This window comes from Vibrio hepatarius (assembly GCF_011806575.1).
GTDB lineage: Bacteria > Pseudomonadota > Gammaproteobacteria > Enterobacterales > Vibrionaceae > Vibrio > Vibrio hepatarius_A.
The window spans coordinates 1-115,343 of the sequence record NZ_JAATOO010000013.1 but is presented as its reverse complement, the minus strand read 5'-3'; the positions used below and the strand labels follow the sequence as shown (position 1 = coordinate 115,343).

The following is a 115,343-nucleotide window of genomic DNA, read 5'->3' as shown; positions in this document are numbered from 1 at the left end:
TAGTCATAGAACCAAAAACAACGACAACAATGGACGACATTGATACTGAACAACTGCGAGACCTGCTGACCGAATGGTTGAAAGCCACTCAAGCGGGTGAGCTGAGGGAAGACATCGCAGAAAACGTACAACATTCCGTCCCTGCTTGCGTAAAGAAACCGATCGTTGATGCAATTAACGCAATTGACGATTTTGACTTTAACGTCGCCGCTACCCACTTGGAGTCAGCGCTCGAAACGCTTCAATAAGAAGGAAACGTTAGTCTATGTATAGAAAACCACTGCCGCGTATTCTCATTGTTGATGACGAACCTGCTAACTTAAAAGTCATGAAGCAGGTACTCCAAGATCATTATCGTTTGTCTTTCGCTCGTTCCGGTCAAGATGCGTTAAAGCTCGCGAAGCAAGACTACTTCGATTTAATCTTGCTCGATATTATGATGCCGGGAATGACGGGCTTTGAAGTGTGTGAACAGCTCAAGGCAAACCCTGAAACTTCTGCGACCCCTGTTATTTTTGTTACCGCGCTGCGAGAATCAATAGACGAGGAAAAAGGTTTTGAAATTGGTGGCGTCGATTACATTGTTAAACCCATTGTGCCTGCCATCGTGCGTGCACGGGTGAAAACCCACCTGTCGATGGTCAAAATGGATGTGCTCAAAGCCACTCAGGTTGACTTGATCCAACGCTTAGGCAGAGCGGCTGAATTCAAAGACAATGAAACCGGAATGCATGTGCTGCGTATGAGTCACTACGTCAAAATTCTTGCGCTTGCCATCGGTATGGACGAGGAACAAGCTGACGAACTACGCATGGCAGCGACTATGCACGATATCGGCAAAATCGCGATTCCAGATAACATCCTGCTCAAACCGGGTAAGTTGGACGAACAAGAGTTCAACCAAATGAAAAAACACGTCAACGTCGGTGCGAGCATTTTAGATACTCCCCGTTCCTCTTTAATTTCGTTAGCGCGTAACATTGCCCTCACCCACCACGAAAAATGGGATGGCACTGGTTACCCAGAAGGGTTGGTTGGTAAAGAGATTCCGATAGAAGGACGCTTGGCCGCAATCGCTGACGTATTTGATGCGTTAACCAGTGAACGACCATACAAGAAGGCATGGCCAATCGATGAAGCGGTGATGTTTATTGAGCAACAAACGGGTAAACATTTTGACCCAGAACTGGTGCCTATTTTCATGGAACAGCTACCTAACATCCTTGAGATCAAAGCGAAGTTCCACGAAGAAGGTCACTGGGGCTAACGAAACTCTCGTCAAGGAAGACGAGAAATCCACTTGTTTGAAATAAAAATCCCTTCCGTCCGGTCTGTATCCCGAGCAAGTGTTAGGTTAGCTTGCCCATCTATTATCTATTGAAATCATCACTTTCGACTATTCAAAAGGAACTTGCATGTCGACATATCTACTTGTTGCGGTCGCGATGTTTGCTTTCGCCGCAAACTCTATTCTTTGCCGACTCGCATTGGCAGAAGGCAGTATTGATGCCGGAAGCTTTACCTTAATCCGAATATTCTCGGGAGCGATAACATTAGCGCTGATATTGTTACTCAAGCGAAACGACACCAAAGCGCGCTTTCCAGGGTTCAAGTTCAGCCTAATGGCCGGTTCCGCACTGTTCGTTTATGCAATACTTTTTTCATATGCCTACATTCAGCTCGCGGCTGGAACTGGCGCGCTGCTACTGTTTGGTGCGGTGCAGCTAAGTTTACTCATTCTGCACTGGTGGCAAGGAGAGCGCTTTAAACGACTGGAAGTCATTGGTATTGGCTGTTCTATCGCTGGATTTGTTTGGTTGATGCTGCCATCGGCAACTCGACCTGATCTGTTTTCGGCGCTGCTGATGATATTCTCTGGCGTATCGTGGGCGCTGTTTACTGCGTTAGGCAAAAAGGTCGCTTCGCCAAGCTCTGGGATTACTTGGGGGTTTATGTCGGCTTCTGCGATAGGCTTGCTTATTTCGCCTCTGTTAGTCAGCGATATTAACCTCACAGCACAAGGTATCCTGTTAGCTATAACCTCTGGTGCGATTGCCTCTGCACTTGGTTACATTTTGTGGTACCGAGTGCTTAAAAATCTTTCCTTACTTCAAGCCTCTATCAGCCAGCTATCGGTACCTGTTATTACTTTAGTCATTGGCTCTGTGCTGCTAGGTGAATCCCTATCTATGCACAGCGTTTTGACCAGCAGCGTGATTCTTGGTGGTATCGCGTTGGTCTTTTTGGCGCGTTCACTGGAAAGTAATGAACAAAACTAAGCAACTTAAATTATTGACGTAATTCACATTTATTGCATTCTCTTACGATTAAATGCTGCTTTATATAAATGGTATATCATTCCCATTATCAAAAATACAAGTTATTACAATTCATTCACTTACATAACAACCCCCAGATAGTGCAATCTGCATCGCATTTTGCAAAAAAATATTTTACGTTATATTTCAAATCGTTACAATAAACCAACCAAATTGCATATCCTAACGTTCATCTTGCTCCTGAACTATTTTACTTATATATCTTGCGCGTGAAATAAGTGTGGAATCAATATCACACCACTAATCCATAAAGTATACAGGTAAGGTTATGCTCAAAAATTTTGTTCGCTCGGCTGTCGTAGCAGTATTTTCTGTAATGACTCTCGTTAGTTACGCAAGTGAAAATATCCTTACGTTAGAGAGCCAAGGAGAGGAAAATCAGTTCACATTAGAGCAACTCTTGCCTTATGTGGATAAAGAGGTCATCACAAGCACTCCTTGGACAAATGGTGACACAACCTTTGTTGGTATCTCTGCCAAAGAGATTCTGCACCTGCTGGGAGTGGAGAATGCGGACTTGAAAGTCACTGCACTTAACAACTATTGGTCAAGAATCCCCTACCGAGATATTGAAAAATACAATCCGGTTTTCGCAATCAAAAAGAACGGTCAGACGATGAGTGTGCGAGACAAAGGACCAGTTTGGTTGATCTATCCGCTGAGTGAGTTTAATGAACAAAACAATGAAATTTTACACAGCCGAATGGTGTGGCAAGTGAATCGTATCGAAATTATCCAATAGCGTTTTAGAAGGTGGGTTGGGTACTATGAGTCGTCGAATCGCTCTTTTTATACTGTTTGTGTTCGCCTTGTTTTTATTCACCTTATGGACGTTGGTGAAGTTTAACGATGCGTACAATATTCTCACTAAAGACACCCAGTTATCTGCATGGGCGTTAGCGCAACTCGAAATTGAAACATTAGAGTTTACTCACCAAGGTGAAAAATACCTTATCAGTGACTCAGTAACCAAACACGACTTGAATTTAAGCTACGATATTTTGTGGAATCGATACGATACATTCTTGCACAGCGCAGAAACTCATGATGTACGGACGCATTACAACTCAGGTAACGTAGTAGAAGAAGCGTTCACTATTTTACAAAAGTACGAAAAAGGTATTGCTCAAGGCGACAAAGAGCAAGTTGCGCGACTACTCAGTGACATCGAGCAGGTGTACCCTAAGATACGTAACCTGTTACTGATTAACTTTACGGGTTTATCGTCTGTAGAAAACCGAGCATTGATCGCCGAGAATCGCCAGACGGTATTCATCGACATGGCGTTGATTATGGTTGTGCTGGCCTTTTTTTCGATACGACTCTATCGCGACTCCAAACATCAACAATTTATTACTTGGCACGACCCTCTCACCAAGCTAAAGAATCGCAACTATTTGCTCTCCCAATTAAAATGCCTAAGTGATAGTAAACAGAAACACGCAGTAGTGCTCTTGGATATCCGCCACTTTAAAGACATTAACGATACTGTCAGCTACGAATATGGTGACAAGGTACTTTGCGAAGTGGCAGCACAGATAAAACGCAAAGCCGACAAATTTGAGTTCTCCTGTGCTAGGGTCGGGGCTGATCAATTTGCTGTTATAGCCGATAAGTACGACGTAGATTTCGAGTTTTTCATTAAGTCACTGCTCAATGACTTGAATGATACCCTGCCCCGTTTGGACCGCTCGAAGCGAATGAGAATCTCTATGGGGGTGGCGACCTGTCAAGATGCGATTGATAGCAACGAGCAGTATCCAACCAAATTTGATACCGTGCTTAACAACGCCGACTTCGCACTCAATATTGCTAAAAAGATCCACAGCCAACAGATCGTTTTCTTTAGTAGAAAGATAGCGCTCGAACACCGAAAAAAGAAAAAACTCTCCGATCAGCTTGCGAAGCTGATTTCCTCAAGTGAGCAAAAGCAACTCTATTTGGCCTTCCAGCCTATTGTGCCTCGGCAAAACGATAGACTTGGTTGTGAAGCACTTATACGCTGGAATCACCCTGAATACGGACAGATTAACCCTGAATATTTAATCCAAATAGCTGAAGAGTCAGGTATCGCCAAAGATTTAGGGCGATGGATTTTCCTACAGGTTCAGCAGGCTCTTGCCATTGAGTGGCGTGAGTTCCGCCACCGTATCGAAGTGGCCGTAAACTTGTCCGACTCATTATTTGATGAAGAGCTACCACAACTGGTTTTGGAGACATTAGGGACTGTTCCAAACTTCCTCGACTCGATTGTATTGGAAATCACCGAAACCATGACGCTCGATGATATTGAACGCAGTAATAACATAATTAGCAGCTTAGAAAAGCTCAACGTGCGCTTAGCATTGGACGATTTCGGTACTGGCTGGTCGTCGCTGTATAACTTGAACCACTTGAATTTTAGTAAACTTAAAATCGACAAATCATTTGTGCAAAACCTTGGCACAAAGTCAAACCAGACCTTCTTTATTTCAGCGATTGTGACTCTCTCGCACCAGTTAGGGATTAAAGTCGTCGCCGAAGGTATCGAAGATGCCTCGCAATTACGCAGCTTAATGGCTTTGGGTGTGGATGAATTTCAGGGTTATTACTTCTCTAAACCCATTCCTCAACAAGAGTTTTCTCTATTCTGCGAACAGTACTTTACTCAACACCCACTCACTTTAAATGCCTTGACGACGCTATAAAACAACAAACCACCCGTAAAGGTGGTTTGTTAAGTACATTTAGTGATTGTAGAGGGTTACAGCGCTTCTATCGCTTGCTGAATTGCAGGGCCAATTTGACGCTTACGAGAGGTGACACCATCTAGCACCAAGATATCGCTCTTTATCTTCATTTTGAACGCTTCTGACAAGACCTGTTTATCTGCGTCATCCGCCCAAAGAATGTTCGCGCGTTTGTGTTTAGTGTCAGTGATCGAGAAGAACAGATAATCAAGATTTTGCGCTTTCTTATACGCTTGAATGGCTTCAAAGAAATCTTGTTTGCGGTTGATTAGCTGCTGTGCTCTCAGCGTTTCTGCCACACCGATACCCACTTTCTTACCTGCAAACTCAAAGTTCTTATAATCCATCGTCAGAATTGTTTCTGCTGAAAAATGGCTTAGGTCGGATTTAGCCAATAACATCTGCTGACCAAAATCGTTGATATCTTTTACGCCCGCAATCTCAGCCAGTTTTTCAGCATAGCGCTTATCGTATTCGGTTGTTGTTGAAGACTGGAATACCACTGTATCAGAGAGAATCGCGCCCAATCCCGCACACGCAACGTTTTTCGGCAACTTGATATGCAACTCTTCCGCGTTGGCAGCCAGAATCGTGGCTGCAGAACCCCATGCGCGTATATCCATTGTGACAATTTGAGGCATGCTGATTGGCGAACTGCCCATTGCATGGTGGTCAATAATCGCCACAATAGAGCTTGGGTCAACCGATTTTGCTAATTGAGTAGACTGATTGAAATCCACCAAGCCTATATCGTGAGAAGAGAAGTTCGCCTTCACTTTTGGCGCGTCCATTCCACAATATTTAAACACAAACTTGCTTTCTGGATTGGCATCTCCGGTTAGAGCCGCTTCACCACCGTAGATATGTGACGCCAAGATCACGGAAACTGCACTATCGGTGTCAGGGCTTAGGTGACCAACCCAGACCAGATTGTCGGTATCGTTATTTGACAGTGTATTGAGATCCAGTGCGCCATCAGCAAAACAGCCAAATGAAGCAAGTATGGTTAATCCAATTAGTGAACGTTTCATCAGAATCCTTAATAGTAGGTAAACATTAATCTTTGGTGTTACATAGATCATTGATTCAAATGTAATTTTTTCTCACCATCAAAGCACCCGATATCACTACACCAAACGATTATTTTCGACATGAAACACATTTCACACCTAACGCTGCTGCATTTTTAATCTCACATGGTTAACGTTTCATCAACTCGATGAAATAAAAAAAGAAAACCGTCGCAAGCAACGATTTCCTCTTCCATTAACATTTAGTCGGATAGCCGATTTTATGCGACTTCGAGAATAATTTTCTCCAGTTTTTCTAAGCCTTCGTTGAGCACTTCAGACTCAATAGTCAGCGGTGGCAACAGACGAATCACATTCGCTTTTACCCCACAAGAAAGCAGAATAAGACCGTTTTCTTGTGCTTTGCTGATGACCGCTTTGGTCATATCTTGCAAAGGCTTACCTGATTCTGGATCCGTAAACTCAATTGCCATCATCGCGCCAGTAGTGCGAATTTCACCAATGGCAGGCACTGATTTCTGCAGCTTGGTCAAGCGTGCATTCACTACCTCACCAATGCCCATCGCTTTGGCACACAAATCTTCTTCTTCGATGATTTTCAGCACTTCAAGACCGGCAACACAGCCGAGTGGAGACCCCGCGTAAGTACCACCTAAACCACCTGGCAGTGCAGAGTCCATCACATCCGCTTTACCCACGACCGCTGAGATTGGGAAACCACCAGCAATGCCTTTCGCCATTGTCATTAGATCTGGTTCGATGCCGAGGTACTCTGTGGCAAACATTTTACCGGTACGGGCAAAACCGGTTTGGATCTCATCCGCAATCAGCATGATACCGTGCTTATCACACAGTTGACGCAAGCCTTGTGCAAACTCCTCTGGCGCTTTGTAGAAACCACCCTCACCTTGTACTGGTTCGAAGATGATCGCTGCAACGCGTGATGGTTCGATATCACAAGCAAATAGATCGTCGATCGCTTGCAAGCTTTGCTCAACGCTGATGCCGTGGAACGCATTCGGGTACGGCGCGTGGTAAATTTCATTCGGGAAAGGACCAAAACCCGCTTTGTACGGCGCAACTTTACCCGTTAGCCCCATTGTCATGTTTGTGCGACCGTGAAAGCCGCCTTTAAACGCAATCACACCGCTACGACCAGTATGAGCGCGCGCCACTTTCACTGCGTTTTCGACCGCTTCCGCGCCCGTGGTCAGGAAGATCGCTTTCTTCTTAGTCTCACCTGGAGCAAGTTCTGTCAGCTTTTCCGCGAGTTCAACGAATGATGCGTAAGGTGTCACCATCGCACAAGTGTGAGAGAAGTTATCCAACTGAGCTTTTACCGCTTGACTGATACGTTTGTGAGAATGCCCCGTGTTAGTTACCGCAATGCCTGCCGCGAAGTCGATGTATTTGTTGCCCTCGATATCCCATACGTAAGCGTTTTCTGCTTTTTCGACGTAAAGTGGGTAGAGTGCGCCCATGCCTTGCGCGATAACTTGGCTTCTTCTTTGATGTAGTTGTTGATTTGTCATTGTCTTGTCCTTAATTAGTTACCGCCAAAGCAGAGGTATTTCACATCCATGTATTCATCGATGCCTTGTTTTGCTCCTTCACGCCCGATGCCGGACTGCTTAACACCACCGAAAGGAGCGACTTCAGTAGAGATCATGCCTTCGTTAATACCGACCATGCCGTATTCCAGCGCTTCTGCGATTTTCCAAACACGGTGGATGTTTTGGCTGTAGAAGTACGACGCGAGGCCGTAAATGGTGTCATTCGCCATTTCGATCAGTTGTTCATCGTTATCAAAACGAATCACTGGCGCGACCGGGCCAAAGATCTCCTCAGAGACAATCTTCATGTCGTGAGTGACATCTTTGAGCACCACTGGCTGCATAAATAGACCATCCAGTTTTTTAAGTTCTGAAACCGGCTGCGCGCCTTGCGCAATGGCACCATCGATCAACGCTTGGATGCCTTGTTTCGCTGACTCGCTGATCACAGGGCCGATGTTCACGCCCTCTTCTAAGCCGTTGCCGACTTTGAGCTTCTGAACCGCAGCGTCGAACTTCGCGACAAACTCGTCGTACACTTTGCTGTGTACGTAGAAACGGTTGGCGCAAACACACGTTTGACCTGCGTTACGAAATTTCGACGCCATCGCGCCCGCAACCGCTGCATCAATATCCGCATCATCGAATACGATAAACGGCGCGTTACCACCCAGCTCCATTGATGTACGTTTGATGTCAGCCGCGCTTTGTTGCATCAGCACGCTACCCACCTGAGTAGAACCCGTGAAAGACAACTTGCGAATCAACGGATGCGAAGTGAAGATAACGCCTACCTGACGTGAGTTTTCACCCAGTACCACTTGCAGCACATCGCGTGGGATACCCGCTTGGTAGGCGAGCTCTGCAACCGCAAACGCAGACAGCGGCGTAGATTCAGATGGTTTTACGACGAAGCTACAACCTGCGGCTAAAGCGGGTCCTGCTTTGCGCGTGATCATCGCAATTGGGAAGTTCCAAGGCGTAATCGCACAGGCAACACCAATTGGCTGTTTGATCGTCACCAAACGTTTGTCTGCACTCGGCGCAGGGATCGTTTCACCGTATGTACGTTTCGCTTCTTCAGCAAACCACTCGATAAAGCTCGCGCCGTAAAGCACTTCACCTTGAGCTTCAGCCAATGGCTTACCTTGCTCTAAGGTCATCAGACGGCCAAGGTCTGCTTTGTTTTCTATCAGGAGTCGGAACCAACGATTGAGCATGCCTGCGCGCGTTTTTGCTGGCAGTGCCGCCCATTCTTTCTGCGCCACACTGGCACGTTCAATGCTGTTTAAAATGTCATTTTCGCTTGAGACTGGTGCGTACCCAAGGAGCTCTCCGGTCGCCGGGTTGGTAACGGCAATGCCCTGTTGTGGATTCGCTACCATAAACGAAACAAGGCTTTGGTTTTGTATCTGTTGCATGGTCATTCCTTTTGACAACTCATCATCGCCACTGACTCAGCGGCGAGCTTGTGTTTAAGCAGGGATCTGCTGCGTAATGCAGTGTATGTTCCCTCCACCGAGCAGAACTTCTCTCGACGGTATCGCGATGATTCGGTATTCCGGCATCGCGGTTTGCAAAATATCGATGGCAATGGCGTCGGTTTCTTCGTCCAACATCGGCAAGAACACATGTCCGTTGACGATAAGAAAGTTGGCATAAGAAGCACTTAGGCGTTCACCAGCTTGTCGGCTCATTCCTGAACTGGCGTCAATGCCATTGGCTTCGCGCTCGCTGTAATGCAACGGCCCCGGTAATGGAAGGCGGACAATTTCAATCTCTCGCCCTTTCGCATCTTGATTCGATTTCAGCACTTGCTCAGCTTGACGAGACAACGCGTATTGCGGATCGCTTGGGTCATCGGTCCAGCTCAGCACCACCTTACCCGGCGCGATAACGTGCATCAGGTTGTCAACATGGCCGTCTGTTTCGTCATTGAATAAACCATTTGGCAACCAAATGACTTTGTCGATACCGAGATACACTTTTAACTGCTCTTCGATTTGCGTTTTACTTAACTGCGGATTACGTCCTGGGCTGAGTAAGCACTCTTCTGTGGTGTAAAGCGTACCTTCACCATCGGTATGAATCGCGCCGCCTTCAAGAACAAACGGGGCGCGGTAATAATCAATACCGATGATGTCACACACCGACCCAGCCACAAGATCATCCTGCTGCCAGTTATCGTAAAGTCCGTTGTATTCGCCGCCCCACGCGTTGAATTGCCAGCTAATCCCGCGGCGCTCGCCCGCTTGATTCACAAGCACAGTCGGCCCGATGTCTCGCATCCACGCGTCGTTGAATGGGATTTCCACCAAACGTACATCTGAGTGGAGCATTTGACGCGCTCGATCAAAGTTGTGTGAGCATACCGCGACGCACACTTTGGTCACATCCGCGATTGAGTTAGCGATTCTGGCGAAGGTTTCTTGCGCGGGTAATGCGCCGTCACGCCAGTTATCTTTTCTTTCTGGCCACGCTAACCAAACTTCACTCACCGGCTGAAATTCAGCCGGAAAATAGAAGCCATCTTGCGCTGGTGTTGTCGATAACTTCATTTTAACGCCCCTTTAAACAGCCAATTGACCAACACTGGTGTAAAGGTCTGGACGACGGTCGCGGAACAAGCCCCACGCATGACGCGCTTTCGCTGTTGCAGCGAGATCGATTTCTGCATAAATGATGGTTTCACCTTCACGCGGTGCTTCTGCTACCTTTCCGCCAGTGTGGTCAGTGATAAAAGAAGAGCCGTAGAACGTAGTCTCGATACCGTCATCGACCTCAGTACCGACTCGGTTTGACGCAATAACTGGAACGAGGTTTGCTGCCGAATGACCTTGCATTGTACGTTGCCAGTGATCACGCGAGTCCAGCGTTGGGTCTTGAGGTTCCGAGCCAATTGCAGTTGGATAAAAAATCGCTTCCGCACCGTGTAGAGCCAAACTGCGCGCAAGCTCTGGGAACCATTGATCCCAGCAAATGCCAGCACCAAACTTACCGAACTTGGTTTGCCACACTTTGAAACCGGTATCGCCAGGGCTAAAGTAGTACTTTTCGCTGTAACCCGGGCCGTCAGGAATGTGTGACTTACGGTAGTTGTCTAATACCGTGCCATCTGCATCAATCATCACTAGCGAGTTAAAAAACGTGTTGCCCGCTTTTTCAAAGTAGCTAACAGGAATAACAACGCTGAGTTCTTTCGCCAGAGCGCTCATTTCCTTGATAAGGTGGCTATTTGCCGTCTCTTCTGCGAGCTCGAAATATTTCGCTTCTTGCTTTTTACAGAAGTAAGGTGCAGCGAACAGCTCTTGAGGAAGAATCACGTTCGCGCCGTTTTGTGCTGCTTCACGGATCGCCTTTTTGGCTTTGGTTAGGTTCTCTTCCAAATCCCAGCTTTTCGTCAGTTGAAGGGCTGCAAATTTCACTACTTTGCTCATTGGATATTCCTTATCTCTTAAATCGCCAGTTTGTCACGTAGGTTGTAGTAAGCCGCGCCCATTGCCGTAAACGGAATTTGGAAGTGGCGGCCTCCCGGGAAGGAGTAATGTTTCAGTGCCGCAAACGCGTCAAAACGTTCTGCGTGCCCGGTCAGGGTCTCAGCCAACAACTTGCCAGCTAGATGCGTACACGTTACACCGTGGCCGCTGTAGCCTTGGAGGTAGTAAACGTTGTCTGCAAACGAGCCAAATTGTGGCATGCGTGAGTAAGTCAGCAAGAAGTTACCCGTCCAGGTGTAATCAATCTTGATGCCTTTCAATTGCGGGAAGACTTTTTCCATCTTCGGACGGATAAGTGCTTCGATGTTTTCTGGGTCACGTGCGCCGTAAACCACGCCGCCCCCGAACAACAAACGCTTGTCAGCGGTTAAACGGAAGTAGTCAAGCAAGTAGTTACAGTCTTCAACACAGTAGTCACTGGTCAGCACTTGTTTGAGCTGTTCGTCAGTCAAAGGCTGAGTCGCCACCACCTGCGTACCACACGGGATTGCTTTGTTGCTGATATTTGGCGCCAAACCACCAAGATACGCATTACCCGCCAGTACCACGTACTTGCTTTTCACGCTGCCTTGCGCTGTTTTCACTACCGGGTTAGTGCCTTTATCAATCGACACAACCGCCGACTGCTCAAAGATTTGACCACCCAGAGAAGTAAACGCTGCGGCTTCACCCAACGCCAGTTTAAGCGGGTGAATGTGGCCACCGCGCATATCCAGCAAACCGCCGGTGTACACTTTCGTACCTACTGCTTGCTCTACTTCTCCTGCGTCAAGCAGAGTCAACTGGTCGTTGCCGTAACGCTCCCAGTTCTTCTTATGCTCTTCTAGCCCTTTGAGTTGTTTACTATTCAGTGCCGTGAACAAGCCACCTTGCTTGTAATCGCAGTTGATGTCGTATTTGTCGATCAGGCCGCGGATGATATCGCCACCTTCAAAAATCATGTCGCACAGAACTTTGGCTTGGTTTTGGTCGTAACGGCTTTCAATCACGTCAACATCTCGGCTGTAGCTATTAACGATTTGGCCGCCGTTACGACCAGTTGCTCCAAAGCCCACTTTTGCGCTTTCTAGCACAACGACTTTAAAACCTTTCTCCGCTAGGTGTAGCGCAGAAGAAAGACCAGAGAATCCTGCACCGACTACACACACATCGCACTCAATGTTGTCTTGCAGTTGTGGGTATTCCGGCATGTTTGGCACAGAGTGCGCGTAGAACGAATCCGTATGCTTGTTCATAGAGCTATTCCTTTATTTATCGTAATCGTCAGCAGGCTTAAGGGTGGAGGCGAATCCAAGTGGTTTTGGTTTCGGTGAATTTTTCAATCGCGTGAAGAGACTTGTCTCGACCATTTCCGCTCATTTTGAATCCACCAAATGGGACCGTCATGTCACCTTCGTTGTAGTTGTTGACCCAAACCGAGCCGGCTTGCAGTCGTTTTGCTACGCGATGAACGCGGTTGATATTGCTACTCCAGAGTGCAGCGCCTAAGCCGTACTTCGAATCGTTTGCGATCTCAATTGCTTGCGCTTCATCTTTGAATGGAATGACACAAAGGACGGGACCAAAAATTTCCTCTTGGGCGACACGCATCTTGTTGTCGACGTTGTCTAAAATAGTTGGCGAAACAAATGCGCCTTGCCCATCAACATCGCCGCCGCAACGTACGTTTGCGCCTTCTGATTGACCTAATGAGATGTATTCCAACACTTTTGATTTATGGTCTTGGTCGATAAGCGCGCCCATGGATGAACTTGGGTCCATTGGGTCTTTTGGCGTGAACGCTTTCGACGCTTGAATCACTTTTTCTATGAACTGATCTTTGATGCTTTCGTGAACAAGCAAACGGGTTGCCGCAACGCACACCTCACCTTGGTTGTAGAAACACCCTGCTGCGGTTTCTGCTGCCGCGCGGTCTAAGTCATCACAATCTTCAAACACGATGTTCGCGTTTTTACCGCCCGCTTCTGCAAACACACGTTTTAGATTGCTCTCGCCTGAGCTCACCATTAGTTGACCTGCAATACGCGTCGAGCCGGTGAAGGCAATGCAGTCTACGTCTTGGTGTTTCGCCAACGCATCACCAGCCTCTTGGCCAAAACCAGTCACGACTTGGAAAACGCCAGTTGGTAAGCCAGCTTGAGATGCAAGCTGACCTAAGAAGATAGCCGTCAGTGATGACTTCTCTGACGGTTTTAGAATCACGCTGTTACCGGCCGCTAAAGCAGGGCCAAGTTTCCAACACGCGAGCCAAAGTGGGAAGTTCCACGGCACCACCGCGGCAACCACACCGATAGGCTGATGAGAAATAAAGGCGTGTACGTCTTTTTCCGTTGGGGCAACTTCACCGTACACTTTGTCGATCGCTTCTGCGTACCAGCGCAACGCACTCGCCGCGCCAGGAATATCGGTAGAGAAGCTATGAGAGATAGGTTTACCAGTATCAAGAGTTTCCAGCAGTGCTAACTCTTCTTGGTTTTGCTCGATCAGGTCAGCAAACTGCTTAAGTACCGCTTTGCGATGAGCTGGGCTGCTCTCACTCCACTGACCTGATTGAAATGCTTGACGAGCGTACGATACAGCAAGGTCGACATCTTCACTCTGACAACGGGCGATCTCGGTAAATATTTCGTCGGTTGCTGGGTTAACGACAGGGATCGTTTGTCCACTTAATGCAGCACTGTACTCACCGTTAATGTACGCCCTGTTTTCGATGTTTAGATTGTTTTTTAGCTCAATCCATTGTTCTTGGGTTTTCATACGCTCTCCTTGTGATCACACAAGGCAAGCGCCACTTAGAATGTGGTTGGCGTATGCGCACTTATCATTCGACAAGCCTTGTCTGTGTGATTCGTAAATCTGTGTGGCTGCGTCGTATCAATAACGTACGACTCGCCGGCTTTGATGACGTGAGACTGCCCTTTGTATTCCAGAGTGATTTCACCCTCTAATACGGTGCCAATCTCTTCGCCTTCGTGTTTAATCTCTGCCGCACCAGTAGTTCCGTGTGGTGCGTACTCTTCGATCAAGAATCCGATAACCTGATCTTTGCTGCCGTTTGTCACCAATTTCATCGAAACTGACTCGCTACCCATCTCAACTAGCTCTGTTGGAGGCACGACAACCTTCACTTCATCACTCGTGGTTTGTTCAAAAATGAAAAACTCTGATAGTGATAAAGAAAATACATTGACGATTTTTTGTAGCGAGCTGACAGACGGGCTCACTTTGCCATTCTCGATTGAAGAAATAGCGCTATGGGTAATACCAGCTCGTTCTGCTAGTTCCCTTTGTGACAATCCATGTTTTTTTCGTAACTGAACAATATTTTTACCAATCTCTTGATTGTCCATTCATGCAGCTCCAGACGTTAACGTGAGGCTGCCATAATAAACTCTTTAAATAATATTTGTGAGAAATGATTCGATTTTGCTTTCCATTCTGGGTGCCATTGAACACCTACGAAGAATTTTTGCTGCGGTAGACTAAAGGCTTCTATCAGGCCGTCCGGTGCCTTAGCTTCTACTTGTAGTTGCGGAGCGAGCTGATCAACGCCTTGATTGTGCAGCGTGTTCACTTCAAAAAACGCGGTGCTTTCCCAATGATTTTGCACCAACCATTGCTCAAACAAGCTCTGCTTTTGAACCAATACGGCGTGTGCCGGCGCATACTTTTGTTCGAAATCTTCAACAGGTGACTCGCGATGGTCATTAAAGCCAGACTCATGAACCGCCGGATTCAACGTACCACCAAGTGCGACGTTCATCTCTTGAAAACCGCGACAAATGCCAAGGCAAGGAATGTTTTGGTCAACCGCATGGCGAATCAAAGTCAGCGATAGCTCATCACGGGCTTCGTCCTTTTTATTCTCATCGTGCGTCGCGTTGTAACGGTGCGGAGCAACGTTTGAATGGCTACCTGGAAACAAGAAGCCATCGCACATCTCTAAGATAGACGAGATTTCATCACCCGACATTTCCAGAGCCAACATAATCGGTAGCCCGCCAAAATCTTTGACTGCGCGAAGATAAAAGTCATTGACCGCTTGTACTTGATAACCACCCAACTGTTTGGTGCAGCTAACAACGCCAATGATGGGTTTGCGTGTTCCTGACATGATACTTCCGTGTTCGATTTATTTAACATTTAAACTACAAACCATGTACAAAATTATCAACACAGATATTTAAAAATGTAACAAAAACATGATCTCTGCTACTTTTTTGGCCAATAAAAGCGATATTTCCGCTCATTATATTGAACAAAATAGAATCGACTGTTAAAAAATAGTTAACAAAAACACACAAAACAAACCAGCTAAAGCCAATAAACACAATATAAGTGTTTGTTTAAACTAAAGATAAGTAAACAAAACCGCATTTCCATCAAGAGTGTGTGATTTAAATGTTAATTTGCTTATCCATGGTTTAACTCGTCAGGCTAATTGGAGAAGTACATGGAATCGTATCTACAGGAAGTACAAAATTTTAAACAACAGTGGCCTGATATTGAGTTTATCGACCTTATATTTACCGACATTAACGCCACTCCTAGAGGGAAAAGAGTCCCGGTAAGTGCGCTGGATAAGCTCAGTAAAGGCGTCGCGCTGCCTCTTTCTACTATTACGCTTGATACCAAAGGTAATGTGGTCGAGTCTGCAGGGCTGGGAGAAGATTTAGGCGAACCAGATAATCTGTGCTTTCCAGTGAGTGGGACCTTGATGCCAACCGCAAAAGAGCAAGTTGGCCAAGTGCTACTAAGCATGATGGACGACAGCGGTGAGAAACCAAATCCATTGTTTATTCGCAATATTCTCGCCGACATGCTGCAAACACTGCACGCCAAAGACCAATATCCGTGCGTTGCTCTCGAGCTTGAGTTTTATTTGGTTGATAAAAAACGTGGCGAAAATGGTGAGCCGTTAACCGCGATTAACCCAACCAAGAAAACACGAGAGAAAGACACGGAAGTCTACGATTTAAATGGATTAGACGATTACGCAGATTTCCTAACTGACCTGAACCGCGTCGCCCTAGAGCAAGGCTTAAATACCTCCGGAGCCTTGTCCGAATCCGCACCGGGACAGTTCGAGATCAACTTTAATCATTCCAAAGATGTGCTTAGAGCCTGTGACGAGATCATCATCGCCAAGCGACTGATTCGACAAATCGCGCATCAACATGGTTTCGATGCAACATTCATGGCAAAACCGTTTGGCGAACAAGCGGGCAATGGTATGCACATTCACCTAAGCTTGGTCGATAAAGACGGTAACAACCATTTTAGTCAGCCAGACGGCCAAGCAAGCTCCCTCTTCTATCAAACCATGGCCGCGATGCTTGAACAAACATCCGACGCTATGGCGCTGATCTGTCCTAACGTTAACTCTTACCGCCGCTTTGTTCCTGGCGCTTACGTCCCGACGAAAGCCGATTGGGGCGAGAACCACCGCGGTGTTGCGTTGCGTGTGCCTATCAGTGATAGCAAAAACCGCCGCATAGAGCACCGCATTGCTGGCGCTGACGTTAACCCTTACATTCTCGCTGCAGTAGTACTTTCCGCAGTATTAGCGAGTGAAAACTATACCAAAGACCAATGTCCACCGACTCTCAGTGAAGATGCGATTGAGTTACCGCTGCGTATGTCAGAAGCTCTCAAGCAACTGGAGCACAGCGAGCTGGCTCAATACATCTCAAGGGACTTTATCGATTTGTATCTAGCTTGCAAACAGAGTGAACTCGCAGAGTTTGAGCGAGCGATTACTCCTCTGGAAATCGACTGGATGTTGCACTCGGCATAAACAAAGGAAATGCACTTTATGACTACGCAAACAAAGGCGATGGATGCGCCGCTTAAAATCAACATTCAACACATCATTGTCTCTCTTATCTCTATTGCGACGTTCGTATTTTTTACGACCATAGGGCTGAACCACCAAGAGGGACAAGCTTATGGATGGATGAGCCTTCTACCTACTGCACTAGTGTTAGTTTTTGCTCTGACAACGCACCGCACGGTAGAAGCGCTCTTTAGTGGCGCAATTGCCGGGGTTCTACTTCTCAACCCAACCGAAGCAGTAGAGCAGATCGTTGATATTTCAATGAGCGTGATGATGGACGAAACCATCGCTTGGATCATCCTAGTGTGTGGTCTGATGGGTGGTTTGATTGCTGTGTTGGAGAAAGGCGGCAGTATTTTAAGCTTCTCCGACATGCTGGTCACGAAAGTAAAAAGCCGTAAGCAATCGATGCTGATGACGTTTGCTTTGGGTATTCTGATCTTTATCGATGACTACCTCAACGCGATTGCGATTTCTTCCTCGATGAAGAAAGTCACTGACGGCTACCAAATCTCTCGTGAAAAACTCTCTTACCTAGTCGACTCTACTGCTGCGCCTATCTGTATTCTTGTGCCGATTTCCACTTGGGCGATTTTCTTTAGCTCGCTGCTGGAAGCAAACGGCGTGGCAGAAGCTGGAGCAGGTATCAAAGCGTACATTGAAGCGATTCCATACATGGCGTACGGCTGGGTAACCTTGGTGATTGTTCTACTGGTTGCGATGGAAAAAATTCCAGATTTAGGTGCCATGAAGAAGGCTGAGCAGCGTGCGAAGAATGGTCAGGTACGCCCAGACGGCGCGACAGATGTCGATTTTGGTTCTGACGTCTCTGCGCACACTAATCCAACAATGGGGCTTATCAACTTCCTATTGCCAATGATCGTCCTTGTTGCGGCAAGCTGGTACTTCGGTATCGACCTACTGGCGGGTGTTTTTGTCGCACTGATCTTTACCATCAGTTTCTACGGCGCACAAAAACTGATTTCGATGAACGATATGTTCGAAGCGGTTTACGACGGCATTAAAGTGATGTTGCTGCCTTTAGCTACGGTGATTGGTGGTTTCATGTTGAAATCGGTCAACGACTCTTTAGGTGTTACGCAGTACGTGATTGAAACCGTGAGCCCTTACCTATCGGCATCTTACTTCCCTGCTATCATCTTTATGATTACTGGTGCGTTAGTATTTGCTACGGCATCTTCTTGGGGCACCTTCGCGGTTGCGATGCCAATTGTTCTACCGCTTGGTGAACAGCTTGGTGTGCCACTACACCTAACCGTTGCAGCGCTACTGTCTGCATCAGCAGCGGGTAGCCACTCATGTTTCTTCAGTGACTCAACCGTACTTTCAGCACAGGGTTCAGGCTGTACGTCAATGCAGCACGCGACAACTCAGTTCCCTTACGCTTTGATCGGTATTATTGCCACCGCGATTTTCTTCCTAGTTATCGCGTAAAACTAACGCACTAAACACCCAAAGCCCCGCTGATATTAGCGGGGCTTTCTGTTTGGAAAATGGAATCTATTGGCCAATAAAGGAATGCATTGTTTAAAATCAGCATTTGAAGAAGTGTTTTAGCAGGTGTGCGATTCTTCGGAACATGTTAGCGTAAATTCTCAGTAATTTTTCGAAGCATTTCATTGAGTTATAACCCCTCTTAAATGCTTTTTTATAGCTAACAACGAACAGAAATACTAACCAGTTGTTTTATAGAAATTTAACACGTTCATCGAGGCACTCATTAGAACCCATTTCGAATTCGCGGCATATCCAAGGACGATTTTCATAAATGGTGCACATTAGAGTGTCTCTATCTAAAGCTGCACACCAACCATCATTTAATCGCATCATTGTCTCACCGCCATACTGGTCACGTGCGATAAATTCTTCTGGCACGCCAGTGTCCGAGATAATCATAACCTCAAGACGGCAGCAGCAAGCTTTACAGTTTGAGCAAGATACATTTGAGGAAGAAGGTGTGTTAGTTGGTATAAGCATGAGTAATTACAGTTTGGTCAATTGCGTATGATACCGTAAATTTAATGCGAACAACCTTTATTTCTGAGATTACTTACCTTGTGAGCCATCACGCCGCGTTAAGGTGTAAGCAACGCTGCCACCACACCTAAACAACTGTGCCGTAAATACTTAAGGCCGATTCAAACCAAAACTACCTAGCGTTGTGAATCACTCTTGAACAGTTTGTTAGCAATTTTACTGGTTACCAACATATTTTTGGGCGAAATCTCTAAGTACCTTTGCATTATTCGCAGAGCTCTCATCCCCACAGGGTTGACCATTAAATTTTATTGTAGGGTTAGAATACGCTGGAATTATGTCTTTCTCGTAAGACATAATGGTACCTAGCCCGGAACAAACTGTTGCAAATGAGTACATTTCTTTCTTTGGATAAGAGCTTATTAGATATTTCTCTACATCAAAACTTGGATCATCGCTCATGAGCGTTTTTATGTCGTGCGATGCACCGCTCAAATGGCCGATTTCATGTTCCATCACATCATCACTACAATTTAACGCTACAGTAAAGAAAAATGATGAGCCTGAAGCGTAGCCACACCAGTCAGAATCAAGACTATCTCTCCAATTTGCAAATACAATACCTTTGAATACTGGAACACCTTGAGAATTAACTTCTGGAATTTCTCGATCTAGACTCAATTTTAGAAATTTCTCGGCTATATCTACATCCTGAAACCAGGTGCTATCTATTGAGGGGACATATTCAATATGCGTAACTTTCCTATAAATTGGAATGCACGAATTGGAAAGCACCAAGTTTGAGTAAGCAACCCATGTGTTGATTTTGGCTTGGACGAAGTCTCTCGAGTATTCAGTAAGAACATCATCATTAATGAACAGGTGAATTTCCGTTTCTAACCGTTCTTTATTCACACAATCAGGAAGACTCAGATCATTTGCATTAGCTCCAACACAAACAAATATCCAAATAGTTACTAGTATACGTAAAACTTCCATTTCCATCCTCGAATAGCTGACGCCGCGTTAAATGGTGAGCAACGCCACCACCGAACTTAACCTATTGTGCCGTAAACACTAAAACTGATTCAAACTGAAAGAGCCAAGCGTTGGGAATCCCTCTTAAACGTTTTGTTATGTGTTTACTTGGGTAAATCGCTTAGAAAGCTCCTCTGATTTGCAATATCCAAGTGCTAAAGGATAAGCCAGATTACTTTCTGAAACATAGAAAAGAGCTGGGAAACCACTTACTTGCAAACGACCTGCTACATGTAAACGCTCCTGAAACTGCTGCTCTGTTTCTTTCGATTTCAATTTGAGTGCAAACTGGCTTTCACTCAAATTGAGCGACTTAGCACAGTCAATCAATGTTTGATTCAACGACGGATTTTTAGCTTCAAAGTAATAAGCTGATTGGATAGCCTTTACCATTTTCTCAGAGCTACTTTCTACCATGTTCTCAGATGATATTACTGCCCTACAAGCTTGATATGTTGAACGATAAGGTATATTCAACTCCCAGTAACTATGATTAAAAGTTACGTGAGATACCTTCTCAATTTGATACCAATAAGAAGAAATTGTTTGCCTCAGATTGTCATCCATAGGCTCATCATTGTCAGGAGCTAGACCACCCATTATCCAGTCAACCTCTACCGTAGGATGCTGTTCCAAGAACTGTTCCAACTCAGGTTGAAAGGCAAAACACCAAGCACACATAGGATCCATGACATATATAAATCGCATAGCATTACTCTCCATTTTAGTGGGAACACCTCTGACACATAACGCCGCATCAAGGGGTAACCAACGCACCACCTAACCTAAGCTAAGCTAAGCTAAGCTAAGCTAAGCTATTGTGCCGTAAACACTAAAGCTGATTCAAACCAAAACTGCCAAGCGTTGTGAATCCCTCTTGAGTGCTGTGTTAGGCTTTTTTCACCAAGTGCTCTTTTCTCTTTAGCTTGCTGTAAAGTGAGTTAGAGTCTTTAAACCAAACAAGATCATAGAACTCATTGTTGGAAAATCTGAGTTTTACCTTTGGTGTACCAAGATATTTTGAGTACTCCACAGACACAATTTCTTCGTGGTTTCGCTTAAAGTTGTAACCTGAGTCTTGGTGACGAAATTCAGCCCCTACGTTGTTTACTATAACAATGTCACTACGATGATTATGTAAAGCATTGCCATAGTGCTTATCTATAAACCTCAATACATACATAATAAGTGCACAAATCACTAAGCCTGTAGTAAAAGAGCCATTCACGACAAAAATTGTAGGTTTGAAATATAAAGCAACTAAGCAAGGAATAATAAACCCATAATTAAGCCACTTTAGCAATTTCAGCCGCTGTTCTAAAAACTCAATATCGCACTTATATTCCATTTACTATTACCTAAAGCCTAACGCCCTGTTAAGGTGTGAGCAACGCAATACTGAAGCTCCCGCATACCACCTTAAACACAAACGCAACGCATAGCAAAAATGCCAAGCGTTGCGAATCACTCTTAAACAGATTGTTATGTTTATTGTACGGTGAAGTGCAATTCTTCTACTTTCTTGTCGTCAAGGTATATGATTACCTTATGCTTACCTTCACCTAGTTCTATTCCAGATTTTCTTCCCCAAAAACGGTAAGGTGATGTTTTCATGAAATTCTCGCGGTCATGCGTATAACGAAGCTCGTCTCCTGTGTACCAATCCCAGCGCACTTCATTGGTTATCCCTTTTAATTCTGGATCCCAGCTAGCTACTGATAGAACATAAATTCTATCTTCAATGCTAAATTCATTACCTATACCTGAGATTAGTGATTCCGCACTTTTACTTAAATCGACATGCTTAGCTAAGTAATGTTGATATTTGACATCTTCCGGCGCTACCGTTGCAACACAGCCAGACAATAAAATTAAACTCAAGATCGAACCCAGTCTCGCTACCAACTTCATAGTCTCTCCTTTACTTATGGATGAATAGCAATGCAAGGTTAAAGTCTCATAGATACGAAATCAATTGCCCATGTCACATCTGAAACATAACGCCCAATTAAGGTGTGAACCAAGCTGCAACACACCTCAATTTAAACACCTTAATCACTGAACTAAACCCAAACCAAAAGTGCCAAGCGTGGTGAATCACTCTTAAATTGTTTGTTATATTCAATTTTCGATGAACGCTCGAATCTCTTTGACCAACCGTTCAGGGTTTTCTTCAATAACCAGATGCCCAGATTCAGGAATGGTAACTAACTTAGAGTCTTTAATTTTACTATGGAGAACGTGAGCTTGTTCAACAGGAATCCATTGATCCTCTTCCCCCCATAGGATTAATGTCGGCACATCAAAGTTAGCAAACTTATCCTGAAACTCATCCGTATACTTTGAATCTGCTTGCGCTATTTGCCTATAAAAGGCTCCCTTACCCTGTTCTCCCGACCACGGAGCAAGAATACCGTCAATTGTTTCTGGAGTTAATGGCTGAAATGCAGCTGTTTTTATGTATGCTTCGACAATTGCTGAATGGATAAAGTCAGGAACTCCCGCAAAAGCTGCTTCATGTTTTTCAATATGTTTGAAGAATGGAGACCCCCATGGGGACAGCGCTACAGGGTCAATTAGTACTATCTTTTTGTACTTTCGTTGATTCAACAAGTAATTCCTAAGTACTGTTGTTCCCCCAAAATCGTGGCCCACAATAAAAGGTAATTTCAATTGCCAATGATCTATCAAAGCATCCAGTAACTGATTTTGTACTTTTAAAGATACATCCGCATCACTTTTATCCGATTCACCATAACCCAACAAATCGAAATAGTAGACGGTATAATGATTCGAAAACGCTTGAATCAAATGCCTAAGATTGAATGACGACCAAGGCGTTCCATGAACCAAAATAAGTGGCTCTCCTTTTCCTTCAATCCCATATTTCACTTTCCTATCTTTATACTCAAAAGTATACGGTAAACTCCAAAGTTTCATTTTTGCTCCTTGAATATAACGCCACATTAAGGTGTGAGCGACGCTTGGCTATACTTGAGCGAAGCGAAACTGCCAAGCGTTGCGAATCACTCTTAAATGCTTTGTTATGTTCGTTTAAACACGTTCTCACGATGATAAGAGAGATACTCTTTATTTTCTGAATGTAGGGAGACCTTTAACTCAGTATTGATGCCAAGTTTTTCAGGGTCACTTAAAGCATTGGAGATAAGAATTTTTCCTTTGTCATCGAAACTTATTAAGCCACTATCAAAAGCCTTGTCTAAGTTAGGTATCAACAACAATCCATTGTAAGGGTCTAGTCTCTCAAGATCTGTTGCCACACGCCACGGTTTAATGTGGGATGCTACAAGCATATTGCTTAAACCGTAATTACTAACACTACACGAGCCCCACAATGATATTAGCGCATCTCTAAATTCCCCCTGTCCAAGCCGAGCATCGACTAAACGTGCTTTGACTGTACTATCCCTACTAGACTCATACACTTCCTTAATATCACCTGATATAGAATTAGCTTGCTTTAGGTCATACAAATAGCTTTTATACCATTTGAGAGCGCTACTATATTTGTTGTGAGCTGATTCATTCCATGACTTATAAATGGGTATTGAATTTATTCCTTTTTCAATATCAATCCACTCATTCCAATCAGTAACTTGTAATAGGTTTTTATCGGTAACTTTATGCTCATTTGCCCATTCACTGATTTTTGATTTAATACAGTAAAAGTAATCTTCAACTGTAGAAGGCGCTAACTTAGTAGTACCTAACCAATCATAAAATGTCATACGTAAGCCCTTTGCCAATACTCAACAACTTTCAGCATAGAACATAACGCCGCATTAAGGTGTGAGCGGCGATTGGCTATACTTGAGCGAAGCGAAACTGCCAAGCGTTGCGAATCACTCTTAAATGCTTTGTTATGCATTTCCTTGCAGCTTTGCACGTAACTCACTGGGAATACACGGCTCATTACCTGCTAGCTTCCCCAACAACAGCTCAGCTGCTTTATGGCTATCTAATTTTCTATGTGATGCCGAAACTAGTATTTCATAAACCCACAACGATTCCGATCTATTGTAATATTGTGTAACAACTAACAATACTTAAATACATACAAATCAACAACTTAAAGGCATCCCTTTCAGAAAAGTGGCGACAAAATGGCGACAAAAATGAATTTACGCAGTAATACTGCTCTTAACGTTAGTCTTAACACGTCATCAAATAACGCCACAATTGTCGCCACCATAAATAATTGAAGTCGGTGAAAGCTAAAGCTCTCTCATTACACACCTACCTTCGAGCAGGCATCAGGATGTTTACGCTCTTGAGTAGAGCCAAACGCTCAGCAATCTAAAATACTTTATACATGTCCTATTAAGGTGAATTTACACTATCTCCCTCCCAGTTAATCATCAATACGACCACAACCGAAGAAAGCCGAGCCAGTTCTATATAATAGAAAAAACCTTAAAATACAGATAGATACAAATAAACCTCAATTCACACAGAATATAAAAAATGTGAACTCCTGTGCAAAAAATGTACGACCTAAGTTTTGACACTCTTTTTAAAATGCATGTATATATATACATATAAATATTGCTCTTTATCAATTCGTGCCTAGGCAGATAAGACGCCGCAACAGAACGTTGGAAACGTGCTCCACTGCACCAGTTTTATCGACGAAGAAGCCCTGCTAATTAAACAGCGGAAAAAATATTCCTCAAACACACCTAACGTCTCGCAAACGGGCTGGGTTCGGTTCCGCTCTGTACCGATTAAAGTGCAAGAGCATTCCTTCAGTTGGAGAATCAATATGACAGACCATTTAAAGCATTTTCGTTCATATCGCTATCTAAGACCTCAATCAAAAGTAGACAGAGCAACAAGAGAAACGACACCTTTTGATAGGGAATTAAAGCAGACACGCATACGTTTTCTACGTTCCCACGCTCGCGAGTTTTAGTTTCTTTGGTAAGCGGCCAACGACTCATCGCGTTTTTTGTTCTAAATAATTCCATGAATGGATGTTAGGAGGAAAAATGAAAGACGGTACATTATCATCCATCAACCTCATCCTTGATTCAGAAACGACCCAAGCTTTAGAAAAAGCGGCGAACAAATCCTTCAGAACTTTGCGCAAAGAAGCGTCTTTACGCGTGATAGATCATGTCATTCGCTTCAGCGCCCCTTGCTCAACCCGATTATGTAATGAAAGTTCTGGGGTCAAAGTCCACATTCCTATCACGCTAAAAGCAAAGCAGGCCCCCTGCCTCTATCGTGGAAATTACCGCGTTAAAACTTATGTTGAAGAGTGCTCTCGCCGTCTAAAAGATCATTTACAACGATATCCAACCATCTCCGCAGTTGGTATCGTCCAGGAGCATACACATGCTCCTTGAGCTGAGCGCGCTAATCCCGCTACTCAATAGCTGCCAAAGCCAAGTTGACGCAAGTATCCTCAAACGCCTCATTGATACAGAAAGCTCTCGAAATCCCTACGCCATCGGAGTAGTCGGCGTCAAAACGGTCAATCAACCCAAAACAAAACTAGAAGCGATTCAAATCGCCATAGACTTAGACAATCGTGGCTTTAGGTACAGTCTTGGGCTGATGCAAATCAACAACAAAAACTTCCCTGCTTACGGCATGACGATTGAAACCGCCTTTGATCCTTGCACAAACATCAACGTCGGAGCGGACATCTACGCTAAGTGTTACCACCGTGCGAAGGCGAACACTCCTAGCAAGGCACACCAACTACTACTAGATGATGCCGCCTCTTGCTATTACGCCAATAACTTCACGCAAGGCTATCAAAGCGAAGGAGCCAACGGACTCAGTTACGTTGAAAAATTCAACCGAGAGAAGAAATTACCCTCCGACATCATTTCGGAATCATACGACTCTTTCCCTGAACCACCTCAACCATCAAAACCATCTCCACCGACACAGCCCCATGTGTGGGATGTGTTTGGTGATTTCACTGATTAATTTAAAGGAACCTGTCTATGACACCTCTCCATTCAAACATTCCGTCCTCCAATAACCTACGAGCTGTGCTAGTGGCCATGATGCTGATTCTTGTTTATCAACCAGTATTGGCCGCAGGCGGCCTAGATGAAGCCACCAACTGGGTTAATGAAATCGCATCATGGGCATACAGATTCCTCGGGTCAGCCGTGGTGCTTTACAGCATTGTCATGGTGATCTTGGCACTTCTGGACAAAAAAATGTGGGGTGATGTGGGTATCAGCATCGCGAGAGCGGCAGCCGCTGGCGGCATCGTTGCTGCAGTCACTTACGCATGGCCAATTTGGGGGAGCTAATCATGTATGACGAAGAACGAGCACAATACGCTAGCTATAACTCACTGGCTCGTAAGCCGTTGATGTTAGGCATTCCGGTCATTCCTTTGGTACTCGGAACGTTGGGCATGCTGTTTAGTGGTTGGGGTGGACTAATTATCTTCGGAATAGAAGGGCTGGGTTTTCCGGCCTTTATTGCCTTAGGACTGCTGTACATCCGCATTCGCAGTGTGGGAGACAGCCGAGCCATCGATGATATGAAATGGCAAGCCAACGGTTTCTTAACGCGCCTACGTTGCCAGTCCAACACCAGTTCATTTACGTCCTTCGATAGCCACCCAGTTAGGAGAAAGCAGTATGTCAGTGAATGGTTTAAAAACAATCCCCTTGGCTGAGAGGCTTCCTGCTTATGGCTACCCGATCAATCGTTCCATGATCTCATTGGACGATGCAAAAATCATGACGACCCTAAGCCTTAGTGGCATTCCCTTCGAGTCAGAATCGAACAATACGCTGATGCCCGCGTTTGAACTGATCAAAAACTTACTCAGCAGCCTCGCCAGAAAGTACGGCAGTCAACTCGCAGTGTGGACCCACATTATTAAACGCAAAGAACATTTTGAGGCAACCTACTGCTTTGACAGTAACTTTATGCAGCGCTTTTCTGATCGCTATCTGCAAGACTTCTCCGGTGAGGAGTTTTTCAGTATCCATTACTACATAACCTTTGTATTCCATTACGACGGAACCTTAGCGGAAGGCGAAGACGAGCTTAGTGACATTCTCAAAACCGCATCAGGAGCACTGAAGCGTTTCTCTTGTAAAGTGTTAGAAGTGACTAACGACCACCGTTGCGAGCATGTTGAGTTCCTGTCGTACTTACTCAATTACAACGACTAACCCAAGCCACTCACAACAGAAAAAGTGCGGGACTATATCGGCCACAGTGATTGGCATTTCGGACACGACTTACTCGAAGTACGTAACGCGAATAACGAGGCAACTAAGTTTGCCACTTTTTTCGAGCTTGATGCGCTCCCTACCACCACCGAAATGGGGATTTGGGATTTCATCTTACGCCAACCGACTGAATTCGTTCTGACTCAATCGATGATTTTCATGCAAGGAATCCAAGCGCAAAAAATGATTGATAGGCAAATGAACCTAATCGAATCCGGTGACAATGCCGAGCATGAGTTAGTCGAACTACGCACGGCACGAGATTACGTAGCCTCGGGTGTCGTCAGCTTTGGCGACTACCACGCATCATTAGCCGTGATGGGAAATTCACCCGAGAAAGTACTTGCAGACAGTGCGGACTTAAATGGTCAGTTCTTAGCGAAAGGTACGGTACTGAAACGCTCAAACCTCAAGTCACAGTTTTCGTTTCTTAGCGCCCTTCCCGCATCGAAAGATCGCGTTAAGCCTTCACCTAGGACCATCGCCAACTTCGCTTCTACGTGGTCACTGCACAATTACTCTACGGGCAAAGCGTCCGGCAATCCGATTGGGGACGGCAGTGCTATCCTTCCACTAAAGACCTTGTCAAATTCCTTGTTTCACTTCAACTGCCATGCCTCTGAAGCCGGAAGGAACAATATTGGCGAAAAAAGCGCGGGACACACTATGATCCTCGGTGCGTCTGGTTCAGGTAAAACAACGCTTGAAGCTACATTGACTGGCTTTTTGACGCGCTTTGATCAGCAAATATTTTGCATTGATTATAAGCGCTCCACCGAACTGTTTGTTCGTGCTTTTGGTGGTGAGTATTTCGCCATAAAAGAAGGGGAAGACACCGGTATCAACCCTTTTCAATTGGAGCATACCCCCAAGCTAGTGAGCTTTTTGAACCGTCTGGTCTGCCGACTGGCACAAGATACGCGGGGACACGTCAACGCCCATGATGAAAAGGAAATCAAGGACGCGATTGATAGTGTGATGCACTTTGACTTACCAATGCGTGGGCTCAGTATGATGCTGCAATCCATCCAAATGCCCGACTTACGTCTCAGGCTCAGTAAGTGGTGTCGTAGTGAGGATGGTAAACTGGCCTGGTGCCTAGACTCACCTCGGAACCTCTTCAACCCCAAAACCATGGACCGTATTGGCTTTGATTCAACGCTATTACTTGAAAAGGAATCCAACGGGTACATTCACCCTGCGAGCGAACCTCTCTTAGCGTGTTTGTTCTTCCTTAAAGAGCTCATGCAAGAGTCCGGCAAGCTACTACAGACCATCGTTGAAGAGTTCTGGATGCCTGCCAACTTCCCTCTTACTCAGGCGGTAATGAAGCGTACGTTGAAAACTGGCCGTTTGATGAATGAGTTCATGGTGTTGTCCTCACAATCACCGGAGGATGCCATTGAATGTGACATCTTCCCCGCTATCGTCCAACAGACCGCCACCAAAGTGTACTTACCAAACCCTGATGCAGAGTACAGCGCCTACCAGCGATGCAACCTGACACTGGGTGAGCAGCGATGCAACCTGACACTGGGTGAGTTCACCAAACTCAAAGCGCTCGACAAGCAAAGTCGTACGCTGCTCATTAAACAGTTCAACACCAGTTGCTTCGCCAAGCTGGACTTAGGTGGGTTTGATGAGTTTCTACCGATCATCTCCGGATCTACCGATGACATTGTATTGAGCGAGTCTCTGCGCTCCGAGTTAGGCAACGCCCCCGAACGGTGGATTCCCGAACTATTGAAAAGGAGGTAATCATGCTTAAGCGAACCTCATTTGCGATGTGTGTGACGTTAGCAATCAGCGCATCGACACTCGCATCGGGAATTCCCGTTGTTGACGTCGCAGGCATCACTCAAATGGTGGCCGATAGCGCACAGCGAGCGCAAGAGTTTGCCCAGTCAATCAGCGAAGCTCGCAATCGTCTCATCCAGTTGAAACGCCAAGCCGAGCACTACAAGTCGATGGTAGAAGGCCACTATGGGTTTGAAGAAATTCTCAACGACCCAAACTTAAACGATGTAATTGACCTGCGCGCTTACCGTGATTTGTATGACGCGATTGACGATATATCTGACTTACGTTCTGAATTCGACCTGTACTCCGACACCCCAATCATACAGAGGCGCTACGATCTGCAATTGAAGCAACTTCGTTTCCAAGAAATGCTTTACGAACGGAACACGGAACGCAACAAACGCATGAGTCAACTCCTCGCACAATTCGGAACGGCAACTACGCCCGCGGCCAAAGAATACTTAGCCAACAGCATTCACTTTGAAACCATGCGGATGCAAAACGAGCAACGCATGATGGATCTCATCAATGCTGGACCAACAACAAACGCTTGAGGCCCAACAACGAAGTTTGCAGCTAAAACAACAAGTGTTTGGCGACGGCATTCCTTTAAAAAGCGCGTAAAAGCATGCCATTACAGACAAAATGCGGCCACTGACGAATCAGGAGTCACTTCCTAAGGATGCGCTATGTTTGACCAATTATTTAACTTCGTGACAACCATCGTCACAGACAACATCGGAACAATGGTTGTTCTTTTTGCGGATGTGATCACTCCGTTGATAGGGGCATCGGTTCATTGGCGCTTTGTACCACCGTTGCTTTCGACACATCGTGGTATATGACCGCTATCGTCCCGATGGTATTGAATACTGGGAATACGGTAGCGAACCATTTGACGTCATCGACAGGCGACAGTGGCGCAGCCCTCCAAGGCATGTTCGACACTATGCTGCTCAAAATTGAAAGCCTGTGGGATAACGTATCTTTCGGTATCGCTGCTTCTTGGGGAGATTCCTTTCTGATGATTATCTTGTTGGTACTTGTGATATTTGGGTATGTACCATTTCTACTTATCGCAACCGCCTACCTACTGGTCGCAAAAATAATGATGGGGTTTCTTCTGATCCTTGGGCCTCTGTTTATCATGTTCGCCTTCTTTCCCTCTACCCGAGCGATGTTTCAATCATGGGTAGGTCAGTGTTTGAACTACGTGTTACTCACGATTGTCTATCCTCTTGCTTTTAGTGTATTCGATCTGACGATCAACGATGTGCTCGGCGGGCATGAAAACGTCTCGTTCGGTTCGTGTTTGATGACGCTCATTCTTTTTGGCTGCTGTATTTTCATTTCTGTTCAAATTCCCGTCATGACCGCTTCCCTTTCCGGTGGTCCCGGCATTAATGGCTTAGTTACCAATATGGGCATGGGAATGCGTAGCCTAAGTGACCTAACAACAGGTGCGACAAAACGCAGCGAAACGTGTAAGAAAGCGCACACACAATGGTGCTAAATTTCTCTACGACCAAAGCAAAAATCGAATTCGACCGGGCTAACACCGCCCTAGTCTCTCACCTTGAATAGCACGGCGCGCAACGCGCTTTATTGGATTTTAAAAGGAACTGAAATGAAGACGTTCCCCCTTTTATTGATGGCGTGTTTGAGTGTGGGCTGCGCTAGTACCCCGCCACCTCCACCAGAGCCCGCGGGTGACGTCACCCCGGTAAACCCGCCCAAAGTTAATCTTGAAGATTTGTACCCCCAAAGAGGCGCCCAATGAGGACACCCATTGATTCTGCTTTGGAACGCAATCACGCCAAGGCTGAAAAAACACCCAGTGCCAAACATCAAAAACAAGCTGATCTCTACCTCAAGGAGATCAAAAAGTTCGAGCAAGACCGAGTCGAAATCGCCAAGCAATCGGCGAAATCTGCATGGATAATCACGGCGGGATCAGGTGTACTCACGCTACTACTGGGGTTCGCGATTGTGGTGATGATGCCGCTTAAAACCGTAGATTATCGGCTGCTTTTTATCGACCCACAAACCGGCGTGACCCAGCTGATCCATCCGCTTTCGGACGCCAAGCAAATGACGTACGGCGAAGTGCTGGATAAGCATTGGCTACATCGTTACGTCACCACTCGCGGCTCCTACCAATGGCAGACCGTTCAGGATGCGTTCGACTACATCAAGCTCACGAGTCGTGATGATGTTTTCAATGCCTACAGTGGGCAATTGCGTGCAAAAAACTCGCCTGTTGCCGTGTTTAAAGACTATAAAAAAATCCACTTAGAAGACGTCGCGATTTCATTTCTGCCGACTCGCCAGGATCAAAGGCTGGCGCAGGTGTCGTTTACTAAAGTAGTGCTCAATAGTGACGATAGCCCCGACAGCAGTTATCGACCCACCAAATGGAGCGCCACCATAACGTTTGATTACCTCAAGGAAATCACCAAGGAGTCAGAACGACAACTCAACCCGCTTGGTTTCCAAGTCACCAGTTATCAAGAAAACAGGGCGATCCAATGATAAAACCACTAGTGATATGCCTCACTTGTTTGCTCGCATTTTCTAGTCATGCTTTAACGTTGCCGACGCATCTAGGCAAAGATCGTCGCATTGTTTACGCCGACTATGATCCGAGTGATGTGATTGCGATACGCACTCAAGCGGGTGTCGCGACCCTCATCCAGCTTGATAAGAATGAAACCATCCTTGGTGAGCATTCTGGTTTAGCGATGGGCGATGCGACAGCATGGGGGTTCAATGTACGTGGCAATAACGTGTTCTTTAAACCCCAAGCAACGCAACCCAACCCAACCCAACCCAACACGAACCTAACGATCGTCAGTGATGGGGGACGCACATACGCATTCGAATTATTCACGAGTCAGCAACCGTTTTATGTGGTGGTGATGCGCTATCCCAATCCTAAACCCACCAGCACCGCGACACTGAAACCACCTTGTAGCGATGGCAACGACAACTTCCGTTACGTTAAATGGGGAGATCAAGAATTGGCACCGGCCTATGCATGGGACGATGGGCGATTCACGTGCATGAAGTTTTCTAACAATGCGGAGTTACCCGTGATTTACCAACTCAACGCCGACGGCAAAGAGTCCTTGGTGAACTACCACATTGAACAAGACACCATCGTGATCCACTCCGTCGCGAGTGAGTACCGTTTACGCTTGGGTGAACGAGTCTTAGGGATCCGCTCTCACTTTGTCGAGTTCGCTGGTCACAACCCAAAAGCCAGTGCCATCAACGCGACTCGTGTGATTAAGGAGGATGAGTCATGAACAAAAAATGGCGCGAAATTTGCGACCGATAAGGATTTAGCTCAGTCCGGGCTGTTCCCAGATCCCAACGCTCCAAATAAGAAGCCGAGCATCTTACTCGGTAAAATGCCCAAAGGACGCTTTAAAGGCCGTTTCATCGAACTTGAAAGCGCACAATTTGTTGAAGTACCCGCCCCAACTCTCAGCGGCAAAGGGGTCGGTATGGTGATCCCCAATTGCGTCACCTACCCGGATTCATTGGTTTGCGTGGACATTAAGTTCGAGAACTTGGTGAAAAGCGGCGGGTTTCGCAAACGGTGCGGTCAAGAGGTGTTTCTGTTTGCCCCAGACGGCTTTGCTGTCAATGAACAGGCGAGAGCGCGAGAAGAGCTACGCTCGCACCGTTGGAACCCTTATGACTATGTTCGTCGAAGCCCAACCTTTCGCGTCGGGGGATATCCTCAACATTGCCAATAGCTTGTACCCAATTTCTGGGGATAAGAAAAGTAACACTTGAAACGAACTTGCAGGCAAACTGTTTAAGGGCATCAGTTGTTGGATGTTCGATACCGAGGCCATAAACGGGATCAAACCCTCGCTGCCTTATGTGCTTCACCTTGGGGGAATTGATGGTGGTCGTCGCGAACTCAAGCACAGCTACAGCTCGGATGATGCGCGTTTTGAGTTCAATAGCTGTTTATCGATGGCTGAAGAGACCTACTCTAGCGTCGAAAGCACACTGCTCAGTCCATTAGCCATATTCGGTGACCGCGTCACGGCTGCCGCGGTCAATGACTCCGATTTTAACTTTCGCCAACTGCGCAAAAAACCGATGAGCATCTATGTTGGCTGACAACCCGCCAACCTTAAAAACTTCGGTGCCTTATTCAACTTGTTCTTTGAACAGTTGATCTCCGAAAACATGCGTACCCTACCCGAGCATGATAACACGCTGAAATATCAATGCCTTGTGCTACTGGATGAGTTCACCGCCCTTGGGCGAATTAAACAACTCGAACAAGCCATCAGCTATACCGCGGGGTAAAACCTTCGATTTCTCACCATCTATCAAGATGAGGGCCAGCTTGAAGCGGTTTATCGACGTGGATACGCACAAAACATTCGTAAAAATCACGGCGTAGGCGTAAGAGTGGTGTATCCACCAAAAGAAGTCGACGACAACGTTCGGCGCCTCTCTGACACCTTAGGAACCAAGACAGTAAAGCAACGGAAAACCAGCCACAACACGGGTAAAGGGGCCAGTAAAACCATCCTCCATACTGAGTTAAGGCGTCCATTACTGATGCCCCACGAAATTGTTGCACTGGGTTTTGAAAAGCACCCGAAAGCCAAAGATCTCGGTATTCACTCGCTGATTTTGAAAGAGAACCAACGCCCCTTTATTGCCGAGAAAATCATTTACTTTGAAGAGCCTGTGTTTGCTGAGCGGGTAACGTACGCCGAAGCCAACATTCCAGATATCCCTCTCCTTCCTTTACCTTGAGGAACGTACTATGACACATAAACGCTTGGTGATCGCTATCACCGTCGTATATTTATTGCCTGTTCACCCCGCTCACGCCACCAACGACGATGAGTGTGCCATTTGGCTTCGCTTACCTACAGGCTTTCCGAGCGGTTGTGGCGATGCAAAAAACGCTTTTAAAAAACGTATTAAGAGATTAAAGCCCCCTTTGCCTCGCTTCTCCTCTTATCTCTTCTCAGGGAAGATACCAAATGGCTTCTCATCCAATGAGCTTGATATGACCACACGCAGCGGCCACGCCGCCTATGTTCCGCCACGCAGTGAATGTGTGAGATGGGAAACCAGCAAAGACGAACACCGATGCGTAAAAACCGAGATAAAGCCGAGCCAAATCATCAAAGACCAACGCTGTCACATTTACCAGAAACAAAGCACCTCACGTCCCAGCGATTGCGCTCGTACCATCAGCTACGTGGAAACGTTTCAAAACGGCCGTAAGTACGGCGAAAACTACTACTTCGACCGCTTTGGTAACCCCTATACCGAAGGGTCTACTAAACATTGAGCCCATTTTAATTGAGCTCTAAGCTCTAAGCTCTAAGCTCTATGTGGTCAAGGTTTGGTATTCCTGCGTTCACAATGGCAGACATGGGTGGAAATATCATGTACGGACACAAAAATAGGAGCAGACTAAGTGGTGACAATCATTGATGAATCAAGCAGAACAGAAACCAAGCAGGCGAGAATTACGATTCCACACACATTGTAGTGATCGTCATTTACCGATTTTCTTTTATGAGGTTTATGAGGACTGCCAGAGTGGACTCTGAGAGGGAAACGCTCGCTCGTCCGCATGTTTACGGTATCATTATTTGCGCCAGATCTTAAATATTAAACATTACAAATAACAAAATCATCAACACAAACTAAAATAATACGTACTAAAAGTATGAACTTAGGTCAGGCATGAACACAATTACCGACAAAAAGCTCCTCAAACTGATTACTTATGCTCCCGCCACAATAGTTGCGACTTTTATGCTTATAATGATAGTGATCATCACAAGAGGAGTGATTATTAGCTCAGAGAATACATTAAAATTGCAGCTTGATGAATATCAACAACATGGACGTAATACCCTGATTAGCCGAGTCGAGTATGTCACTCAACATATTACATACGCTAGATCTCAAACGGAAAAACAACTGAAAAATAATGTCGAAACTTATGTTCACGAAGCGTACAAACTAGCAGCACGTCTTTTTAAAGCAAATACACATCTACCACAACCCCAAGTAAAGAAAATCATTACGGATGCACTTCGAGATTTTAGATTCCATCATAGAAGGGGCCATATCGGTATCTATCAAACCGATGGTTTGAATATTATGCAACCTATCGGCTCCCAAATTGAAAGTTCTCCATCTTGGCAGCTTGAAGAAGCCGATAGCAATTATATTGTTCGGTCAATTATCGAACAGGTTAAGACAAACGGGGAGACGTTTTACGACTGGAGGCCAATCGCGCCTGAGGACGACAATAACCGACGAAGAAAGATTAGCTTTGGCAAACTCTTCGAGCCTTATAATTGGGTCATCATCGCTAGCGACTCCGTCCAGAACGTTGAGAATGATATCAAAACGGACACACTAAACTGGTTACAAAATGTCCGATTTCGTGATTTTGGATATGTCTTTGTAATAGATGAGTTCGGAACAATTCTAGCTCACATTAACCAAGATCTTATCGGGCGCAATGCTTTCCAAATGGAGGACCCTAACGGTTTCAATTTTGGAGAAAGGACAATAGCGGCTAACAAACAGTTCATAAATTACGTAGCACCACTTGGGCCAAAAGGTTTATCGAACTATGACAAGACAAGTTATGTTGTAAAAGATTCTAGCTGGGGCTGGGTGATCGGGGCTGGTATGTACGATGAGATAACCAATCGATACATAGCTGATAAAGTTCAACAAGCGCGCATCGAACAGAATAGTACATTGAAGAATATGTTGGTGATGGGGGTCATCACTACAATTGTCGTCGCCTTATCTTCAATCGTTTTAAGCCGTTTGATAGCCAAGAGATTTTTGCGTTTTGAAAAGAGAATCAACCTTGATTTCAATAAGTTAAAATCCAATAGAGACGAATTAGCGTATTTAGCCAATCACGATATATTAACCGGTCTACCTAATCGCTCTCAGCTACTCAAAAAAATTTCAAGCCTTATTGAAAAATCAACAGCCAACAACCGCATGCTGGCAATCATGTTTGTCGACCTTGATGACTTTAAAAAGGTGAATGATCTATATGGCCACTCTGTAGGAGACAAATTGCTTCATATGCTCGGTGAGCAATTTGAATCGTTCTTGAATCCAGACGAATACGTTGCACGTTTTGGAGGAGACGAATTTGTTTTTTGTTTTCCAAATTTATGGGATATAACCGAAGCCCAAAGTAAAGTTGACTGCATCAAAAACGTTTTTACTCAACAATTTACTATCGATGGTAAGGTTCTTTTCGTCAGTTGTTCCGTAGGTGTTTCTATGTACCCTGTGGATGGAGATAAACCCGAAGTTTTGATATCTAAAGCAGAAATTGTGCTCTACAGAACCAAAGCACGTCAAAAAGGCGATGTTCTATTTTTTGACGAATCCATTGAAAAACAAGTTAAGTATGAGTTTGTTCTTGAGCGTGAACTAAGAAGTGCACTGAATAGGAATGAACTGACCGTCGTTTATCAACCGCAAGTCAACGCTCAAACAGGAGAGCTCTATGGTGTCGAAAGCTTGCTCCGCTGGCACAATCGTCATTTAGGCCACGTTTCCCCTATCGAGTTCATTCCACTTGCTGAAGAAATCGGTTTGATTGATCAACTTGGAGGGTTTGTTTTAGAACAAGCTTGTAAAGAGTTTAGTACGGTATTTCCTAGTCCAGAATCTAAAGTAGTTCTTTCAATTAATATATCTCCATTACAGTTACTTAACGGAAAATTCATAGAGCAACTTCAATCATCATTACGAACATATCGACTACAAAGCGATCGAGTAAACTTAGAAATCACCGAAAATGTCTTGATCCATGATTTACCCAAAGTTGCGCCTATAATAGCTCAATTAAAACGCCTTGGTTTTACTGTTTCCTTAGATGACTTTGGCACGGGTTATTCTTCTTTAAGTTATTTGAGTAACCTGTCATTAGACGAATTAAAAATTGATAAAGCGTTCGTGGACAAAATGCTGACTTCTTCACAAAGTGACTCTTTAATTAAAGCCATTATCGCTCTAGCAAAATCGATCAATGTGCGTATTGTCGCAGAAGGCGTGGAAACAAAAAAACAAAAAGAACTACTAACTGATTACGGTTGCGATGTATTGCAAGGTTACTTAATCGACCGCCCTATTTCTATCGAACAAGTGGAGAAAAAATACTCATCATCTCTCAACGTTAGCGGAGACTTAAATAATTCTGTGTAACTGTGTCAAGTTTACATTTAGTCAGTCAGCCTTTGTTCAAACATAGTCATAAAATGGAAAAACATCACCTTTAATCGATAAGTCAACCGTTGGATAAAGCTTACGCTTCTAGACGGAATTAGTTGTGTAGAGCATATTGGCGATTTCTCAGGGTAGTTAAGCAACGTGCTCAGGTTTATCTAAGAACAGCTAGTTTGAAAGGACAACACGATGTCATAACCACAGACTTTCTAACTAGGTACAAAATTTGTACTTGATACAACACCACCAATCATTTATTTGGAACCGTATTTACCCCCAATGGTGGGTTGTCACAAGTTGTGCGCCTTTAATTGGCATTGGAAACAACGTACTGAACAATCGATGGGGCTCGGTTAATCTTATACTCTTGTATCGCGTCAAACTCATTCGTCGTAAAGCTAAAACCTTCTTTGTCTTATATTAAGTAAGAAACAACCGCATACACCTCATACACCTCATACAAGAAAAACCCATAATGCAGCCAGCGAAACAAACGAAGACAGAAAGGCATGCCTGATCATTAGCTGCATATTGACGAGTGGTTTTCCACTTTTCAAAAGCTCATTCTGTCTATTGTGTACACCAGTTAAGAGCACACAGAGTCCAAATGTCAGCGCAACTAAATTCAGCACAGACGGCAGACCAAAGCGCAACACCATTACAGCGCTTGTAACAAACAATAATGCACTTCGTGACCATGCCAACGTTGTACGCTCACTCTGTAACCCCCGCTCTCGTTCCATTGCTTTGCTCATAATATAAAGAACGCCGCAATGGAACTGAGTATAACCAGGGACAAGACCAACACGAACAAACTACTACTGTAACAAAATGGTGCATCCAATCGCATAGCTCTTTCATTCAAATACCAACGAATAAGTGCCCACACGCCCGTACATATCGCAATAAGCGCAAACCCAGATCCTAGAAAAGTCATATATCTTGGCAACACATGAGTAGTTTCAAACAAGTCAATACCAAGCGCGGCAATTAAAAAAGCAAGCGACGTTCGAATCCAAGCTAAAAATGTACGTTCATTGGCAAGCGAAAATCGATAGTCCGGTTCTTTGCCCATTTTCATATGCTTTTCCTCATTGGTCGTTTGTGAAACTGAATTCTAGAACCGCTTCCAAGCTCAAAGTCAAAAACTTCAAAAAAATCAGAGTTGAATAACCTACTGACTAGGTTCTAAGGCTCCTATAGTCGGTGGCGAGCTCACGGCCTGATTCAACGCATCGGTGTCTACGCTATCGTCTACTTCGACGCCTTGAGAAACCGTGACGGAATCTCTCAATGGTACGTAATCTTGCCACTGGTAATTAGCCAAACCTGGTTGCGTCAATTTCGGGGCTTCCGTGAAAAAGTAACCGTCGCTTTCCATGGGAGGCGCATTAAAGTAGAGGTTATGGCTTCCCTGAATGGAGGTGTCGTCATACTTCCATTCAGGTTCGATGCCTTTTTCTAACTGCATGAAAATATTGTTAGAAAACATCAATTCAACCACATTATCTCGCGTCGCCGGTTCCACTAGGATAGTATGAACTCTTGGCGTGTTTGAAGCATCAGTGGGAAGTAAAAACGTATTGTTGTAAATTTGTCCGTTGAACACGCCGCCTCCGCACACTTGGAACGTCCGAGTTCTATCATCCACAGACAAGTTATACCGAACAACAAAATCGCTCGCTCGTCCTTTTTTTAAGTCGCCATAAGGGCAAATCAGCATAAAGCCCCCCTCATTGTTCCACGAGATATTGTACTGATAAACAATGCCATTGGTTGAATGGTCCACATCATACGCCATGCCATCTCTTATCGTTTTTCCTCCAGAAGTCACGTTGTATTGATACACCACATCGTCACTGTTTGCTGACCACATACCAGCATTGGGAGACTGAGATCGAAGATTAAATCCCGCTAACGTGTTGTGTTCTACACGCCCACTTTTGGTGGTCATCGGTGCAATGCCATCGCCACCAATGTTAGACAGTTGATTGCCGCTAATGGTCGTGTTTTCAAACGGCTGCCACTGCGCGGTACACAGCTCATACCAAAAAGGCACCAGCTCTGGGCGCTGGCACCAGTTCGACCAAGTATAAATCCCTTGTCGGTCAACATCAGAAATACGGTTGTTCTTAATCTCCAACCCATTGAACCAGGTGGGTACCGACGCTCCTCTTGCTTCCACAATAATACCGCCTGACGCGTTGGCGTATTTGCCCGTGCCATGCTGCCCCCCCTCTACTGTCGACGGCATTTGCCCACGCACATTTGTAATATCTAAATTAAGCAGTTGGATACCCTTGTGCTCACCCGTGTCCTCTGCGGTTACCCAGACCCCTCTTCTTGGCTGCTTTCCATCTCCGGGCGCCGAAAGGGCCAGATTTTTAACGGTGACCCAACTTGCGTCCTGAACCCAAAACGCTTGCTCTTGTCCATTGGCTTCAATATGCGGGCGATTTTTCGCGGTTCCATAATCTTCATACACGATAGCAGCGCCAGCGGTACCAGAGGTGCTCGCGACAACGCTGCCTCGGCATCGGGTGCCCTTTTTAAAGCGCACCGTATCACCAGCGTTCAATGCCATGCGGTTGAGTGTTTCAAGATTATTGATTGGAGAAGCGAGCGTTCCGTCACCGTCCTGGTCTTGTAAGCAATCGACATAGATTTCATTTCCAGCGTTTTTTTCTGACGCTGATATTCCCTTGCCATAGATAACCCAAAATATCGATAGAAAGAGAACAAAATAACAATCTTTCCGACGTTTAACTTTTCTTTCTTCAGTATTATTTTCTCGTTTAATGTTCATCACTGACTCCTTTTTATTCGGGCCATAATATAAATATTGCTTGCTACTCAATTAATTTTAATATTGGCATCCTCACCTCCTTATTAAATAAATTTTCACTCATTCACACCTATTACTTTCTGGCGAGACAGCGCCATTATGTATTCAATAGGAATATTATTTTCCACCATATCGCTCATCACATTCATTGCCCAAGTGACATGGCGATAAAAATGAAAATAGGATTCACAGAAATAATTGTGATGGGCAAAACCACCACTTGAAATGGCAAACCGATGTTTAGGGCACCCCCCGTTGCAGATGGGTAAAAATTTACAACTACGACATTGGTGATTCAGCGCGGATTTGTTTTTTCCAAATGAGACCGCCTGTTCACTGGTGGCGATTTCTTGTAATGAGGATTGATGAATATTGCCCAGTAAATAGTGAGGGTAGACAAAATGGTCGCAGGCGTAGACATCACCATTCGCTTCCATCGCCACATAACCCTGGCAACTGTCCGAGAACACGCACAAAGCATTCCCTAAACCTCGCCATGCCGCGAAAGTCACTTCAAACATTTGCACATACACGTTACCAACATCCTTCATTACCCACTCATCAAAGATGCGAGTAAGAAACTGGCCGTATTTAGTTGGGGGCACAGACCAATGAGTGACTTTTGCTTGGTGATGGTCAGGGTCGACAAAATATAGCCCCTCTTGGGTTGGTATTTCTGATTTGCGTTCAACGAGTGGAATAAACTGGAGATAACTCGAACCGATTGATTTTAAAAAATCATAGATTTCCAACGGGAAGTTAACATTGTCATTATTAATCACCGTCAGCGTATTAAATTTAATTTTGTATTTTTTTAATCGACGAATACTCGTCATTACCTTATCGAACGTACCGGTGTTTGTTTTTGTTCGTCGATATAAATCATGAAGGTGCTTTGGCCCATCGATAGAAATACCCACAATAAAGCGATTTTCTTTTAAGAAACGGCACCAAGAATCATTAAGCGCAATACCATTCGACTGTAAAAAATTAGTAGTGGTTTTCTTGCCCTTATATTTATTTTGAATTTGAACGACGCGGCGATAAAAATCGAGCCCGATTAACGTTGGCTCTCCTCCCTGCCAGACAAAACTCACGTCATCGTCGTCATTGGCCTCTATGTTCTGAGCAATAAAGCGTTCCAATGTGCTTTCAGACATCACGTGCTGATTTGTGTCTTTATACAGACACTGTTTTTCCAGATAAAAGCAGTACTCACACTGAATGTTGCACGTTGCACCACACGGCTTCGCCATCACATTGAGGGGGCGATTGGCGTGATTTTTTTTGCCTCGATCCATTGCAGGCACCTCCATTCTCTGTTGTGAAGGATATGGCCAAAAATCAACAACTGGTCACAGATTAACCGATTTTAATGATATACCTTTAAGTTAATTCATCAAGGAGATAGTTAATGAATAGGTTATTGCTTCAGCTTATCGTCGTCTCGAAAAGTCGTTCGCTCAAACATGCCAGCCTTCAGCTGGGCATCAGCCAGCCTGCTTTGACAAGGAATATGCAGAGACTTGAAGAGAGTTATGGCGTTCCAATTTTGGAACGAACATCAAAAGGCGTAAAAATCACGGATTTCGGGCAAATTCTCGTGAACCGAGCGAAGCGCATTGAGCATGAGCATTTCTTGTTGGAAGAAGAGCTAAAAGCGGCAACGGCAGGCCGAGGCACTCGGCTACGTGTTGGTGCGGGGCCAGTATGGGCAGCGGAAATGTTGCCAGAGGCCGTACTCGCACTTTATCGCGCAATGCCTGAAGTTTCATTCGAGCTTCACGCCGGCTCTCAGGAAGAGATGTTACAACAACTTTCTGTATCCGAGCTGGATGTGGTTGTCGCCAGTGATACCTTACCTGCCCGTTCATTCGGAGAATTTGATTTCATTGCTTTGTGGGAAAGTTCGGTGTCGTTAGTCACGGCCTCAACGCACCCTTTGCAGTCAGAGAAATCCGTCAGCATCGAAATGCTACAGCCTTATCCGTGGGTGATCCTCACTCAGTCCAACGATGTTGCACAGGTTATCAATCACTTTTTCCATGAACATCAGTTACCTCCTGCCAATATTGCTTTTCGCAGTGCTTACTGGGAGAGCATTCCTGCGGTGGTCAGTGAGTCAGAACACATTCTTGTCTTACCTGACAGGCTGCAAAACAAAGCGTTATTAAATGGATTAAAGCCACTTAAATGCAACGGACTGCACTGGCAATTTACAAGTGGTGCATGGATAAGAAAAGACACCACACCCACCGACGCTCAGCGAATTTTTATTGAATGTTTGAGCGAACAAGTGGACAAAAAGAGGGTATCAAAAAATGATGATTGACCGATTTATCCCAACCATTCTGGCAGTCTGTTTTTCGTTTGGCGTGGCTGCCAACACCTTCCCAAAAAGAAACATTGAAAACTTTTTTCCATGGGGTCCTGGCACATCGTACGCGGTAACCCAGCTTATTTCGGACGCCATGGCCAAAGAACTGGGTGTGAACATCAATGTCATTTCCACGCCGGGTGGCGCGGGCGTGAAAGCCATAGAAACGGCACTCAATAAGCCAGCAGATGGCTATACCATTATCGACGCCTGGGTCGCAAACCTTGTTCTTCAACCTAATCTGGGGAATGGTGATTACACCTATAAAGACTTTAAACCGCTCTGGTCCGCCACGCAGGTTCCTTTTGCTATTGCGGTCAGAAAAAACGAGACACGCTGGCACGATTTACCGAGCTTTATCGAGTATGCCAAAAAGAATCCGGGCAAATTACGTTATTCCTCCGGCTCATACAATAATCTGCCCCACATGATCATGGCGCAGTTGTTGCGCTCACAAGGGATTTACGCCAGAAACATTCCCTACAGCCAAGATGGGGACGCGCACAAAGACCTGCGCAGCGGGCTTTTAGATTTCACCTTCAATGATCCGACCACGTACCGAAGTAATGCCGATGCATTTAAACCTCTTGTGGTGTTGCACAACGATAAAAAAGTGGCCGCCATGTTTGATAACGGCCCGACCCTGGACGATTACGGGATTGATTTGGCATTAAGTGGCCTTAGTGCCGTAGGCTGGAACTGGTTTGTTGTGCGCAAAGACACCCCAGATGACGTTGTTGACATTTTACGTGCGGCAATGAAGAAGGCCATTGAGAAGCCAGAGCTTCAACAACAGTTGGCCAAACTTGGATTTTTGCCACTGTTGCTCCCTCCGGAGAAATACGAAGAGTCCGCAGCGAAAGTGAGCGACCAACTCAAAACTGCGCAAACCGCCATTTATTGGGAACAAGATCAGCTTGAAAAAGCTGGGGAGTAACCTCATGGTCACGCAGTTTAAGACGACGTCGATTGGCGCTTACTGTATTTTCCTGTTCGTGATTGTGCTTGTTATTCAGCAAATTGAGACGAATCTTGCCGAGCAAGGCGCAGCCAGCGGTGGACCGCTGGCTAACGCCGGAATGTATCCCTATTACGTTGTAATATTAATGGCATTGTTTCTGTGTCTGGATGTGATCGACACATGGTTTCTTCGGGCAAACAAAGAGGCAGAAGTCTCATTGCCAGACACGCTCCCCTCCGCGCGAAGCAAACTGGTGACGGTGTTCTCTGTCGTGGGGTTAACCGTCGCCTATCAATATTTGCTGACTTCTGTCGGCTACTTATTGCTCACGCCTTTCTACCTATTTCTCCTGTTTAAGGCGTTACATGCTGGAACAAACGCAAAGTGCCTGTTGGGATCTGTCGTCATCACCGCGGCACTTTATGTAATTTTTCAGGAGTGGTTGAACGTTGTTTTACCCATAGGGTTCTATCCGTCAGTCTGGTGAGGTAAACGCATGTACGAAATCATGTTCGAAGGGGGAGATCAGTTCCTGACCATTACCGTTTTCCTTAATGTGGTTCTCGGTACAGTTTTGGGGCTATTGGTCGGCGTGTTCCCCGGTTTAGGCCCGCTGATGGGAATGATTCTTTTGCTTCCCTTCGCCTATCAATTACCCCCTGTCGCGGGCATTGGTCTGCTGGTCGCAATATTCATTGGTGGTTCCTGCGGAGGGGCAATATCAGCCATATTGCTCCGGATACCGGGTACGCCACTTGCAGCCGCAACACTGTTGGATGGTTACCCCATGGCCAAAAAAGGCCGTTCTGCCGATGCGATTGGTATCGCGATTTCCGCTTCCGCTTTGGGAGGACTAATCGGCGGAATCATGCTCATCTTTTTTACGCCGATGCTGGCTTCCGTCGCAATGAATTTTGGCCCGCCAGAATATTTCGCGTTATCCATCACTGGTTTGTTATCCATTACTATTGTGTCGAGCGAATCGACAGTAAGAGGGTTAATGAGTGGTTGCTTAGGTTTACTGCTGGCGACCATCGGCACTGATCAACTCTCTATGGCCGAGCGGTTTACATTTGGGTCTAGCGATTTACTCAGCGGATTGAACATTGGCTCGGTCGTGGTTGGTCTTTTTGCGATTTCCGAAGTCATGATTCAGGTTCAGAGCGGCGATCTCAATTTCAAACCTAAAATCGAAAAGGTGAAAGTCTCCTTTCACAGCCTGATGCTGGTGTTCAAACACAAAACCAATTTAGTTCGCTCGAGTGTAATCGGAACATTCTTCGGTGCCATACCCGGTGCAAGTGGCATCATCTCTTCATTTGCGTCTTATGCGGTTACTCGTTCACTCTCTAAAACGCCGGAAGAATACGGGAAAGGCGCTGAAGGGGGTGTTGTCACAACCGAGTCTTCAAACAATGCCTGTTGCGGCGGTGCCATGATTCCTACTTTGGCGCTGGCCGTTTCCGGGGGTGCCTCCTGCGCCGTGTTGATGAGTGCTTTAATGTTGTTAGGGTTGCAACCCGGACCTCAGCTGTTTGCCTTGAGTGGCGATATTGTGGGAGGGGTTTTTCTCTCTTATTTACTCAGCAATGTGTTCCTCTTGCTTCTTGGCCTGCTGATGACACCGCTTTTTGTCTCTGTGCTCAAACTGAAAAAAAGTATACTGCTCCCGATCGTCCTTATCCTTTCTATTCTTGGCACGTTTTCGTTGCAGTCTGCCACCTTTGATCTTTGGGTAATGCTGGCACTTGGGGTTGTTGGTTATCTGCTCCGTCAATCTGGATTTCCCCTCGCGCCGATTGTGATTGGTTTCATCTTAGGGCCAATTGCAGAAGGAAACCTCAGACGCTCTTTGCTCATCTCTCAAAATGGGTTTGGCATTTTTCTCGAACGCCCTATCGGTACCACCATTCTCATCGTCAACCTTGTTTTGGTGATCGCCGCCATTGTTTATTACCTGATTAATCTACAAAAAAGGAAAGTGATTTATGAAAGCAATTAACATCATGTTTGACTCTCTCAATAAAAAATACCTTTCCGCTTATGGGAATAATTGGACGAAAACACCAAACTTTAAGCGGTTAGCCCAAAAAACAGTGCGATTTGACCGTGCTTATACTGGAAGCATGCCATGTATGCCAGCCAGAAGAGAAATGCATACTGGTCGATATAACTTTTTACATCGTTCTTGGGGCCCATTAGAACCGTTCGACCATTCACTGCCCGAACTGCTGATGAAAAGCCATATCTACTCACACTGCTCAACCGATCACTGCCACTACTGGCATGATGGCGGGCTCACCTACCTGAGTCGTTTTTCGTCCTATGACATGGTGCGAGGCCAAGAAGGTGACTGGTGGAAGCCACAAGTTGAAGGGTTTCAATACAAATGGGACATTCGACGTCAGGATCGGGTCAATCGCCTTTATACGGCTGACGAACAAAACCATCCTCACATACGCACCTTTAAAAGTGGTATGGAGTTTTTAACAGCCAACAAACATTCAGACAATTGGTTACTGCAACTTGAATATTTTGATCCCCATGAGCCGTTTACAGCTCCCAGACGCTTTTATGAACCGTATGGTTTAGGATCAGACGAACACGATTGGCCGAAGTATGCCCCTTTTCAAGAGCAAAGCGAAGGCGTTCAACGAGACGCTTGTCGCCACTACGCTGCAGCACTAAGTATGTGTGACTACTATTTGGGGAAAGTGCTTGACTTTCTTGATGAACATAACCTGTGGGAAGACACGATGTTGATCGTCAATACGGATCACGGCTTCCTGCTCGGCGAACATGGATTTTTTGGCAAAAACTACATGCCAACCTATCAAGAGTTATGCAATATTCCGTTATTCATTTGGGATCCGAGGTCCAAACAGAAAAATCAAACAAGGCAGTCACTGGTACAAACGATTGATCTTATGCCGACTTTGCTGAGCTATTTTGGTCTAGAAGTACCCGATGAAGTGATGGGTCACGATCTCGCGGAGGTGATTGCCCATGACAAGAACGTTCGCGAGGGCGCACTCTTTGGCTACTTTGGTAAACACGTTAACGTTACGGATGGTCGTTTTGTCTATATGCGCGCCGCTCAGAACGCAACGAATGCACCACTGTATAACTATACATTAATGCCCTCTCATTTGTTCACGCCTTTCAGTCCAGAGGAGTTAAAACTTGCAGACCAAACTTTAGTCAGCCACTACCGCTACGCCCAAAACACCCCTCTGTTACGAGTCAATGCTAATCATGGCTTGTTTCCCAACAACAGTTGCTATCAATTTAACCAGCATCTAAGCTGGGGCGACCTCTGCTTTGACATCGAAAACGATCCGCAGCAGAAATTCCCCATAAATGATGAAGAGGTAAAAATGCGGATGCTGAGCCTGATGTATCAACTCATGCAGGAACATGAGAGCCCGAACGAACAGTATGAACGCCTGAATCTCCCCTATGGAAATCACTAACCTAATTTACGCAGTTATGTTCTAATCTGTATCCGTTCCAACGAAGTCTGGCACTTCAGCTAAAAATACTATGGAAACTGATGGGTTTGATGTTCTCACCAGTCAACATTCCAGAGACGCCCACATCCATCGCCTGCTATTGTTAAGCTGATGAGAAGTTTTATATCGGCCTTAATAAGTTCAGACGCTTTAACCTTGTTATGTACGTCGGTGTGGGTATCAGCAAAGTACTCCGTCACTCGGCCTGAGCTGCTGATATTGCACCAGTCGAGAAGTTAAGATTTAGCATAGATTGGATCTTTCCAATACTTTGGTGATGCTGCGTAGCTTAGATAGCAACAAAACTGTGTAAGTTTGGGCCCATCTGTACTTCTGGAACACGCTCTTGAAGTAGAACCTGATGTTTATCTCCACACCATGATCACTCGTCTCTAAGGGCTTGATGCTCAATAAGTTTGTAAGAAATATCTGCCAAATCAAAAGCTTGGTGACGCTTGTATAGTTTATTATTCGGAATAACACAACCACCACAATGGCATGTCTTAACGGGTAGATATTGCTCAACTGAGACTCTGTCTTCTCAGGGGTGAAGAAGTCGGCGATGCCCTTTATGTCCTAGTTGAGCCCCTTGCTTTTTTCCAGATTTCTTCCTACTCAGCGAAGTGCTCTTAGTTTGGTTATGCAAAGGTTATTGGGATAAGGGCACGGAACTGTTTCGGTTATTTTGATTAAGCCGACGGCTTTTTTCGTAATTTGGACAAGAGAACAAATCGCCTGAAAATTAATAATTTTCATACAACACACTGAGTTTTTGGCATACCAACTCCTATAAGCTTGTTCAGTGCTTTAATCATGACGTAGGTTTCACTTGAGCATTGTAGTTTCTCAGATTTGGTCTCCCGCTCAGCAACGGCTTCACTCGATACATAACTGTTTCTGAAAGTGGAGTCTTGTGATACCCACCATAGAGCTTCTGACAGGCCTACCGCGCTTGTTCTGTTTGCTTTGATTTCATTCGTTTATGGCCTCTTCATCAATCCAGAAAGTGAGTGGCCCGAGATTGATTAGAGCTTTGTTGTACTGTTTCCAGTTAGTTGTTTGGTGGCTAGGCTTGGATATTGGTCTAAGTATTTGAATGAACTTAGCTAATCAAATTGTAGGTTGATAATTTAGTTCCAAGGTTTAAGAAACAAATCCCCTATGATTTACCGTTTGGAATAAAAACTCACTTCAATAAATGAGGCGAGTTCTTATTAAACTTTTTATGACTGGAAGAACTCCCAATAAATCGGACTACGGAGTCGTATTGTTGTCGATATATTCGTGAATTCCAACATCTGGCATTCCATTGTAGAGGAGGTTCCCAAAAATATCATGTTTATTCGGATAGTTATCTGTATCTAAAGTAACAAACCGCCCGCTATTGATGGCTGGTGAATTCTCACTCAACATAAACCCATTTAATGCAGACCAATCTGTAACATCACGTGTTAATATATCCTTATTTAATACAGTACCTGGGAATAACACATCTGGATGTGATTTGTCCTTAAACATTGGTTCCGCTATTATTTTATGAGGTTCATTGATAGTATTTAACCCTTTTATATTTGCACCTGAATATACATTATTTGAATAGTTAAATGAGCTTTTACCTTCATATTTCCCTCTCCCATTATTTACAAATATATTGTTAAAAATATTAACCCTAGCTTTTCCACCTTGTTCTACAGATGGATTGGTATTCATATTTTTACCTAAATAGAATATATTATTATAAATGTTAATATTTGATACGTTATCTCCCTTGCAGACGGTGAATGTTTGGTGTGAATCATTATAGCTTAGGTTATAACGAAAAATTCCGTTACGGACACCTTTGCCTACAACATCAGCGCATAATAAAAGCGTCCCACCTTCGTTATTATACGAATAATTAAACTGGTATGTAACTCCTTGAGAACCATGATCAAAATCCCATGGCATCCCATCACGAGTAGATTTCCCACCAGTTACTTCGTTATATTGAAATAAAGCATTATCACCATTATATACCCACATTCCAGCATTAGCCCCTGTAGACATCGTGTTATAGCCATTAATAAAGTTATATTCAATAATTGCACCATCGGTCATGTGTGGTACAATGCCGTCCCCCCCCATATTATAGAGTTTATTTCCACGAATATGAACATTAAGTATTGGAGTCCATGGCCTTATTGATTTATTATTATCTATATCTTCTACTAAGTCTCGACTCGACCAGTCACTTATAAGTATAATCCCTGATCGTTGAACGTTTTTAAGTATATTGTTTTCTATTTTAATTCCATTAAATGTTGTTCGTTGATTTATAGACTTATTTTTTGGAATATGCACAGTAAATTGAATACCTGAACTACCATAGGTGTCTTTTCTATCTTGTCCTAAAACATCATGTATATACATATCATGAATATAGAAACCTTTAAGTTCAGTAATCGTACTAATATTTGATTCAGAAAGATTCTCGCCTCCGTAATTTTCATTAACAATATGGATACCTCGGCGTGCTTCCGCTGGTATTTCGCCATTTACAAAGTTGGTTATTTCTAGATTTGAAATCTCCCAATACTGTTGATTTTTTAATTTAATTACATTCTCAACACCATTACCATTAATAATTGGACGATTTCCATTGCCATAAGCACTGATTATAATAGATCTCTTTGATGAACCACTCCCTTTAGGATTTAACGATCCTGTCCAAACACCACCACGCTTAAATAGAATTTCATCTCCAGGTTGAAATACTTCCTCTTCAATACGTGACATTGTTTTCCATGCTTTTTCCTGAGAATTACCATTATTGCTATCATTTCCATTAAAATTATCTATATAATATTGGTTCCCAATCTTCGCAGAGCTCGAGTCATTAGCACTAACTCCATATACTACTCCAATAGAAATGAAGCTTAATAATACAATAGTGATTACTTTACTTAACTTCATGTGTATAACCTCCCTCGGTTATGCTTAGTTTAGAGTGTGACAATCGCGAGAGTTGCATCAAAAAGATACTTTGTAGGTTTTTTTGGTTCCCTTCGTTGGTATGGTTTACGCTGATGAGTCACGTCAATCTCATCAGCATGTGCGGTCGATCACTTGACGTTGAGTTATTTGAGATGACTCAGGATTATATGAGAAATGGCACCATCACCAATTTTTTAGAACCTACTATTCATAATCGCGTTATAAAGATTGGATCCGAAAATAGATACATAAATACCAGACCATTTAAAATGTAGAGATCTACCCCTTTTGTTGTTTCCGTGTTTTCTCTATAGTTTTTTGATTCATGTTATTCCCGCGACTGCGCAATAAAACTGTCATAAAGATGGCATCAACATACTCAAAGTCATAGCAAACAGCATAACGCAAACGTTTTTATGCGTTGTTGCAAGTAGGCTTTATTTCCTAGTTCGAGTTCAAGTAAAACATGACTAATTGTCAGGCGATCACTATCGTTTCAAGCATACCTAGATCTGTGATCTTGTTTAGCACTTTGTCATGGCGTAAGCCTCACCCGACTAAACTCAAGTTAACTTTCTCTAATCTTCGGTAGTATTGTCGTATAGATTTACTTTCTTCTATACATCTAAATGGAATCTATTGGTGTAATAACCTTTATCGGTTACCCCTTCCACCACACCAAATGGCTTAACATCAACATGGCAGAGTCAGTTCCACAAGTTTTCACCCGGAGTACCCTATAAACTGAAAGCGTAGCCAGTTTTTTTCCACTGTTCTATCGTACTTCGCACGTGCTGGATGATTTCTAGATATTGCACTTCACACTTGATCTTAGGAAGCTTCTTACATGGCAATCCACTAATTAAATAAATAGCTTATTCTTAGTTCAAGTGACTTAGCTTGAGAGCTCTTCCCGAGGCACATAGAGTTTTATGTTATCTATGATTGCACTTCCTTCATAATAGTTAACGTGAGGATCACCTATGATGAAGGAATCAGGATAGGATGAACCCGCAGGCCAAATGCTTTCCATCAGATAAGACCCGCTATATCCGACAAATTTATAGGGCCTATCAAACTTTCCATCGTATTCTGAAGCGGTCTGGTTGTAGTGCCAAATGGCACGTTTTCCTTCTACAAATTCATGACTGAATCGCATTTTTTTATATCCAGAATGAAGGAATGGTCCCTCAATCTCGATTGTATATCCTTTTTCATCTCGTTCTACAGCAAAAGTGTAGCTTTCTTTCGGAAGAAGTTCAGGTTGCAGTTCAGCACTACTCACAACGCCTTCATATTGTTTATCTTCTCCATATGGGCCGCCTTTTATATCAAAATCTCCGCATTCTGTTCGAAAGAAAAAACCATCATTCTTGTAGTCAGTCGGGAAAATGGCATTGACAGTATTAAAGGTTGATTTGTCCATCCCATATAATTCCCCGGTTTTTGGATTGCAAACTGCTTGATTTTGAGACCAAGAAGCATTTGAAAAGTAACCATCTATAATCACTTTACGACGCGTATGAATTCCAACGTTATCTTGTGGTGAAGGATTAGCATGATCAAGGATAGTTAAATAGTAAAAGCCATTTTCCTGTTTAACAGGTGTATATTCACAGCGTTTTTCTCTTTCTAATGATCCAGACCATGTCCAAGGAAAATTGGTTTTACAGTTGTCTGGGTCAGTATAACCGTTAAATTTCCCGTCATACTTAAAGCTTCCACCTCTTTTACCTCCAAAGTCTATCTTCCGTAAGGTCATTTCAACGCGGTAGCGTGAAGGTAATGGTTTTGTTGGTCTAATTAAAATACCAGAATCCCAACTTGGTTCGTCAAGTTTAAGAGCTTTTTCTCCATTCACATCAACAGTAAAAGCCTTGGGATTTGAATCTGGTATACCATCAGCGTCTTTGTCTTGTGCGGCGATTTCTGCAGTCAGCCACCCGCTATCTCCAAATTCAATTCGTTTTCGAAAGATATTCAAGGTCGCTAGATTTTTTGAAAATTGAGGGTCGCTAATTTTGTGCCAAACTTCACCAAAATCATCTAACTCATCAATATACCAAGGACTATTTTTACCTCCCGTGTCTAAAATCCAGTCATCATTGTCTGTTGTAAATTCGTTATCGAAGCTTTCACTTGCAACTAACACCCATTTATCATCAATTTTGTTGTTGTCAGAATCGTGACCACATGCGCTAATAATACTGCTTGTAATGACGTAAAATACCAAGGTTTTGACTTTATCCATGATCTACTCCATTTACTGCTATTCTATAATCTTCAATTCAGTTGAAAGTAAAAGTAACTAGAGGGGCCATATATTAGGTAACCAAAATTCTCCAGTACTTTTTATTTCATATTGATTAGATGTATCATTAAATAACGCTATACATCCGCATTATTTAATGATTGAATAATATTCCCTACAGCACAGGCTACGAGCTTTACCAGGATCGTTAAATAAACAAATCAAGGAGAGCCCCTCCAATAACGGTGACTAATTTAATTAATGCCACGACAATGATTGTATCCGTACATGCGAACCATAATCCGGCAATACCGTATTGACTTAAGTCAATTAATGGATAAGCCAATGCGATAACGAGATTGAAAATAAACCCTAGTATGAATCCAGAGGCGATCGCACCACGAACTCCCCCGCTAGCATTTCCAAATACACCGGCAGCCCCACCCATAAAAAAGAGACCAATGACGGAAGGGAGTACGACAACAGGAAGGATCCCCCCCATAAAAGTAACCAAAAGACTTCCAGCCAAAGCAGAAATGAAACCAAACGTAACGGCAACCGGAGCGAATGCAAAAAAGATTGGAACGTCAAGGGCTGGAATTGAATTAGGTACTATCCAGCCAGATATGCCTTTGAACGCTGGTACAATCTCAGCTAAAAACATTCGAACACCCTGGAGAAGGATAAGAATACCTACAACGAGGGTCAATGAATTGAACAGTGCAAATTCAAACAGTCCTTTTTTTATAATACTATTTAGTTCTTCACTATCAACGAACAAACCCGTAACTAAAAAGACTATAAACATCGTAATACTCATTAGTATTGCCATATCTTTTATAAAGTCAAAGTGTTGAGGTACTTTGATGTCTTCCGTACTGTAATTCTTATCTCCGAAGAACTTACCAATATAACTAGAGAACCAAATTGCTGAACTACCAAAGAAACCAAATGCAACATTGTCACTCCCTGTGATTTTTCGGACAAATGGTTGAGCAAAAGCAGGGAATGCCACTTGAGATATACCTTGACATAATGCCCCCCAAAATACTATTTCCCAGAAAGATAGGTTCATTTGCGAAAACAAAATGGCCATAGTTGCAGCAAACAGAAACATCATATGCCCAGTTAAAAATATGTATTTGAATCGAGAGCAGCGTGCAATAACAAGATTGAGTAAAAAGCCAAATAATAAGATTAGCGTAGTTTGAGAACCTAGGACTGATTGAACGCTAGCGGCAATGGGCTCATCGACAGCAATAATGCCATTTAAGTTAAAGGCTTTTTCGAATATACGACTAAAAGGGGTTAATGTGTTAACGATTACTCCTGCGCCTTGTTGAAGCATGATAAAACCCAAAATAACTTTAATGGTTCCTTGTACGGCAATAGAAATAGTACTTTTTTGAGCGACATGACCAATTAAGGCGACAAAGCCGATTATAATAGCTGGATTACTTATTAATGCTACTGTCATGTTAATTATGTTATCCATATTAACTTTCCTTTTCAAAAAAATTGATAATGTGTGGCATTATTTTCTCTTCAATCTCAGACTTATTTAATATATTATCCACTGATATCACCGATTTTTCAGTTAATATTTTTTTTGCTAATTCTCGGCTGGCTACATAGCAATCGCCAGGGATAGTCGATGCTGATCCGATATCAACCGCCTGACCAGTTACTGAGTATCCATTTTTTTTTGCTATTTCCTGAATATCCATCAGAAGCATTAAGCTTGTTCCAAACCCCATACCACAAACTGTAATTATATGCATAAAAACACCTCATAAATTTAACAGTGACTTTATTTCATCTGTACCTTTTGCAGATAACAGTCTACTTAAGACATTTGAATTATCGAGCAAGTAACTGATTTCTTTTATTAGATTAATGTGATTATTATTTTCTTTTGCTGCAAATACAAAGAGTAGCCGGACAGGATCATTCTCTATATTGTTAAACACCACTGGTTTATCAAAGACAGTGATAGAAATACAATCTTGATAGACATACTCACTAGGCCTTGAGTGGGCGAGAGCTATACTCGGAGCTATGACAATATAAGGTCCTAACTTCTTAATGTTCTCAATCATTTGATCAACATATTTTTCAGAAATTTTCTCTTCAACTATCAATTGCGATGACCCTATTCTAATTGCTTCTTCCCAATTCTGAGTCGATTCAATATATCTAAGGCAGCTAGTACTAAGATAATTCTCTAACATATAATTCATCTCCTCTTCTCGCCTGTTATCCTAGTAGCGGAATGGTCTTTAAAGCGTTGATTAGTATCCGAGTAGTTTTCACCAGAAAAAACACCATGCGTGATGCGAAGTATTGGGGGGGCATAATTTACGTATTGGGACATCGCATCGCGATAGCAATATTTCCCGTTTTCATCCGTAAATGAAAAGCCAAGAGAGTTGTTCACCAAAAGCCCCCCTTTTTGGGGCTTGGTATGAACAGTTGTGGCGGCTTTTTCCATACAGGCGTTTAAAATAAACCCAACCAGTAGAGCATTGATGGATAATACGCATGTATCTCTCGATTTCATTGTCTGCCCCCTTACCAGGGAAGTAATACGCCACAACCAAGCGGCGTAATTCGGATGAATCAGCGCGACAAAAACTACAGACAGGTTATCCGGCTTCTGTAGTTGTCGATGTTTTTCTGATTGTGTTCATTAGCGTGATCAGAATTGACCGAGCGCCAAATTTTCGGGATGCCTCCTCTCGACACGATTTGATCGACACATTCACCCACCAACGTATTGAGCAGCGAAAAACCGACCACTGACGAAATCGATCCCGTGCGAAAATCGTAACCCGGAACCGGAATGATGGCATCCCCAGGAACTCCACCCATATCGAGCACGTGATCACAAACGTCCATCAGTTTTTGCCCACTGCAATGCCTAGATGTGACAGCGTCACTGAAGGCTTTTGACGTTAAACCAATCACGGTTAGGCCTCTTTTTTTACCTTCCAGCGCAAATTCGACGGGGACTGGGTTTCTACCAGAGGTCGAAACAACAATAAGGACGTCTCCTGGGCAAATTTCTTTTTCACCATCCAAAGCGATTGCAGCTAAACCATGCTGTCGTTCAGCATACGTACTCATTGGCGCGTACGGGTGCAATGCCAACACGGGGGGAAGAATGGCATTCACTTGCACCAATCCACCAGCCCTAAAGAACATTTCGAGAGCGAACATTTGGGAATGACCACATCCTGTCACATGGATCATCCCGTCGTTAATGATGGTGTCTGCCATCACGCTCGCACATCTTTCGATGCATTCAGATTGACGCTGACTAGCGACCAGATAGCCCACTAACTCGGTTAAGTATTGAATGTACATAATGTCTCCTCCAAACCTTTATAAACAGCTGACACGGGATTTCATTGAGCGAATATAGGTGCGATTAATGTCGTCACCCCGATCAAGGTTGGAGCTGACCCATACAGGGGGCGCAACATTTTGCTCAGCCAATAAGCACACGGTTTCGGTGACTAAGGATTGAATGATCGCAAATCCAACGACCGATGATGCTGGGCAAATTTTTTCGTCCACCCCTTCGACGCTGATCAAGGCATCGCCATAAGGGACATGAAGGTCGATCAACACATCCGCACAGTCACTTAAAAACTGACCACTGCTATGCTTAGGTTGTGTTTGCTGACTGAACGCCAACGATTGAAGTGCGATAACTTTCAGCCCGCGTTGTTTGGCAGCGATTGCGATGTCGATGGTTGGAATAGTTCGCCCAGCGACGGAGACCAACACGATACAATCGTGCTTACTGACCGATTGGTCATTGAATATCATCTCGCCAACACCCTCTGTTTCGTAAATGAGATCAGACGCGAACGCCGTTCGAGGAGCGGTGGCAAAGAGATGGGGCAAAATAGGATTCACTGGCACAAGGCCACCAGCACGATAAAACATTTCCATGGAATAACACTGGCAATGTCCTCCGGAAACATGGATCAGACCATCGCTTTTGATTGAGTCTGCCATGATGCTGGCAGCGGCTTCGATGTTTCGGCTTTCATTGGCCATAATTTGGTGGATTATGGACTGGCATAATTCGTTGAAGTTGTTCATTTCCTATCTCCGTATCAGCATTAAAGAACACCCAAATAGTGCAAAGCGGTAGCCCCGACAATCATCAGCAGCATGACTTTTACTGGAGAGAAACCGCGCATAATCAACTGGTAACAGCCTATAACCACTACAAGGGGTAAGATGTTGGGCATGATTTTGTCAAGAACGCCTTCCTGCAGATTGAGGACGCCTCCATTGAGGTTGAGCGACCAATCCAGTTTTACCTTAACAAAGGTTGCCGAAAGCGCGCCGACGACCATCAATCCCAACATAGTTGCGCCTCGGCCGAACGCCGCAGTTTGCGCTTTTAAGGTGTCGAGCGCACTCAACCCCAATCGGTAGCCATAGTTGAACAACGGCACAAAAATAGAAAAGCGCACCATGTTGAACAGAACAAGAAAAATAAGCGGCGCCACCGCAACCTTATCTAACGCCAACGACGCCGCAATGGAGGCGGTGATCGGCAATATGGTCAGTTGACACATTGCATCCCCGATCCCTCCGATCGGCCCCATCGCCGCGACTTTAAACGAACGAATGTTTTCTAGCGGTTGCTTTCCTTGCTCCATAGCCAGAATGACCCCCGCCATAAAAGTGACGAGCCATGGAGATGTATTAAAAAATTCATTGTGCAGTTTTAGCGACGCGGCAAGATCTCGTCTGTTGGTATGAATCCGCTTCAGAGCCGGGATCATGGCATACAGAAATCCAGACGATTGCATGCGCTGATAGTTGAACGAAGCTTGCACCCACAGCAAGCGCAGCCAAGACAGACGCATTGTCTTCTTGTCCAGTACCGCATCGGTACTGGTGTCTTCATAGGTATCGACACGACTTGCTTGATTCTCTTTCATGCTAAATTCCATCTTGATCGTGGTTTGATTCGACCCCAGCTATCGTCACGCGGTCACTTTGATTGAAGTAGTCAATAACGGCAATGGATAGTCCGAGTAACGCTACCGCAATAACTGGCAATTCAAGGTAAGAAGCGGCCACAAAGCCGATAATGAAGAACGGCATGTATCGTTTTTCTTTCAGCATCATTTTGAGCAGCATGGCAAAGCCTAATGCTGGCATCATGGCCCCCGCAAGGCTAAGCCCTTCAATCATGGTTTTCGGCACACTGTCCACGATGGCATTCGCCACCACATCGCCATAAAAAATCGGGATAAAAGCGCAGATCGCATAAGTCGAAAAGTACGCGACCATACCGCAATAATTGATCCACTCAATGCCGCGGGTGTGACACCGTTCAGCAAATCTATCGACGTTCGGCATTAAAGCCGCAAAAGACGTGAATTGAAGAATGGTCAGTTGTTGCATTAGGATGGCAAAAGGTATCGCGACACCGACAACCGCGGTGGAAGACAGGTTCGATTGAATGCCAAAAACCACGCCGACAGCGGCGCCGATCGTCACATTGGGAGGTTGAGCCCCAGCCAATGGCATCAAACCTAGCCAAGCAAGTTCTAATGTTGCGCCTATCTCCAATCCTGTAGCAAAGTCACCCGCAAGCAACCCTACCACTGGGCCAGTAATAATCGGACGGCCAAGCATTAACCCCGAGCCATAATAATCCAACCCAGCAATCCCTACCCATAAGCTGATGATAAGTACCGTTAAAATGTCCATAAGTTACCGCCTTTATAGAAACTGACTAATATTAATAGGCGTGTCAGAAGGGTTACGTTGAATAGTGCATTCAACGCCACGTTGGATTAACTCACGAAATGCGTTTTTGTCCTCTTCGTCGATGGAGACGGTTTCATGAATTTGCTCCTTACCCACTTTGTAATGCATGTTACCGATATTAATTTTTGTAATCGGTACGTTCCCTTTCACTAAAGAGAGGGCATCTTGTGGTGAGCGTATGAGGATGAATATCCGTTGCCAATCTGCCGCCTTATGCATAGTATCGATCGTTTTTTGAATGGAGAAAAAACGCGTATCAAATCCTCTAGCACTCATTCTAGCCAGCACTTGCTGATTGAAGTCGTTTGCGACAGTATCGTTGGCAAACAGAATTAAGTTGCACCCAGAATAGGGGGCGTGACTGACTGCCACTTGCCCATGTAATCCTCGTTCATCGATACGAGTGTAAACAATATTTGCCATTGTTTATTCCTTTATAAAAATTACCCCCTACTCCAAAACCATTTCGTATAATAATAATTAATGATATTATAAAAATAGAAATTGAGTCACAAGGAAAATAAGTATCGAGTAAGTTGCATAACGCTACATCGTCGATATTAATATCTGAAAACATAGAAGTTTGTGATTAAAATCATACTCCCCATTTTATTCAATACAACCTCAAAACCTTTCAATATAATGATTACGAAAGACTCACAGATCTAATTGAAACTTATAAACTCGATTAAAATTAAACAATTATTTTTTACGTTGTGACTAAAATGAAAGATAATTTTATAAGAATGATTGAAAAGCACTTCACATGACGATTAGATAAATGTCACAATTCTTTATCATTAGAATTAGCAATATTTTTATAAATATTTAAAACAAGTAACAGATGAACAATCACGAATTCATTTTGTCTAATACCGTGTGATATATGATTTCAAAGTCACCAAGGTTGATAGCTTGGACTTGGAATTGACGTTTAAGGGTATACATATGAAAATTGTAAATGCTTTAGTATCTTCTTGTGTAATGTTTACTGGTGGGGTTCATGCCTCGAGTGAGTTGTCTTCCTGTGCCTCCTTAGTCCCCAATGGCCATGATTACCAGGTCGTTATTACATACGATTTTGAACATGGTAAAGAAGTTAAGAGATTTGTTGGAATAACCAGTAAAAAGGATAAGAAGTTATCAAAGCTAAAGGAAGCGATGCCGTTTGTTGATTGCATCAAGAATGAAATTAAAAAGTAACTTCACATAAGACAAAAGTACAATCTGTATTTTTATCTATTGTACTTAATCTTGTCGGCCTAATTCTACTTTTATGAGTCATTGAAAATAATTTCAACCGATTTGATAATTGATTGAATGTCTACTCTAAGGATTGCATTCTTTCAACAAAGATCTTATTTAAGTCATCCGAGGTGTTTTCTAGGTCATCAACAATAATTGAGTTTGACTCTAAACTTTTCTTGATAATCCATTTTCCTTCGTCAGACTGATAATAATCAATAAGCTTCTTTAATTCCTCATCGGTGTAGACTGACAGCCCTTTCAAATATGATTGCATATATCTTTGCTGTCCATATTTATCTAGCTCATCATCACTGAATACCGACAGCTCTTTCATATATGACTCCATATACTTTTCTTGCCCATATTGGTAATCCAAGTCATACTTTGATTCAAAGTAATCTTCCGCAAGCAATGAATAAAGTTCTACGATCTGTTTCTTATGTCTTATAAAAGAATGTCTCGCTGTTTCTTTAAACCCAAGGGTCTCGGCAACTTCGTGTTCTAACTCGCTCCGTTGACTCGCATGCAAAGATAAAGAAACAAATAATAATGAACAAAATACATTTTTCATTTTTCATTCCTCAATGTTGGTGTGTAAGAACGCTAAAGCCTGCGCTATAAACAATGCTTGGTTAACAACAGCCCAGTTAACAGAATGGTGTCCATGTCAGAATGCCTCGATGATTTCCTGTATGTGAATACCCAACGACAGGTCTGCCAGTTTAGAGGTGGTTCGACCATGTTTAATAGAACCACACCATTCTTCGTGGAGATGGATAAATGAATCAGACCAAAACGGTAACTCTCTAGGAGGATCAGGCAAACGCTTTGCGTCGTCGAAACCAACAGTTTCTGTACCAGTTTCATTAAACAAGCTCAGAAAGAGGCTGTTCTCATGAAGAGTGGAATATCTGAGTTCGCCTTTTTCAAATACGAGCTGCATGTGTAATCCCAGCTCTTTTCCTGTGTCAGATTTACTGGCATGAACTCTAAAATAAGCCCCTTTCTCTGAGCAGCCCATCACATAGCCGTTGTCATCCACTTCAACCAAACCGTCTGATTTTGCTCCTACTCGGGTTCCTTTCGCCGTCCTGATTCGGTTAACCACAATCGGGCTAGCTCCCATAAAACAGAACAAATCCAAAAGATGACAAGAGAGATCGCCCAACGCACCACTGCTCTTGCCCTGAAGCGCAGAGTCACGCCAAGTCAAGTGGTGACGAGTTAGTGTAGAATTTTTGTTAAACTCTGCTGAGAAGAAGTGCAGTTCCCCTAATTCGCGCTCATTTATCAGTTGCCTCATCGTATCGATAACTCGGTTGTACCGATAATTAAAAGAAACAATGCTGCCTTTCGGGGCGATTTCCTGAAGATATAAAGCAGAACTTAGGTCTGATGAAAGCGGTTTTTCGCACACAAATGGAATTGGTTTGTAACGAAGTATCTCTTCCGCGACGCTGACATGAAGATGGTTTGGCGTACAGATTACAAATCCCTGACTCACCTCCGCGAGTCGCTTCAGGTCTTTGCAACGACTTACTGGCAGGGTGCAGATTTTGCTTAGCTGTCGTACGTTATCTTTATTGACATCAAATAAAGCTAACCCAGTAACCAGCTCATTAAGGCAAAGCGCACGGACATGTGCGCGGGCAATACTACCACAACCTACAATTCCAATTATCATTCTTGTAGCTTCTTCAGTACGTTCAGTATCCCATGGCAATAAGCTCCTTCCAGGCTGCTGCCGTGCTGCTTAATTGCAAATGGGTCGGCGTTTTCTACCAGATAACCTTTCCCTGCCTGAGCAAACATCGCGAAATCATTCGCACTATCACCAAAGGCGAGAATAGCTTCTTTAGGAAGTGTGGTTTCTTCCATAAGAAAGGCCACCGCCTGATCCTTGCCACAACTTAAAGGGATAAATTCGACATCATAACAATCAGTTGGATCTCCCGCAGCAGGGTTGCAACGGGTGAAAACGACACGCACCCTTCGTTCATCAGCTAACGCCTGGATATAAGCAAAATCGTTAGACATTGTTGGTCCTTCAGGGTAGTAGTAACTGACTTTATAGGGGCCTTGATAATCCTCAGGTTGTTTCCGCAACGGCATACCCTTTTCCAGCAGAATACAGACTATACTGTCGACCTTCTCACGACTGTAGCCTGACTGGTGTATCCGTTCTGACCACGTTTTAGAGGGACAGAGCCTACCATTTCTAACCCAGTAAAATTCGGTACCAAGGCTGCAGCAGATAAAATGGGGACTTCGTGAAATATAATCTCGGGATTTTCGCCATGCCGAAGCCAAATTTGTTCCAGTGACCCAACCCAATAGAATTCCTTTCTTTTCTGCACTGGACTCAATGTAGGATTCCAATTCGGCAACCCCTCCCAGAAGCTTGTCATCACACGCTGTGGGTATATAGGTTTCATCCAGATCGCAACACACAACTGTCCGAATCACTGCCGGGAGAGGAAATTCAGCTGGCAATTTTTCATTGAAAATAGTCATGTAGCACCTCACTGATCGAGTTCTGTTCTTGAAATGACATATGGTTATGCAGAGGAAGGTGGAACAATGCAGAATGAATTCTTTCAGAGGCACTAAACTGTTCTGGACAAGAGTATCCTATTGCCAGTGGATGTTCTCCACTATGTGAAAGGCTCGGGTAGTAAATGTCTAACTCAACTCCCCTTTCACTTGCAAAACCAAACAAAGAAGCACGATCTCCCTCGCGGAGCAAAATAGGGAAAAGATGCCATGTGTTTTCATTTTTCTCAGACGGAAGTGATATTTTATGGCACAAATCAGCCAATAACAGATAATAACGGGCTGCAAGTAGGCATCGTTTTTTTGCATTGTTATCAAAATGTCGGAGTTTGACACTAAGCGTGGCAGCCTGCATGTTATCCATGCGGCTATTCAATCCCCAGTCTTGGGCTTTTTTGTTCTTTTTACCTTCGGCGAACCCATGATAAGAATATTGCCTTGCTAGGCGCGCAAGCACAGCAGAACGGGTTAACACCGCACCGGATTTACCGAAAGTCCCTATGTTTTTATATGGGTTGAAGCTCAGACTCAGCAGATCGCAGTGATTAATCAGCGAGCGAATTCCGAAGCACTGGGCGGCGTCTATAATCACGGAAATATTGGCTTCGTGGGCAACGCGGTAAGTCGCTCGAATATGCTGGCACGAACCATAAAGACATACTGGTAATACAGCCTTTGTTCTGGGCGTCCTGAGCCGCTCTATTTCATCAGGAAGCATATTGAAAGACGTATCAATATTCGCAAACACAGGCACAGCACCAACAGCCATCACCGAGTTTTCTGTTGCCGCGAAGGAGTTCAGAGGAACGATGACTTCATCTCCAGGACCAACACCGATCGATTTCAGGGCAATTATTAACGCATCAGTGCCACTACTGGTAGCAATACATGTATGTGCATCATAAAAGCTTCTTAATCTCTCTTCTATTTCCCCGATATAAGGACCGCTGGTAAAAAAACCGCTGTCAATAACATCTGAAAGAATGTCTCGGCACTCCAGCCGTTCTTGACGTGAATTCAGTCTAGAGAGAGGCAGAAATGCGATATTTCCGGAATCGTCATATTCATGTTCGTCGTTGATTCTGTAGTAAATATCTTGAAACCACTCCTGTAGATCATTCTCCGTTAACGCACTGAATACCAATTCATTGACTGTGCTCACATCGTCTATTTTTTTCATAAAAAATTCCTCTATTTGATTGAGGCCCGATTAAAAACACACAACACGACGATGATTTTTTCACGAGTAGTATCACATTATTTACGCCCAAGTATTTTCGTAACAAGTCACACTTTCATTGTTATATGTATGATTAATTTTTATTTTTAAATTAGTGAAATGCATACAAACATGACCTAGCACCAGAAGTTTAACTCTTATACTTATTATTTTTACTTTGCATTTCTATTGACTTATTTTATGGATTCAATTACAAATTATCGTAGAGTTTTAATAGTTAACTCTATGGCGCATCGAATTACTTAGTATTATTAATAGGTTAAAGCGTTATAACATCACTTTGTTTGACTGAATTAACAGATTTAAAGTACAGCTTCTTTGGCCTCATCTAAGAATAATGGACATACATTATAAGTTAGATTTGCTATTTTCTAACAAATCAAACTTTTGATCTTTGCCTTCTTCTACTAACCAAAGCTCTTTCAATTCCCATCTATCAAGCACTTTAACGCCATACACATATACTCTAGCCTCTCCTTTTGAACCTTTGATCGTATAATTTAACCTACCTTCAGCCCCTGAGTCGCGATAGTGTATCTCACCAAAAACTATTAACTCTGGTTTTAAGTTGTCTCCAACTAACTCTATTACCTTTGGATTATTTTTAATTTCCTTAATAGATAAATCATATAATTCACCTTTGATTAGAAGTAAAATGCCGCATATCAATAATGGAAAAGAAAGAAAAAATATAAAACCTGCATTCCGCCACTTTTTTTGTACTGATTTAAAATGTTCAACATCTTCCCAATGTCTATTGGCCCATGCCCACTCATTGCCTTTCAATCCTAGAAAAAAATAAAAAAGATATTAAACACTGGTACAAATATCAAAAAGGAAATATATGTACCATTCCCAATTCCCCATATCCAACTGAGTAAAAATGCTCCCCAGTTCCAACCTTTTATTTCTTCTGGAATCTCTGTTTTATCATTCATTTATTCTTTCTCACAATGTAACTTATTCATAAAATCAAACCATTAAGTATCTGTAGTTCAGTTAAGTTCTATATACAAACCTGCGTCTATTGAGCCACCCCATTTTTTGGATTCACTTAATCCATCAAACTGTATTTTGGGATTTAGGAGATCATTAGGATTTCCTTTCAAACCATCTCCAAAATTGGTCTTGCTGTTGGCTCCAATGCCAATTTGCCCATAATTTATTCCCCAGTTAACCTCTGAGCCCATACTCCACCTAGAATCGGCACATGGTCGCTGTTTATTCGCATTACCAGTATCCAAAGGGTCATACCCCCATCCTAAGCCTACTCCCACACCCGCATGAAGTTTGCCAAAAAACTTGTTTGTATTGGGGTTATATCCTATTACCATTCCACCGCCTGCACCCGGGTAGAACATAAAACTGAAAGACAGTACATCATCGTCATTGATGCATCACCGGCAGGAGCAACCCCGTGTAGGCGAATGCTGGCTTGCCAACCACATCCAACACACGCTCACCTTCGACAACAGCAATCCCCTGTTCGGCCGCTTTCTGCGCGCTGGCTTTAACGTATTGAGACCAGTGACTGACCCCCTCTTCATTCACCGTTGAAGTATCGGGTTGTTGCAGATCCCACCCTTGTTGATGTTCGAACCCATCGTCAACACCGTCGCTATCAGTGTCACTGCTACAAGGATTGGACAGAGCCGTTTCTGATCCAAACCCAGCTTCGAGATCATCAATGAGCCCATCACCATCAGAATCGTTGCTTAAGTGGTTGGTACAACTTGGTATCTCGATATGATCAGGGATCGAATCGCCGTCACTGTCTAAAGGGAGTAATTTTTGAATTTCTGAAGCCACTTGTGCGCCGTAGTAATCCCTAGCAATCACTTGGACATACAGTGGTTTATCCGCTTCGTACATATCTAGGGTGAGTGCGGTCGTGATTAAATTGCTTTTGTATAGGGTCGGATATGGGTCCTCAGACAAATAGAGATCATAAATAATCCCTGGCGCGTCTACTGACGTTTGCCACTGTAAAGCCAGTTGAGAGAAATTTTGGGTTGTTTTTTGTTGGAAGCTTAGTGTTACTCCCGACGGCAGTTTACCTTCGGGCTCATTAGTCACTTTAACAATATTGGAGGCAGCGTCATGTCCATAATAAACCTGCATTAGTGTTGCATTTGCTTCTTCTTTCGACAACTGGCTTTTGATTAACCGCCCTAGCGAGTCATAATTAAATTGTATCGCATAAGCTTGCGAGGCCATGATACCTAATACTAGACTACCAAAAACTTTCAAAAACATACGATTCACTCAATATTCAGGTAAGCCTAGGAATTAGAAACACAAGACGCATGAGAAAAGATTTAATATCGTCTTAAATAAAAACGATACTAAATCAATATGCACAAACATTTAAATCAAGAATTATTATGAAGGCATAAATATAATATTTACACCTTCATCACTAGCGGAACTTCAATGACAAAATAATCCGCAAGAACAAGAAAAAATAAGCTTACGACGCATATCTAGGTGTTTTAATCCGTCCCTTAATTGCTCTCACGCCAACGTATTCATCATGTTATTTTCGGTAAAAATCACATTTAAATAATGACATACAAAAATTATCTTTATTTATAAATTAATAAAATACATTCGCCTTATGTTAGAAGTATGACTTTTCAACCTGAAATACTTACTTGCTCACCATCTTTACAGCTTTACGGCGCTCTTCTTTAATACAAAAAGGTTGTTGTCCATCACCGACTCGCTGCCTAGATTCCTTTTGAGCCTTTTCTTTATTTGCACATAAAGCATTAGCCAGCTCAGTATTTGGAGGTAGTCTCAGTGCTTGCTTGCGCCGAATAAACTCGGCTTCCATTTTCTTATCAGCGAATACGATGGCTAAGTCCTTATTCACCGCCACATCGAGCACTTGTTGCTTAAACTCTTTCGTCCCAATGATTTTCACCACCCCAAACTTTTCTGCCGCCAACGTCAGTGCAACGGCCGTGTGATTAATATCAGCCTGTCGGTGATACATGACAATTTTCTCACCATCGTCTCGAAACAGCTTCTTGCCTGTGTTCTTATCTGAAAAGTCCACATACTGTTTCGCCTCATTTTTACTGGCAACCAGATCATTCATAGTTAGCGTGAGCTGCGCGGCGATTTCTCTCGCTTTCGTGATCTGTTTGGCGCTTGCTACTGCGCTAAACTCCCTGTGGGCAGCCAAAATCGTATTATCTTTTGGCTCAGGGGAGCGGTAGCGTTCAAGTTCATTTAACGACATAAGTACCTCTCCAATTTGCTCTTTATGTTGTAAGTGCCTGAGCAATCGGATTGACGCCTCAATAGGGGACACTCCGCGCCACCGATGAGCGCTCCTATTGCTAACAAACACTATGGAATTGACAGCTTGTTGCTCTTGACGAGCCTGTTGCTGTTGAACAAGCTGTCGTCTTTGCAGACTGTACGTCTCTTTTAAGATAACTTTGGTTTCATCCCAACTCAGTCCCATGTGCTGCGTGCAAAAGTCACTGACGTTATAAGCACGGTTACCTACTCTGATGCGTGTTGAACCGTCTTTAGCGCTAAAGTGGCGGTATTGTTCGCTCACTAAACCGTGAGAGATTACGAGATGGGACAGTAAGGGTTCGGCTTTCAAGTTGTGTCGAATGGTATGAAAACGGCCCAACTCATTTTGCTCTTGTTGGCGGACTTGGAAGGTATCGAATAGTTGCACCACATAGCTTTTGTTGTACTGCTCCTTGGCTTTAAGGCGCCGCCACACATATAGCGTCGTATTCGGTGATGGGGGGTCTGTGATCCCCAAAACGCGCTACTCGTCGTCGAGGTTCATGACAAGACCATCGCAATTGAGAACTTCGATGGGATTGCTCGATTGCCAAATGATGCGGTGCATGATCAGGCAATAGTTCTCTAGCACAATCTCGCCGTGCTCGTCCTGTTCGAGCCACATTGCGTTGGGACAGACTTGGCAAGCCGTTGGGGATGTCGGCAAATCCTCTTGGGATGCCTCGTTCAACACCAAGCTTTCGATGATACGCCCATCCGTTCGCTGAAAAATTCCGTTGGCTTGCTCGCTTTTGTTCGACAAATCGAATCCCCGAGCTAAGGTCATATTGTTGGTAATATCGCTCTCGCTGCTCATCTAGAAATACCCTTTTGAGTTGAGTCGGCAATGCCTTGTATTGCTCACGCAATTTAGGCGCAGCCGAGTGAATATACTTAACTTCGTGTGATTTGCTGTTCATCCACTCCTCAACCAAACGGTTAACCTGTCTCTCACTCGGTTTCTCACGCTTTAGTATGCGTTGCTCAATAAAATCTGCACAAAAACACGGGTCGGTCAGACGGACATTGCGAGTGGCTCCATGTGGCTTTATCTTCAGGTATGCATCGGGCGTCCCCGCCTTTCCTACCGACACGTCACCGTAGTGATTCAACTCTTGTTTGAACGCCGACATGCTGACGATGTTCTTTGTTTGAATCACATCAAACAACTCGCGTTTCAGTGTAGCGTTTGCCCCGTTGAAGTGATCACCTTTATAACGTGCCAACAAATGGCCATCGTCGACGTTCAATAAGCGTTGATTGTCCCTCGGCGAAATCAAATTATATTGATAATTAATTTTCTCTTGAATCGCTTGAATATAATGTTCATGTGACTTGTAAAAACCAAACGGATTAAGATTCTTAGCATTAAGTAGGTTTTTCTTAGGCATTACGACATGAACGTGAGGGAAACGCTCAACCATAGCTCCGCTACTTTTGTCTTGATAGGATTTAATCTTAGGAAAATGAATCTCCGCGTAAAGATTAAACTCCTGACTTACATAAGCAGACATTAACTCGTTTTTGAACTGGTCATACACGGCTCTCATTGTCGCTTCACTGATATCTCGTTCTGCAAAACTTAAATAGTTTTCCGGATTGTCCGTTTTTGCCATTGACTTAATAATGGTATCAGTCAGAGATAAATCGCCGTCAATGCATATGACTTTATCCATTTGGTCACGGTGCATGTCTCGATTGGATTTCAAGCCATCTCGTAAGTATTCAGCAATGCCATCTTTGCCGCCACGAACGCGAACTAACACTTGTCCATCCCTTTTTCAAAAGCCAAGCGAACCCCAATCAATTCGTTCATCATTCGTAGGTAGAGTCGTTCGCTTACTACCCCACCAAGGTAGGCTTGGTTTAGCTTTCTGGCGATTTGGTTAATGTTGTTTGAGGTTTGGTTTGCCAGATAAACTACGCGCTGTTGCGCCTCAGTAATTTGGTTTGAACCACCCACTTCGACTAGGTTATTCTCGTTCGACAATATCACTCTACGAAAAAGATCCGCCCTATTAACACCAAACGTGTCTATAACCTTTTTAAACGGTTTATATTCTGAAGGTGTCAATCTTGTTTGAATGTGAATAGTCGCCTTTTCTCTATCCATAAATTAACTCGTAGAGTTGCAGGGGTTTAAGGGGATATTATCCCCTTGGCACTCGAATGTATACATTCGACAACGTGCCTGTCGAATTTAATTAGGTTAAAGTGACCTAACAATCTCTTGCAGTTATATTGCAACTTAGAAGAAATAAGCTTTAAATAATTAAATACCAGAACCTATACCTAGCATTTATCTTGCACTTTCCTTGTATTTATCTTGCATAAGGCATGCGGATGGACATTCATAATTTATTAAATGAAACGGCAAATAAATTAAAAGCGCAACTGGCACTGAGCATCCAAAGTAAACAGAGCATCATCAGTTCAAACTTAACTAATATTGAAGTATTAAGTACTTATGGCGTAAGTTATAAAAAACTGCTGGAACATTGTGAGAACCCTATTTCACTCAAACATTTTCATGATTTGATCTACCGAGCGAAAAAGAAACGCGCAAACGACCAAGGTGACATACCGATTCACGCGCTACAACCGCACACCACCGTCCTGTCCGGTCAACCGAATCGTTACAAAACTGAGTCTCCTTCTACGTCCATGGTCCAAATTTACTCTGATGCTGCTTGGATGGCGGCAGGGGTCAACAACGACTACTTACTAAACGCCGTCACCCACACTGACTTGACCCCCGATGAAGTAAACAGTTGGCATTGCCCCAACACCGTGCAGTTAAGTAAACGGATCTCAGAATACCGACAACGTAAAATGAGAAGGAAACAATCATGTATTTGAACATTGCTGTCATAAACAACTCTGGTAACGTGGGTAAATCAACACTGTGTAACATTCTCTTGAAACCAAGGCTGAACAACGCCCAGATCATTAAAGTCGAAACCATTAACTCAGACGGTACTGATCAGGAACGCTTTTCCGCAGATCTCTTTGAAGATATCCTAAGAAAAATGGATGAGCATGACTGCTCTATTGTTGATGTGGGTTCTTCCAATATAGAAAGCTTCTTACTCAAAATGGAGGAGTTTAAGAATAGCCATGAAAGCATTGACTACTTTCTTATCCCTGTTGCACCTTCGAATAAACAACAAATTGATTCTGTCAGTACAATAGACAGTTTGATGGCCCTCGGTATTGAACCAGAGCGAATTAAAGTGGTGTTTAACATGGCAAGTAAGAAGCTTGCTGTCACGAAAGAATATGCGGAGTTCCTAAGCGGCTTACCAGCCTGCATTTCACTCGATAGCTACCCCACGGTGTTCCAATCGACGGTTTTTGATTTACTGGCCAAAATAGATCGGCCGTTTGCAGAAATATTAAACGATAACAGAGACTACCGCGCCCTAATTAAGCAAAATGATTCAAAAGAGCAACGCGGTATCCTCTCTTTTGAGCGCTCCGCACATCAACTGGTCAATGGGTTCAACGACGAGCTCGACATGGCCTTTTCAGCTCTTAAGCTGAACGACGATTAAGGCCACCCAATGACAAACCTAGCCGCCGTAACAAAAGAGCTGACGGTGATGGAACTGCATGAGTTGCGAGAAGAAATAAGCTCGTTGTCAGAGGCTCTCAAGACGGTACCTCGCGAGTACGATGCAGCATTTCAGCAAAAGATTAATCGCGTACTGGATATCACCAGTGAGGTCGAGCATCACACGAGACAACTACGTGATGCGATCAACCAACATCACCAAGTATTCTGTGCCTGTCAAAGCGAGCAACAACAAGCGTACGTGGAATCCTTAGACAAGCGGTTGTCGTCACGATATGTGCAACAACTCGATACCATTGAACAAAAGATTGTAGAAACGATCTGCGAGTATAAGAGGCTAATTTTCATCCACTCGCTTACTGTCGCTCTGTTAACCGGCAGTGTTATTGGTGGGATCTTTTATTTGCTCGCGTTTATCTTGTAATCAAGCAACAGGCCGCTTTAGCGGCCTTGTGTTACATCCACCCCCTTTCTGCAAAGGACACCGTCTCTTCAAAGGACACAACAAAGTGATCGAGGACTTTGATATCAACTAAGGCCAGCGCATCAATTAGGCGCCGAGTGATCCGTCGGTCAGCTTGGCTCGGTTCCGCCATGCCCGATGGGTGATTATGATAAAAGATCACTGCAGCGGCATTCTCAGCAAGCGCCTTCTTCACCACTTCACGTGGATAGACCGAAGCCGCGTCGACCGTACCATTGAACAGTTCAGTTGATGCGCGTACTCGATGCTGGTTATCCAGAAAAATAACACCGAATACTTCATGCTCCTTTGCCGCTAATGAGAAACGGCAATAATTTTTCACCACATCCGGAGATGTCAGCGCGGGTTGTTCGCTGATGAACAACTTTGAGTGAAGAATGTCTGCTGCGGCAGCTAACACGGTTTGTTCGTCAGCCGTAAACAAAGCAGTATCCGCGTAACCACTCGGCATTTTCGATAGCCCGATGGTTTGACATTCAGCCAATTGGGTATTTATCAGTTGGTGGTTCTCTTGAAAAGGCTTTGAAAACTCATCTTTAGAGGAAGCTTTCGACGCTAAGTTCGAGAACTTAGTCGCTTGTGGCTGATTAGTGATGGTTGAGTGGTCTACGTTTGAGTCAGTCATGGCTATGTTTCCTTATCGAGTGCATTTTCATCTTCGTCGTCGCCTGACTGTCCAGACCTCAAACATGGTTCTTATCTGCAAGGGCGCGAAGCGGCTCTGCCCTACCTTGCAGATCAGGCTCTGATTTGAGGATGGTTAACAGGAAGTAGCAAGCCGATAGGGAAAATCACTAAGGAAACGAATGACTGATGAAAAGGTAGGACGCGATTTACCAGACACTTAACAGACAGAAGCGAAAGATCTTTCATTCGCGGCTATGAACTATAAAACGCCCGATGAAGTACTTCGAGCGTTTTGGTTAAAACGTATCACCTCTGATCAAGTCGGATCAGAATGCCATAAACGGTGATACGCAAAGTAGCAAACCAGTTCCGATAATTAAGTATAAAGATATACCTTTGTACTTATGAAGAGACGGTACTTTGTAGACCAGATAAGCTGGGATCAAGCAACCAATCATACCAAAGATTGGGCTACAGATTGATGTGAAGCTAAGGACTGGCAAATTCAGAACAATAGCCCCCCAAGCTAAACAAATCGCAGCAAGGCTGATGCCTTTGGCTACCGATTTCGGGTTTATCTTGTCTTCTGGCATGACTTTCTTAAGAGCCATCATCACTAGACCCTGGCAGGAATCACGGAAACCTAAGTAAACACCGAAGAATGCAGTGATTACCGAGAAGATGTTCAAAGTAAGGCTGAGCAGTTTGAGTGTTGCACCGTCCATGCTCGAAGCAACCATTGCCAGCGCCGAAATGTTTTGCTCTTGCGCGATGAGCGCCTGCTCGTGCGACATAGCCAGCGTGAACGAGATAGCATAGAAAAATACCGTTATAAACAAGATCCCGAAAGCGATGTTCATTGAACGCATTGCTTTATGACGAGCGACTTCAATCGATTTTTCTCGAGAACGGTAAGAGATCACCATTGGGCTTAGCGACTGAATAAACAAAATTGAAGTCAGCGTAAAAGGCAGAAGTTCGATAACATCCTTCCAAGACGCAGCCAATGTAGGAACGTCACCAATGTTCCCAGTATCCCAACGGCTAACCATCATCAATCCAAGCAGAGCAACTGTACCTAACTTGACCAAAACCAAGCCCGAACTCACTTTGAAAAGAAGCTGCTCACCTCTGGACGCCACCGCCACCAGCGCAATCACCAAAGCCAACCCATAGAACGGATTATCAGACAACACCCCGTCGGTTACTCCAAAGCTCTGGAGGAAAGAAGCACTATCATTTGTCATCGCGGTTGAGTAAACGAACATCCAAATCACTATCATGATGAAGTACAGCCCACCAAGGAATGCCCCCCACTTATTCCCTAGATATCCTGAAATCACACCTGCGTAGTCTTGGCACTTAGGCGACTCGGAAAGGGTGTTGATGAAAAGCTTTTGAAAAAGGTACATCGCGGGATAGCCGATGATCGCGGATGCCAAAAAGACCCAAAGCCCCAAGACGCCGACTTTAACAGGTAGAAAAACAATCCCGGCACCGATTGCCATGCCAATTGACATAATAATCCAGCCAATATCTGTTGAATCAAACTTTATGGCTTCGCTCCACTCAGAGTGGGTCATACGAGCTTTTTCGTGAACTGGTTGTTTCTGTGTTTTTGGGCTTAGAGCCTCTACGCTTTCCGTCATTTTGACATTCTCTTGTTGGTGGTTTACTCAAATATATTTGAGCAGAAACCAAACAACAACCTATCCATATAAAATTCATATTTTTTTGGAATGCCGATCATTTAAACAGATGTAAATGTGATTTTGAGCTTACTTTTAGCTTATTTATGCTATTTTTATCAAATATATTTGATAATATTTTTGAACAAACATGTGGTTAAAAATTCAAGCAAACCCAAAAAACTAAAAAATATTTGAGAAATTTATAATTTGATAAAAAGAAGTAATTCGCTAAAGCAAAACACCAAAAACAACTAGCCAGTATCACATGGCGGCATTAAAAGGCCCGATTTTGACATCTTCAAAACCAGTTGCCCTGTTCGTAGATGTTGCGCAGTTAACGATCTTCCACTTGATGTTTCGGCAGAACTAGCAGCCGTAGCTCACAAAGCTTAACGAGGTTAATCATGAAAAAAGAATGGCAACAGTACATCGGCATTATTAAGCAGGTTGTTAAACCTGCACTAGGATGTACTGAACCAATATCAGCGGCGTTTGCGTCAGCTGTCGCAGCGAAGGAACTTGGCATTACACCGGACGCTATTGACGTTTTTGTGTCCGATAATCTCTACAAAAACTCCATGGGCGTATATGTACCAGGAACAAGGAGAATTGGTCTCCCTATCGCCGCGGCATCTGGTGCCATCGGTGGAAACGCAGACGCTGGTTTGGAGGTGTTAGCCGATATCTCTGCCGCTGACGTTGAGAAGGCTCAAGCACTTATTGATGCAGGCAAAGTAAAGATTCACCGTATCGCCGCTGAAGAGTTCATCTATTGCTCGGTTGTAGCTACTTATGAGCACAGCACATCCGTTGTGACAATAAGCGGTGGCCACACCAATGTTGTGACGAAATATCTTAACGGCATGATGACCTACCAGTTGAAAAAAGAAGACTCGATTGAAACAGACTCTGTTTGTAAGGGTATCGATGTCTCAATCGAGAAAATCTACGACTTCGCTTTGAATGCCGAGTTCGACGACATCTCTTTCATTTTGGACTCCGCGGTTCTCAATCAAAACCTATCCAATGAAGGTTTAAAGAATCGATATGGCTTGGAGATTGGTCGCACCATCAAAGAAAACGTGAAATCCGGCCTTCTCTCTGAAGACTTGATGACCAACATTCAAATGATCACATCGGCTGCATCTGATGCGCGCATGGGGGGAGCGACACTACCTGCGATGAGTAACTTTGGTAGTGGCAATCAAGGTATCGCCGCCACACTTCCTGTCGTTGTGACCGCAGATTTTTTTAAATGCTCAGAAGAACAGTTGGCTCGCGCACTAATTATGAGCCATCTAGGTGCAATATACATCAAATCGCATTATCCTCCTCTATCAGCATTTTGTGGTAACACAGTGACGAGCTCAGCAGCTGCAATGGCCATGGTCTATCTCGCGGGAGGCACTTTCGAGCAATCCTGTTATGCCATTCAGAACGTAATTAGCGATACTTCGGGCATGGTTTGTGATGGGGCAAAATCTTCCTGTGCAATGAAAGTATGTACTTCCTCAACGACTGCCGCTCGTTCCTTTATGATGGCATTGCGTAACAGCTCTGTATCAGGTCAAGGGATCGTTGCCAACGAAGTGGAGCAAACCATTAAAAATGTTGGCTCGATGGTAAGTAATGGCATGAGAACAACTGACTCAACCATTATCGAAATCATGTCAGCTTAAAACAATAAGGTGGGTAAATTGGGACTAACAGAATTAACGCAAAGCGACTATGACATCCTTAAAGCCATGGAAAATGTGGTCGAAGGGATCGCAAAAATGTATGGCGAACATACTGAGGTGGTGCTCCACAGCCTCGATGCCAAATCCCCATCGATACTTAAGATTGTCAATGGTCATATTACTGGACGCGAATGCGGAGCTCCAATTACCAACCTGGCACTGCTTAAGCTGAATGAAGGCAAGGACGTATCTGATTCCTACTTAACAAAAAGCGCTAGCGGTAAAACGCTGCGCTCAATAACAACCATTGTCCGCAACTCTAAAGGTGACGCGATTGGCCTACTTTGCGTGAACATCGATATGGATGCACCAATGCAATCGTTTCTGAAGAACTTGTTGCCATTCGGCTTCAGAGAAAACATCCAATCCCCGGAAACATTTGCCAAGAACTTGGATGAAACCATTGATAGCACCATAGAAACAGTTCGCAACGAAGTATTGGCTAACCCCACGATCTTGCCCTCAAAACGAAATCGAGAGGTTGTAACAAGGTTATATGAGTTGGGCATTTTCAAATACAAAGACAGCAAACTTCTTGTCGCCAACCTACTCGGCATCTCTCGAGATACCGTTTATCTCTATCTAAGAGAGCTGGAAACCAAGTAAACCACGCCCCCTATTCTGTTCGGGGGCATGGCTACAATCAGAAAGCAAACCCTCGGGTACGAGCTGGCCAGAGGAACAACGCCGAGAGAGCCACCCCAATTAACACAATAACGATCGGTATGGGAAAATAACATGCAATTTACAACCGAAACCACATTGCTAAGGGACAACAGCCGCCAAACGTTAACTTACCCCTGTTGGACGCCTTTTTCGCTGCCGTCCTTCACGGAGTGAGTTTTCTAATGAATTTTGCGGGTGTCCCACCAACAAGCGTATCCGGTGCAACATCTTTGGTGACAACCGAGCCCGCCGCGACCACAGCGCGCGCACCCACTGTCACCCCCTGACAAATCACAACATTACCACCAATCCAAACGTCATCTTCAACCATAATCGGAAGACTGTGGACTTCCCACTGACGACGTCGTTGGTAATCAAGCGAATGGGTTGGGGTGTAAAACTGCGAATTAGGGCCAATCATTACATTATTGCCAATTTTGATCGTGGCATTGTCTAACATTGTCACCCCCATATTGATATACGTGTCGCGCCCGACAGAAATAGTTTTTCCGTACTCACATAAGAAAGGAGGACAAACAACACTATTTTCTCCGAAAGATTCTAATAGTTGGGCAACGTACGGCTTAGCGGCTTCAAACTGCCGTTGGTTTATTTCTTTTAGTAGGTCAAAGGCTCTGTTTCTAAGAATGCCGAACTCAGAACTGCTCGCATCATAGTCCACACCTTGGCACATTTTTTCAAACTCAGTCATGTCATACCCTCACACGTCTTTTCTCTCAAATAGTAACCCACTGAGATGATTGGTAGATAAAGTGGGGCACTAAAAAACAACTAACGCCACCGTTAAGCAGTGAGACAACGCAACGACCTGACCCGCACCTTAACACTAAAGTGGAAGCAAACTACTAATACTAGGCCTTGGAATTCACTCCTTAAATAGGTTGTTCGCTTTTGCTTTTTAGTTCAGAGGCTGAGATAACTCGGCGGCAATTGTCGACTACCCCATCTTTACTTTTTGTTTGTAAACTGTCGCGAGTCAGGAGCGTGACTTCTAGTTCAGAATGTAATATTGAAGGCTGGTTAACAGCCTCTGTTATGGCTTCAATCCCTTTCTCTGCCTGCAAGTTTTTAGGAATCACTTCGATGCTTTCGATGTCTGTAACCAATACATTACCGTTCAAAGACCACGAACCATCAGCATACAAGTCAAACTCAACCACTCTATCGTTAACATTAGTTTGAGTAACTGAGTTGGCTACACCTTTAAAACTCCCGTCAGGAGAATAGATACTCAGCGCATCGAGCCAAGAAATAGGTAATACTGAACTGCACTGCCATGCACCTAACAGTTGCTCTGAACTGGCTACGGTTCCAAACGATGTTGCGCTCAAAGCTAGGCACACAAGCGGCTTGACAATCTTCATAGCAATTCCCTTACTTTTAATAATGTGATCGATGAAAAGCTAACGCCACATTCAGGTATGAGCGATACTATCCGCTAACTTAAACCATTGCCTCACAAACACTAAAACCAACCTGAGCTGGAAATGCCAAGCGTTGCGCATCACTTTTGAGTGCGTTACTGTAATTCAGCTTTCGAAGAACGGCCAAGTAGTGGTCATCGTTCTCGACCCGGATGATTTCCGTGCTGAAACCACACGCTAGTGCGGCGATCTCTAATGAGATACTGTCAATATCCAACCACTCGAAAGTAGAGCTTTCTTCACCCAAAAATTCGAAACTAATCTTTCTCGTTACAGGCTCGTCCACACCGTTAACCGAGTTGAGGATCACTTGCCCAGTATCCGATAAATTTTGCTTGGCTAAACGTAAAAAAGTCAATAAGTTAGGGGCTGTTCCTACCATACCAATGCTGCGACCTAACAAAAGCCAAGAGTCAAAATGTGAATCAAGCTTACCGTTAAAAATATCTTGGTTAATCACAGAGCTGATACCCCGTTTTCTCATGATGTCACACGCTACGGAAGAAATATCTAACGCGGTTACGTCGAGACCGATGTTTTGAAGATACATTGAGTGCTCACCGACTCCCGCACCAATATCAAGAACTTTACCTTTACATAACGTTAGCGCGTATTGATCTACCGGATAGTAGTCAGCTGGACGAAAGAATATAGAAACGGGGATGTCATACGACCCAACCCCTTCAGTATGCACAAGCAAAGTGGCATCACGGTTACCACTTAAATATGACAGCAGAGCATTACCGAAAATATCTAGTCCATTTTTCATTGAACCTGACCTCCGAGTTTGTCACTTCGTATTTAAGGCGAGAACAATACAGTACACAACGGCTATCGGGTTGCACCTGAAAGTACGGTAGGTGGCAACGCCCTCCTTCATGCTTTGGTGTGTGACGATTGCACTTCGTCTTTTGCCCGTTGAATTGCCGCTTTAATAGCCGCCTTAGCTTGTGGGCTATTTTTCCAACAAGTCGTTCGTAGCATAGAAGCTACCATTGCTGCGATCTCATCCACTTGATAAGCCGCCAAATCAGAAAGGTTATCTATCCAAATTTCTTCAAACCTTTTCAAGACCGTAGGACCGACACCCTTAACCGATAACAATACTTTACTTTCCGACTCAGAAAATGCCATGAAATAATCCTTATAAACATATAACGGTGCTCAATGAGGTTAAACTTATGTCCAGCTAACCCTTTGAGCATCTAGATTTAAACCGAGAGTCGCCTTGTCCAAAAAACACTCTTCGATACTTGTTAGCCGGCAATAACGTTCATGAAGCTAACCAAAGTTTAACGTAACCAATACATTGCCTTTTGTTTTCGCACGACGACTGATACCGGTGCAATGCGGACAAACGAGTGGGATGTTAGCGAATCTATAAATCCTTGCAGCACTCTCAATGGCATAGAGAAGACTCGTTTCACCATTAGATAGTAATGGCTAAGTCACTGAATTGGTGAGGCCTACCACGCTTGTTTTGTTTGCTTTGCTTCCTCATCACTCCAAAAAGGCTAGGAACTTCCGTGAATTAGGGCTTTGTTGTACTGCTTCGAGTTGTTTGTTACGAGGCTGAGACATGAGACTTCGATGATTGATGAGCGTAGCAGATCAGATCGTAACTTCTTGACTCACTTCCATCGATTTAAGCAACAAAGCCGACATAAGTCATTGATATAAAATTAAACGATAAAGCCCTTTCGCCAATTTTAGGCGAACAGATCAAGTTAATATCAAGCTAATCCTAGTGATTTTATCACTAGGTTAACAACTGAATCTAAGAGTATAAGGAGCACTTCTATGTTGTTAGTTCATCTCCCGTGCCATTAGTACTTAATACTCTAGGTTGTTTTAACTTATCGCTCGCGCATGATGTGTTCATTAGCGCCAATCGAGCCAAAAGCCACCGCACACTCAAAAGAGATCACGCTACAATTACCAAAAAGGTTAATGCATCGACGCACCTAGTCATGAAACCAACTCGGTGTGGTCGCTATATTCATTTCATCTAAGTTGAATATGATTTTGTCGTAACTAGAATCTTTCAAAGTAACAACCACATACTTACCCTGTCCATTTGTCAGCATAAACGCCGAAGAATCAGAATTTAGCGTAAATTTGCCCGCTTTATATCTAAAAATGCTAACCCCATTTTTTCTGTATTTGGGTTTATCATCAGAACTAAGGTTATCAACAATCTCCACGCTTATGACATTATCTTTACTCGTTGAGTAGGACCATATCAGCCCATCAATCAATAAATGCTCAGACGTTATGGTCACTTTGCTTGTGTTGATCTGATATAAAATCGCAATGTATATACCCGCGACCAAGACAAATATTGCTCCATTCAAGCTGATAAACTCAGCCTTAGATATCGTAAGAAAAAGGGCAGAGATAAAAATACCACTAATAACAAGATTACTTAAAAATCCAGCTGATAGATGTTGTGTCATTGCCCGACTCCTGCATTTGCTTCAATGATACGATTCATAGCACTAATCACATTGTCATAGTCAGAAGTTTGAATGCTAATAAGACCAAGTTCTATGGATGCATCTACAGCCGCCTTCGCTTCTTGTTTTTTCATTTCAATAAAGGCTTTGGACGCTAAGGTAGTATTACCGACTTCGTCTGCGAAAGACTTAATCGCCGAATAATTGTCAGCCGGCATATGACACCCGTTCATACAATTTCCACCACCTCCTGGCCCCCCTCCAACAGTAAATGCTGCACTAGTCGCAACGTAAACCCCTGTTGCTGCGACGACATAAACAGCCCCTGCAACTAGTGCGACCCCTGCGATGACAACGGCAACTCCTGCGACAACCCTCGTTTCATTCTGAACGGCCTTAGATAAAAATTCATAATCATTTGGAGTGGATGCTTTCGAAAACATCTTTGCTGTACGTTCTCGAACATTTTTATTTTGAACGAGAACATCTCTTATCTGCTTAGACATTACACTACTGGCATCCCCGTTCGTAATGCCTCTGTTTGTCAATTCGGACAAGAGAGCATAATAATCGCCATTTGCGGCCAAGTCTTTTAGGTCAGGTTCACTGAGTGCGGCCATTAGTTGATGTTCGTAAGTGGTAGCAATTCGGTTTTTAACATTATGATTTAATTCTGAGTTATTAAACTTCCTCATGTAAGAAGAGGCGTTATTTACTTCCGTCCACATCTGTTCAAGTTTTGCTAAGTCCTCCCACACGTCTTGGGGCAGATCGCTTTGGCTCAGTTTTAACTTTAACTTTGAGTCGATATTTTGATTGGGAAGATTTTGAATGCTTCGAGGCTTACCAAACTCTCTTTCTGGACTACCATAGTTTTCTACTTCTGCAAGGACTTGAGAAGAAGACGCAGCGATAGCCGTCCCGACGATCCCATACTGTGTAAGTTTCTTTTTATTCATCTTAATATCCTGTTAATTCCATGAGCTTAGCTTTATTCACAACCCGAACAACATGCGAGGAATAGCCCTCAACCAATAATTTTTTTATATTCTTATCTTTATGCAGAATTGCACATGCTTGGCAGGGGTGGTTTATGTTTGCCAACTTATCTTCCGAGACGCCAAGTTGTTTGAGGATTTGAAATGCACCTTCTGTCTTTATCCAGACTTTTAGAAAATCTTCTACCTGATTGCCATAGTTTTCTATTTGCTTCATATGACCAAGATTCATCTCATCAATATGAGACATGGTAATCCCACAGCAAGCCGCTATCTCTTTGTCGGGAGTAACAACGACAGTATCAAACAGGTTGTCGCAACCATAATTTAAGCTAGAAACGGCCTGCTCTTCTCGTCTAACTTCGTTTTTCTTATCGAAGCGCACCCATGAATTGACCTGGAGCTTTAACAGCGGACTTTCCTTATCCATTTCTTCTTGAATACACTTTTCAGCCCTAAGTTTCTCGAAGCAAGAGGATGTTTCAGTATCAGTTTCCACTGTGACGAGCGTTGGTATATCGAATTCTATTAATGCTTGAATTGCATTAATAATCGTTCCATGATTCACGTACTTCTGATGTGACATCCCGGTAGATATATTTATTTCACCAAGGCCTGAATTGATGAGTTTTTTACAATAGTCACGAGCTCTAAATAAATTCTTAGCCCAATATGCATTGGTAACACAACGAGTCATGAACCCCATCTCAGTACACATAGATATCAGAGCAAAAAGCTTCTCTTTAAGAATAAAACACTCCCCACCAGTAAAAACGATTAGCTTTATTGATGGGTACCGTCTACTTGCATTAATGATGAAGTCACGAATCTCCTCATAGCTTAAGGTTTTATCTAAACTCGGGCTGCATTCAAAGCAACAATCTTCGCAAGCCGCGGTACATCTATACGTAGTAATGACTTATATAGTGGACGGTGCAATCTCAGCAATAAACACAGTAATGATTCTCAATATCAGTTAAATATATAAAACCATACACATAAAAAAACCGCAAAGATCATTCAGACATTTGCCGTGAATATCACACAAAACAATATTTATAAGATATGACTATGAATGACTTAATTCACATTTATCTGACTCACGATTCATAGATTAAGCCGCCATCTGGCTACAAAATGTCCATGAGATTAATCGGAGTTTGAATATGTAAAACAAGGGCATGACTTGATATTTTCAATGATTGGTAGACGAGTCATCTCACTCTAAGAAATGAGTATGTTAGGTACCACACGCAAAGGGGATATCGTTTCTGGAAGTGAATGGTTTTTCATCCATCCCGTTTCTCTCAGCCAATCCATCCCAACACAGAGACTGGACCAAATTTATAACGACAACTACAACCACCAACCTGATGGGTGGTTGTAGTTTGGTGGTAGGTTTAATACTGGTAAGTCACATAAACACTTTTATGGTCAGAACCAAACGTGCTTTGGGACGACTTGGCATCGCCAAATTTACGCTGATCTGAAACATAAATATTGTCTATCGGAGAGCCGGGGTAAGCAGGATATGTCGAGTCCTTAATTGAATACGTGACGTTTGTCATGCCCGCTAACTCCTTGAAAATATGTTGTGTTTCGTCATACAAGTCTTTTGAGCCACAGTTTTCGTAACAGTCATTGATTAAGTCGTCACCATTCTTCTTATTGTCGCTGTGACCAACGTCCCCCCTAGAGGACTTCAAGTGTATGTTGATCACCCCTAGGTTAATCGATTCAATTCCTGTCCACAAATACCCACGCGATGACGTCTTACTCTGATTGATACCCGCCATGTCTGAAGTATCAAGAATCGTCATCTCTTTCGCCGTCCCGTTCGACGCCGCTTCAGGATAAAACTCATTCTCTAGCGAGCGAGTAACGGGAAAGCGACTGATCACCTCTAATTCAAAACTGCCGTACTTATTGTCATTGTTTTCATTAAAATCTGAACATGAAAAACTCGCACCAGAAATAGCCACCAACGATGCGATCTTTGGTAATTGCTCACAATTGGTAAACTCTTGGAGGATGAGAATATCCGGAGCCAGCGTTTCTCCTAAGTGCATAAAATCCGCACGCCTTTTAGACACAGAATCTTGGTAAAAGATCTCTCTCGCAATCTTGTCAAAGTGCTTTTCTATTGAAACGACAGTTGATGATGTCCTCAAACAGCTTCTGCTCTTTACGTGCCGTCTCATGCTTTTGCTTAGCACGCACGAGTTCAAATGCTTTCTCCAGCATTTGAACTCGTGCGTGTTTTTGTTCCAACACTTTCTGAACTGAAAAACATTGTGCCTGCATCACTGCTTGCTCGTTTTCATGATGCACAAGCATTTTTTGCAACATTTGGTTAACGCTATTTAAATTCATCAATATTGCGCTGTTTAATGAAGGTGCCATCAACGCTGTCTGTCCTGAATGTTTTTTCAAATCGGCTAATTGTGAGAGCTGTTGTTTTAAATGTGTATGATGCTGACGCATGGATTCCAACTGTCGACCAACACAATCACGCTGCTTTTCTTCAATCTGTTGAATCCTGCCCACAGCTTTTAATTTGGTATCCATCAGCCTTCTCCTCATTGTGTTCCCTGAAAAATTTGTGCGAGATCGTCCAGACTGGTTGAGTAATCGACTACCTCATTCGCCGCTTGCTGTAAGTAAGCCTGTAACTGCGGATAGAGAGCCAAAGAACGATCAAGTTCCGGATCTTGACCTGGCTGATACCCCCCTAACGGCAACAGTTCTTTCACTTGCAGATAATTAGAGTAAAACTGACGAAACTGATTGGCAGTGTCGCTATGAGTTGGTGGTGTACAAGACATCATACAGCGACTTAACGAGGCATTAATGTCTATCGCAGGGTAGTGACCTTGCTCCGCCAGCTGTCGCGACAATACCACGTTACCATCCAGTATTGCGCGCGCAGAATCTACGACTGGATCTTGTTGATCATCCCCTTCAGCTAACACGGTATAGATTGCAGTCAGGCTGCCATCTTGGTTTTCACTGTTCCCTGCTCGTTCCAGCAATTGGGGCAAAACACTAAATACTGAAGGTGGATAACCGCGCGATGCTGGTGGCTCTCCCAATGCCAACGCAATTTCCCGTTGTGCCATGGCATAACGAGTTAACGAATCCATCAATAACAAGACATCTTGACCCTTATCGCGAAAATATTCACCCACTCGATGGCACAGTATGGTCGCACGTAAACGCATAAGGGGAGATTCATCAGCAGGCGCGGCAATGATAATGGCTTTTTTTCTTGCTGTCGGTGTGAGGGTGCGTTCAATAAACTCACGTACTTCTCGACCACGTTCACCAATAAAACCAACCACAATCACATCAGCATCGGTGTTTTGAGTAATCATCCCCATCAGCACGCTTTTGCCCACACCACTACCTGCCATCAGACCAATACGTTGCCCTTTTCCAACAGTGATCAAGCCGTTAATTGCACGCACACCAACGTCAAGCGGGGTGTCAACGGGACGACGCTTAAGAGGGTTGATCGGTTTTGATTCAAGTGAGACACGTTCTCCCTCTTTTAGCGCTGGCCCATCATCCAACGCTTCCCCAAGACCATTGACTACTCGTCCTAACCACTGATTGCTAATTTGAACCGTGCTATCCCCATCAAGGGGAATCACTTTTGCACCAGCGAACAAACCGCCTAACCGACGAATCGGCATCAAATACGCCACTGTATGATCAAAGCCAACAACCTGCGCCTCGATCATGTCACCTTCAGCGGTTTCAACCAAACAGCGTTGTTCCAGTTTGAATCGGCACCCTACCGCTTGTAACATCAAACCATTCACTTTGACTAATCGGCCTGTAACACGTGCCACAGGAATAGAATCAAGCGAGGCTATCGCCCTGCTTAACCGCTTATTGAGCATATCGTGACGAAAAATGTTAGTCATGCAGCTCATTCTCTGCAGTCTCCAGCGTGGTATCCGAACTAAGTACGTTCACTTCATCGAGTAAATGTTGCTTGACGTTATCCATACACACCTGCAAACGTGAATCACAACTTGCATCGGCTTCAGCATCCTCTGTCACTATGTGGCACCCCCCTTCAGGCAGCTCCGGATTTGCCACTAATGTCCAAGCGTTTGGGAGCTTTGCATTGATCTGCCTAATACGCTCTAAATCTTGCGGATTGAGATGCACGGTGACTTTCTCTGGTTTACCTGGCATGGCGCCTAGCGTTTCATCCACCAGCGCCAGAATTTGTTGTGGCATCAGCGTTAACTCTGCACGAACCACTTGCTGAGCCACTTTTTGTACCAGCTCGCAAATGATATGGCGCTGCTGTTGCTCCCGCTCACTTTGCCAACGAGACAGCACCTGATAAATTTCATTAACAGATTTGACGGCTTCAATAAAGGGGCGTTTCCCTGACCGCTCCCCAGATACGAATCCTTTCTGAAAGCCTTCTTTTTCCCCTTCAAGTAAACCGTGTTGTTTACCCTGCTCTATACCTTGACGGAAGCCTTCTTCATGGCCTTTCTGCAGCCCGTGCTCAAAGCCGGCTTCCAATTTTTGTTGGATGTCGAGAGTATCCTGCCAAGCGTCATTTTCTATAGTAAGTTCATTATCCAAGGCAATCGGCTGAGCCAATGGCGGAAAACGATACAGACGATAGCCCGCAGGCGGTATGTGTATTGCCTGCGAAGATGATCTCTTTTTCTGCTCAATCATACGCTTATTCCACCGTTGGCTCTTCGTAGAGCAACAATTCAATTTCCCCTGCTTCGTCCAACTCGCGTACTATTTGCATAATATCCTGACGAGCAAGTTCAACCCGACTCAATGCCACCGCCCCCCGTATCCGCATTTCATCTTCCAGAGCTTTGATCATGCGTTGTGGCATTGAACGTTTTATTGATTGCTGCAATGTGACCTCAGCACCTTTTAGCGCTACTGCCCACAATTCGATTGGTACATGCTGCACCAAAAGATCCATGGTGTCTTCAAGCTGACGTCCAAGTATCATAAAGTCGAACATGTTCTGTTCAATTTCACCGACGACTTCTTCATCGTGTAACTTCAACATTTCCATCAGCATGCCGCGGTCACCCTCAAAACGGTTGATGATGTCCGCAACTTGCTTGACACCTGACAATGGCGAACTTTGACTTTCCGACACGTTTTCAATGCAGCGCTCGATAAGTTCATTTAAATCACTCGCCACTTGGTGATCAATATCTTGCAAACGTGTTATGCGATACAGCAGTTCATCATGGTTATCCTCAGATAAGTGTTTTAGTACTGAGGAAGAGGTCTCGGCAGGCAGGTAAGCGAGAAAAATTGCTTGCATTTGCAAGTGCTCATCCGCAATAAACCGTGCTAATACCTCCGGTTCAACCCACTGCAAACGCTGCATGTTGTTGCGGATTCCATCGCCATACAGACTATTGAGCAGACTTTTTGCCAAATCATTACCTAACGCCTTACGCAAAGTATTGGATAAATACTCTTTCGATGCACCGCGAATACCACTGTGCTCACGGAAATCCTCAAAAAAATTCTGGATGATCTCTTTCGCGGATTCGCTTTTAATGCCACTTAAGCGTGCCATCGCTTTAGTTACTCGTTGCATTTCATCCCGAGTAAAGTGTTGCAACACTTTAGCCGCAGCGTCTTCGCCCATGCCGAGTAATACAAGTGCGGTTTGTTCTACGTGACTAAGCGTTTGCTTTGGCATCGACTTTGTTATGTTCATTTAGGTTTACCCATTGTTTTAGTACTTCGGCTACGCGCTCTGGCTCTTCATTAGCAATAAGCTGTAGGTGTTTTAATTGAATTTCTAGTGGCGACCCTGGAAGCGGTAACATATCGCTGGCTATATCCAGACCGGAAGAGGCTGCAATGCCCTTCTCCAACAGTCGGCGGTTGAGTGCTTCTTCGCGTTCACTTTCCTCTCGAGTTTGTAAATTCTCATCAATTAATTCTTCTTGTTGTTCAGCAAACTCCAACTCTTGAACTCGGCGATCAGCTCCGGTCAGATGCATGATAAGAGGGCGTAGAACAAAGAAGATCATCGCAATTCCCAACATACCACCAATCACATAACGCATTGGTTGCTGTACCGTTGGATCTTGCCACCATGGGATCGTTGGCGCTGCTTCAATATCAATTGGGGTAAAGTTAAAACTCATTAAGCTCAAGCTGTCACCGCGATCTTGTGAAACTCCAACAGCATCAATGACCATGGTAGAAATTTGCTTCTTCTCAGCATTTGTCCAAGCCTTACCGTTTGGCGCTGCTTGCGAGTTAAGTAGGACAGATACGCTCAGTTTTTTGATTTGACCTTGTTGGTATTGTGTGCGACGGATATTGCTACCAACTGCGTATTGCCGATTGACTTCAGAACGTGCATTGGTGTTCTGGCTGTCTTTTGTCTGCTTTTCTCCTGCTTTTCCCGTTATCGGAGGTTGGTTGCTCAGTGAGCCCGGAACCCCCAACGCTATTTGGTCAACGGAGTTATTTTGAATGGTATGCTCATCACGAACCACTGGGTTATCGTCCAAGATCTCTTCCGTCTCTTCCACCTGACTAAAATCCATGTCTGCCGCAACCTGAATGCGGAAGTTCGTAGGACCAACTATCGGCGTTAACATGTCAGCTGCACGCTGAATGATCTGCTTCTCTAGGTTCTTCTGATATTCCAGGTACTTCGCATTGACTTCACCTTCAGCAGTAGATGTCACATCAGCACTGAGCAAACGACCATATTGGTCAATCACAGAAACAAACTCTGGTTTCATTGCTGTTACACTGCCAACGACCAAATTGATGATCGCTTCAACTTGTTGTGGCTTAAGGTTTTTACCCGGTTTAAGCGCCAACAATACAGAGGCGGAAGGATTCTCTCTATTCTGACGTACAAACAGCGTTTGGTTTGGAATCGCGAGATGAACACGAGCATTTATCACTGCGTTCAATGATAGGATTGTGCGTACTAATTCTCCTTCCAGGCCATGACGATAGCGTGCCGTTTCCATAAATTGACTGGTACCGAGTGAACTGTCTTCTTTCAACGAATCAAAGCCTGTTGGCAATTTCGCTTTAACCCCTTTGGTGGCTAATAGCATGCGAATACGGGCGACTTCGCCTTCTTGCACTAATACCTGGCCATTCTCCTCTTGCATGCGATAGCTAATGCCTTCACTTTCCAATACAGAAACAATTTCACCAATATCAAAGCGTTCTTGTTGGCTATAGAGTGGCCTGAAATTTTGTACTGAGCTCCAAAGCGCAACCACAATAATGGCAGCAACTATCGCTGCGAGTACCGCAGAGAGCACCAAATTACGTTGGCTACTAAACCATAGCTGCTTAAGCTTATCGATCAGCTTATCTAGGTTGTTAGCAGAAGAAGGAGTTCGTATAGTGCTTGAATGCATCGCGGCATTTCCGGTCATTTGGGTGGTTAGTTCTGACATGATCTACACCGGCATTTTCATAATATCTTCAAAAGAGTTCACCACCTTATTGCGCACTTGCATTAAGGCATTGAATGAGAGGCTTGCTTTCTGGTTTGCAACCATAGCGCCGACGAGATCGTCACTTTGCCCCGTTTCAACGGCCGTCATTTTTTGACTGGCCACCGATTGGTGCTTGTTGACAGTATTCAGTACATTGCTCATTGCTTGAGAGAACGACAGAGGCTCGTTCAATCCTCTCACATCCAATGGATTGTCAGTCACTACGAACTCGGGGTGTTTTAATTGGGTGCTCATCGCATCCATTTTCGACAACATCAATTGTTCAGCAGAAACTGAATTGTTAATAGATTGACTTAACATTGGTTTTACCCCCTTTGAACGTTAAGCAGCCGTGCCCGATGCCGACTGTAAATCAATTCCTTGCTCACGCATTGCTGCTAGCTTGTAACGCAAGGCACGAGTGGTTATACCCAGAGCATTTGCTGTCTTGGTTCGGTTTCCATCAAACCGACGCAATTTATCCAGAATGAATTGATATTCTGCTTGTTTCTTAGCTTCGACATGACCGAACAGAGATGTCGGCTCAGTTGATGGCACAGGTGTCAGTAATTGAGCCGGCAACATCAAATCGTTAGCAGTAATGTAGTCGCCATGGCGCATCACCAACGCCCGCTGAATCACGTTTTCCAGCTCACGGATATTACCCGGCCAGTGATACTGGTTTAGTGCTGTAATCGCATCCTGAGATAAGTAACATTTGCTACCGTCTTGGTACTTTTCGATAAAAAAGTGACTTATCGGTAAAATGTCGTCTTTGCGTTCACGAAGAGGTGGCCAATGTAATGGCAATACGTCCAATCGATAATAGAGGTCTTCTCGGAATGTGCCCTTTCGTACTTCCTCTCGCAAATCTTTGTTGGTCGCGGCAATAATATGAATATCCAGTTGAATCGCTTTATGGCTTCCCACTCGTTCAACTTCTCGTTCTTGAAGCACTCTGAGTAACTTGGCTTGAATAGCAGGTGACATCTCACCAATTTCATCAAGCAAAATTGTGCCACCATTAGCCTCTTCAAACTTACCACTTTGCGAGTTCGCGGCCCCAGTAAACGCACCTTTTACGTGACCAAACAGCACTGCTTCGAGCATAGATTCAGGAATCGCCGCACAGTTCACAGCAATAAAAGGACCATCAACTCGGGAGGATTGTTCATGAATATACCGAGCCAGTACTTCTTTTCCAGTCCCAGACTCACCGGTAATCAATACGCTAGCATTGGTACAAGCAGCACGATGAGCAAGTTGCAGTATCTGTTTGCTGCGCCAGGATTTTGCAACGATATTTGCTATCGGTTTGCCTAGCGCTTCCACGCGTTTCAGAAGGCTAAGCAGCCGGTTCGCTTCAAACGGTCTTAACAGATAATCCGTTGCACCGGATTTCATTGTCTCAGCGGCCAAAATTCCCTGATCTTGATCGACAATCGCAATAACAATACCCGTTTTACGTTGTTTCTGATGACAACTCACAAACTCGCGTACACATATATCCGACAAGTCTGAACCCACTAAAGTGATAGCGGCGTGTGTCTCTAGCAAAGCGCTGCGGCCTGAGCGCATATGCCGTACACAATAACCTGCCTCTTGTAAGACTTTTAATACTGGTTGAGCAAAGTTTTCATTTGGCTCAACCAACAGAATATCCATTTTCGTCATTGTTGTACCTTTTCCTCTTCTACTGCATTGGAAAAAGCATGATCCTCGCGCACGACTTGTTCTTTATCCCTGACCAAACGCAAGGTTACGCGACGATTCTTCGCTCGACCAGTTACAGTATCATTATTCGCAATTGGGTAACGTAAACCATGTGCCCGCACTTCGACTTTCTCCTCTGCAAGCCCCAAGGTATTCAGTTGTTTTGCAATCAATTCGGCTCGTTGACGAGAGATGGTGAGGTTGGCGACAGAAGAACCAACATTGTCGGTGTATCCATCAACTAATACCTTGATGACTCGAGAGTCTTCTACGATGTAACGGTACAACGCTCGCAACCTCATTTTCTGTTCATTCGAAAGAGCTCGCTGGCCAAACGCGAAATGGATTACTACTTCACGATCACGAGTATCTAAAAATGGCATCTTCGGTAATTGATCGCGCTTCACCAATCGATCACGACAACTAAGAAATGATTGCAATGCCTCCTGAATATTTACAGTTGGAATGGTGATGGTTTGATCGACGGAAGAATCACTTCCTTTTAACGACAACATCATCCATTTACCTTGATTAATAGACGTCAACACTTGGCTAATATTGCGTTCAAAAATAAACTCAGACCCAGACTTAGCTATCGAAATAGATGAAACAGATTTAATATCCAAAGTTTTTTCCCACGGTGCATTTTTAATTTTAAGTATAGCCCTACCCCATTTAATTCCATTCTGACTTAGGCTTGCTATAAATGTGATTTTTTTGTTTTCTTCATCTAAGCGGAAATAAAACTTCCCATAAGAAAAATCGGCACTTCCTAAATAGCACTCCAAATCCTCAACTTGATATGTCCAATTAGAAAAGCTCATGGGAATGTTAATATTTTGATTCGAAAATGCTAATGAAGACTCAATAAAACACACTACAATTGAAATAAGAAATGTTATTAAACGAATACGGGCACATCGATATTCCCCAACTTTCCCCCAACCAAAAAAACTGCGTAAATATGCATAATGCATACAATTAAATGCATATAAATACATAACCATCGCCTTTTCATTTTTCCCAACGCAATCGATCTTCAAGCTAAAGCCCTCGTCTAACCCTTTAACATAATCATTAAAAAATCCGACAAATAGAGAAAACTATCGATATCGACTTATAAGACATATGAAGCTTGATATTATTCATTATCAAGAAAAACGCAGAATTCCTTCATTTTCACTGTTATTAAATGATTTACCTTTGCATTAATTTATTAACTCATAATATTTTTATCAATCAATTCTTAAAAACAAGATAAATCGTTTTATTATGTGTTGAAGTAATAATCCATAAGCGAAAATCGACATATGAACTAATATCACAAACTTTAAAAATTAAATAAAAAACTCGTGTAGACTCTCATGTGCTGAGATAAATATATTCACTAAAAGGGGAGAAAATATAAATGACAACTATCAAAGAGGCAGCAAAATATAAATGAAGACAATAAATAAAGGGCCAGAGCCCATTTTAGATATCGGCCCCCTAGACGTTGAACTATTAGGCAAGCCCATTCATATCATTCGTGAGAAACTTATTGGCGTAGTTTCTGAGTCTTGTATCGGCCTGACCCATGAATTGCAGAACTGGTTAAAAACTAGCAAGGTAGAAGCAAAGTTAAATATAGTCGACTTACATACTTTCTTGCCATTAGAGATGGAGAAATGCCAAACATCAACCTACCAACACCAAAACGGTGGGCGTGTTTTTGTTCATGCCGATAACGTTGTTCTAATCAAATTGGCAGACCGATTTTATGGTGCAAATGTAGAACGCGATTCAACAACGCTGACAAACAGTGATCTACGCATCCAAGAACGAATTAGCAAACTGATTATCACCAAGCTGGCTCCAGACGCTATGTGGGCAATATCTGATTTTGCGCCAACTAACGGTGTGGGGTTGCATGCTGAGTTGATAATTCAGTTTGATGGATTTGCGGGTAGAGTACACCTAAAACTGGACAGCAATCTGATCCAGACCTTGGTTGAACAACTTGAGCTTCAGTCGAATACCGATTTATACCAACCATTCTGTCACTCCTTAAAGTCGACTCGAGTACGATTGAATGCCGTACTTATTAAGAAAATCATGCCCTTAAGTGACATTGTTAGCCTTAAACCTGGCGACATATTTTCAATCGAATTACCCAGTGACATCCCTATCAGTATTGGTCACCAGCCACTTTTCTCTGGACGCATTGCAGAACAAGATGACCAACTCGTTTTAATTCTCAACTAAGTTTAAGGAATCATAATCATGAGCGAATCAATAGAAAATACCGTGTTCGATACTAACGAACTTAATTTTGACGATTTTCAGATAGAGAATTCTGAAAACGACATGCCTTTCCAACAGACTCCACCAATCGAGCGAGATCTCAGCTTTTTCAAGGGTATCCCTGTGGTCGTGACACTGGAAGTTGCGAGTAAAGAGATAACACTAGGTGAGTTAATGAAAGCTGGAGAAGGAACTGTGATTGAACTCGATAAACTTAATGGTGAGCCTTTGGATGTCAAAGTCAATGGCTCGTTGATGGGACACGCTGAAATTGTCATTGTGAACGACAAATACGGTCTGCACCTGACTGATGTGTTTAGTTCAACGCCTACAGATGACACGGTTTATTAACCTAATTCAATGAATAACTCTATGAATAAACTGCACTCTCTTTCGGCTTGGACGCCAGTGATTCTGCTGGCATTTTGTTTGGTAGTTTGCCCTACATACGCAGCAGATAACGGCTTAACTATTTTGTCCGTATCTGACGGAGCGACTGAGCAAGAATACAGCGTTAAACTGCAAATTCTACTGCTAATGACAGCACTGAGCTTTTTACCAGCTTTCATCCTGATGGCAACCAGCTTTACACGTATCATTGTGGTACTGGCTATTTTGCGTCAAGCGCTGGGATTACAGCAAACGCCTCCTAACCGAGTGTTAGTGGGAATTGCACTGACACTTACTTTGCTGATCATGCGCCCAGTTTGGACCGATATTTACAAGAACGCTTTTCAACCTTACAACAATGGTGAAATCACGCTAGTACAGGCGTTTTCTGTGGCAGAAAAACCCGTTCGCGATTTCATGCTGGCACAAACACATCAGAACTCGCTTGAGCAGATGTTGCGTATCGCTAATGAACCCATAGACCAAAACGTGGAAGATATTTCTTTCGCAATTGTTTTACCTGCCTTTGTCATTAGTGAACTCAAAACCGCTTTTCAGATTGGTTTTATACTGTTCATCCCTTTTCTTATCATAGATTTAGTGGTCGCCAGTGTGCTAATGGCCATGGGCATGATGATGCTCTCACCACTCATCATTTCATTACCATTCAAACTGGTCGTGTTTGTGCTTGTAGATGGCTGGGCAATGACTGTCGGTAGCTTGTCCGCCAGTTTTGGATAATCGAGGAAAGATCATGACACCTGAAATGGCCGTAACCCTATTTTCCGATGCCGTATGGATGATCATTATCATAGTCGTTGTTTTGGTTGTACCCGGCCTGGTTGTCGGCCTGGGTATTGCCGTTTTTCAGGCCGCGACCCAAATCAACGAACAAACGTTGAGTTTCCTACCCAGGCTACTCGCAACCTTGTTGATGGTGATTTTCGCTGGACATTGGATGCTACGTAAGATCATGGAACTATTTAACTATCTGTTCCATAGCCTTCCCGGGATGATTGGTTAATGGCCATTACCTTTGCTGAGCTCTCCGCAATTCTCGGTCAACTCTGGTGGCCATTTTTTCGGGTTGGTGCTGTGTTCATTTCCATGCCTTTCTTTGGAGATGCGTTGATCCCGATTTGGGTTCGTAGCTTACTGGCTCTCGCTATTGTAGTAATCACAGCCCCTTTAATTCCTGCTATGCCAGCTGTCGACCTATTTTCCATGACTTCGCTGTTTCTCGCATTTGAACAAGTTATTTGGGGCATTATATTTGGTTTAATTTTGCACATGCTGTTCACTGTATTCGCCATGTTGGGGCAGATTATCTCACTGCAAATGGGCTTGGGAATGGCGATGATGAATGACCCCGTCAATGGCATTTCTGTAGCGGTTCTGGGTCGGTTGTTTCTCATTTTTTCGACGTTACTTTTTCTTGCTCTAGAAGGACATTTATTGGTGATTGATGTTCTCATTCAAAGCTTTGTTATCTGGCCTGTGGGTTCAGGTATCACTTCTCTTTCACTACAAGGCGTCATCAATGTCTTTGGTTGGATGTTTGCCTCATCACTCGCGCTTGCTTTACCAGCCATCATTTCCATGCTTCTAGCCAATATCAGTTTTGGTGTGATGAACCGCGCCGCACCATCCCTAAACATTTATGCTTTAGGCTTTCCGATGACCATGTTGCTCGGTTTGTTTAGTGTGTTGATTTCTGTATCTGGGATTCCTGACCGTTATACAGACTTAGTACACAACACTTTACAATACTTAAATAATTTTATATCGGGTGGGGTATGAACGAACATTCGTCACAAGACAAAACAGAACAGGCCTCTCCTCAGAAAATTAAAAAAGCTCGTCAGGGCGGGCAAGTCCCTCGTGCAAAAGAGTTTACTACGGCTGCTATTTTTCTCGCTGTTGTGCTGTTTTTCTATGCCCAACTTGACAATATTTGGCAGAGCATGGCTGGCATATTCAGATTCAACATGTCTCTGACTAAAAAAGATCTTGGTAATACTCAACAACTGGTTGAACAACTTGGGCAGAGCTTAGCGATGGTGATTGAGATGTTACTGCCCATGTTCGCAGTGATCATCATCACTACCATAGGGAGCAGTATGGTATTGGGAGGTTGGATGTTCCGCCTTGCCAATATGTCACCAAAGTTAAGCAAACTAAATCCAATCAATGGAATCAAGCGTGTGTTCTCTACTCGTTCTTTAGTGGAACTGTTGAAATCGACACTCAAAGTAATGATCATTTTCGGGGTGTTATATGGCTACTTAGACAGTCACCTTCAGCCTTTGTTGGGTATGCAAAGATTACCGCTCCCTCAGGGAGCTATTCTGATCATATCCATTTTATTTGAAGGGTTACTGCTGATGAGCTTTGCCTTACTCATCTTTGGTGTGATTGATATCCCATACCAACGTTGGGAGTATTTAAAAGAGCTGCGTATGTCCAAGCAAGAACTCAAAGAAGAGTTCAAGCAAAACGAAGGTCGACCAGAGATCAAACAACGTATTCGCCAAATTCAACAACAATTTGCTCGACGAAAATTCAACAAAACAGTGCCAACAGCGGATGTCGTACTCACGAATCCAACTCACTACGCCGTTGCCCTTAAATACGACACATCACTCTCCGATGCACCGTTTGTGGTAGCCAAAGGGGTGGATGAAACCGCCATACACATTCAACGCATCGCAAGAGAAAACCAAGTAGAGATCATTAACTCGCCACCTTTAACTCGCTCCATTTATTACACCACAGCGATTGAACAGGCCATTCCAAGCCAACTTTACATTGCAGTGGCTCATATTCTGACTTACATGCTGCAGTTGAGAGCATTTCGCAAAGGTGAAGGTAAACATCCACTACCTCTGCCACATTTTTCAATTCCTAGACACTTGCAACACTGATTACCCGCGTATATCCAAGGACACGAAAGTATGCTTAACCGGTTAAAACAACTACAAACATCCACTAAAAGTTACATCGGAGTACCAATAGTACTACTGATGGTACTCGCGATGATCATTCTACCGCTATCACCCTTACTTCTGGATGTCCTGTTTACGTTCAATATCGTACTCGCCATCTTGGTACTGTTGGTTAGTACTACTGCCAGAAGAACGCTGGATTTCTCCATCTTCCCTACCATGCTGCTGGTTGCGACCTTATTACGCTTGACACTCAATGTAGCATCGACCCGAGTTGTTCTACTTGAAGGCCATAACGGGGGCGATGCAGCCGGTAAAGTGATTCAGGCATTTGGTGAAGTAGTGATCGGCGGTAACTATGTTGTCGGTATGGTCGTCTTCATCATCCTGATGATCATCAACTTTGTTGTGATCACCAAAGGTGGCGAACGTATCTCTGAAGTCTCTGCACGTTTTACACTGGATGCCCTACCCGGCAAACAAATGGCGATTGATGCAGACTTAAACGCAGGCCTGATTGATCAAGAAACGGCTCGTCAACGCCGTAAGGAAGTTTCCAACGAAGCAGACTTTCACGGTTCGATGGATGGCGCTTCTAAATTTGTTCGTGGTGACGCGATTGCTGGTTTGCTGATCCTCTTCATTAACATTATTGGTGGTATCAGTATCGGTATCTTTGAGCACGGTTTACCTGCTTCAGAGGCTTTCAAAACATACGCCCTGCTGACCATTGGTGACGGTCTGGTTGCTCAGATTCCTTCTCTGCTACTTGCAACTGCTGCTGCAATCATCGTTACCCGCGTCAATGACAGCGATAACGACATGTCAGAAATCATGCGTAAGCAATTGCTTGCCACTCCGGTAACACTGTTTACCGTCGCGGGCATTATGGCGATGATTGGGATCGTTCCTGGCATGCCGCATCTGGCGTTTTTCATTTTTGCCACAGTGCTTGCCTTTGCAGGTTGGCGTCAGTCGAAAAAACCTATTCAAGATAACCAAATCGAACAGGTTGAGGCGATTTCTCATGCAATGCAAAAAGAAGAGACACTATTGACTTGGGATGACATACCTCATGTACACACTCTGTCTCTTGCACTAGGTTATCGATTGGTGCATCTGGTCAATAAAGATAATGGCGCACCACTGACACAACGCATTCGTGGCGTGCGCCGTAACCTGTCTGAAAAAATCGGTTTCCTGCTTCCTGAAGTACGTATTCACGATAACCTGAGCCTAAAACCCAGTCAGTACACCATCGCATTAAACGGAGAAGTGATTGAGCAAGGGTTCATTGAGTCAGATCGTTTACTGGCGATTGCTGTAGGAGAAATCTACGGTGAAGTCGATGGTATTTTGGGTAGTGATCCAGCTTATCAACTACCTGCCGTTTGGATTGACTATAACGACAAGGCCAAAGCGCTGAATATGGGCTATCAAGTCGTAGATGATAGTACAGTGATCGCGACTCATATCAGTAAAATCATGAAAAACAATCTGGCAGATCTATTTACCCATGATGATGTCGAAGCGATGAATCAGCGTTTGACGCAACAAGCACCAAAGCTGGCAGAAGCATTAGGCGCCACTTTAACACCTGCTCAACAGTTAAAGGTTTATCGTCAACTGTTACTGGATCAGATACCGCTTAAGGATATTCGCACCATTGCAAACACCATGCTTGAATCAGCAGAGCACACCAAAGACCCGATCCTACTGGCAGCAGATGTTCGCTGTGCCTTGCGCCGAACACTCGTCAATCTAATTGCAGGGCAGAAAAACGAACTCAACGTTTATGCGTTGTCTGACCAACTGGAACAAATGCTTCTATCATCTTTGCAACAAGCACAGGCAAACGGTCCGGTAATATTGGATAGCTTTCCTGTTGAACCGAATATTCTGAGCCAGTTTCAGCAAAACTTACCTCTAATCAAGCAACAGCTAAAGCAACGAGGTTTAGTTCCTATTCTGCTAGTAATGCCGCAGTTACGCCCTTTAATCGCCCGCTATGCCCGAACTTTCACACAAGGACTGGCAGTACTGTCATACAATGAAATACCAGAGAATAAACAGATTAATGTGGTAGGAAACCTCGGCTAACATCTTTAACAATAACTGTCATATCCCCAAACAACTTGAAATTGCGGATAGACGGCAAGCGAGTAAATCCCCATGAGCATAGATAACCATGTGATTGGGGTGAGCAGACGCTACCAACACCGCTGCAGCTTCAAATAGGAAAGGCATTTATATAGTACCAATTCATCTAAATGCTCTTTATAACCCCATAGAGAATATTTTTTGTTCGGTTTTCAATACGTTCAAGCTCGAGTTTCCTAAGATAAATAAAATGGTAATTTTTTGGAATGAAACTCACTAATAAGTAACAAATTCCTCGAAATCACCTTTTTTTTTCCATATTCAATTAACCCTCAGAATTAGTCATCCGCCTTCTGATAAGGCAGGGAACTTACCGAAGCCTGCAGAAAGACAGTTAGCAACCCAAGGAGACTAATATGGCTTTATCTATGCATACTAACTACGCTTCACTTGTTACTCAAAATACGCTGGGCGCCACAGGTAACCTACTTAATACCGCAATGGAGCGTTTAAGTACTGGCTACCGTATCAACTCAGCAGCAGACGATGCTGCAGGTCTACAAATCTCTACTCGCCTTGAGTCTCAGACTCGCGGAATGAAAGTGGCGATGCGTAACGCGCAGGACGGCATTTCCATGATGCAAACTGCGGAAGGTGCGATGGACGAGATGACTAACATTATTTACCGTATGAAAGATCTCGCAACTCAAGCGTCAAATGGTTCAGCATCAAAAGCGGACAAAGCGGCACTTAACAAGGAATATCAACAACTTAACGATGAGTTAGTAAACATCAAGACTTCAACTAACTTTGGTGGTCAAAAGCTATTTGACTCCACTGGCTTCGCTGCAGGTGTCGTGAATATTCAAATAGGTACCAAGGCTGGTGATCTACTCGCTATAGATGTATCTAAAGAAATCAAAGAGTTCAGTAAATCAATTGGTGACGTAGGGAAATACGCTCTGGGTAAAATCGATACAGAACAAGGTGCACAAGCTGCACTGACAAAACTGACTGGTCCAACCGGTGACGAAGGCCTTCTCGCACAAATAGGGAACGTACGTTCAAGCTTTGGTGCAAACATCAATCGCCTGGATCATACTATCGTTAACTTAGGCAATATGGTTGAAAACACCTCCGCTGCAAAAGGTCGTATCACTGATACAGATTTCGCCGTAGAAACTTCAAATATGACAAAGAACCAACTGCTAATGCAAGCTGGTACCAGCGTTCTGACTAAGACGAACCAACTCCCAGGAATGGCAATCAGTTTACTAGGCTAAGTGTGTCGAGATTTATCCTATCGTAATGCACAAAGTCGCCATCACCGAGGTAACGCTGATCAGTTAAGGAGCGGCCGATCCTTCTGATGAGTCAAAACCGGAAACCATTCAATGGTTTTCGGTTTTTTATCTCTATAACTTCTGTACTTGCTGGCTTCCTTGAAACGTTACTCATCGATACATCCCAATTGACAACTTTTCTGACATTTACATTCCATCTATCTTGCTAATTACACTTAATTTCCTACCCCTTTTGGCCGCTTTGTTCTACTGGGGAAATCGCTTTAGCTTCCCTTCTAATGGTGGGAAAGGCGGAATCATTAAAGTGAAAAATCACTTCCTCCCACCCACAAGAGAATACATTAATCCATTGATTTTATTGGGCATAAATCTTCGGCATACATCTTGCCATAATTAATGCGCATTCGGTTTGATGATTAAGACACTTTAAGTAAGAAAGGGAGAAACCTTATGAGTATGAGTTCGTTTGATCCAATTCAGATGGCTACCAAGCTTGCTACTTACGATACCAAGCCTTTTAAAGATCGTTACCAGACGGAAATGGATCGCTACCAAAAACAGATAAAGGCGCTTGACAAGACAAAAAGCATATTAAGTGAGTTCCGAGCAACCATTAACAACATGAATAACGCGACTAATGGCGTAATCAAAAATTCAGCAACAACCTCTCAAGATGGTTTCTTGGCTGCCAGCGCGAACACCAATGCCCTTGTTGGTAACTACCAGATTTTTGTAGAACAAGTTGCAACATCTCATCAAGCATCTACGGGTATGCCAGCTGATTTAAAGCCGACGACTAAAATTCCGGCTATCGGTAATTTGGAGCTCTCTATTAATGGCAAAAAGATGTCTCTGGATTTATCCACTGTTGATTCCGATGGAGATGGTCAAGCCACCATGGCCGATTTGGTTTCTGCTATTAACAATAGCAGTGATAACCCTGGCGTAAACGCCACTCTAGTACGTTCAAATGGTCAAACTCACTTTATGCTATCAAGTACATCCACGGGCGAAGCTAACCGCATCAATATCAGCGCAACGGGTACTGGGCAAGCTTGGTTTGAGGATGCGTTTAAAAATCTAAAAGACATCAGCCAACCAAAAGATGCCGTTATCTGGCTAGGTAAACAAGACAGTGGTCTGAAACTAACAAATGCTAGCAATACGTTAAAAGGTGTGATTGATGGCGTCGATATTACGGTATCGAAAGCACAGAACGCAGGTGATGCACCGATCAACCTCAGTGTAGGCTCTGACAATGAATCGACTAAGAAGCAACTCGACAAATTTGTTGATTCGTACAACTCAATTATCTCTACCCTAGATGAATATACTAAATCCGGGAACGAAGATGAGGCTCGTGGTGAGCTAGCCAATGATCCAACATTGCGTTCTATCGAAAGTCAACTGAATAACATCATACGAAGTAAATTCAACGGTAAACGACTCAGTGACGTGGGTATCACCATTGGACGAGACGGAAAAATGACTGTTGACAACGACAAATTTACCGAAGCCCAAAAAAACAACAGTGCGGCACTGGAAGCCATGTTTAATGGCAATAACGCGTTGCTGGACAGTTTAAACAAAATGACAGAGCCATTTCTCAAATTCTCTTCAGGTTTGTTCAGCTCACGAAAAGAAGCCCTTCAGGCAAACATTGACCGTATCGAAGATAAACAAGCCACTTTAGAGCGTAAATATCAGATGTCATATGACCGTTATCTGAAACAATTCGCTCAAGTAAATACGCTCGTAAATCAAATGAACCAAACCATGGGTATATTTGGTTAAAACAATTTAGGAGAAGCACTTATGCTCATAGACTCAGATTATGATTCATATCAGCAAGTCGAACTCGATGCACAAGCTGCGGCCGCTACACCTCACCAATTAGTCATTATGCTGATTGACGGGTTGCTTGATGAAATCGAGCGTATTCGTGGTCACCTCGCCGCTAATCGTTTGGCCGAAAAAGGTACTGCTATCAATAAATGCATGAACATTTTGATTGGTCTAAGCAGTGCTCTTGATGATGAACACGGCGGTGAGATTGCACGGAGTCTGCAGCAGCTGTACGACTTCTGCTTAGTAGAGCTTTATCAGACTAGTGTTCACAACGATGCAGAAAGGCTCGCTAATGTAGAGCTCGTGATGAGTAATATTAGAGAAGGCTGGGTGGGGTTTGGCAAGCAAGCATAAAGCATTAACGGAGCAATTTCGTCAGTTGTCTCAACTGATTCAAATCGCCACTCAAACGGCCGATTGGGACGCCTTGAAGCATCATGATTTGCAGCTAAGAGAGCTACTTGCCTGCCATAAGCCGTACCTGAATGATCCAGAACTCGCAACGGAAATCCAACGTACCAAAACGATTTACGCAAACGCATTTAATTCTCTTGAAAATGAGCTCAGCAAGTTACAGCAGGAAATGAGTTTAATCAGTGCTCAGTTAGAACGAGCAATGGCTTATCAGCTTGCAATGACCATGGAATCGACCGAATGATCCCCCCTACTTCTTCTCTGAATGTGGCATCCACTTCTCTAGGCGCAAAGGAAGGCAAAATCACCAGCGCCAAAGGTGAAGCGTCTACATCCGCACCCAATAACACCATCTCGAAAACGGCGGAGCCTCTTGAGCACAACTCTAAATTTCGTTTACTTAAAGTGAAAGCAAATGCCAAAACGGAAGAATCCAAGCCATCGGACGCTGCGAGCAACACATCAGGCAATGAGTTAACTAAGCTAACTCAAACAAATGATGAAAATGGATTTCTACCTGTAATAAGCCTGAATAATTTGCAAGTGCAGGCCGGCGCTGAGCCTAGTGCACAAGGTCAGCCTTTGGCTCAAAATTTAATGAAGCTGATTTTAAAGCGTGACACGTTGAATTTGGTATTGGATAAAGCCAGTTCTCACTCTTCTCTATCGGTGACAGCCGCGCCAAATCAAACGACGCAATCTCTTCAATCTTTGGCTAACAACGCCAAGCTGAATTTGTCCATGTTTGAGACCCAAATGTTGCTCCAGCCCCCCCAAAATGGGCAAACACAGCAACCTGTTTCGGCGCTGCAATCAGCCCTGAACCAACTTGTGTCGGCAAGCTCTCCCCATCCACTTAGCCAAATTCAGGGACATAGCCAAAACACTGAATGGGCTGCGGTTCGTGTTGACGCCAGCACAGGAAAATGGGGCGAACAGATGATGCAAGTACTGCATGATCGCGTCACCTTACAGGCACAGCAAAATATCCAAGAGGCAAAAATCCGCCTGGATCCACCAGAACTGGGCAAATTGGATTTACTCGTCCGCGTTGAAGGTGATCGCCTTCATGTGCAAATCAATGCTAATGCAGCCGCTACTCGAGAAGCCTTAATGCAAGTTTCTGAGCGTTTACGTACCGAACTCCAAGAACAGAATTTCGTTCATGTCGATGTAAACATAGGTTCTGAAAAAGGAAAAGAGCAGCTATCACAAGAGACATCTCAAGAAGAAAAGAATGTGTTCGCTGCACGAGATATTTCATCACTCCAACCACAAATCAACAACCGTTATTCAGACCATTGGCTTAACACGAAAGCCTAAATAATCACTATCGAGGAAAAAGGTTATGACCAAACAACATATGATCGCTATTTTTTTCGCCATGATCATCACCAGTGCCCTCGTTTCGGCCGGTACTTTGGTTAGTGGCATTTGGTATCTCAAGAAGGAGGCGTCAAGCCTTGAACAGGAAGTGGTAGGTTCATCATTGCCATTTCTCTCCGACGAAGAGACAAACAATGACCCCAGTTTCTATCCGCTAGACAAGGTGGTGTTAACCATCAAAGGCAAAAAACAGACACACTATGTGATGCTGGAGCTGGCTGTAGAAACCCGTCGCCCTGATCGTATTAAAAACATCGATAACTACATGCCTGTAGTCAAAAATTCGCTGTTACAACTGTTCAGCGATAAAACTTTTGATGAACTACAACAGTCTGGTGCGATTAACCGTTTGCAAAACGAAATCAAACAAACTCTGCTGAATGTTTTCGCGAAAACGGGCGTCGCACGTGACATTGACGACATCTTACTCACCAAGTACGTCATTCAATAGGGGAGTTCACTTATGTTGGAGATGAACTCAGAGAATAATTATACGTCAGTGGAAGAGATCAACACGCCACCTACACCGATTGATGAAAACCAGTTGTTGCAACGACATAAAATCATGGTGAAACGCGTGGTGAATCAACTCAGAGTCCATGCAACTGCATATTGCAGTATTGATGACATGCAGCAAATTGGGCTGATTGCATTGATCGAAGCGGGCCGTCGTTATGGTGATATTAGCGACCCTAACTTCCCTAATTTTGCCGTCTGTCGAGTGCGAGGTGCCATTTTAGATGAACTACGTCGATTAGATTGGCGTTCACGCAAAACCCGTCAGCAAGCCCATGAACTGAACGATATTACTCGTGATCTTATTCGAGCTTTAGGCAGACAACCTACTGATGCAGAAACGATCAAAGCGCTCGGCACCAATGAACAAGATTATTACGCAAGGCAAAGTGCAGCATTAGCGGGTGAGCTACAAAGTTTGGATCAATTGATAGAAAACGGTGTCGAAAACCAATTTAGCGGCCACTACGATGGTTTAAAACACGAGCATATTCGTCGTAGCTTAGAGACAGCACTGAACAAATTGTCAAAACGAGATCAACTCTTATTAACGCTGTTTTATCAACACGAACTCAACCTCAATGAAATTGCGCTGATACTGGATCTGACATCACCTCGTATTTGTCAGCTCCACAAACAAGCGCTCAAACAACTTAACCAATACTTGTCCTCTTAGGAGTCACAGATGCAAAAATTTCTAGGTGCAATCATTATTTTATTAGGCGTCTTTGGCGGCTATGTATGGGCTGGCGGCAGTTTATCAGCCATCTGGCAACCAGCAGAAATCCTAATCATTGTTGGTGCAGCATTAGGCTCGATGATCATTGGTAACCCACCGCAAGTACTCAAAGAGACACGCCGTCAGCTTACGATGATCATGTCCTCAACAAAAGATGAGCGTGAATCCTATATGGAGTTGATGGCGTTAATGCAAGTGCTATTGGATACCATTCGTAACGGCGGTTTTTAAACACTGGATAAACACATCGAAAACCCAGAAGAGAGTCAGATCTTTACACGTTACCCTCTAGTCACTCGTAATTATCGTCTTGTTTCTTTCATTACCGACAATTTGCGTTTAATGGCAATAGGGCAAATGTCGCCTCATGAGTTAGAGGGGCTGCTAGAACAAGAAATCGAAGCTATACAAACTGAATTGCTGCTGCCATCACGTTCAATGCAACGCACAGCAGAAGCATTACCAGGATTCGGCATTTTGGCTGCAGTCGGTGGCATCATCATCACCATGCAATCTATTGATGGTTCTATTGTAATGGTTGGCTATCACGTTGCTGCCGCCCTCGTCGGTACATTCATTGGTATTTTTGGCTGCTACTGCTGTTTAGACCCAGCCAGTAACGCTATGGCTCAGCGTATAAGACGAGACATGTCGGCTTTTGAATTCGTACGCGCTACTTTGGTAGCTCACGTTGCGAAAAAACCTGCTCTTCTCGCTATAGACTCTGGTCGGAAACATATTCAGTTAGACATCAAACCCACATTCGACCAAATGGAGAAGTGGCTGGCTGATCAGGAGGGATAATGCAAAGACAAGAACGTGTAGTGTTCAAACGTGCTAAAGGTTACATATATGATGAACATTACGGTGGGGCGTGGAAAATCGCCATGGCTGACTTCATGATTGCGTTGATGGCGCTGTTTCTTGTGCTCTGGGTCATGCAAACGGTAAATAAAGATGAACGCAAGGCAATCATCGCGCATTTGAACAGTTCAAATGTGTTCGATGAAAGCTACGGCAACCCTTTTGATACTTCAAACAGCATTTCTCCTATCGACTTGGCATCAGATTCTTCGGTGCCAAGCCGTCACAATTCCAACCATGTGGTCAACTCTTTCTTCCAAGGAGATGGTGACGGACCAGAGAGTAATTCTTTGATCGACGGAAATTTTGAAACGCAAGAGCAACTGACACTGTTGGCTAAAGTCGTTAAGAAAGTCATAGGTCAGGTCAGTGCTCAGGGTAATGTTAATGTCACGGTAACACCACAAGGTCTGCGCATAGTGCTACAAGATGATTACAAACAATTCATGTTTAGCCGAGGCGGCTCAGAATTAACCCCTTTCTTTGAAGATCTTCTATTGGCACTCGCTCCCGTTTTTCAACGCGTTGCCAACCCTATCATTATCAGCGGACACACAGACTCAATACCTTTCAGGAAGACAATCAGTAAAACATCGAACTGGGAGCTTTCAGCATCTCGTGCCAACGTTGCACGAAAAACATTGGTCGATGGCGGTATGCCCGCAGAGCGTGTCATGCAGGTGACTGGTATGTCTGACCGTGCTTTGTTAAATCAGACAGCTCCTGACTCCAGTGAAAACCGACGTATTGAACTCTTTGTGCTCACTACACCAGCGGCCAAAGTGTTGGAAACCTTTTTTGGCAATCAAACAGGAACAGATTTGAACAAAGCGAAACAAAAAGCCAAATTCAATCAACCTGTAATTCGTCAAGAAATGATTGACTAAGAATACGCCAACAAGTCTTTGAAAAGTGATTAATACCAATTTACTTAGAAAATCACTTAACAAACTGCCGCACATTTTGGTGTGACAACTTACCCAACGTGAGCATCATTGTAGATATTTAACCTGGTTCGTCAGAACTGGTTTAAAGCTTGTTATCTTAACCTTGAGATAAAAGCCATTAATCTTTTAATTTTAATATGTTAGGGGTTATTTAAGCTCAGCACTGTCATAACCGTCATATTAGACGCATAACTAGACAAGATTATCAGCCAATAGCTAAGTCTATTGCGGTATTTTTAACGATGTTAGGTGCTAAATGAAAACGATCCCCAAACTGCTTGGAGTTACAGGTAGACGGCAAGTGAGTGAATCCCCATGAGCATAGATAGACGATGTGATTGGGGGAGCGAATGCAACTAACACCGCTGATACTTTAAGTAGCAAGGGGATAGGCTTAAGGTATCCTGCGCTCTGGTTATTTCGTTTGAGTTGATTATGAACCAACAATCGTCCAATAAACTTCAAAAAGATCGTTTGAGAAAAGCCCTTCTATGGTTGATCGTTCTTGACTATATATTGCTGGCATTTTTCTTGGCACAGCTTTCCAACCTTACATTAAATAGTGGCACCATCATTAGCCTGTTACTCTTTGTCTACAATATCCAGTTGTTTTCCTTATGCTTCCAGAACACTAGTCATCGGGACTCTTACATCATCTACCCGACGATTTCTGCAACTCTGTTGGCATTTGTATACTTTCTGTATTTTTTCTTTATGGTGTAATACTTCACAAGACGGTCGTTGAGAACAATCGTATAGGTATTGACGTTTAGGGCAACGCGACACATCTGGCCTTTTGTTGAAATTACGGTGATAAGTCTACCTATTGTACAAACAATCAGTAGTTTTCAATCCTTGGACTTGATACGGTTTTCACCTGTATACCGTTTGCTACCCATAATAGCAAAGGGTAACTGCCTGCGGGCACTCGGATCTTTGTTCTGCTCGGCCAGAGCATAAAACAAGCGGGAACAACGGTTTATGAAATTCAACGAGATTGAGGTTTTCTGCCGCATTAGTTCTTCACGGTGAAGTTGATAGCTCAAAAGCCGACTATCAAATCCGTCGGCCTGAAAAAGATGTGCTTATGATGAGAACTGAAGTTAAGTAGTAAAAAGACTGACTTATTTTAGTAATGCCACAACCATGTGACGACGAACATTAGCTTGAGCATTGAGAGCTTGGAAAGTCGAATTGAATTGATAAGAAGCCGATATGATACCTTTTAGTTTTGCAGCGACTTCGTCTGTAGAAAGCAAGCGGCTTTGATTTTGCACTGGTTGCATTTGTGCCCCCAGTTCCCCATAGAAAGCTCTGACTTTTTCCAAACTAGTTTGCACTTGGCTCAAATGCTGATTCACTTTCGCGATGCTTTGCCTGATTCCATCACGTGAGCCGAGGTCAAAGCGTAACTCTGCTATACCTTCGGGTTCTGCTTTCAATTTAAGTGCATTGGGTTGCCCCGCCGGGAAACGGTTCCCTTCTCCAGTGACATACACTTTTTGCTGCATTTTCTGATAAGCACTCTCTTGCACCTCAAACACAATAGTACCGTCTTCTGCCAGTGAAGCTCGCATGCCCATTGCAATTAGACTGCGGTCTAACATTTTTACTGTGTGCGCTCCATCAGATGTGCCATCAAATTGAACCATTACCGATTGGGCTTGGGGAAAATCGAGACGAATTTGCTCTGCTTTTTCACTCAAACGATGTGCATTTAATCCCTGAATAGAAAAGCGACGAATATCCGCTCTGTCCAGTTTAAAATTGAGTTCGTTATCGAGAACTTTCTTGTCATAAATTCGCGCTTGGTTCAAAACCTGATGAATCTTTTGTTTTGAGCGGACTAAATTTTCCTGCAAACTTGGCACATTTTGTGACCCCTGCACCATCGCCTGAGTTAACCCACGTTTAATCTCCGTCAGTTCCTTGCCGATCAAATGTAAAGATTTAGAAGCAATTTGTGCTGACGTCGTATGTTGCTCACTTTGCATCAGCAACATACCGGAGACAGAATAAGCTAACCTGGTATCAGCCTGAGTTAGAATAGGACGAGGAGAGATCTTACTGCTTAAATCTGCAGAGCCAGTGGGCACAACAGAAGTCTGTCCATGCTTTGTCAAACGAATGTTATGTGGCCTAACCTCTACAGTGCTCATTACCATATTGGAAATTCCTATCCTTAAATGCGATCAAATAAGTTGAGGTCATTAATCTTTACGTAGCTCGCTTGCGTTGCTTGCAATGCCGCCATGAAATTACTCAAACGTACTGATGCTTCACCGTAATCCAACTTAGAAAGATCACCAGTAACCTTATCGACAAACAGCTTGTTCTCACTATGTGCACTCTCCATCAAATCAAGGTTATTATGACGGCCACCAATCTCCGTTAGTGCACCAAGTACATTCGCCGACGAATCATCAATTGCTTTCAAACTAGAGTCTACATTCGCGTCAAAATTCTTACTTGGTTTTCCAAACTCCTTAATCAGCACATCGATCTGATTGAGGACATTATGACCACCACCGAGATCCAGAATATCTTTTGCCGTCATATTGGATTCCACGGTTACACCTTTCGCTACCGTCACCACACGCTTATCATTATTGCCTTTAAAAACATAACCAGCATCGGTTTTGTCTAATGCAGCAGTAGCTGTCTTCGTTCCCGAAAATAGATAATGTCCATCTTCGTCTCGAGCATTAAAAGAAGAGGCAATCGAGCCACGCAAACTCTTCAGCTTGCTAATCATCCCATCGCGATCTTCATCTGTTAACGTGCTGTTTACTCCCCAAAGTACAAGTTCGCGCATGCTTTGCAGACTTTCACTGACTGACTCCAGATGCACTTCTTGGTTCGAGAGTGTGGTTTTCACCATGTTAATGTTGTCTTGATACTGCTTGATTGCACTGCCTTCACGATCCAGTTTTAGCAATTTAACAGAGGCCATGGGATCGTCAGAAAGCTTCGTTAAACGCTCTCCTGTCGACATCTGCTGCATGACATTCCCAAGCCCTGCGTTGTTAGTTTGCAGACTTTGCAGCATCATTTGGCTGAATTGTGTATCACTGATTCTCATCTTGAGTTCCTTTTAAAATAACTGCAATACAGAATTGAACAGCTGGTTCGCTGTGCTGATCACTTTCATGTTGGCGTTGTACGCATTTGCAAATGTCATCAGGTTAGCCGCCTCTTCATCACTATTCACTGCACTAACATTATTTCTCGACTCAATAGCTTGTTGGTTCATTGATGTTCTAGTTTGATAATCTGAATCAGCCTGACGCGCTTTGATTGCCGTTTCTCCGACCATCGAAGTGAATGCGTCATTGATGCTGATGTTACCAAAGCCAGTGATAGCGACAGGCTTATTCCCGATGGCAATTAGCTTCTTAAGTACATCCCCATTCCCGGGGGTATCATCACCCGACAAAGCCAGTTGTTTCGGCTTAATATCAGTAATATTCAGACTTGACGCAGGGTTAGCAGGATCGTAACTAAAGAGTGGTTTACCTGGTTTTTTGTTCAGATCCGTTCCGGTTGCGAGCGCAGCATTAAATTCATCAGCAAGCGCTTTCGCCATATCATTAATGGCAACCTGATTCGGTTTTAAGATCTGGTTCTGATAATCATTAATTGCCCCAAGTCGACCACCTACTGAACCAGAAATGACTAAACTCTGTTCACCAAACTTCACATGCAAATCGGCTAACTGAGGATCATCTGGATCGGGAATCGCTTTTAATTGTCCATATTCACCTCCCATCACCAGTGGCTGACCAGAGGCTAAAGTCACCTGAATGCTTCCATCCAGTTGGTCGGTGGTTTTCACTTCAATCACTTGTGACAGTTCACCAATGAGTTCATCACGCTTATCCATCAATTGAGCTGGATTTCCGTCTGTGCCTTCCATTTCAGTAATCTGTTTATTGATTTTAGCGATGTTCACCATCAGGCTATTTGCATGCTTCACCGCTGCCATACGCTGATCATTTATGTTTTTATGTTGGTTGTTCATCGACTCAGACAGAGCATTAAATCTGCGCGCCAACGCCTCTGATTCATTGATGATTTGCTGACGATATGGAATAGATTCTGGCTTTACTGTTGCGTCATTGAGCGCCGAAAATAAGGTATCCAGTCCTGCAGAAATATTGAGGCCATCAGCTCCTAACGTGTTTTCTAACTTGCTCATGCTGTTCATATAGTCCGATGCATAAGATGCCAAACTATTTGTGGACCAAGTTTGTTTGACCAAAAACTGATCGGTAATACGTCGAACACTGCTGACTTCCACTCCCATACCCGGACTTTGTTTTTCATACTTTCCACCACCAACAGAAGTCATGATGGCCTGTTGACGACTGAACCCCGGAGTGTTGATGTTCGCTACGTTCTGCGCCGTTACATCCAACGCAACTCGGTTAGCGTTTAAGCCAGAAAGGGCAATATTGACAATATTCATTTACAGTCCCATTTTCTTATTCAGAGGTTGAGTAAAAGCAGTGGTCATCCCCGCTTCACCGAGCACTTGTTGTATTGAAGCGACGGCATACTGGGGAGAATTAATCACGTCCACATTCATTTCGCCATCTTCCATATCAAGTTGTGATTTGGATTCAGAGATTGTCAACGGCGATGGGGTTTCATCGTTTGCTGGCAACACACCTCGCGATGTCTTGAAAGACATCTCCCTTATGGAAGGGCTGAGTTGCTGCACCAGCATATTGGCGATACCTGAATTTTGTTTCCTCGCCAGTTCAAGGCTGAGCTGCCCATCGTACATATCGCGAAATACGCCTTGCTGTTGGCTGGAAAATGGGCTGTTTTTATCTGCCAAGACGTCGCTACTGCTGCGCATTTGTCGCAATACCATCTGCAAAAACATCGCTTCAAACTGACCAGCGGCGACTTCTAATGAACCTTGCTTATCGCTGCTGTGCTTGATAGTGGCTAGGGCATTGTTGTCGTAATACAGCATCGAGTTGAGCTGCGCTTGGTCTTTTACATTGTTGAACTTCATCCCTGGTTGCTCCTTAAATCACCACTAACTCTGCGTTAAGTGCACCCGCTTCGTACAGTGCTTGTAAAATTGACATCAAGTCTGTTGGTGTCGCACCTAAACTATTTATCGCATTAACAATAGTGTTCAGCTCCGTTCCCGGCGGCCAAATCATCATTCTGTTCTGCTCTTCGCTGACATCAATGCGGGTTTGATCAATAGTTTTTGTCTCACCGCCAGCAAACGCATTCGGCTGACTCACTTGTTGTGATTCAGAGATCCTCACCGTTAAGTTACCGTGACTGACCGCGGCTTCACCCACCTTGACGTTTTTACCTATCACAACCGTACCGGTGCGCGAATTAAAGACAACACGAGCCGGTTTTCTACCTTCAACAACGCTCATTTCTTCCAACATTGCCATCATTTCGACACGTTGCTGTGTATCCTTAGGGGCTCGCATGTTAATACTTGTTTTATTTACGGATACCGCGACATTGGGGCCAAACGTATTGTTGATTTCATGAGCGATATTTTTGGCGGTCGTAAAACTCGGCTTACGTAGATTTAACGTAATTTGGTCACGCTTGTTAAAATCGGTGGAGATCTCTCTCTCCAAGGTTGCACCATTAGGTATCCGGCCAGCTGTTGGGGTGTTAACCGCAACTTTGGAACCAGTTTTCCCTTCAGCAGACACCCCTCCGACAACGACATTGCCTTGTGCTACGGCGTACAACTCACCATCGATGCCTCGCAGCGGGGTAAGCAGTAACGTACCACCACGAAGGCTTTTCGCATCACCAATGGAGGACACCACCACATCCAACGTTTGCCCCGGCCCCGCCATTGGATCAACAGTCGCGGTAACACTGACTGATGCCACGTTGCGGAGTTTCGGATCCATATTATCGTCAATCTGCACGCCAAATTGACGCAGCATGTTGGTGATGGATTGCGCCGTGAATTTCACTTGATTACGGTCACCCTGCCCATCTAAACCGACCACTAGACCATAACCTACTAATTGGTTTTCTCGGATCCCCTGTACATCAACCAGATCCATGATCGGAATTTCCACTTTAGCTTGTGAAGTCGGCGCAAAACCTAATGTCAGTACCATCAGGCAAGAGGAAAAAAATGCTTTGTGTTGCTTCATTAGAATGGTACCCATGGGCTGTTGAAGAACTGAGTAAGCCAACCTGGCGTATTGCTGTCTGCCAGTACGCCTCGACCTGCATAAGTAATGCGTGCATCACCGATTCGCAGAGAAGAAACTTGGTTATTTCGGCTGATATCGTCCACGCGCACAATACCCGTCAGACGAATAAACTCATCGCCTTGATTGAGACTCAACCACTTTTCTCCACTGATACGTAATACGCCATTGGGCAACACTTCACGAACAGTGACGGTAATCGCACCTTGCAGTTTATTACCCTGAGAGCTGGATGCGCTGCCATCAAAGTTACGTTCACTATCCAGACCCACGGCTAAGTCTTCCAATTTAGCATTGCCAATTGTTGGTGCTGCAAAATTGACCTTTGAGCCCTTCCCATACTTTGTGCCTGCTTTTTTACTTGATTCTGTCTCTTCTGAAAGCTGTACAGTAAGAATATCGCCAACGCGGTAGGCGCGGCGATCCTGAAACAATGTCATTGAATATTGATGACGATAAAGGCTACCTGATTTGGCTTCCGGTAAGGAATAATCCAACTTTGGCGGCGCATATTCTTCTGTACCTGGCTCAGGTGGAACAAACTCCTGACGCCATGCACAGCCTGCCAACAACACGACGGCCACTGCCCAGCTCTTAATAAGCCATTTCATTGCTTTTTCCTTCATCATCACCAGATTACTTACACAGATTGCGCAACAAATTTGAGCATGTCGTCAGTGGCAGAAACCACTTTAGCGTTCATTTCGTAGGCTCGCTGAGTTGTGATCATGTCAACCATCTCTTCAACAACCTGCACATTTGAACCTTCTAGTGCACCTTGCTTAATGCTGCCAGTGCCATCTTGACCAGCAACCAGTTCTTCAGCGAGACCACTGGCATCCGTTTCTCGAAATAGATTGCCACCCACGGCTTCTAAACCCGCCGGATTAATGAATTTCGCTAAAGTGATTTGACCTAACTGCTGTGGCGCTGAATCCCCGGCTGTTGTTGCCGAGACTGTACCGTCAACACCAATCGACAGTGAAACGACGTTATCTGGAATTTGAATTTGTGGTTCTAACGGTAAGCCTTGGCTGTTCACCATTAATCCTTCAGAGTTGACATGGAACTGACCATTACGGGTGTACATGATCTGACCGTCTGAGTTTTCAATCTGGAAGAACCCCTGACCCATTACCGCTAAATCCAACTCTTGTGCGGTATTTTGTGCGTTGCCCTGAGTAAATACTTTCTGTGTACCAACCACACGGACACCACTACCTAACTGCACACCAGTGGGCAGTTCGTTTACCTGATCAACTTGAGCACCTGGTTGACGTTGAATGCTGTAGAACAAGTCTTCAAACACCACACGATCACGCTTAAAGCCAGCCGTGTTGACGTTTGCTAAGTTATTAGAAATGGCAGTCATCTTAGTGTCTTGTGCTGCCATCCCGGTTTTACTTACCCATAAAGCTGAGTGCATTAGTAAATCTCCTTTAATAGGCGAGGTTTACCCCGCCGCCATTAATTTGTTGCCTGCTTGTGCTAGTGTTTCTGCGCTCTTCATCATGCGTACTTGCATTTCAAAGTTACGAGTAAGAGACATTACGCTGAGCAATTCATCCACTGCTGAAACATTACTGCCCTCAACATGCTCAGGAACAAGCTGCACAGTTTCATCGACAGGGAAAGGTTCGCCATTCACGTTATGTAACAGGCTATCGCTCTCTTTCTGAAGTTGGTCAATGGGTGGTTTGGTCAACTTTAATGCGCCTACTTCTATTTTTGCTCCACCACCTGGTGGGATCACCGACACTTGACCACGCTCGCCAATTTCGATTTTCTGATATTCCGGCAATACCATGGGACCGTTTTCATCCAATACTGGAAATCCGTTAATAGTCATCGCACCAAATGCATCTACCTTGATGTTACCTGCTCGGGTATACGCTTCACCTCCTTGCGGAGCTTCGACCGTGAGATAGCCTTCGCCAATGATGGCGACATCTAATGGACGACCGGTTTTTATGACATCACCAGAATCAAACCGCGTTGTTGCTGAGTTGGTCACTACCATAGTGCGCCCATCAAAGCCCGCACCGTATAACTGAAAACTTTCCGCACGTTCCATGTCCGCTCGGAAACCCGCAGTATCCGCATTCGATAAGTTGTTCGAATGCACATGTTGCGCTTTTAAAACTCGGCTGGCCCCCGAGGTCGCGGTAAATAACAAGCTATCCATACGAAGCTCCGTTAAATCGCGTTAAACAGAGCTTGAGTCAGCTTGTCGCCAGTCGAAATCGTTTTCGCATTCGCTTGGTAATTACGCTGTGCTGTCATCAAAGAGACCAACTCGCTGGTTAAATCGACATTAGATCCTTCCAACGACCCTGGCGCTAATTCCCCCAGAGACCCCATCCCCGGAATACCCATGATCGGGGCTCCTGAGCTAAAGCTTTGTGTCCAAGCGGTATCATTGACTTTGGACAAACCTTGTGGGTCAGCGAAATTGGCTAATACCACCTGACCTTGTCGCTGAGATTCACCATTGTCATAGGTGGCGTAAACCATGCCGTTGTCTTCCACACGAACGCCCGTTAGCTCGCCAGAGGTATGGCCATTTGCGTTGTTGGTACTTACGCCAAACGCAGCACCAAACTGTGTGCTTCCTTTCAAGCTAATATCAATGTTCAATGGCTCCGCACCAGCCGCTGGGAATGAAACCTTGTAAGAACCTTTAGGAGACTCCAATGTTCCATCGGTTTTAAACTTCACTGGCACTGTAGACACTGGTTTTTTGCTACCATCGACCTGGACACTCACTTTCCAAGTGTTGTCTGCCGTTTTGGTAAAGTATTGAGTTACGTTATGGGCATTACCCAGTGAGTCGTATACTTTCGTGGTGTAGGAAGAATTGAAAGAGTTGGAATTGTTAGGATCAAACGGATATTGAGTTTGATCCACGACTTTAGCGCTGGCATCAAAATTCGCCACAAAATCTATCTTGTTGGTTGCTTTCGCTTCTAGAGACGAGGTCGAAACCTTGATATCGCCAACCGAGCCGGATAACAATTCGCCATTAGTATCAACGCTGTACCCTTGCAGTTTTGCACCATTATTGCCAGTAATGAAGTTGTTTTTATCAGTATTAAATACACCGGAACGGGTGTACAAAAGTTGCCCCATACTGTCTTTCGTCACAAAGAAACCGCTGCCATTAATCGCCATATCCATGGCTCGGCCAGTACCAGTGATTGAACCATTTTTGTCGAAGTTTTGTGATATTGAAGCCACTTCAACGCCGCCCGGTTGCATACCGTTATAAACTGCAGCAAATTCAGTACGTGCTCCTTTAAAGCCAGATGTTGAAGCGTTGGCGATGTTGTTGCTGATGGTGTTCAATTCTTTATTGGTCGAATCCAGACCACTAAGTGCGATGTTAAAACTCATTACTAACCTCTTTTATTGATTTAGTTATGCACCAAACTGAGTGATTTCATAAAAAGGAACGCTGCCAACACCATCAACGTTGATGAGAGAAGCACCACCTGAGCTTGGAATTCGAACTTGTTCTACCGAGCCAGCCAATAGCACATTTGAGCTTTCCTGACCTTCTACCGTAACAGTGTATTTGCCTGGTTTTAGGCCAAGTTTTGCAGGATCAATAGCGAACTCTACATCTCCGGCTGAGTGCGCCCCCAAAGGAACTTTGGTTGACTGACCATATTCATCTACCACCATCAGCGTGACTTGGTTAGAAGCATTGTCGAGAGCAATCTTGCCGTTTTGAACTTTTTCACCCAGATCAAATTCATTCGAGGACACATAGACGGTTTGACCTACCAGCCCCGCGGTCGACAACACTTGCATGTTATCGAGTCGCACCATGCTGTTTTGCATCAATCCCGACATATTCTCCATGCTTTGCACCTGTGAAAATTGCGCTAGCTGGCTGACATATTCGGTACCATCGAGTGGATTCAAAGGATCTTGGTTTTGAATTTGCGCAACCATCATGGTGATAAACTCATTTTGCAATGACGTTGCGCTGTTCGTATCTTGAGGATTACCGATGATTCCGGCACTGCCATTATTTTCAGCTGTCGCAGCTACTGGAGGGGTTTCTGCTGAAAGTGCGTTGTATTGT

At 44.0% G+C, this 115,343-nt stretch carries 118 protein-coding genes and 6 pseudogenes (1 of these 124 running past the window's edge); 51 read left to right on the top strand and 73 right to left on the bottom strand.

The features are described 5' to 3' along the window. The 5 genes from HCZ42_RS12360 to HCZ42_RS12340 all read left to right on the top strand — a co-directional run. Positions 1-248 carry the final stretch of a PAS domain S-box protein gene (locus HCZ42_RS12360; protein WP_167420985.1) on the top strand. The gene continues 3,103 nt to the left of window position 1, outside the view, so only the last 248 of its 3,351 coding nucleotides appear in the window; its start codon lies beyond the left edge, outside the window; its stop codon occupies positions 246-248. 17 nt (positions 249-265) lie between these two features. Continuing rightward, a complete protein-coding gene (locus HCZ42_RS12355; protein WP_167420984.1) occupies positions 266-1,267 on the top strand; it encodes an HD-GYP domain-containing protein in 1,002 nt (333 codons plus the stop codon). Between the two features lie 148 nt (positions 1,268-1,415). Then, positions 1,416-2,279, top strand: a complete 864-nt coding sequence (locus HCZ42_RS12350) for a DMT family transporter (RefSeq protein ID WP_167420983.1) — start codon at positions 1,416-1,418, stop codon at positions 2,277-2,279. Positions 2,280-2,607: 328 nt separating this feature from the next. Beyond that, complete coding sequence (locus HCZ42_RS12345) at positions 2,608-3,081, top strand: oxidoreductase (protein WP_167420982.1); 474 nt, start codon at positions 2,608-2,610, stop codon at positions 3,079-3,081. A 25-nt stretch (positions 3,082-3,106) separates the two neighbouring features. After that, entirely contained in the window at positions 3,107-5,026 is a 1,920-nt protein-coding gene (locus HCZ42_RS12340; RefSeq protein ID WP_167420981.1) for a putative bifunctional diguanylate cyclase/phosphodiesterase, read from the top strand. A gap of 56 nt (positions 5,027-5,082) precedes the next feature. Here the strand turns inward: HCZ42_RS12340 and HCZ42_RS12335 are convergent, their stop codons facing one another. The 9 genes from HCZ42_RS12335 to HCZ42_RS12295 all read right to left on the bottom strand — a co-directional run bounded on the left by HCZ42_RS12335 (position 5,083) and on the right by HCZ42_RS12295 (position 15,263). Further along, positions 5,083-6,099, bottom strand: a complete 1,017-nt coding sequence (locus HCZ42_RS12335) for a manganese-dependent inorganic pyrophosphatase (protein WP_167420980.1) — start codon at positions 6,097-6,099, stop codon at positions 5,083-5,085. A 260-nt stretch (positions 6,100-6,359) separates the two neighbouring features. Beyond that, positions 6,360-7,631: a 4-aminobutyrate--2-oxoglutarate transaminase gene (gene gabT / locus HCZ42_RS12330; protein WP_167420979.1), complete on the bottom strand. Its 1,272-nt coding sequence runs from the start codon at positions 7,629-7,631 to the stop codon at positions 6,360-6,362. 14 nt (positions 7,632-7,645) lie between these two features. Further along, positions 7,646-9,073: an NAD-dependent succinate-semialdehyde dehydrogenase gene (locus tag HCZ42_RS12325; protein ID WP_167420978.1), complete on the bottom strand. Its 1,428-nt coding sequence runs from the start codon at positions 9,071-9,073 to the stop codon at positions 7,646-7,648. 54 nt (positions 9,074-9,127) lie between these two features. After that, positions 9,128-10,210 (bottom strand): agmatine deiminase, encoded by a 1,083-nt coding sequence (aguA, locus tag HCZ42_RS12320; RefSeq protein ID WP_167420977.1) that lies wholly within the window; start codon positions 10,208-10,210, stop codon positions 9,128-9,130. A gap of 12 nt (positions 10,211-10,222) precedes the next feature. Continuing rightward, the gene (aguB, locus tag HCZ42_RS12315) at positions 10,223-11,089 is read right to left on the bottom strand and encodes an N-carbamoylputrescine amidase (RefSeq protein ID WP_167420976.1); all 867 of its coding nucleotides are present in this window, start codon (positions 11,087-11,089) and stop codon (positions 10,223-10,225) included. Positions 11,090-11,106: 17 nt separating this feature from the next. After that, positions 11,107-12,384, bottom strand: a complete 1,278-nt coding sequence (locus HCZ42_RS12310) for an NAD(P)/FAD-dependent oxidoreductase (protein WP_167420975.1) — start codon at positions 12,382-12,384, stop codon at positions 11,107-11,109. A gap of 37 nt (positions 12,385-12,421) precedes the next feature. Further along, positions 12,422-13,906, bottom strand: a complete 1,485-nt coding sequence (locus HCZ42_RS12305) for an aldehyde dehydrogenase (protein WP_167420974.1) — start codon at positions 13,904-13,906, stop codon at positions 12,422-12,424. A gap of 35 nt (positions 13,907-13,941) precedes the next feature. Continuing rightward, a complete protein-coding gene (gene puuR / locus HCZ42_RS12300) occupies positions 13,942-14,499 on the bottom strand; it encodes an HTH-type transcriptional regulator PuuR (RefSeq protein ID WP_167420973.1) in 558 nt (185 codons plus the stop codon). 17 nt (positions 14,500-14,516) lie between these two features. Continuing rightward, a complete protein-coding gene (locus HCZ42_RS12295) occupies positions 14,517-15,263 on the bottom strand; it encodes a gamma-glutamyl-gamma-aminobutyrate hydrolase family protein (RefSeq protein ID WP_167420972.1) in 747 nt (248 codons plus the stop codon). Positions 15,264-15,602: 339 nt separating this feature from the next. On the opposite strand from HCZ42_RS12295, the gene HCZ42_RS12290 reads away from it, so the two are divergent. Continuing rightward, a complete protein-coding gene (locus HCZ42_RS12290; RefSeq protein ID WP_167420971.1) occupies positions 15,603-16,946 on the top strand; it encodes a glutamine synthetase family protein in 1,344 nt (447 codons plus the stop codon). An 18-nt stretch (positions 16,947-16,964) separates the two neighbouring features. Beyond that, on the top strand, positions 16,965-18,440 hold the full coding sequence (locus tag HCZ42_RS12285) for a Na+/H+ antiporter NhaC family protein (RefSeq protein ID WP_167420970.1): 1,476 nt from the start codon (positions 16,965-16,967) through the stop codon (positions 18,438-18,440). Positions 18,441-18,692: 252 nt separating this feature from the next. Here HCZ42_RS12285 and HCZ42_RS12280 read toward each other — a convergent pair whose 3' ends face one another. From HCZ42_RS12280 to HCZ42_RS12245, 7 genes are all read right to left on the bottom strand, one after another. Next, on the bottom strand, positions 18,693-18,983 hold the full coding sequence (locus tag HCZ42_RS12280) for a YkgJ family cysteine cluster protein (protein ID WP_167420969.1): 291 nt from the start codon (positions 18,981-18,983) through the stop codon (positions 18,693-18,695). 216 nt (positions 18,984-19,199) lie between these two features. Further along, a complete protein-coding gene (locus HCZ42_RS12275; protein ID WP_167420968.1) occupies positions 19,200-19,982 on the bottom strand; it encodes a hypothetical protein in 783 nt (260 codons plus the stop codon). A 135-nt stretch (positions 19,983-20,117) separates the two neighbouring features. Beyond that, the gene (locus HCZ42_RS12270; RefSeq protein ID WP_167420967.1) at positions 20,118-20,729 is read right to left on the bottom strand and encodes a DsbA family protein; all 612 of its coding nucleotides are present in this window, start codon (positions 20,727-20,729) and stop codon (positions 20,118-20,120) included. Positions 20,730-20,910: 181 nt separating this feature from the next. Beyond that, the gene (locus tag HCZ42_RS12265; RefSeq protein ID WP_167420966.1) at positions 20,911-21,369 is read right to left on the bottom strand and encodes a hypothetical protein; all 459 of its coding nucleotides are present in this window, start codon (positions 21,367-21,369) and stop codon (positions 20,911-20,913) included. Between the two features lie 140 nt (positions 21,370-21,509). After that, positions 21,510-21,932, bottom strand: coding sequence for a hypothetical protein (locus HCZ42_RS12255; protein WP_167420965.1), 423 nt, complete (start codon positions 21,930-21,932; stop codon positions 21,510-21,512). 210 nt (positions 21,933-22,142) lie between these two features. Further along, positions 22,143-22,961: an alpha/beta fold hydrolase gene (locus HCZ42_RS12250; RefSeq protein ID WP_167420964.1), complete on the bottom strand. Its 819-nt coding sequence runs from the start codon at positions 22,959-22,961 to the stop codon at positions 22,143-22,145. A 104-nt stretch (positions 22,962-23,065) separates the two neighbouring features. Then, positions 23,066-23,770: an HNH endonuclease gene (locus HCZ42_RS12245; protein WP_167420963.1), complete on the bottom strand. Its 705-nt coding sequence runs from the start codon at positions 23,768-23,770 to the stop codon at positions 23,066-23,068. A gap of 1,260 nt (positions 23,771-25,030) precedes the next feature. On the opposite strand from HCZ42_RS12245, the gene HCZ42_RS12240 reads away from it, so the two are divergent. From HCZ42_RS12240 to HCZ42_RS12185, 15 genes and pseudogenes are all read left to right on the top strand, one after another. After that, positions 25,031-25,390, top strand: a complete 360-nt coding sequence (locus tag HCZ42_RS12240) for a TraY domain-containing protein (protein WP_167420962.1) — start codon at positions 25,031-25,033, stop codon at positions 25,388-25,390. Then, entirely contained in the window at positions 25,380-25,982 is a 603-nt protein-coding gene (locus HCZ42_RS12235; protein ID WP_167420961.1) for a lytic transglycosylase domain-containing protein, read from the top strand. Before HCZ42_RS12240 ends, HCZ42_RS12235 begins: the two co-directional genes overlap by 11 nt. A 17-nt stretch (positions 25,983-25,999) precedes the next feature. Continuing rightward, entirely contained in the window at positions 26,000-26,317 is a 318-nt protein-coding gene (locus HCZ42_RS12230; RefSeq protein ID WP_167420960.1) for a conjugal transfer protein, read from the top strand. A gap of 2 nt (positions 26,318-26,319) precedes the next feature. Further along, positions 26,320-26,691 carry a conjugal transfer protein TraD gene (locus HCZ42_RS12225; RefSeq protein ID WP_167420959.1) on the top strand — a complete coding sequence of 124 codons (372 nt, stop codon included), beginning with the start codon at positions 26,320-26,322 and terminating at the stop codon, positions 26,689-26,691. Further along, positions 26,654-27,196 carry a hypothetical protein gene (locus HCZ42_RS21880; protein ID WP_254868958.1) on the top strand — a complete coding sequence of 181 codons (543 nt, stop codon included), beginning with the start codon at positions 26,654-26,656 and terminating at the stop codon, positions 27,194-27,196. Before HCZ42_RS12225 ends, HCZ42_RS21880 begins: the two co-directional genes overlap by 38 nt. Before the next feature lie 24 nt (positions 27,197-27,220). After that, positions 27,221-29,014, top strand: coding sequence for a conjugal transfer protein TraE (locus HCZ42_RS12220; RefSeq protein ID WP_368484188.1), 1,794 nt, complete (start codon positions 27,221-27,223; stop codon positions 29,012-29,014). A 2-nt stretch (positions 29,015-29,016) separates the two neighbouring features. Next, positions 29,017-29,610: a type IV secretion system protein gene (locus HCZ42_RS12215; RefSeq protein ID WP_254868957.1), complete on the top strand. Its 594-nt coding sequence runs from the start codon at positions 29,017-29,019 to the stop codon at positions 29,608-29,610. A gap of 135 nt (positions 29,611-29,745) precedes the next feature. Next, complete coding sequence (locus tag HCZ42_RS21875; RefSeq protein ID WP_254868956.1) at positions 29,746-29,901, top strand: hypothetical protein; 156 nt, start codon at positions 29,746-29,748, stop codon at positions 29,899-29,901. Next, positions 29,898-30,569: a type IV secretion system protein gene (locus HCZ42_RS12210; RefSeq protein ID WP_254868955.1), complete on the top strand. Its 672-nt coding sequence runs from the start codon at positions 29,898-29,900 to the stop codon at positions 30,567-30,569. The genes HCZ42_RS21875 and HCZ42_RS12210 overlap by 4 nt, the downstream gene beginning before the upstream one ends. Positions 30,570-30,832: 263 nt before the next feature. After that, positions 30,833-31,588, top strand: coding sequence for a virB8 family protein (locus HCZ42_RS12205; RefSeq protein ID WP_167420958.1), 756 nt, complete (start codon positions 30,833-30,835; stop codon positions 31,586-31,588). After that, positions 31,585-32,364, top strand: a complete 780-nt coding sequence (locus HCZ42_RS12200; RefSeq protein ID WP_167420957.1) for a TrbG/VirB9 family P-type conjugative transfer protein — start codon at positions 31,585-31,587, stop codon at positions 32,362-32,364. Before HCZ42_RS12205 ends, HCZ42_RS12200 begins: the two co-directional genes overlap by 4 nt. A 51-nt stretch (positions 32,365-32,415) precedes the next feature. Next, the gene (locus HCZ42_RS21870) at positions 32,416-32,820 is read left to right on the top strand and encodes a type IV secretory system conjugative DNA transfer family protein (RefSeq protein WP_254868963.1); all 405 of its coding nucleotides are present in this window, start codon (positions 32,416-32,418) and stop codon (positions 32,818-32,820) included. 82 nt (positions 32,821-32,902) lie between these two features. After that, positions 32,903-33,847: pseudogene (locus HCZ42_RS21865) on the top strand (type IV secretory system conjugative DNA transfer family protein). A 10-nt stretch (positions 33,848-33,857) separates the two neighbouring features. Continuing rightward, complete coding sequence (locus HCZ42_RS12190) at positions 33,858-34,394, top strand: conjugal transfer protein TraL (protein WP_167420956.1); 537 nt, start codon at positions 33,858-33,860, stop codon at positions 34,392-34,394. A 401-nt stretch (positions 34,395-34,795) separates the two neighbouring features. Further along, positions 34,796-37,306 (top strand): bifunctional diguanylate cyclase/phosphodiesterase, encoded by a 2,511-nt coding sequence (locus HCZ42_RS12185; protein ID WP_167420955.1) that lies wholly within the window; start codon positions 34,796-34,798, stop codon positions 37,304-37,306. A gap of 476 nt (positions 37,307-37,782) precedes the next feature. Here the strand turns inward: HCZ42_RS12185 and HCZ42_RS22115 are convergent, their stop codons facing one another. The 4 genes from HCZ42_RS22115 to HCZ42_RS12165 all read right to left on the bottom strand — a co-directional run bounded on the left by HCZ42_RS22115 (position 37,783) and on the right by HCZ42_RS12165 (position 41,473). Beyond that, on the bottom strand, positions 37,783-38,070 hold the full coding sequence (locus HCZ42_RS22115) for a DUF202 domain-containing protein (RefSeq protein ID WP_368484189.1): 288 nt from the start codon (positions 38,068-38,070) through the stop codon (positions 37,783-37,785). Between the two features lie 8 nt (positions 38,071-38,078). Further along, positions 38,079-38,408, bottom strand: a complete 330-nt coding sequence (locus tag HCZ42_RS12175; RefSeq protein WP_167420953.1) for a YidH family protein — start codon at positions 38,406-38,408, stop codon at positions 38,079-38,081. Positions 38,409-38,501: 93 nt separating this feature from the next. After that, complete coding sequence (locus HCZ42_RS12170) at positions 38,502-39,911, bottom strand: pectate lyase (RefSeq protein WP_254868954.1); 1,410 nt, start codon at positions 39,909-39,911, stop codon at positions 38,502-38,504. A 317-nt stretch (positions 39,912-40,228) separates the two neighbouring features. Next, positions 40,229-41,473, bottom strand: coding sequence for an anaerobic sulfatase maturase (locus HCZ42_RS12165; RefSeq protein ID WP_167420951.1), 1,245 nt, complete (start codon positions 41,471-41,473; stop codon positions 40,229-40,231). A 113-nt stretch (positions 41,474-41,586) separates the two neighbouring features. Between HCZ42_RS12165 and HCZ42_RS12160 the strand changes: the two genes are divergently transcribed. From HCZ42_RS12160 to HCZ42_RS12140, 5 genes are read left to right on the top strand one after another with little or no spacing between them, the layout of a single operon-like run. Further along, positions 41,587-42,504: a LysR family transcriptional regulator gene (locus HCZ42_RS12160; RefSeq protein WP_167420950.1), complete on the top strand. Its 918-nt coding sequence runs from the start codon at positions 41,587-41,589 to the stop codon at positions 42,502-42,504. Further along, complete coding sequence (locus HCZ42_RS12155) at positions 42,494-43,486, top strand: Bug family tripartite tricarboxylate transporter substrate binding protein (RefSeq protein ID WP_167420949.1); 993 nt, start codon at positions 42,494-42,496, stop codon at positions 43,484-43,486. Before HCZ42_RS12160 ends, HCZ42_RS12155 begins: the two co-directional genes overlap by 11 nt. Before the next feature lie 4 nt (positions 43,487-43,490). After that, positions 43,491-43,997, top strand: coding sequence for a tripartite tricarboxylate transporter TctB family protein (locus HCZ42_RS12150; protein WP_167420948.1), 507 nt, complete (start codon positions 43,491-43,493; stop codon positions 43,995-43,997). Between the two features lie 9 nt (positions 43,998-44,006). Next, positions 44,007-45,512, top strand: coding sequence for a tripartite tricarboxylate transporter permease (locus tag HCZ42_RS12145; protein ID WP_167420947.1), 1,506 nt, complete (start codon positions 44,007-44,009; stop codon positions 45,510-45,512). Further along, complete coding sequence (locus HCZ42_RS12140; RefSeq protein WP_167420946.1) at positions 45,499-46,983, top strand: sulfatase; 1,485 nt, start codon at positions 45,499-45,501, stop codon at positions 46,981-46,983. The genes HCZ42_RS12145 and HCZ42_RS12140 overlap by 14 nt, the downstream gene beginning before the upstream one ends. 791 nt (positions 46,984-47,774) lie before the next feature. Here the strand turns inward: HCZ42_RS12140 and HCZ42_RS21705 are convergent. From HCZ42_RS21705 to agaV, 14 genes and pseudogenes are all read right to left on the bottom strand, one after another. After that, positions 47,775-47,962: pseudogene (locus HCZ42_RS21705) on the bottom strand (IS5/IS1182 family transposase); the annotation flags it as partial. 41 nt (positions 47,963-48,003) lie between these two features. After that, positions 48,004-48,102: pseudogene (locus HCZ42_RS22190) on the bottom strand (IS5/IS1182 family transposase); the annotation flags it as partial. Positions 48,103-48,276: 174 nt separating this feature from the next. Beyond that, the gene (locus HCZ42_RS12130; protein WP_167420945.1) at positions 48,277-49,974 is read right to left on the bottom strand and encodes a hypothetical protein; all 1,698 of its coding nucleotides are present in this window, start codon (positions 49,972-49,974) and stop codon (positions 48,277-48,279) included. Between the two features lie 641 nt (positions 49,975-50,615). Continuing rightward, positions 50,616-50,804, bottom strand: a pseudogene (nrdD, locus tag HCZ42_RS21855) (anaerobic ribonucleoside-triphosphate reductase); the annotation flags it as partial. Between the two features lie 86 nt (positions 50,805-50,890). Continuing rightward, positions 50,891-52,246 carry a hypothetical protein gene (locus tag HCZ42_RS12125; protein ID WP_167420944.1) on the bottom strand — a complete coding sequence of 452 codons (1,356 nt, stop codon included), beginning with the start codon at positions 52,244-52,246 and terminating at the stop codon, positions 50,891-50,893. A 208-nt stretch (positions 52,247-52,454) separates the two neighbouring features. Continuing rightward, a complete protein-coding gene (locus HCZ42_RS12120) occupies positions 52,455-53,741 on the bottom strand; it encodes a PTS ascorbate transporter subunit IIC (protein ID WP_167420943.1) in 1,287 nt (428 codons plus the stop codon). 1 nt (position 53,742) lies between these two features. Further along, positions 53,743-54,027 (bottom strand): PTS sugar transporter subunit IIB, encoded by a 285-nt coding sequence (locus HCZ42_RS12115; RefSeq protein ID WP_167420942.1) that lies wholly within the window; start codon positions 54,025-54,027, stop codon positions 53,743-53,745. 9 nt (positions 54,028-54,036) lie between these two features. Further along, on the bottom strand, positions 54,037-54,477 hold the full coding sequence (locus HCZ42_RS12110) for a PTS sugar transporter subunit IIA (protein WP_167420941.1): 441 nt from the start codon (positions 54,475-54,477) through the stop codon (positions 54,037-54,039). Positions 54,478-54,482: 5 nt separating this feature from the next. After that, complete coding sequence (locus HCZ42_RS12105) at positions 54,483-54,806, bottom strand: hypothetical protein (RefSeq protein WP_167420940.1); 324 nt, start codon at positions 54,804-54,806, stop codon at positions 54,483-54,485. A 74-nt stretch (positions 54,807-54,880) separates the two neighbouring features. Beyond that, the gene (locus HCZ42_RS12100; protein ID WP_167420939.1) at positions 54,881-55,612 is read right to left on the bottom strand and encodes a sugar isomerase domain-containing protein; all 732 of its coding nucleotides are present in this window, start codon (positions 55,610-55,612) and stop codon (positions 54,881-54,883) included. An 18-nt stretch (positions 55,613-55,630) separates the two neighbouring features. Further along, positions 55,631-56,359 carry a sugar isomerase domain-containing protein gene (locus HCZ42_RS12095; RefSeq protein ID WP_167420938.1) on the bottom strand — a complete coding sequence of 243 codons (729 nt, stop codon included), beginning with the start codon at positions 56,357-56,359 and terminating at the stop codon, positions 55,631-55,633. 20 nt (positions 56,360-56,379) lie between these two features. After that, positions 56,380-57,213, bottom strand: coding sequence for a PTS system mannose/fructose/sorbose family transporter subunit IID (locus tag HCZ42_RS12090; RefSeq protein ID WP_167420937.1), 834 nt, complete (start codon positions 57,211-57,213; stop codon positions 56,380-56,382). Position 57,214: 1 nt separating this feature from the next. After that, complete coding sequence (gene agaW, locus HCZ42_RS12085; RefSeq protein WP_167420936.1) at positions 57,215-57,991, bottom strand: PTS N-acetylgalactosamine transporter subunit IIC; 777 nt, start codon at positions 57,989-57,991, stop codon at positions 57,215-57,217. Positions 57,992-58,003: 12 nt separating this feature from the next. Further along, positions 58,004-58,474, bottom strand: coding sequence for a PTS N-acetylgalactosamine transporter subunit IIB (gene agaV, locus HCZ42_RS12080; RefSeq protein ID WP_167420935.1), 471 nt, complete (start codon positions 58,472-58,474; stop codon positions 58,004-58,006). A 525-nt stretch (positions 58,475-58,999) separates the two neighbouring features. Between agaV and HCZ42_RS12075 the strand changes: the two genes are divergently transcribed. Continuing rightward, a complete protein-coding gene (locus tag HCZ42_RS12075) occupies positions 59,000-59,254 on the top strand; it encodes a hypothetical protein (protein ID WP_167420934.1) in 255 nt (84 codons plus the stop codon). A gap of 121 nt (positions 59,255-59,375) precedes the next feature. On the opposite strand, the gene HCZ42_RS12070 is transcribed toward HCZ42_RS12075, so the two are convergent. From HCZ42_RS12070 to mobC, 10 genes are all read right to left on the bottom strand, one after another. After that, positions 59,376-59,870, bottom strand: a complete 495-nt coding sequence (locus HCZ42_RS12070; RefSeq protein ID WP_167420933.1) for a hypothetical protein — start codon at positions 59,868-59,870, stop codon at positions 59,376-59,378. Between the two features lie 96 nt (positions 59,871-59,966). Then, positions 59,967-60,983 (bottom strand): Gfo/Idh/MocA family protein, encoded by a 1,017-nt coding sequence (locus HCZ42_RS12065; protein WP_167420932.1) that lies wholly within the window; start codon positions 60,981-60,983, stop codon positions 59,967-59,969. Beyond that, positions 60,980-61,813, bottom strand: a complete 834-nt coding sequence (locus HCZ42_RS12060) for an HAD-IIB family hydrolase (RefSeq protein ID WP_167420931.1) — start codon at positions 61,811-61,813, stop codon at positions 60,980-60,982. Before HCZ42_RS12060 ends, HCZ42_RS12065 begins: the two co-directional genes overlap by 4 nt. Further along, positions 61,797-63,032: an aminotransferase class V-fold PLP-dependent enzyme gene (locus HCZ42_RS12055; protein ID WP_167420930.1), complete on the bottom strand. Its 1,236-nt coding sequence runs from the start codon at positions 63,030-63,032 to the stop codon at positions 61,797-61,799. Before HCZ42_RS12055 ends, HCZ42_RS12060 begins: the two co-directional genes overlap by 17 nt. A 408-nt stretch (positions 63,033-63,440) precedes the next feature. Beyond that, on the bottom strand, positions 63,441-63,878 hold the full coding sequence (locus HCZ42_RS12050) for a cytochrome c oxidase assembly factor Coa1 family protein (RefSeq protein WP_217702293.1): 438 nt from the start codon (positions 63,876-63,878) through the stop codon (positions 63,441-63,443). 209 nt (positions 63,879-64,087) lie between these two features. Beyond that, on the bottom strand, positions 64,088-64,426 hold the full coding sequence (locus HCZ42_RS12045; protein WP_167420929.1) for a hypothetical protein: 339 nt from the start codon (positions 64,424-64,426) through the stop codon (positions 64,088-64,090). 52 nt (positions 64,427-64,478) lie between these two features. Next, the gene (locus tag HCZ42_RS12040) at positions 64,479-65,348 is read right to left on the bottom strand and encodes a hypothetical protein (RefSeq protein WP_167420928.1); all 870 of its coding nucleotides are present in this window, start codon (positions 65,346-65,348) and stop codon (positions 64,479-64,481) included. Positions 65,349-65,742: 394 nt separating this feature from the next. Next, the gene (locus tag HCZ42_RS22110) at positions 65,743-66,840 is read right to left on the bottom strand and encodes an LPD7 domain-containing protein (protein ID WP_368484187.1); all 1,098 of its coding nucleotides are present in this window, start codon (positions 66,838-66,840) and stop codon (positions 65,743-65,745) included. Then, positions 66,824-68,170 (bottom strand): hypothetical protein, encoded by a 1,347-nt coding sequence (locus HCZ42_RS21845; protein ID WP_254868953.1) that lies wholly within the window; start codon positions 68,168-68,170, stop codon positions 66,824-66,826. Before HCZ42_RS21845 ends, HCZ42_RS22110 begins: the two co-directional genes overlap by 17 nt. Next, entirely contained in the window at positions 68,164-68,394 is a 231-nt protein-coding gene (gene mobC / locus HCZ42_RS12030) for a plasmid mobilization relaxosome protein MobC (RefSeq protein ID WP_254868952.1), read from the bottom strand. Before mobC ends, HCZ42_RS21845 begins: the two co-directional genes overlap by 7 nt. Positions 68,395-68,747: 353 nt before the next feature. Between mobC and HCZ42_RS12025 the strand changes: the two genes are divergently transcribed. The 3 genes from HCZ42_RS12025 to HCZ42_RS12015 are packed head-to-tail and all read left to right on the top strand — an operon-like array spanning position 68,748 to position 70,402. Continuing rightward, a complete protein-coding gene (locus tag HCZ42_RS12025; RefSeq protein ID WP_167420926.1) occupies positions 68,748-69,263 on the top strand; it encodes a hypothetical protein in 516 nt (171 codons plus the stop codon). Continuing rightward, positions 69,254-69,958, top strand: coding sequence for a StbB family protein (gene stbB, locus HCZ42_RS12020; RefSeq protein ID WP_167420925.1), 705 nt, complete (start codon positions 69,254-69,256; stop codon positions 69,956-69,958). Before HCZ42_RS12025 ends, stbB begins: the two co-directional genes overlap by 10 nt. A gap of 9 nt (positions 69,959-69,967) precedes the next feature. Continuing rightward, positions 69,968-70,402: a hypothetical protein gene (locus HCZ42_RS12015; protein ID WP_167420924.1), complete on the top strand. Its 435-nt coding sequence runs from the start codon at positions 69,968-69,970 to the stop codon at positions 70,400-70,402. Positions 70,403-70,433: 31 nt separating this feature from the next. Here HCZ42_RS12015 and radC read toward each other — a convergent pair whose 3' ends face one another. Beyond that, positions 70,434-70,913, bottom strand: coding sequence for a RadC family protein (gene radC, locus HCZ42_RS12010; RefSeq protein WP_167421003.1), 480 nt, complete (start codon positions 70,911-70,913; stop codon positions 70,434-70,436). A 502-nt stretch (positions 70,914-71,415) separates the two neighbouring features. Continuing rightward, positions 71,416-72,672 (bottom strand): amino acid permease, encoded by a 1,257-nt coding sequence (locus tag HCZ42_RS12000; protein ID WP_167421002.1) that lies wholly within the window; start codon positions 72,670-72,672, stop codon positions 71,416-71,418. Between the two features lie 512 nt (positions 72,673-73,184). Between HCZ42_RS12000 and HCZ42_RS11995 the strand changes: the two genes are divergently transcribed. Together HCZ42_RS11995 and HCZ42_RS11990 are read left to right on the top strand one after the other, a co-directional pair. After that, complete coding sequence (locus HCZ42_RS11995; RefSeq protein WP_167420923.1) at positions 73,185-74,459, top strand: L-cysteine desulfidase family protein; 1,275 nt, start codon at positions 73,185-73,187, stop codon at positions 74,457-74,459. A 66-nt stretch (positions 74,460-74,525) separates the two neighbouring features. Then, the gene (locus tag HCZ42_RS11990; protein WP_439848998.1) at positions 74,526-75,125 is read left to right on the top strand and encodes a helix-turn-helix transcriptional regulator; all 600 of its coding nucleotides are present in this window, start codon (positions 74,526-74,528) and stop codon (positions 75,123-75,125) included. A gap of 223 nt (positions 75,126-75,348) precedes the next feature. Here HCZ42_RS11990 and HCZ42_RS11985 read toward each other — a convergent pair whose 3' ends face one another. The 8 genes and pseudogenes from HCZ42_RS11985 to HCZ42_RS11950 form a co-directional block, all read right to left on the bottom strand. Continuing rightward, positions 75,349-75,897, bottom strand: a complete 549-nt coding sequence (locus HCZ42_RS11985) for a sugar O-acetyltransferase (RefSeq protein ID WP_167420921.1) — start codon at positions 75,895-75,897, stop codon at positions 75,349-75,351. Positions 75,898-76,078: 181 nt separating this feature from the next. Continuing rightward, positions 76,079-76,570, bottom strand: a complete 492-nt coding sequence (locus tag HCZ42_RS11980; RefSeq protein WP_167420920.1) for a hypothetical protein — start codon at positions 76,568-76,570, stop codon at positions 76,079-76,081. 79 nt (positions 76,571-76,649) lie between these two features. Next, positions 76,650-77,399, bottom strand: a complete 750-nt coding sequence (locus HCZ42_RS11975) for a class I SAM-dependent methyltransferase (RefSeq protein WP_167420919.1) — start codon at positions 77,397-77,399, stop codon at positions 76,650-76,652. A 107-nt stretch (positions 77,400-77,506) separates the two neighbouring features. Further along, positions 77,507-77,764, bottom strand: coding sequence for a helix-hairpin-helix domain-containing protein (locus HCZ42_RS11970; protein WP_167420918.1), 258 nt, complete (start codon positions 77,762-77,764; stop codon positions 77,507-77,509). A 186-nt stretch (positions 77,765-77,950) separates the two neighbouring features. Continuing rightward, a pseudogene (locus tag HCZ42_RS21840) lies at positions 77,951-78,222 on the bottom strand (transposase); the annotation flags it as partial. 372 nt (positions 78,223-78,594) lie between these two features. Continuing rightward, a complete protein-coding gene (locus tag HCZ42_RS11960; RefSeq protein WP_167420916.1) occupies positions 78,595-79,086 on the bottom strand; it encodes a hypothetical protein in 492 nt (163 codons plus the stop codon). Beyond that, positions 79,083-80,045, bottom strand: coding sequence for a hypothetical protein (locus HCZ42_RS11955; protein ID WP_167420915.1), 963 nt, complete (start codon positions 80,043-80,045; stop codon positions 79,083-79,085). The genes HCZ42_RS11960 and HCZ42_RS11955 overlap by 4 nt, the downstream gene beginning before the upstream one ends. A gap of 1 nt (position 80,046) precedes the next feature. Continuing rightward, a complete protein-coding gene (locus HCZ42_RS11950) occupies positions 80,047-80,781 on the bottom strand; it encodes a hypothetical protein (protein WP_368484186.1) in 735 nt (244 codons plus the stop codon). Between the two features lie 540 nt (positions 80,782-81,321). Between HCZ42_RS11950 and HCZ42_RS11945 the strand changes: the two genes are divergently transcribed. Then, positions 81,322-81,471, top strand: a complete 150-nt coding sequence (locus HCZ42_RS11945; protein WP_167420914.1) for a hypothetical protein — start codon at positions 81,322-81,324, stop codon at positions 81,469-81,471. A gap of 13 nt (positions 81,472-81,484) precedes the next feature. Here the strand turns inward: HCZ42_RS11945 and HCZ42_RS11940 are convergent, their stop codons facing one another. Genes HCZ42_RS11940 through HCZ42_RS11900 form a run of 9 tightly spaced genes read right to left on the bottom strand, consistent with a single transcriptional unit; the run spans position 81,485 to position 90,297 of the window. After that, the gene (locus tag HCZ42_RS11940) at positions 81,485-82,153 is read right to left on the bottom strand and encodes a hypothetical protein (RefSeq protein WP_167420913.1); all 669 of its coding nucleotides are present in this window, start codon (positions 82,151-82,153) and stop codon (positions 81,485-81,487) included. A gap of 58 nt (positions 82,154-82,211) precedes the next feature. Then, positions 82,212-82,652 carry a flagellar export protein FliJ gene (gene fliJ, locus HCZ42_RS11935; protein ID WP_167420912.1) on the bottom strand — a complete coding sequence of 147 codons (441 nt, stop codon included), beginning with the start codon at positions 82,650-82,652 and terminating at the stop codon, positions 82,212-82,214. 11 nt (positions 82,653-82,663) lie between these two features. Beyond that, positions 82,664-84,013: a FliI/YscN family ATPase gene (locus HCZ42_RS11930; RefSeq protein WP_167420911.1), complete on the bottom strand. Its 1,350-nt coding sequence runs from the start codon at positions 84,011-84,013 to the stop codon at positions 82,664-82,666. After that, on the bottom strand, positions 84,006-84,794 hold the full coding sequence (gene fliH, locus HCZ42_RS11925) for a flagellar assembly protein FliH (RefSeq protein WP_167420910.1): 789 nt from the start codon (positions 84,792-84,794) through the stop codon (positions 84,006-84,008). Before fliH ends, HCZ42_RS11930 begins: the two co-directional genes overlap by 8 nt. A gap of 4 nt (positions 84,795-84,798) precedes the next feature. Then, positions 84,799-85,818 carry a flagellar motor switch protein FliG gene (locus HCZ42_RS11920; RefSeq protein ID WP_167420909.1) on the bottom strand — a complete coding sequence of 340 codons (1,020 nt, stop codon included), beginning with the start codon at positions 85,816-85,818 and terminating at the stop codon, positions 84,799-84,801. Further along, positions 85,781-87,541, bottom strand: coding sequence for a flagellar basal-body MS-ring/collar protein FliF (gene fliF, locus HCZ42_RS11915; RefSeq protein WP_167420908.1), 1,761 nt, complete (start codon positions 87,539-87,541; stop codon positions 85,781-85,783). The genes HCZ42_RS11920 and fliF overlap by 38 nt, the downstream gene beginning before the upstream one ends. 3 nt (positions 87,542-87,544) lie before the next feature. Continuing rightward, a complete protein-coding gene (gene fliE, locus HCZ42_RS11910; protein WP_167420907.1) occupies positions 87,545-87,904 on the bottom strand; it encodes a flagellar hook-basal body complex protein FliE in 360 nt (119 codons plus the stop codon). 21 nt (positions 87,905-87,925) lie between these two features. Beyond that, entirely contained in the window at positions 87,926-89,257 is a 1,332-nt protein-coding gene (locus HCZ42_RS11905) for a sigma-54 dependent transcriptional regulator (RefSeq protein ID WP_167420906.1), read from the bottom strand. After that, on the bottom strand, positions 89,254-90,297 hold the full coding sequence (locus HCZ42_RS11900) for a MotY family protein (protein WP_254868951.1): 1,044 nt from the start codon (positions 90,295-90,297) through the stop codon (positions 89,254-89,256). Before HCZ42_RS11900 ends, HCZ42_RS11905 begins: the two co-directional genes overlap by 4 nt. 439 nt (positions 90,298-90,736) lie before the next feature. On the opposite strand from HCZ42_RS11900, the gene HCZ42_RS11895 reads away from it, so the two are divergent. From HCZ42_RS11895 to HCZ42_RS21835, 17 genes and pseudogenes are all read left to right on the top strand, one after another. Beyond that, complete coding sequence (locus HCZ42_RS11895) at positions 90,737-91,540, top strand: FliM/FliN family flagellar motor switch protein (protein WP_167420905.1); 804 nt, start codon at positions 90,737-90,739, stop codon at positions 91,538-91,540. A gap of 18 nt (positions 91,541-91,558) precedes the next feature. Beyond that, a complete protein-coding gene (fliN, locus tag HCZ42_RS11890) occupies positions 91,559-91,930 on the top strand; it encodes a flagellar motor switch protein FliN (protein WP_167420904.1) in 372 nt (123 codons plus the stop codon). Positions 91,931-91,951: 21 nt separating this feature from the next. Continuing rightward, positions 91,952-92,710, top strand: coding sequence for a flagellar type III secretion system pore protein FliP (gene fliP, locus HCZ42_RS11885; RefSeq protein WP_167420903.1), 759 nt, complete (start codon positions 91,952-91,954; stop codon positions 92,708-92,710). 13 nt (positions 92,711-92,723) lie between these two features. Next, complete coding sequence (gene fliQ / locus HCZ42_RS11880; protein ID WP_167420902.1) at positions 92,724-92,993, top strand: flagellar biosynthesis protein FliQ; 270 nt, start codon at positions 92,724-92,726, stop codon at positions 92,991-92,993. Further along, positions 92,993-93,769: a flagellar biosynthetic protein FliR gene (fliR, locus tag HCZ42_RS11875; RefSeq protein ID WP_167420901.1), complete on the top strand. Its 777-nt coding sequence runs from the start codon at positions 92,993-92,995 to the stop codon at positions 93,767-93,769. Before fliQ ends, fliR begins: the two co-directional genes overlap by 1 nt. Continuing rightward, the gene (gene flhB / locus HCZ42_RS11870) at positions 93,766-94,893 is read left to right on the top strand and encodes a flagellar biosynthesis protein FlhB (protein WP_167420900.1); all 1,128 of its coding nucleotides are present in this window, start codon (positions 93,766-93,768) and stop codon (positions 94,891-94,893) included. The genes fliR and flhB overlap by 4 nt, the downstream gene beginning before the upstream one ends. Before the next feature lie 30 nt (positions 94,894-94,923). After that, complete coding sequence (locus HCZ42_RS11865; protein ID WP_167420899.1) at positions 94,924-97,014, top strand: flagellar biosynthesis protein FlhA; 2,091 nt, start codon at positions 94,924-94,926, stop codon at positions 97,012-97,014. A gap of 416 nt (positions 97,015-97,430) precedes the next feature. Continuing rightward, complete coding sequence (gene lafA / locus HCZ42_RS11860) at positions 97,431-98,297, top strand: lateral flagellin LafA (protein WP_167420898.1); 867 nt, start codon at positions 97,431-97,433, stop codon at positions 98,295-98,297. A 477-nt stretch (positions 98,298-98,774) separates the two neighbouring features. Then, positions 98,775-100,112 carry a flagellar filament capping protein FliD gene (gene fliD, locus HCZ42_RS11855; protein WP_167420999.1) on the top strand — a complete coding sequence of 446 codons (1,338 nt, stop codon included), beginning with the start codon at positions 98,775-98,777 and terminating at the stop codon, positions 100,110-100,112. A 21-nt stretch (positions 100,113-100,133) separates the two neighbouring features. After that, positions 100,134-100,520, top strand: coding sequence for a flagellar export chaperone FliS (fliS, locus tag HCZ42_RS11850; protein WP_167420897.1), 387 nt, complete (start codon positions 100,134-100,136; stop codon positions 100,518-100,520). Continuing rightward, complete coding sequence (locus HCZ42_RS11845; RefSeq protein ID WP_167420896.1) at positions 100,504-100,824, top strand: LafD; 321 nt, start codon at positions 100,504-100,506, stop codon at positions 100,822-100,824. Before fliS ends, HCZ42_RS11845 begins: the two co-directional genes overlap by 17 nt. Beyond that, the gene (locus tag HCZ42_RS11840) at positions 100,821-101,903 is read left to right on the top strand and encodes a flagellar hook-length control protein FliK (protein ID WP_167420895.1); all 1,083 of its coding nucleotides are present in this window, start codon (positions 100,821-100,823) and stop codon (positions 101,901-101,903) included. Before HCZ42_RS11845 ends, HCZ42_RS11840 begins: the two co-directional genes overlap by 4 nt. A 25-nt stretch (positions 101,904-101,928) precedes the next feature. Further along, a complete protein-coding gene (locus HCZ42_RS11835; RefSeq protein WP_167420894.1) occupies positions 101,929-102,417 on the top strand; it encodes a flagellar basal body-associated FliL family protein in 489 nt (162 codons plus the stop codon). A gap of 12 nt (positions 102,418-102,429) precedes the next feature. Then, positions 102,430-103,158, top strand: a complete 729-nt coding sequence (locus tag HCZ42_RS11830; RefSeq protein WP_167420893.1) for a FliA/WhiG family RNA polymerase sigma factor — start codon at positions 102,430-102,432, stop codon at positions 103,156-103,158. Positions 103,159-103,167: 9 nt separating this feature from the next. Beyond that, a pseudogene (gene motA, locus HCZ42_RS11825) lies at positions 103,168-104,025 on the top strand (flagellar motor stator protein MotA). Next, positions 104,025-104,972: a flagellar motor protein MotB gene (locus HCZ42_RS11820; RefSeq protein WP_167420892.1), complete on the top strand. Its 948-nt coding sequence runs from the start codon at positions 104,025-104,027 to the stop codon at positions 104,970-104,972. Before motA ends, HCZ42_RS11820 begins: the two are co-directional and overlap by 1 nt. 495 nt (positions 104,973-105,467) lie before the next feature. Further along, positions 105,468-105,755, top strand: coding sequence for a hypothetical protein (locus HCZ42_RS21835; RefSeq protein WP_254868950.1), 288 nt, complete (start codon positions 105,468-105,470; stop codon positions 105,753-105,755). 401 nt (positions 105,756-106,156) lie between these two features. Here the strand turns inward: HCZ42_RS21835 and HCZ42_RS11815 are convergent, their stop codons facing one another. The 10 genes from HCZ42_RS11815 to flgD form a co-directional block, all read right to left on the bottom strand. Beyond that, complete coding sequence (locus HCZ42_RS11815) at positions 106,157-107,197, bottom strand: flagellin (protein ID WP_167420891.1); 1,041 nt, start codon at positions 107,195-107,197, stop codon at positions 106,157-106,159. A 17-nt stretch (positions 107,198-107,214) separates the two neighbouring features. Next, positions 107,215-108,114 (bottom strand): flagellar hook-associated protein FlgL, encoded by a 900-nt coding sequence (gene flgL / locus HCZ42_RS11810; RefSeq protein WP_167420890.1) that lies wholly within the window; start codon positions 108,112-108,114, stop codon positions 107,215-107,217. A gap of 12 nt (positions 108,115-108,126) precedes the next feature. Then, positions 108,127-109,500, bottom strand: coding sequence for a flagellar hook-associated protein FlgK (gene flgK / locus HCZ42_RS11805; RefSeq protein ID WP_167420889.1), 1,374 nt, complete (start codon positions 109,498-109,500; stop codon positions 108,127-108,129). Further along, positions 109,501-110,058: a rod-binding protein gene (locus HCZ42_RS11800; protein ID WP_167420888.1), complete on the bottom strand. Its 558-nt coding sequence runs from the start codon at positions 110,056-110,058 to the stop codon at positions 109,501-109,503. A gap of 13 nt (positions 110,059-110,071) precedes the next feature. Then, positions 110,072-111,193 carry a flagellar basal body P-ring protein FlgI gene (locus tag HCZ42_RS11795; protein WP_167420887.1) on the bottom strand — a complete coding sequence of 374 codons (1,122 nt, stop codon included), beginning with the start codon at positions 111,191-111,193 and terminating at the stop codon, positions 110,072-110,074. Continuing rightward, complete coding sequence (gene flgH / locus HCZ42_RS11790; RefSeq protein ID WP_167420886.1) at positions 111,193-111,864, bottom strand: flagellar basal body L-ring protein FlgH; 672 nt, start codon at positions 111,862-111,864, stop codon at positions 111,193-111,195. The genes HCZ42_RS11795 and flgH overlap by 1 nt, the downstream gene beginning before the upstream one ends. Before the next feature lie 29 nt (positions 111,865-111,893). Beyond that, the gene (flgG, locus tag HCZ42_RS11785) at positions 111,894-112,679 is read right to left on the bottom strand and encodes a flagellar basal-body rod protein FlgG (protein WP_167420885.1); all 786 of its coding nucleotides are present in this window, start codon (positions 112,677-112,679) and stop codon (positions 111,894-111,896) included. A 27-nt stretch (positions 112,680-112,706) separates the two neighbouring features. Continuing rightward, entirely contained in the window at positions 112,707-113,438 is a 732-nt protein-coding gene (locus HCZ42_RS11780) for a flagellar basal body rod protein FlgF (protein ID WP_167420884.1), read from the bottom strand. An 11-nt stretch (positions 113,439-113,449) separates the two neighbouring features. Further along, complete coding sequence (gene flgE / locus HCZ42_RS11775; RefSeq protein WP_167420883.1) at positions 113,450-114,646, bottom strand: flagellar hook protein FlgE; 1,197 nt, start codon at positions 114,644-114,646, stop codon at positions 113,450-113,452. 24 nt (positions 114,647-114,670) lie between these two features. Further along, positions 114,671-115,343 (bottom strand): flagellar hook assembly protein FlgD (gene flgD / locus HCZ42_RS11770; protein ID WP_175579482.1); only part of this gene is annotated, 673 nt, incomplete at its 5' end.

What these genes read in the sequence shown, in the direction of transcription:
- HCZ42_RS11800 (WP_167420888.1), bottom strand. Translation starts at nt 110,058, where the DNA reads ATGAAGTTCAACAATGTAAAAGACCAAGCGCAGCTCAACTCGATGCTG.
- agaW (WP_167420936.1), bottom strand. Translation starts at nt 57,991, where the DNA reads ATGGACATTTTAACGGTACTTATCATCAGCTTATGGGTAGGGATTGCT.
- HCZ42_RS11830 (WP_167420893.1), top strand. Translation starts at nt 102,430, where the DNA reads ATGTTGGAGATGAACTCAGAGAATAATTATACGTCAGTGGAAGAGATC.
- HCZ42_RS11940 (WP_167420913.1), bottom strand. Translation starts at nt 82,153, where the DNA reads ATGCACTTAGGAGAAACGCTGGCTCCGGATATTCTCATCCTCCAAGAG.
- flgH (WP_167420886.1), bottom strand. Translation starts at nt 111,864, where the DNA reads ATGAAATGGCTTATTAAGAGCTGGGCAGTGGCCGTCGTGTTGTTGGCA.
- HCZ42_RS12345 (WP_167420982.1), top strand. Translation starts at nt 2,608, where the DNA reads ATGCTCAAAAATTTTGTTCGCTCGGCTGTCGTAGCAGTATTTTCTGTA.
- radC (WP_167421003.1), bottom strand. Translation starts at nt 70,913, where the DNA reads ATGCCGAGTGGTTACGCGGATACTGCTTTGTTTACGGCTGACGAACAA.
- HCZ42_RS12280 (WP_167420969.1), bottom strand. Translation starts at nt 18,983, where the DNA reads ATGCTTATACCAACTAACACACCTTCTTCCTCAAATGTATCTTGCTCA.
- fliP (WP_167420903.1), top strand. Translation starts at nt 91,952, where the DNA reads ATGAATAAACTGCACTCTCTTTCGGCTTGGACGCCAGTGATTCTGCTG.
- HCZ42_RS12150 (WP_167420948.1), top strand. Translation starts at nt 43,491, where the DNA reads ATGGTCACGCAGTTTAAGACGACGTCGATTGGCGCTTACTGTATTTTC.
- HCZ42_RS12350 (WP_167420983.1), top strand. Translation starts at nt 1,416, where the DNA reads ATGTCGACATATCTACTTGTTGCGGTCGCGATGTTTGCTTTCGCCGCA.
- HCZ42_RS11835 (WP_167420894.1), top strand. Translation starts at nt 101,929, where the DNA reads ATGACCAAACAACATATGATCGCTATTTTTTTCGCCATGATCATCACC.
- HCZ42_RS12210 (WP_254868955.1), top strand. Translation starts at nt 29,898, where the DNA reads ATGACCGCTATCGTCCCGATGGTATTGAATACTGGGAATACGGTAGCG.
- HCZ42_RS12095 (WP_167420938.1), bottom strand. Translation starts at nt 56,359, where the DNA reads ATGAACAACTTCAACGAATTATGCCAGTCCATAATCCACCAAATTATG.
- flgE (WP_167420883.1), bottom strand. Translation starts at nt 114,646, where the DNA reads ATGAGTTTTAACATCGCACTTAGTGGTCTGGATTCGACCAATAAAGAA.
- HCZ42_RS12105 (WP_167420940.1), bottom strand. Translation starts at nt 54,806, where the DNA reads ATGAAATCGAGAGATACATGCGTATTATCCATCAATGCTCTACTGGTT.
- fliR (WP_167420901.1), top strand. Translation starts at nt 92,993, where the DNA reads ATGGCCATTACCTTTGCTGAGCTCTCCGCAATTCTCGGTCAACTCTGG.
- HCZ42_RS22115 (WP_368484189.1), bottom strand. Translation starts at nt 38,070, where the DNA reads ATGGAACGAGAGCGGGGGTTACAGAGTGAGCGTACAACGTTGGCATGG.
- HCZ42_RS21880 (WP_254868958.1), top strand. Translation starts at nt 26,654, where the DNA reads ATGTCAGTGAATGGTTTAAAAACAATCCCCTTGGCTGAGAGGCTTCCT.
- HCZ42_RS12145 (WP_167420947.1), top strand. Translation starts at nt 44,007, where the DNA reads ATGTACGAAATCATGTTCGAAGGGGGAGATCAGTTCCTGACCATTACC.
- HCZ42_RS11990 (WP_439848998.1), top strand. Translation starts at nt 74,526, where the DNA reads ATGGAAAATGTGGTCGAAGGGATCGCAAAAATGTATGGCGAACATACT.
- puuR (WP_167420973.1), bottom strand. Translation starts at nt 14,499, where the DNA reads ATGGACAATCAAGAGATTGGTAAAAATATTGTTCAGTTACGAAAAAAA.
- HCZ42_RS12245 (WP_167420963.1), bottom strand. Translation starts at nt 23,770, where the DNA reads ATGACATTTTATGATTGGTTAGGTACTACTAAGTTAGCGCCTTCTACA.
- HCZ42_RS12070 (WP_167420933.1), bottom strand. Translation starts at nt 59,870, where the DNA reads ATGAAAAATGTATTTTGTTCATTATTATTTGTTTCTTTATCTTTGCAT.
- HCZ42_RS11840 (WP_167420895.1), top strand. Translation starts at nt 100,821, where the DNA reads ATGATCCCCCCTACTTCTTCTCTGAATGTGGCATCCACTTCTCTAGGC.
- HCZ42_RS11905 (WP_167420906.1), bottom strand. Translation starts at nt 89,257, where the DNA reads ATGACGAAAATGGATATTCTGTTGGTTGAGCCAAATGAAAACTTTGCT.
- HCZ42_RS12240 (WP_167420962.1), top strand. Translation starts at nt 25,031, where the DNA reads ATGAAAGACGGTACATTATCATCCATCAACCTCATCCTTGATTCAGAA.
- HCZ42_RS11815 (WP_167420891.1), bottom strand. Translation starts at nt 107,197, where the DNA reads ATGGTAATGAGCACTGTAGAGGTTAGGCCACATAACATTCGTTTGACA.
- HCZ42_RS12230 (WP_167420960.1), top strand. Translation starts at nt 26,000, where the DNA reads ATGACACCTCTCCATTCAAACATTCCGTCCTCCAATAACCTACGAGCT.
- HCZ42_RS11955 (WP_167420915.1), bottom strand. Translation starts at nt 80,045, where the DNA reads ATGAATAAAAAGAAACTTACACAGTATGGGATCGTCGGGACGGCTATC.
- HCZ42_RS12170 (WP_254868954.1), bottom strand. Translation starts at nt 39,911, where the DNA reads ATGGCATTGAACGCTGGTGATACGGTGCGCTTTAAAAAGGGCACCCGA.
- HCZ42_RS12115 (WP_167420942.1), bottom strand. Translation starts at nt 54,027, where the DNA reads ATGCATATAATTACAGTTTGTGGTATGGGGTTTGGAACAAGCTTAATG.
- fliE (WP_167420907.1), bottom strand. Translation starts at nt 87,904, where the DNA reads ATGTTAAGTCAATCTATTAACAATTCAGTTTCTGCTGAACAATTGATG.
- HCZ42_RS12175 (WP_167420953.1), bottom strand. Translation starts at nt 38,408, where the DNA reads ATGAAAATGGGCAAAGAACCGGACTATCGATTTTCGCTTGCCAATGAA.
- lafA (WP_167420898.1), top strand. Translation starts at nt 97,431, where the DNA reads ATGGCTTTATCTATGCATACTAACTACGCTTCACTTGTTACTCAAAAT.
- flhB (WP_167420900.1), top strand. Translation starts at nt 93,766, where the DNA reads ATGAACGAACATTCGTCACAAGACAAAACAGAACAGGCCTCTCCTCAG.
- HCZ42_RS12215 (WP_254868957.1), top strand. Translation starts at nt 29,017, where the DNA reads ATGCTTAAGCGAACCTCATTTGCGATGTGTGTGACGTTAGCAATCAGC.
- HCZ42_RS12165 (WP_167420951.1), bottom strand. Translation starts at nt 41,473, where the DNA reads ATGGATCGAGGCAAAAAAAATCACGCCAATCGCCCCCTCAATGTGATG.
- HCZ42_RS12225 (WP_167420959.1), top strand. Translation starts at nt 26,320, where the DNA reads ATGTATGACGAAGAACGAGCACAATACGCTAGCTATAACTCACTGGCT.
- HCZ42_RS11975 (WP_167420919.1), bottom strand. Translation starts at nt 77,399, where the DNA reads ATGAAAAATGGACTAGATATTTTCGGTAATGCTCTGCTGTCATATTTA.
- fliD (WP_167420999.1), top strand. Translation starts at nt 98,775, where the DNA reads ATGAGTTCGTTTGATCCAATTCAGATGGCTACCAAGCTTGCTACTTAC.
- HCZ42_RS12075 (WP_167420934.1), top strand. Translation starts at nt 59,000, where the DNA reads ATGAAAATTGTAAATGCTTTAGTATCTTCTTGTGTAATGTTTACTGGT.
- HCZ42_RS11920 (WP_167420909.1), bottom strand. Translation starts at nt 85,818, where the DNA reads ATGAACATAACAAAGTCGATGCCAAAGCAAACGCTTAGTCACGTAGAA.
- aguA (WP_167420977.1), bottom strand. Translation starts at nt 10,210, where the DNA reads ATGAAGTTATCGACAACACCAGCGCAAGATGGCTTCTATTTTCCGGCT.
- HCZ42_RS11865 (WP_167420899.1), top strand. Translation starts at nt 94,924, where the DNA reads ATGCTTAACCGGTTAAAACAACTACAAACATCCACTAAAAGTTACATC.
- HCZ42_RS12255 (WP_167420965.1), bottom strand. Translation starts at nt 21,932, where the DNA reads ATGAAGTTGGTAGCGAGACTGGGTTCGATCTTGAGTTTAATTTTATTG.
- HCZ42_RS12270 (WP_167420967.1), bottom strand. Translation starts at nt 20,729, where the DNA reads ATGCGATTTATATATGTCATGGATCCTATGTGTGCTTGGTGTTTTGCC.
- agaV (WP_167420935.1), bottom strand. Translation starts at nt 58,474, where the DNA reads ATGGCAAATATTGTTTACACTCGTATCGATGAACGAGGATTACATGGG.
- HCZ42_RS12130 (WP_167420945.1), bottom strand. Translation starts at nt 49,974, where the DNA reads ATGAAGTTAAGTAAAGTAATCACTATTGTATTATTAAGCTTCATTTCT.
- HCZ42_RS11945 (WP_167420914.1), top strand. Translation starts at nt 81,322, where the DNA reads ATGTTAGGTACCACACGCAAAGGGGATATCGTTTCTGGAAGTGAATGG.
- flgG (WP_167420885.1), bottom strand. Translation starts at nt 112,679, where the DNA reads ATGCACTCAGCTTTATGGGTAAGTAAAACCGGGATGGCAGCACAAGAC.
- HCZ42_RS12200 (WP_167420957.1), top strand. Translation starts at nt 31,585, where the DNA reads ATGATAAAACCACTAGTGATATGCCTCACTTGTTTGCTCGCATTTTCT.
- HCZ42_RS21875 (WP_254868956.1), top strand. Translation starts at nt 29,746, where the DNA reads ATGTTTGACCAATTATTTAACTTCGTGACAACCATCGTCACAGACAAC.
- HCZ42_RS12185 (WP_167420955.1), top strand. Translation starts at nt 34,796, where the DNA reads ATGAACACAATTACCGACAAAAAGCTCCTCAAACTGATTACTTATGCT.
- HCZ42_RS12090 (WP_167420937.1), bottom strand. Translation starts at nt 57,213, where the DNA reads ATGAAAGAGAATCAAGCAAGTCGTGTCGATACCTATGAAGACACCAGT.
- fliS (WP_167420897.1), top strand. Translation starts at nt 100,134, where the DNA reads ATGCTCATAGACTCAGATTATGATTCATATCAGCAAGTCGAACTCGAT.
- HCZ42_RS12275 (WP_167420968.1), bottom strand. Translation starts at nt 19,982, where the DNA reads ATGGAAGTTTTACGTATACTAGTAACTATTTGGATATTTGTTTGTGTT.
- HCZ42_RS12205 (WP_167420958.1), top strand. Translation starts at nt 30,833, where the DNA reads ATGAGGACACCCATTGATTCTGCTTTGGAACGCAATCACGCCAAGGCT.
- HCZ42_RS11795 (WP_167420887.1), bottom strand. Translation starts at nt 111,193, where the DNA reads ATGAAGCAACACAAAGCATTTTTTTCCTCTTGCCTGATGGTACTGACA.
- stbB (WP_167420925.1), top strand. Translation starts at nt 69,254, where the DNA reads ATGTATTTGAACATTGCTGTCATAAACAACTCTGGTAACGTGGGTAAA.
- HCZ42_RS12160 (WP_167420950.1), top strand. Translation starts at nt 41,587, where the DNA reads ATGAATAGGTTATTGCTTCAGCTTATCGTCGTCTCGAAAAGTCGTTCG.
- HCZ42_RS11970 (WP_167420918.1), bottom strand. Translation starts at nt 77,764, where the DNA reads ATGGCATTTTCTGAGTCGGAAAGTAAAGTATTGTTATCGGTTAAGGGT.
- fliN (WP_167420904.1), top strand. Translation starts at nt 91,559, where the DNA reads ATGAGCGAATCAATAGAAAATACCGTGTTCGATACTAACGAACTTAAT.
- HCZ42_RS12290 (WP_167420971.1), top strand. Translation starts at nt 15,603, where the DNA reads ATGGAATCGTATCTACAGGAAGTACAAAATTTTAAACAACAGTGGCCT.
- gabT (WP_167420979.1), bottom strand. Translation starts at nt 7,631, where the DNA reads ATGACAAATCAACAACTACATCAAAGAAGAAGCCAAGTTATCGCGCAA.
- fliF (WP_167420908.1), bottom strand. Translation starts at nt 87,541, where the DNA reads ATGTCAGAACTAACCACCCAAATGACCGGAAATGCCGCGATGCATTCA.
- HCZ42_RS12000 (WP_167421002.1), bottom strand. Translation starts at nt 72,672, where the DNA reads ATGACCCACTCTGAGTGGAGCGAAGCCATAAAGTTTGATTCAACAGAT.
- HCZ42_RS12265 (WP_167420966.1), bottom strand. Translation starts at nt 21,369, where the DNA reads ATGGAATATAAGTGCGATATTGAGTTTTTAGAACAGCGGCTGAAATTG.
- HCZ42_RS12310 (WP_167420975.1), bottom strand. Translation starts at nt 12,384, where the DNA reads ATGAACAAGCATACGGATTCGTTCTACGCGCACTCTGTGCCAAACATG.
- HCZ42_RS12305 (WP_167420974.1), bottom strand. Translation starts at nt 13,906, where the DNA reads ATGAAAACCCAAGAACAATGGATTGAGCTAAAAAACAATCTAAACATC.
- aguB (WP_167420976.1), bottom strand. Translation starts at nt 11,089, where the DNA reads ATGAGCAAAGTAGTGAAATTTGCAGCCCTTCAACTGACGAAAAGCTGG.
- flgK (WP_167420889.1), bottom strand. Translation starts at nt 109,500, where the DNA reads ATGAATATTGTCAATATTGCCCTTTCTGGCTTAAACGCTAACCGAGTT.
- HCZ42_RS12190 (WP_167420956.1), top strand. Translation starts at nt 33,858, where the DNA reads ATGACACATAAACGCTTGGTGATCGCTATCACCGTCGTATATTTATTG.
- HCZ42_RS11960 (WP_167420916.1), bottom strand. Translation starts at nt 79,086, where the DNA reads ATGACACAACATCTATCAGCTGGATTTTTAAGTAATCTTGTTATTAGT.
- HCZ42_RS12325 (WP_167420978.1), bottom strand. Translation starts at nt 9,073, where the DNA reads ATGCAACAGATACAAAACCAAAGCCTTGTTTCGTTTATGGTAGCGAAT.
- HCZ42_RS11930 (WP_167420911.1), bottom strand. Translation starts at nt 84,013, where the DNA reads ATGACTAACATTTTTCGTCACGATATGCTCAATAAGCGGTTAAGCAGG.
- HCZ42_RS12045 (WP_167420929.1), bottom strand. Translation starts at nt 64,426, where the DNA reads ATGGTAATAGGATATAACCCCAATACAAACAAGTTTTTTGGCAAACTT.
- HCZ42_RS12015 (WP_167420924.1), top strand. Translation starts at nt 69,968, where the DNA reads ATGACAAACCTAGCCGCCGTAACAAAAGAGCTGACGGTGATGGAACTG.
- HCZ42_RS11995 (WP_167420923.1), top strand. Translation starts at nt 73,185, where the DNA reads ATGAAAAAAGAATGGCAACAGTACATCGGCATTATTAAGCAGGTTGTT.
- HCZ42_RS12295 (WP_167420972.1), bottom strand. Translation starts at nt 15,263, where the DNA reads ATGTCAGGAACACGCAAACCCATCATTGGCGTTGTTAGCTGCACCAAA.
- HCZ42_RS12250 (WP_167420964.1), bottom strand. Translation starts at nt 22,961, where the DNA reads ATGAAACTTTGGAGTTTACCGTATACTTTTGAGTATAAAGATAGGAAA.
- HCZ42_RS12235 (WP_167420961.1), top strand. Translation starts at nt 25,380, where the DNA reads ATGCTCCTTGAGCTGAGCGCGCTAATCCCGCTACTCAATAGCTGCCAA.
- HCZ42_RS21835 (WP_254868950.1), top strand. Translation starts at nt 105,468, where the DNA reads ATGAACCAACAATCGTCCAATAAACTTCAAAAAGATCGTTTGAGAAAA.
- fliJ (WP_167420912.1), bottom strand. Translation starts at nt 82,652, where the DNA reads ATGGATACCAAATTAAAAGCTGTGGGCAGGATTCAACAGATTGAAGAA.
- HCZ42_RS12335 (WP_167420980.1), bottom strand. Translation starts at nt 6,099, where the DNA reads ATGAAACGTTCACTAATTGGATTAACCATACTTGCTTCATTTGGCTGT.
- HCZ42_RS12140 (WP_167420946.1), top strand. Translation starts at nt 45,499, where the DNA reads ATGAAAGCAATTAACATCATGTTTGACTCTCTCAATAAAAAATACCTT.
- HCZ42_RS12355 (WP_167420984.1), top strand. Translation starts at nt 266, where the DNA reads ATGTATAGAAAACCACTGCCGCGTATTCTCATTGTTGATGACGAACCT.
- HCZ42_RS11780 (WP_167420884.1), bottom strand. Translation starts at nt 113,438, where the DNA reads ATGGATAGCTTGTTATTTACCGCGACCTCGGGGGCCAGCCGAGTTTTA.
- HCZ42_RS12100 (WP_167420939.1), bottom strand. Translation starts at nt 55,612, where the DNA reads ATGTACATTCAATACTTAACCGAGTTAGTGGGCTATCTGGTCGCTAGT.
- HCZ42_RS12110 (WP_167420941.1), bottom strand. Translation starts at nt 54,477, where the DNA reads ATGTTAGAGAATTATCTTAGTACTAGCTGCCTTAGATATATTGAATCG.
- HCZ42_RS12155 (WP_167420949.1), top strand. Translation starts at nt 42,494, where the DNA reads ATGATGATTGACCGATTTATCCCAACCATTCTGGCAGTCTGTTTTTCG.
- fliH (WP_167420910.1), bottom strand. Translation starts at nt 84,794, where the DNA reads ATGATTGAGCAGAAAAAGAGATCATCTTCGCAGGCAATACACATACCG.
- HCZ42_RS12065 (WP_167420932.1), bottom strand. Translation starts at nt 60,983, where the DNA reads ATGATAATTGGAATTGTAGGTTGTGGTAGTATTGCCCGCGCACATGTC.
- fliQ (WP_167420902.1), top strand. Translation starts at nt 92,724, where the DNA reads ATGACACCTGAAATGGCCGTAACCCTATTTTCCGATGCCGTATGGATG.
- HCZ42_RS11980 (WP_167420920.1), bottom strand. Translation starts at nt 76,570, where the DNA reads ATGAAGATTGTCAAGCCGCTTGTGTGCCTAGCTTTGAGCGCAACATCG.
- HCZ42_RS11985 (WP_167420921.1), bottom strand. Translation starts at nt 75,897, where the DNA reads ATGACTGAGTTTGAAAAAATGTGCCAAGGTGTGGACTATGATGCGAGC.
- HCZ42_RS12040 (WP_167420928.1), bottom strand. Translation starts at nt 65,348, where the DNA reads ATGTTTTTGAAAGTTTTTGGTAGTCTAGTATTAGGTATCATGGCCTCG.
- HCZ42_RS12285 (WP_167420970.1), top strand. Translation starts at nt 16,965, where the DNA reads ATGACTACGCAAACAAAGGCGATGGATGCGCCGCTTAAAATCAACATT.
- HCZ42_RS12120 (WP_167420943.1), bottom strand. Translation starts at nt 53,741, where the DNA reads ATGGATAACATAATTAACATGACAGTAGCATTAATAAGTAATCCAGCT.
- HCZ42_RS12025 (WP_167420926.1), top strand. Translation starts at nt 68,748, where the DNA reads ATGGACATTCATAATTTATTAAATGAAACGGCAAATAAATTAAAAGCG.
- HCZ42_RS12055 (WP_167420930.1), bottom strand. Translation starts at nt 63,032, where the DNA reads ATGAAAAAAATAGACGATGTGAGCACAGTCAATGAATTGGTATTCAGT.
- HCZ42_RS11895 (WP_167420905.1), top strand. Translation starts at nt 90,737, where the DNA reads ATGAAGACAATAAATAAAGGGCCAGAGCCCATTTTAGATATCGGCCCC.
- HCZ42_RS11900 (WP_254868951.1), bottom strand. Translation starts at nt 90,297, where the DNA reads ATGTATTTATATGCATTTAATTGTATGCATTATGCATATTTACGCAGT.
- HCZ42_RS11820 (WP_167420892.1), top strand. Translation starts at nt 104,025, where the DNA reads ATGCAAAGACAAGAACGTGTAGTGTTCAAACGTGCTAAAGGTTACATA.
- HCZ42_RS12125 (WP_167420944.1), bottom strand. Translation starts at nt 52,246, where the DNA reads ATGGATAAAGTCAAAACCTTGGTATTTTACGTCATTACAAGCAGTATT.
- HCZ42_RS12340 (WP_167420981.1), top strand. Translation starts at nt 3,107, where the DNA reads ATGAGTCGTCGAATCGCTCTTTTTATACTGTTTGTGTTCGCCTTGTTT.
- HCZ42_RS11950 (WP_368484186.1), bottom strand. Translation starts at nt 80,781, where the DNA reads ATGACTCGTTGTGTTACCAATGCATATTGGGCTAAGAATTTATTTAGA.
- flgL (WP_167420890.1), bottom strand. Translation starts at nt 108,114, where the DNA reads ATGAGAATCAGTGATACACAATTCAGCCAAATGATGCTGCAAAGTCTG.
- HCZ42_RS12060 (WP_167420931.1), bottom strand. Translation starts at nt 61,813, where the DNA reads ATGACTATTTTCAATGAAAAATTGCCAGCTGAATTTCCTCTCCCGGCA.